The organism is Streptomyces sp. NPDC031365, from assembly GCF_055569765.1.
The window spans coordinates 71794-161323 of the sequence record NZ_JBVIIM010000020.1; the positions used below are offsets into that span (position 1 = coordinate 71794).

Annotated in this window: 65 protein-coding genes and 9 pseudogenes (1 of these 74 cut by a window edge); 36 read left to right on the forward strand and 38 right to left on the reverse strand. The window is 70.8% G+C overall.

Annotated elements, in window-relative coordinates:
• The 4 genes in view from ACZ5C2_RS26230 to ACZ5C2_RS26245 are tightly spaced (at most 51 nt apart) and all read right to left on the reverse strand, a layout consistent with a single transcriptional unit that may run on beyond the window.
• A protein-coding gene (locus ACZ5C2_RS26230) for an acyl-CoA thioesterase (protein WP_468795667.1) crosses the window boundary here: on the reverse strand, positions 1-264 show its 5' portion. 198 nt of this gene lie to the left of the window's left edge; 264 of the gene's 462 nt are visible here — the first part of the coding sequence; its start codon is at positions 262-264; its stop codon lies beyond the left edge, outside the window.
• Positions 261-1652 (reverse strand): aminotransferase class III-fold pyridoxal phosphate-dependent enzyme, encoded by a 1392-nt coding sequence (locus ACZ5C2_RS26235; RefSeq protein WP_468795670.1) that lies wholly within the window; start codon positions 1650-1652, stop codon positions 261-263. The genes ACZ5C2_RS26230 and ACZ5C2_RS26235 overlap by 4 nt, the downstream gene beginning before the upstream one ends.
• A 51-nt stretch (positions 1653-1703) precedes the next feature.
• Positions 1704-1973, reverse strand: coding sequence for an acyl carrier protein (locus ACZ5C2_RS26240; RefSeq protein ID WP_468795673.1), 270 nt, complete (start codon positions 1971-1973; stop codon positions 1704-1706).
• Positions 1970-4270 (reverse strand): type I polyketide synthase, encoded by a 2301-nt coding sequence (locus ACZ5C2_RS26245; protein ID WP_468795676.1) that lies wholly within the window; start codon positions 4268-4270, stop codon positions 1970-1972. Before ACZ5C2_RS26245 ends, ACZ5C2_RS26240 begins: the two co-directional genes overlap by 4 nt.
• 369 nt (positions 4271-4639) lie before the next feature.
• Between ACZ5C2_RS26245 and ACZ5C2_RS26250 the strand changes: the two genes are divergently transcribed.
• A complete protein-coding gene (locus ACZ5C2_RS26250) occupies positions 4640-5959 on the forward strand; it encodes an MFS transporter (protein ID WP_468795679.1) in 1320 nt (439 codons plus the stop codon).
• 399 nt (positions 5960-6358) lie between these two features.
• Here ACZ5C2_RS26250 and ACZ5C2_RS26255 read toward each other — a convergent pair whose 3' ends face one another.
• On the reverse strand, positions 6359-9634 hold the full coding sequence (locus tag ACZ5C2_RS26255) for a non-ribosomal peptide synthetase (protein ID WP_468795682.1): 3276 nt from the start codon (positions 9632-9634) through the stop codon (positions 6359-6361).
• Positions 9635-10084: 450 nt separating this feature from the next.
• On the opposite strand from ACZ5C2_RS26255, the gene ACZ5C2_RS26260 reads away from it, so the two are divergent.
• Positions 10085-10297: an MbtH family protein gene (locus ACZ5C2_RS26260; protein ID WP_468795685.1), complete on the forward strand. Its 213-nt coding sequence runs from the start codon at positions 10085-10087 to the stop codon at positions 10295-10297.
• Here ACZ5C2_RS26260 and ACZ5C2_RS26265 read toward each other — a convergent pair.
• From ACZ5C2_RS26265 to ACZ5C2_RS26290, 6 genes are all read right to left on the reverse strand, one after another.
• Positions 10275-15614: a non-ribosomal peptide synthetase/MFS transporter gene (locus ACZ5C2_RS26265; RefSeq protein ID WP_468795688.1), complete on the reverse strand. Its 5340-nt coding sequence runs from the start codon at positions 15612-15614 to the stop codon at positions 10275-10277. The genes ACZ5C2_RS26260 and ACZ5C2_RS26265 overlap by 23 nt on opposite strands.
• Before the next feature lie 75 nt (positions 15615-15689).
• The gene (locus ACZ5C2_RS26270; protein WP_468795691.1) at positions 15690-18626 is read right to left on the reverse strand and encodes a type I polyketide synthase; all 2937 of its coding nucleotides are present in this window, start codon (positions 18624-18626) and stop codon (positions 15690-15692) included.
• A gap of 1083 nt (positions 18627-19709) precedes the next feature.
• A complete protein-coding gene (locus ACZ5C2_RS26275; protein WP_468795694.1) occupies positions 19710-20456 on the reverse strand; it encodes a type 1 glutamine amidotransferase in 747 nt (248 codons plus the stop codon).
• On the reverse strand, positions 20453-21196 hold the full coding sequence (locus tag ACZ5C2_RS26280; protein WP_451778388.1) for an amino acid ABC transporter ATP-binding protein: 744 nt from the start codon (positions 21194-21196) through the stop codon (positions 20453-20455). The genes ACZ5C2_RS26275 and ACZ5C2_RS26280 overlap by 4 nt, the downstream gene beginning before the upstream one ends.
• Position 21197: 1 nt before the next feature.
• Positions 21198-22295: an amino acid ABC transporter permease gene (locus ACZ5C2_RS26285; RefSeq protein ID WP_468795698.1), complete on the reverse strand. Its 1098-nt coding sequence runs from the start codon at positions 22293-22295 to the stop codon at positions 21198-21200.
• Positions 22292-23194 (reverse strand): ABC transporter substrate-binding protein, encoded by a 903-nt coding sequence (locus tag ACZ5C2_RS26290; protein WP_468795701.1) that lies wholly within the window; start codon positions 23192-23194, stop codon positions 22292-22294. Before ACZ5C2_RS26290 ends, ACZ5C2_RS26285 begins: the two co-directional genes overlap by 4 nt.
• A gap of 207 nt (positions 23195-23401) precedes the next feature.
• Here ACZ5C2_RS26290 and ACZ5C2_RS26295 point away from each other — a divergent pair, with 207 nt between their 5' ends.
• From ACZ5C2_RS26295 to tpg, 6 genes and pseudogenes are all read left to right on the forward strand, one after another.
• Positions 23402-24469, forward strand: coding sequence for a LacI family DNA-binding transcriptional regulator (locus ACZ5C2_RS26295; RefSeq protein WP_468795704.1), 1068 nt, complete (start codon positions 23402-23404; stop codon positions 24467-24469).
• 946 nt (positions 24470-25415) lie between these two features.
• The gene (locus ACZ5C2_RS26300) at positions 25416-26990 is read left to right on the forward strand and encodes a M20/M25/M40 family metallo-hydrolase (RefSeq protein WP_468795707.1); all 1575 of its coding nucleotides are present in this window, start codon (positions 25416-25418) and stop codon (positions 26988-26990) included.
• 220 nt (positions 26991-27210) lie between these two features.
• Positions 27211-28515 (forward strand): annotated as a pseudogene (locus ACZ5C2_RS26305) (M14 family metallopeptidase); the annotation flags it as partial.
• 951 nt (positions 28516-29466) lie between these two features.
• Positions 29467-30501 (forward strand): hypothetical protein, encoded by a 1035-nt coding sequence (locus tag ACZ5C2_RS26310; RefSeq protein WP_468795710.1) that lies wholly within the window; start codon positions 29467-29469, stop codon positions 30499-30501.
• 271 nt (positions 30502-30772) lie between these two features.
• Entirely contained in the window at positions 30773-33010 is a 2238-nt protein-coding gene (tap, locus tag ACZ5C2_RS26315) for a telomere-associated protein Tap (RefSeq protein ID WP_468795713.1), read from the forward strand.
• 12 nt (positions 33011-33022) lie between these two features.
• The gene (gene tpg, locus ACZ5C2_RS26320) at positions 33023-33580 is read left to right on the forward strand and encodes a telomere-protecting terminal protein Tpg (protein ID WP_468795716.1); all 558 of its coding nucleotides are present in this window, start codon (positions 33023-33025) and stop codon (positions 33578-33580) included.
• Between the two features lie 267 nt (positions 33581-33847).
• Here the strand turns inward: tpg and ACZ5C2_RS26325 are convergent, their stop codons facing one another.
• Genes ACZ5C2_RS26325 through ACZ5C2_RS26335 form a run of 3 tightly spaced genes read right to left on the reverse strand, consistent with a single transcriptional unit; the run spans position 33848 to position 37403 of the window.
• A complete protein-coding gene (locus ACZ5C2_RS26325; RefSeq protein ID WP_468795719.1) occupies positions 33848-36193 on the reverse strand; it encodes an ABC transporter permease in 2346 nt (781 codons plus the stop codon).
• The gene (locus ACZ5C2_RS26330) at positions 36190-36882 is read right to left on the reverse strand and encodes an ABC transporter ATP-binding protein (RefSeq protein ID WP_468795722.1); all 693 of its coding nucleotides are present in this window, start codon (positions 36880-36882) and stop codon (positions 36190-36192) included. Before ACZ5C2_RS26330 ends, ACZ5C2_RS26325 begins: the two co-directional genes overlap by 4 nt.
• Complete coding sequence (locus ACZ5C2_RS26335; protein WP_468795725.1) at positions 36879-37403, reverse strand: helix-turn-helix transcriptional regulator; 525 nt, start codon at positions 37401-37403, stop codon at positions 36879-36881. The genes ACZ5C2_RS26330 and ACZ5C2_RS26335 overlap by 4 nt, the downstream gene beginning before the upstream one ends.
• Before the next feature lie 615 nt (positions 37404-38018).
• Here ACZ5C2_RS26335 and ACZ5C2_RS26340 point away from each other — a divergent pair.
• Complete coding sequence (locus ACZ5C2_RS26340; protein WP_468795728.1) at positions 38019-39125, forward strand: YncE family protein; 1107 nt, start codon at positions 38019-38021, stop codon at positions 39123-39125.
• A 211-nt stretch (positions 39126-39336) separates the two neighbouring features.
• Here the strand turns inward: ACZ5C2_RS26340 and ACZ5C2_RS26345 are convergent, their stop codons facing one another.
• On the reverse strand, positions 39337-39909 hold the full coding sequence (locus tag ACZ5C2_RS26345; protein ID WP_468795731.1) for a TetR/AcrR family transcriptional regulator: 573 nt from the start codon (positions 39907-39909) through the stop codon (positions 39337-39339).
• Positions 39910-39991: 82 nt separating this feature from the next.
• On the opposite strand from ACZ5C2_RS26345, the gene ACZ5C2_RS26350 reads away from it, so the two are divergent.
• The 5 genes and pseudogenes from ACZ5C2_RS26350 to ACZ5C2_RS26370 all read left to right on the forward strand — a co-directional run bounded on the left by ACZ5C2_RS26350 (position 39992) and on the right by ACZ5C2_RS26370 (position 42344).
• Entirely contained in the window at positions 39992-40483 is a 492-nt protein-coding gene (locus tag ACZ5C2_RS26350) for an FBP domain-containing protein (protein WP_451772447.1), read from the forward strand.
• 190 nt (positions 40484-40673) lie between these two features.
• Positions 40674-41159 (forward strand): hypothetical protein, encoded by a 486-nt coding sequence (locus ACZ5C2_RS26355; protein WP_468795735.1) that lies wholly within the window; start codon positions 40674-40676, stop codon positions 41157-41159.
• Positions 41160-41219: 60 nt separating this feature from the next.
• Positions 41220-41915: a TetR/AcrR family transcriptional regulator gene (locus ACZ5C2_RS26360; RefSeq protein WP_468795738.1), complete on the forward strand. Its 696-nt coding sequence runs from the start codon at positions 41220-41222 to the stop codon at positions 41913-41915.
• Between the two features lie 92 nt (positions 41916-42007).
• A pseudogene (locus tag ACZ5C2_RS26365) lies at positions 42008-42163 on the forward strand (transposase); the annotation flags it as partial.
• Positions 42162-42344, forward strand: a complete 183-nt coding sequence (locus ACZ5C2_RS26370) for a helix-turn-helix domain-containing protein (RefSeq protein WP_468795741.1) — start codon at positions 42162-42164, stop codon at positions 42342-42344. The pseudogene ACZ5C2_RS26365 and the gene ACZ5C2_RS26370, both read left to right, overlap by 2 nt.
• Positions 42345-42436: 92 nt before the next feature.
• Here the strand turns inward: ACZ5C2_RS26370 and ACZ5C2_RS26375 are convergent, their stop codons facing one another.
• The 3 genes from ACZ5C2_RS26375 to ACZ5C2_RS26385 form a co-directional block, all read right to left on the reverse strand.
• The gene (locus ACZ5C2_RS26375; protein WP_468795744.1) at positions 42437-43192 is read right to left on the reverse strand and encodes a hypothetical protein; all 756 of its coding nucleotides are present in this window, start codon (positions 43190-43192) and stop codon (positions 42437-42439) included.
• Positions 43179-43697, reverse strand: coding sequence for a SigE family RNA polymerase sigma factor (locus tag ACZ5C2_RS26380; protein ID WP_468795747.1), 519 nt, complete (start codon positions 43695-43697; stop codon positions 43179-43181). Before ACZ5C2_RS26380 ends, ACZ5C2_RS26375 begins: the two co-directional genes overlap by 14 nt.
• Positions 43698-43865: 168 nt before the next feature.
• Complete coding sequence (locus ACZ5C2_RS26385) at positions 43866-44381, reverse strand: SigE family RNA polymerase sigma factor (protein ID WP_468795750.1); 516 nt, start codon at positions 44379-44381, stop codon at positions 43866-43868.
• Positions 44382-44620: 239 nt separating this feature from the next.
• Here ACZ5C2_RS26385 and ACZ5C2_RS26390 point away from each other — a divergent pair, with 239 nt between their 5' ends.
• From ACZ5C2_RS26390 to ACZ5C2_RS26415, 6 genes are all read left to right on the forward strand, one after another.
• Positions 44621-45553 (forward strand): hypothetical protein, encoded by a 933-nt coding sequence (locus ACZ5C2_RS26390; RefSeq protein ID WP_468795753.1) that lies wholly within the window; start codon positions 44621-44623, stop codon positions 45551-45553.
• A complete protein-coding gene (locus ACZ5C2_RS26395; RefSeq protein ID WP_468795756.1) occupies positions 45550-46992 on the forward strand; it encodes a peptidoglycan-binding protein in 1443 nt (480 codons plus the stop codon). The genes ACZ5C2_RS26390 and ACZ5C2_RS26395 overlap by 4 nt, the downstream gene beginning before the upstream one ends.
• Positions 46989-47714, forward strand: a complete 726-nt coding sequence (locus tag ACZ5C2_RS26400) for an ABC transporter ATP-binding protein (protein ID WP_468795759.1) — start codon at positions 46989-46991, stop codon at positions 47712-47714. Before ACZ5C2_RS26395 ends, ACZ5C2_RS26400 begins: the two co-directional genes overlap by 4 nt.
• Entirely contained in the window at positions 47711-48973 is a 1263-nt protein-coding gene (locus ACZ5C2_RS26405; protein ID WP_468795762.1) for an ABC transporter permease, read from the forward strand. Before ACZ5C2_RS26400 ends, ACZ5C2_RS26405 begins: the two co-directional genes overlap by 4 nt.
• Positions 48974-49148: 175 nt before the next feature.
• A complete protein-coding gene (locus ACZ5C2_RS26410; protein WP_468795857.1) occupies positions 49149-49754 on the forward strand; it encodes an RNA polymerase sigma factor in 606 nt (201 codons plus the stop codon).
• Positions 49751-50803, forward strand: coding sequence for a CU044_5270 family protein (locus ACZ5C2_RS26415; RefSeq protein WP_468795765.1), 1053 nt, complete (start codon positions 49751-49753; stop codon positions 50801-50803). The genes ACZ5C2_RS26410 and ACZ5C2_RS26415 overlap by 4 nt, the downstream gene beginning before the upstream one ends.
• Before the next feature lie 387 nt (positions 50804-51190).
• Here ACZ5C2_RS26415 and ACZ5C2_RS26420 read toward each other — a convergent pair whose 3' ends face one another.
• Positions 51191-51589 (reverse strand): PIN domain-containing protein, encoded by a 399-nt coding sequence (locus tag ACZ5C2_RS26420; RefSeq protein ID WP_468795768.1) that lies wholly within the window; start codon positions 51587-51589, stop codon positions 51191-51193.
• Positions 51590-51761: 172 nt separating this feature from the next.
• On the opposite strand from ACZ5C2_RS26420, the gene ACZ5C2_RS26425 reads away from it, so the two are divergent.
• Positions 51762-51902, forward strand: a complete 141-nt coding sequence (locus tag ACZ5C2_RS26425; protein ID WP_468795771.1) for a hypothetical protein — start codon at positions 51762-51764, stop codon at positions 51900-51902.
• 378 nt (positions 51903-52280) lie between these two features.
• Positions 52281-55559 (forward strand): S8 family peptidase, encoded by a 3279-nt coding sequence (locus ACZ5C2_RS26430; protein ID WP_468795860.1) that lies wholly within the window; start codon positions 52281-52283, stop codon positions 55557-55559.
• On the opposite strand, the gene ACZ5C2_RS26435 is transcribed toward ACZ5C2_RS26430, so the two are convergent.
• On the reverse strand, positions 55528-55941 hold the full coding sequence (locus tag ACZ5C2_RS26435) for a hypothetical protein (RefSeq protein ID WP_468795774.1): 414 nt from the start codon (positions 55939-55941) through the stop codon (positions 55528-55530). The genes ACZ5C2_RS26430 and ACZ5C2_RS26435 overlap by 32 nt on opposite strands.
• A 247-nt stretch (positions 55942-56188) precedes the next feature.
• Between ACZ5C2_RS26435 and ACZ5C2_RS26440 the strand changes: the two genes are divergently transcribed.
• A complete protein-coding gene (locus ACZ5C2_RS26440) occupies positions 56189-56935 on the forward strand; it encodes a TetR/AcrR family transcriptional regulator (RefSeq protein ID WP_468795777.1) in 747 nt (248 codons plus the stop codon).
• Positions 56936-57126: 191 nt separating this feature from the next.
• Here the strand turns inward: ACZ5C2_RS26440 and ACZ5C2_RS26445 are convergent.
• Positions 57127-57234, reverse strand: a pseudogene (locus ACZ5C2_RS26445) (IS30 family transposase); the annotation flags it as partial.
• A 73-nt stretch (positions 57235-57307) separates the two neighbouring features.
• On the opposite strand from ACZ5C2_RS26445, the gene ACZ5C2_RS26450 reads away from it, so the two are divergent.
• On the forward strand, positions 57308-57601 hold the full coding sequence (locus ACZ5C2_RS26450) for a type II toxin -antitoxin system TacA 1-like antitoxin (protein WP_451769867.1): 294 nt from the start codon (positions 57308-57310) through the stop codon (positions 57599-57601).
• A complete protein-coding gene (locus ACZ5C2_RS26455) occupies positions 57598-57984 on the forward strand; it encodes a fic family toxin-antitoxin system, toxin component (RefSeq protein ID WP_468795780.1) in 387 nt (128 codons plus the stop codon). The genes ACZ5C2_RS26450 and ACZ5C2_RS26455 overlap by 4 nt, the downstream gene beginning before the upstream one ends.
• Before the next feature lie 470 nt (positions 57985-58454).
• Here ACZ5C2_RS26455 and ACZ5C2_RS26460 read toward each other — a convergent pair whose 3' ends face one another.
• Positions 58455-61271 (reverse strand): SpoIIE family protein phosphatase, encoded by a 2817-nt coding sequence (locus ACZ5C2_RS26460; protein ID WP_468795783.1) that lies wholly within the window; start codon positions 61269-61271, stop codon positions 58455-58457.
• Positions 61272-61690: 419 nt separating this feature from the next.
• Here ACZ5C2_RS26460 and ACZ5C2_RS26465 point away from each other — a divergent pair, with 419 nt between their 5' ends.
• Both ACZ5C2_RS26465 and ACZ5C2_RS26470 read left to right on the forward strand, forming a co-directional pair.
• Positions 61691-62698, forward strand: a complete 1008-nt coding sequence (locus ACZ5C2_RS26465; RefSeq protein WP_468795786.1) for a serine hydrolase domain-containing protein — start codon at positions 61691-61693, stop codon at positions 62696-62698.
• Positions 62611-62910: pseudogene (locus ACZ5C2_RS26470) on the forward strand (transposase family protein); the annotation flags it as partial. The gene ACZ5C2_RS26465 and the pseudogene ACZ5C2_RS26470, both read left to right, overlap by 88 nt.
• A gap of 100 nt (positions 62911-63010) precedes the next feature.
• Here ACZ5C2_RS26470 and ACZ5C2_RS26475 read toward each other — a convergent pair.
• From ACZ5C2_RS26475 to ACZ5C2_RS26485, 3 genes are all read right to left on the reverse strand, one after another.
• On the reverse strand, positions 63011-63307 hold the full coding sequence (locus ACZ5C2_RS26475; protein WP_468795789.1) for a hypothetical protein: 297 nt from the start codon (positions 63305-63307) through the stop codon (positions 63011-63013).
• Positions 63308-63452: 145 nt separating this feature from the next.
• A complete protein-coding gene (locus ACZ5C2_RS26480) occupies positions 63453-63578 on the reverse strand; it encodes a DEAD/DEAH box helicase family protein (protein WP_468795792.1) in 126 nt (41 codons plus the stop codon).
• Positions 63579-63636: 58 nt separating this feature from the next.
• The gene (locus ACZ5C2_RS26485) at positions 63637-64227 is read right to left on the reverse strand and encodes an ankyrin repeat domain-containing protein (protein ID WP_468795795.1); all 591 of its coding nucleotides are present in this window, start codon (positions 64225-64227) and stop codon (positions 63637-63639) included.
• 87 nt (positions 64228-64314) lie between these two features.
• Between ACZ5C2_RS26485 and ACZ5C2_RS26490 the strand changes: the two are divergent.
• Positions 64315-65491 (forward strand): annotated as a pseudogene (locus tag ACZ5C2_RS26490) (hypothetical protein); the annotation flags it as partial.
• A gap of 83 nt (positions 65492-65574) precedes the next feature.
• Here ACZ5C2_RS26490 and ACZ5C2_RS26495 read toward each other — a convergent pair.
• Positions 65575-65909 (reverse strand): annotated as a pseudogene (locus tag ACZ5C2_RS26495) (SDR family NAD(P)-dependent oxidoreductase); the annotation flags it as partial.
• A gap of 76 nt (positions 65910-65985) precedes the next feature.
• Positions 65986-66267, reverse strand: a pseudogene (locus ACZ5C2_RS26500) (SDR family oxidoreductase); the annotation flags it as partial.
• Between the two features lie 520 nt (positions 66268-66787).
• Here ACZ5C2_RS26500 and ACZ5C2_RS26505 point away from each other — a divergent pair.
• Positions 66788-66957 (forward strand): annotated as a pseudogene (locus tag ACZ5C2_RS26505) (darcynin family protein); the annotation flags it as partial.
• Here the strand turns inward: ACZ5C2_RS26505 and ACZ5C2_RS26510 are convergent.
• Together ACZ5C2_RS26510 and ACZ5C2_RS26515 are read right to left on the reverse strand one after the other, a co-directional pair.
• Entirely contained in the window at positions 66932-68500 is a 1569-nt protein-coding gene (locus tag ACZ5C2_RS26510; protein ID WP_468795798.1) for an FG-GAP-like repeat-containing protein, read from the reverse strand. The pseudogene ACZ5C2_RS26505 and the gene ACZ5C2_RS26510 overlap by 26 nt on opposite strands.
• Positions 68501-69090: 590 nt before the next feature.
• Complete coding sequence (locus ACZ5C2_RS26515; RefSeq protein ID WP_468795801.1) at positions 69091-69912, reverse strand: hypothetical protein; 822 nt, start codon at positions 69910-69912, stop codon at positions 69091-69093.
• A gap of 1453 nt (positions 69913-71365) precedes the next feature.
• Here ACZ5C2_RS26515 and ACZ5C2_RS26520 point away from each other — a divergent pair.
• Both ACZ5C2_RS26520 and ACZ5C2_RS26525 read left to right on the forward strand, forming a co-directional pair.
• Positions 71366-71779: pseudogene (locus ACZ5C2_RS26520) on the forward strand (PucR family transcriptional regulator); the annotation flags it as partial.
• A gap of 136 nt (positions 71780-71915) precedes the next feature.
• The gene (locus tag ACZ5C2_RS26525; RefSeq protein ID WP_468795803.1) at positions 71916-72203 is read left to right on the forward strand and encodes a PucR family transcriptional regulator; all 288 of its coding nucleotides are present in this window, start codon (positions 71916-71918) and stop codon (positions 72201-72203) included.
• Positions 72204-72214: 11 nt separating this feature from the next.
• On the opposite strand, the gene ACZ5C2_RS26530 is transcribed toward ACZ5C2_RS26525, so the two are convergent.
• Positions 72215-73165, reverse strand: coding sequence for a CPBP family intramembrane glutamic endopeptidase (locus ACZ5C2_RS26530; RefSeq protein WP_468795806.1), 951 nt, complete (start codon positions 73163-73165; stop codon positions 72215-72217).
• A gap of 280 nt (positions 73166-73445) precedes the next feature.
• On the opposite strand from ACZ5C2_RS26530, the gene ACZ5C2_RS26535 reads away from it, so the two are divergent.
• The gene (locus tag ACZ5C2_RS26535; RefSeq protein WP_468795809.1) at positions 73446-74231 is read left to right on the forward strand and encodes a hypothetical protein; all 786 of its coding nucleotides are present in this window, start codon (positions 73446-73448) and stop codon (positions 74229-74231) included.
• A gap of 153 nt (positions 74232-74384) precedes the next feature.
• Positions 74385-75677, forward strand: a complete 1293-nt coding sequence (gene efeB / locus ACZ5C2_RS26540; protein WP_468795812.1) for an iron uptake transporter deferrochelatase/peroxidase subunit — start codon at positions 74385-74387, stop codon at positions 75675-75677.
• A gap of 210 nt (positions 75678-75887) precedes the next feature.
• On the opposite strand, the gene ACZ5C2_RS26545 is transcribed toward efeB, so the two are convergent.
• From ACZ5C2_RS26545 to ACZ5C2_RS26560, 4 genes are read right to left on the reverse strand one after another with little or no spacing between them, the layout of a single operon-like run.
• The gene (locus tag ACZ5C2_RS26545; RefSeq protein ID WP_468795815.1) at positions 75888-77144 is read right to left on the reverse strand and encodes an ABC transporter permease; all 1257 of its coding nucleotides are present in this window, start codon (positions 77142-77144) and stop codon (positions 75888-75890) included.
• Entirely contained in the window at positions 77141-77866 is a 726-nt protein-coding gene (locus ACZ5C2_RS26550) for an ABC transporter ATP-binding protein (protein WP_468795818.1), read from the reverse strand. Before ACZ5C2_RS26550 ends, ACZ5C2_RS26545 begins: the two co-directional genes overlap by 4 nt.
• On the reverse strand, positions 77863-79269 hold the full coding sequence (locus ACZ5C2_RS26555) for a peptidoglycan-binding protein (protein WP_468795821.1): 1407 nt from the start codon (positions 79267-79269) through the stop codon (positions 77863-77865). The genes ACZ5C2_RS26550 and ACZ5C2_RS26555 overlap by 4 nt, the downstream gene beginning before the upstream one ends.
• The gene (locus tag ACZ5C2_RS26560; protein ID WP_468795824.1) at positions 79266-79802 is read right to left on the reverse strand and encodes a hypothetical protein; all 537 of its coding nucleotides are present in this window, start codon (positions 79800-79802) and stop codon (positions 79266-79268) included. Before ACZ5C2_RS26560 ends, ACZ5C2_RS26555 begins: the two co-directional genes overlap by 4 nt.
• Before the next feature lie 343 nt (positions 79803-80145).
• Between ACZ5C2_RS26560 and ACZ5C2_RS26565 the strand changes: the two genes are divergently transcribed.
• The 3 genes from ACZ5C2_RS26565 to ACZ5C2_RS26575 all read left to right on the forward strand — a co-directional run bounded on the left by ACZ5C2_RS26565 (position 80146) and on the right by ACZ5C2_RS26575 (position 82080).
• On the forward strand, positions 80146-80661 hold the full coding sequence (locus ACZ5C2_RS26565) for a SigE family RNA polymerase sigma factor (protein WP_468795827.1): 516 nt from the start codon (positions 80146-80148) through the stop codon (positions 80659-80661).
• Positions 80662-80804: 143 nt separating this feature from the next.
• Positions 80805-81323 carry a SigE family RNA polymerase sigma factor gene (locus tag ACZ5C2_RS26570; RefSeq protein WP_468795830.1) on the forward strand — a complete coding sequence of 173 codons (519 nt, stop codon included), beginning with the start codon at positions 80805-80807 and terminating at the stop codon, positions 81321-81323.
• A complete protein-coding gene (locus tag ACZ5C2_RS26575) occupies positions 81310-82080 on the forward strand; it encodes a hypothetical protein (protein ID WP_468795833.1) in 771 nt (256 codons plus the stop codon). The genes ACZ5C2_RS26570 and ACZ5C2_RS26575 overlap by 14 nt, the downstream gene beginning before the upstream one ends.
• 230 nt (positions 82081-82310) lie before the next feature.
• On the opposite strand, the gene ACZ5C2_RS26580 is transcribed toward ACZ5C2_RS26575, so the two are convergent.
• From ACZ5C2_RS26580 to ACZ5C2_RS26595, 4 genes are all read right to left on the reverse strand, one after another.
• Positions 82311-83354, reverse strand: coding sequence for a CU044_5270 family protein (locus ACZ5C2_RS26580; RefSeq protein ID WP_468795836.1), 1044 nt, complete (start codon positions 83352-83354; stop codon positions 82311-82313).
• Positions 83351-83977, reverse strand: a complete 627-nt coding sequence (locus ACZ5C2_RS26585) for an RNA polymerase sigma factor (RefSeq protein WP_468795839.1) — start codon at positions 83975-83977, stop codon at positions 83351-83353. Before ACZ5C2_RS26585 ends, ACZ5C2_RS26580 begins: the two co-directional genes overlap by 4 nt.
• Positions 83978-84123: 146 nt before the next feature.
• On the reverse strand, positions 84124-87648 hold the full coding sequence (locus tag ACZ5C2_RS26590) for a M28 family peptidase (protein WP_468795842.1): 3525 nt from the start codon (positions 87646-87648) through the stop codon (positions 84124-84126).
• A 239-nt stretch (positions 87649-87887) separates the two neighbouring features.
• Positions 87888-89348 carry a helix-turn-helix domain-containing protein gene (locus tag ACZ5C2_RS26595; RefSeq protein WP_468795845.1) on the reverse strand — a complete coding sequence of 487 codons (1461 nt, stop codon included), beginning with the start codon at positions 89346-89348 and terminating at the stop codon, positions 87888-87890.
• Positions 89349-89530 lie beyond the last annotated feature (182 nt).

Genomic DNA, 89530 nt, shown 5'->3' on the forward strand with positions numbered 1-89530 from the left:
GCTCAGCTCGTCGGGATAGCGCGCGGGGGCGCGGTAGCGCGTCGTCGCCTCCACGACGACGAGGTCGAAGCCGCCGCTCGCGAGCTCCCCGAGGCCGACGCCGAGCCGCTCGAGGTTCTCCAGCAGGGCGGTTTCCTGCAGGGCGGGATACCGGGCGAAGTGCACGACGCCGGACGCGTCCGTGTCGGCGTGCTCGACACGACGGCGGACCGTCAGCATCCGCGCACCCGTCCGCGCGGTCGGTGCGGTCGGTGCGGCCGTCATGCCGCGAGCTTCCGCAGGGCGTGCGACCCGGCTGCCAGCCGCGCGGCGATCGTCTCGACGTCGTCGGCGGTCGCCACGAGCGGCGGGGCCACCCGCATGGTCGTGTTCACGTACCGCAGGCCGCGCGAACGGCGGCCTGCCCCGGACATGAACTCCACGTACACTCCGTTGCGGATCATGCAGGTGCGCAGCTCGCCGGTGCGGGCGGCGGCGGGTTCGGTCAGCTCGATGCCGTGCATCAGCCCCACGCCGCGGGCCTCCCGGTACAGGTCGGGGAACTCCGCGACCACCCGGTCGCGCAGCAGCCGGCCCAGCTGGGCTCCCACCTGTCCGGAGCGCTCCACGAGCCCCTCGGCGACGATGTGCTCGAGTCCGGCCCGGATCACCGCGCACGTGAGGGGGCGCAGGTCGGACGTGGAGACGGTGCCGGTGGGGCGCACGCCCAGCTCGCGGCGCGCGATCACCATCGAGGTGGACAGCGCCCCCATGCCGAGGCTCTTGCCGATCACGGTGATGTCGGTGGGGATCGGGCCCGCCGCGTCGGTCATCGCGAAGAATCGGCCGGTCTTGGCGAAGGTCAGGACCTCGTCCGCCACCAGCAACGCGCCGCTGCGCCTGGCGAGCGCGGCCAGTTCCCGCAGGTAGTCATGTTCGGGCAGCAGGATGCCCGCGTCGCCCTGGACCGGTTCGACCACGACCGCCAGCACCCGCTCCCCGTTGCGCTCGAACCACTCCCGGGCCGCCTCGAGGTCACCGAACGGGATGTGGTCGGTACGGAAGCCGAACTGTTCCGGGGCGATCGCCGGCAGTCCGACCCGGTAGTGACGGCGGTTGATCAGCGGGAGCAGTCCCCCCGACCAGCCGTGCCAGGCACCCTCGAAAGCGAGCACGGTGTCGCGCTGCCCGGCCCCAGGTACGGCACGCAGCCTGCGGTGGTCGAAGCGCGACTCCAGGACGAGCCGGAGCGCGAGTTCCATGCCCTCCGAGCCGGAGTTGCGCCCGCTGACCCGGTAGTCCGCCGCCGGGAACCGGTCGGCGAACAGCCCACCGGTGCCGAACAGCCGCTCCAGGAGCAGCGAGCGCTCCGACGAGGCGATCTCGTCGGTCACGTACCCGGCCTCCCGGACCGCGGTCGACAAGGCCTCGGCGATCGCCTCCGAACCCGCCCCCAGGCAGGCGGAGCCGTACCCGCCGCTGGCGTCCAGCACATCGAAGGCGCGTCCCGCGTCGGCGCCCGTGAGCTCGACGAAGTGCTGGACGATTCCGCTCGCACCGGTGCACCCGAACGGCACCCGCTGTGTTCCGTAGTGGTCGAACTGGACCTCGCGGTCGAACCAGGGCCGGGTCGATTCGCGCCCGGGGAGCCCGATCACGTCGGCGGCTGACATGGGTGTGTCCTCTCGGCGGAGCTGTACGGGGGGCCGTGGGTGTCCGGACGTTCAGTCGCCGGCGTTCGGGGAACTGCTCCGCAGGGTGCGGACGAGGTCGGCGACGGTGCGAATGCTGGTGAAGTTCTCCGGGGTGAAGTCGTCGTCGGAGATGGTGATGCCGAAGGTGTTCTCGCACACGACCCGCAACTCGACGAAGCCGAGGGAGTCCAGCCCGAAGTCGCCACGCAGCAGGTCGTCAGGGGTCATCCGGTCCTCCGGCACCTCGACGAAGAGGTCGACGGCCAGCATGGATCCGATGGCTCGCTCGATGTCGTTCACGAGAGTCGCTCTCCGTAGCTCAGGAATATCGGGTGGTGGGGTGTCGGGTGCGGCACCAGGTAGGTGCGTCGCTCGAACGGATAGGTGGGCAGGTGGAGGCGGCGCCGTCGTTGGCCCGCGTGCAGGGCCCCGAAGTCGGCCGTCGCCCCCGCCGCCCAGAGCCGGCCGACCGCGGCGAGCACCGTTCGCGGGCCGGCCGGTGACCGGCCGGGCTCATCGAGGACGTCGACGGGAACGAGTTCGACGCCGTTGACGGGCGCTGCCGTTCGCCCGGCCCCGATGCGCACGACGATCTGCCCCGGTGCGCCCTCCAGCGCCGCCGGGACGTCGCAGAGCAGCGGCCGGCCGGGCCGCGCCGGCGCCCCGGCGAGCGTGTCCGCGCCGGCTTCGGTGAGCCCGGCGAGCAGGCGGGCGGTCTCGGCGGGGCTCAGCTCCGCGGCGACGGCTGCCGCGCAGCGGGATCCAAGCCCCTGCCCGCAGACGGCGTCGGGGCGCACACCCCAGGAGATCAGCAGTTTCGCCGTCGCGTACTGCACGGCGAGGTGCCCCGCGGGACCGGCCGGCGTGTGCTCCGGGGCCGGGGCACAGAGCAGCGCCCGGCGCAGGTCGTGGCCGAGATGCGGACGCGCCGCTTCGGCGATGTCGTCCAGGTGGGCACGGAAGACCCCCTCCGTGCCGTGGATCGCGGCGACGGAGCCCGTACGGTCCTCTTCGCCGGGCCCGGTGAAGAGGAACACGACGCGCGGAAGGTGTGTGCGGTCCGGGCCTGCCCCGGCCGGCGGGCTCCCGCGGAGCGCCGCGACGGCCTCGGACGCGTTCGCGGCGACCACGAAGTGGCGTTCGGCGTGCGCCGCCCTACCCGTCTGCAGGGTCCATGCGACGTCGGCGAGGTCGGTGTCCGGGTACCGTTCGAGGTGGTCGGCCAGTCTGCCGGCGACGTGTTGGAGCGCGGGCCGGGTCCGCGCCGAGAGGACCAGCAGGTGGTCCCCTCGCCCCGGGGTCGTCGGGAGCGCGGCCGGCGGCTCGGCCACCACGGCGTGGGCGTTGGTGCCGCCGAACGCGATCACGTTCGTGGCGCCGATCCGGGCACGGCCTCCGGACTCCCACGGGACGGTGCGGTCGTTGACGACGAAGGGGGAGGACGCGAAGTCGATCGCCGGGTTCGGCTCGGTGAAGTTCAGGCTGGCGGGGAGCACCCCGCGCTCCACGCAGAGCACGGTCTTGATCAGTCCCACGATGCCCGCTGCCGCGTCCGTGTGGCCGATGTTGGCCTTGACCGATCCGATCCGGCAGTATCCCGTCCGGTCGGTGCTCCGGCGGAACGCCTTGGTCAGTCCGGCGACCTCTACCGGGTCACCGAGTGCGGTGCCGGTGCCGTGCGCCTCGACGTAGCCGATCTCGTCGGCCTCGACACCGGCCACCAGCTGAGCGGCGCGGACGGCACCGGCCGGCCCGGCCACGCTGGGTACGTGGAAACCCATCTTGCGCCGGCCGTCGTTGTTCACCGCGGTACCGCGGATGACCGCGTGCACATGGTCGCCGTCAGCCAGCGCCTCGTCGAGCGGACGGAGTACCACCAGCCCCACCGCGCTCGCCCGTACGGTGCCGCGGCCGTGTGCGTCGAACGGACGGCAGCGCCCGTCGTCGGCGAAGATGTCGTCCGGGTCGTGCCGCAGTGTCGGGATCGCGGCCAGCACCGAGGCGCCACCGGCGACCGCCATCACGCAGTCACCCGCGAGCAGCGAACCGATGGCGATGTGCACCGCCACCAGAGACGAGGAGCACGCGGACTGCACGGCCATGGCGGGCCCGGTCAGGCCCAGCTTGTAGGCGATCCGGGTGGCGAGGAAGTCGACATCGTTTCCCTGCTGGACACGGGAGTCCGGGACGGGGGCGCCCCGGGCGTGTCCCCAAGCCTTGACGAGGGCTCCGTGGTCGGTGACGGACCCGCCGACGAACACGCCGGTCGACAGGCGTTCCGGGCCGCCGTGACCAGCACGCTCGAGGGCCTCGTGGGCGCACTCCAGGAGCAGCCGATGCTGCGGATCCATGATCAGGGCGTCCTCGGACGAGTAGTCGAAGTACTCGGCGTCGAAGCGATCCGCACCGCTCAGCAGCCCGTAGGACGGCACGTATCCGTCTGCCGCCGCCGGAAGCTGGTCGGTCAGCACCGACACCGATTCCCGGCCGTCGCAGAGGTTCTCCCAGAAGGTCTCGACGTCCGGGGCTCCCGGGAAGCGTCCGGCCATGGCCGTGACGGCGACGAAGCCACTGTCGTCGATGTCTTCCGTACTCATATCTCGGCCTCCGGGCGTAATCGGTCGGGAAACCGGACGACGGTGGTGACGTCGGACAGGTAATTGCCCATGATCTGTGCGGGACGGCACCCATTGAAGGTCAATCACTCGTCCGCGCAATCACAAGTCGGGTGAATATCAGGCCAATTCAACATGACGGTTGATCACCGGGCCTAACACAGGGGCGGTTGGCTGTCGTCGAGGCCGATATTCTGCGCCGTGACGACGAACCGTACGGCGGGATCGGGCAGCCGTGCTTTCGATGTGCGCGGAACGGCGAGTCGGCACATGCCCTACATTTCCTGCGAAGGCAATAGCCAGGTGCGAGGTATTCGGTATGCCCAAGAAGATCGTTGAGCGGTGTCCTGGATGACGAGCAAGTGGCGACCGGACCTGCGCCGGAGCCTGTGGGGTTTCGCCGACTACCGCAACCTCTGGATGTCCCAGACCACAAGCCTGTTCGGTACGGGCATCACCCTGTTGGCCCTGCCACTGGTGGCGCTGCTCCTTCTCGACGCGTCGCCGTTCGAGATCGGAGTGCTCTGGGCCGTCGAGTACCTGCCCATCCTGCTGGTCGGTCTGCCGGCCGGCGTCTGGGTGGAACGGTTGCCGTTGCGCGCGGTGATGGTGGGAGCCGACGCGATACGGGCCGTGGCACTGCTCGCCGTACCGATCGCGCTCGCCCTGGACGTTCTCAGTATGCCGCTGCTGTACGTCGTGACGTTCCTCATCGGCCTGGGCACGCTCTTCTACGATGTCGCGCAGCTGTCGATCCTGCCCGCGCTGGTCGCCGAGGACCGGCTCGTCGACGCCAACGGGAAGCTGGAACTGTCCCGCTCGGTCGCGCAGATCGGCAGTCCCGCCGTCGGTGGTCTGCTGGTGCAGATGCTCACCGCACCGTTCTCGGTACTGGCCGACGCGGTCACGTACCTGTGGTCGGCGTACTTCGTCCTGCGTGTCCGCAAGCCGGAACCGGTGGACCGGCCGGCCGGGAAGAACAGCCTCCGCGAGGACGTCCGCGAGGGCGTGCGTTTCGTGTTCGGCCATCCGCTGATGCGCCCGCTGTTGTTGTGCGCCATGCTCGCCGAGATCGCCTCCGCGATCATCCTCGCCCTGCAGGTGGTCTTCGCCGCCGAGGTGCTGTCCATGAGCCCCGTGGTGATCGGTGTCGCGCTGGCCGTCGGCAACGGCGGGGGTGTGGTCGGGGCACTGGTGGCTGAGCCCTTCGCACGCCGTTTCGGCACCGGGACCGCCTTCATGGTCTCGATCGTGCTGTTCACCGCGGGCTCGGCGATCCTGCCGATGTCCGTCGGGCCGGTGACGTTCGCGCTGGGCATGTCCGTCGCGTACCTCGGTGCGCTGATCTTCAACGTGCTGCAGGTCAGCCTGTGCCAGGCCGTAACGCCACCCCACCTGCTGGGGCGGATGAACGCGGTCTTCCGGTTCGCCACCTGGGGTGTCGTCCCGCTGGGTGCGGCCGGCGGCGGACTGCTGGTCGATTCGATCGGGCTACGGGCGGTCTTCTGGATCGCTGCCGGACTGAACGCCGTGGCCTTCCTGCCGCCGTTGTGGTCCGCGATTCCCAGGCTCCGCGAGGTCGTCCACCACAGTGCGGAGGAACCGGCCGTGGAGGCCACGGCCGGTGTGGCGGGCGATCGCCCGGAAGACCCCTTGGCGGGCCGGCGGTAACGAATCCCGGTGGGACGCTGTCGGCGCCGGGGCAGCCGACAGTATCGGCACCCCTTCTCGCGCGGATGTGAGAACCCTCCACGCGGCCCTCGACCGGTCGGGCCCGCCCGCCGCGTTCAGTCGTGCCGACAGCATGCAACCGGTCGAAGACGCCGGCCTGCTGTCACCGTTCCGGGCGGTGTCAGCAGGTCCGGCCAAAGCCGAAGCCCCGCTCCGGCGGCAGGAGTTACCGCAACCGCATGTGCGGGGCGGTCCCGCGGGATCCTGCGGCCGCGGCTTCGGCGGAGGGATCAGCGGCTTCGTGGTCTCCCGCCGACCGCCCGGAAACGATGCACTGCCGAGCCGCGGGGGCGACCGCCTGGACCCCGACACCGTCCACGCCCCCCGCCGGACGGTGTGTCAGGTGACCTCCCGCGGGAGGTCACCGGCATCCGCCGGCCCAGCCGGGCGCAAGGCGGCCCGGCGCCGGTCCAGACGGGTGCGGCCGGCACCCCGTCGTGCCACTCGGTCCGGCTCCTCGGCATCCTTGTCGGCGGCCCTGCCGCGATCGTCCAGATACCGCGCCAGGTGGTGGATCGTGGTGTGCTCGAAGAACGTCACGATCGACAGGTTGTGTCCCCGTCCTGCGATCTCCCGCTGCACCGCGGCCAGGAGCAGCGAATGCCCGCCGATGTCGAAGAAGTTGTCGTCCAGGCCGACCCGTTCCAGTCGCAGTACGGTGCGCCAGGTGTCGGCGAGCCACCGTTCCGTGTCGGTGCGGGGAGCCCGGAAGCCGGGATCGGGCTCGGCCGGCCCGGGGGCCGGCAGGGCACGCTCGTCCACCTTCCCGTTCCGGTTGAGCGGCAACGCGTCCAGCACCACGAAATCGCTGGGGATCATGTAGCGCGGCAGGCGGTCGGCGAGGTGCTCGCGCACCTGCTGCCGCAGCGCCGGGCGGTCCTCCGCCTCGAGGTAGGCGACGAGGCGCTTGTCCGTCTGCCCTTCCTCGCCGGTCGTGGCCAGCACCACCGCGTCGGTGACTGTGGGGTGCGCGCGCAGTACCGTGACGATCTCGGCCGGTTCGATCCGGTAGCCACGCAGTTTGATCTGGCGGTCCCGGCGTCCGAGGAAGGCGATCTGCCCACTGGGGAGGTGCCTGGCGAGGTCGCCGGTACGGTACATGCGCCTCCCAGGGATGTCGGAGAACGGGTCGGGCACGAAGCGGTCCGCGGTGGTCCCCGCCGCACCGTGGTAGCCACGTGCGACACCCGCGCCGCCGATCCAGAGCTCACCGGTCACCCCGGGCGGCACCGGTTGCCGCCACGCGTCCAGGATGTAGGCGCTGACACCGGAGATCGGGTGTCCTATGTCGGGTGGCCCGTCCACGGTTCCGGCGGGTGCGATGTGCCCGGCCGTCGCGGTCACCGTGGTCTCCGTCGGGCCGTACTCGTTGAGGACCCGGAACGGCAGGCCGGCGGCCGGCCGGACCCGGAGCCGGTCGCCGCCGGAGATCAGCTCCCGCAGGGCCGTCCCGGCCGGCCAGGTCAGCGCCAGCACCCGCTCGGCCAGCGGCGTCGGCAGCTCGGTGACCGTGATCCCCTCGTCGACCAGCCAGGAGCGCAGGCGTTCCGGGTCGAGCCGGGTGTCCTGGTCGGGCACGTACAGGGTCGCGCCGGAGGTCAGAGTGGGCCAGATGTCCAGGACGGAGGTGTCGAACCCGGGTGAGGCGACCTGGGCGATGCGGTCCGCCTGCCCGAGCTCGCAGCGCCGACAGCGCCAGGTGACCGCGTTGGACAGCGACCGGTGGTCGACCATCACGATCTTCGGCCGGCCGGTCGAGCCGGAGGTCGCGATGAGGTAGGCGAGATCGTCGTGCGTCGTCGGGTTCGGCCGGCGGGCATCCGTGGCCTCGGCGGTGTCGGCCGGCCGGTCCATCGGCAGCTGTGCGAGATCGTCAGGGAGGCGGTCCGCGATCCCACTGTGGGTGATGATGAGAACGGCACCGGCCGCGGAGTACTGGTCGGCCAGGCGGGTGGGCGGATTTTCCGGGTCCAGGGGCAGATAGGCGGCTCCGGCGAAGAGGACGGCAAGTTCGGCGATCACCAGGTCCGCGCCACGTGGCAGGCACACACCCACCACCGTCCGGGGCAGAACGCCTCGGGTGCGAAGGATGTCCGCCAGCGAGTCCGCCTGTTGAATCAGCTCGGCGTAGCCGATCTCACGGGCGCCGTCGCGCAGGGCCACGGCGCCCGGTGTCTTCCGGGCCTGCGCGCGGACCGCCTCGTGGACGAGCGGGCCGTCGGTGGCGGGGCTGTGACGTTCGGGATTCCAGCTGGCCAGCACCATGTCGCGTTCCTGCCGGCTGAGCACGGCCAGCGTGAACAGTGGTGCCGTCGGTCTGGCGACGGCATCGGCGAGCAGCCTCAGGAAGCCGTCGGCCATCCGCCGCATGGTCCCGGCGTCGAACAGGTCGACGGCGTACTCCCAGAGCAGGGTGATCCGGCCGTCGGTCGCTTCGGCATCGGCGCCCTGCTTCTCCGCGCGCGAGATCGCCACGACGTTCAGGTCCGTCCTCGCCGATCCGTTCCCGTGCTCGAAGACCGTCCCGGTCGCCCCGGCGAGGTCGAGGTCGGGAGTCGGGGAGTCGTCGAGACTGAAGTGGACGTCGGTCAGCGGATTACGGCCGGACTCCCGATGGGGGTTGAGCGCCCTGACCAGTTCCGGGAACGGCAGCAGATCGTTCGCCGCCGCCTCCAGTACGACGCCGTGCACCCGCGTCACCAGGTCCTCGAAGCCCAGCGTGGCGTCGACGTCGCACCGCAGCAGCACGGTGTTGGCGAACATGCCGAGGAGATCCTCGGTCCCGGGTGTCCGCCGGCCGGCGAACGAGGACCCCACGCAGATGTCCCGCTGTCCGGTGTACCGGTACAGAAGCGCCTGGAACGCCGCGAGCATGGTGCTGAACAGCGTCACCCGGTGAGTACGGCAGAACGCGCGCAGCGCGGCCGGCAGCCCGGGGGGCAGATCCACTCGGAGGGTCTCCCCGCGGAAGCTCTGGAGCGCGGGCCTCGGACGGTCCACGGGCAGCTCCAGCAGGGGCGGGAGGTCCCTGAGCCGGTGCTGCCAGTAGGCGAGTTGCGCCCGCAGGGGCGGGGTGTCCAGCGCCGCGCGTTGCCGGCGCGCGAAATCCCGGTACTGGACGGCGGGTTCCGCCAGGGGCGGCTCGACGCCTTCACTGAACGCGTTGTACAAAATCTTGAACTCGCGCATCAGCAACGAGAAGGAAAACGCGTCGTGCAGCAGGTGGCTTTCCACCAGGATGAGTTCGTGCTCCTCGTCCGACAGCCGCACCACGGTCCAGCGCATCAGCGGCAGGTGTGTTGCGTCGGTCGGCTCGCGCAGTTCCCCGGCCACGATCTCGTCCAGCAGTTCGCACTGTCCTGCGCGGATGTCACTGAGGTCCAGCCGCCTCGCCCGGACAGGTTGCGGCGGATGCACCAGCTGCCGCGGCTGCCCGTCGGCCTCCGAGTAGGTGGTGCGCAGTATCTCGTGCCGCCGGTGGATCTCCGTGATGACTCGATCGAGCCGGTCGAGATCGAAGGCACCGACGATACGGATCGTCGACTGCGTGTGGTGCGCCGTGCCGTCCGGAGCGAACCGGTGCCGGAACCAGACCTGCTCCTGCTGGAGTGACAAGGGGGCCCCGGCTTCGGCGGGTTCTACCTGACCGACCGGGTGTGCGGATCCCAAGGGTTGATCACGGGACGTCAAGGGCGGCCGCGCTCGATGTGCGTCGACGAAAGGATCTCGCTCCTGCAACGTACAGTTCCTTTCTCGACCTTCGGTATTCGCGGCAGCCCGCGGGAGATTCAGCCGTCCGGATGCGCATCTCCACTTCAAAGGTCGGAGGGCAATCCGATGTGAACGACAGAGGTCCACAACGTGAACGGCCGCCATAAATGCGCTGTCGGCCGTTTGTTGCTTGACAGACCTCGGACCGAGTGCTCGACTCTCCGTCGACGATTCAGTCGAACGTCGGTACAACTAGCCTTTTCGGAGCACCGAGATGCACAGCGGGCACTTTCACATTGCGCACGTCGAACGCGTCACGCTTTCGACGGCTCCGACGATGAAGCGAGTCGCACGGTGAGCGGAGGCCCGCTCGGGGACGAACCGCTGACTTATGTCGTGGTGGTGAACCGCGAAAACCAGCACGCGTTGTGGCCGGAACTTGTTGATATTCCGTGTGACTGGTCGCCTGTGTTCGGCCCCGCCGGCCGCGAGGAGTGTCTCGCCTACGTCGACCGGTCGTGGACCGACATGCGTCCGAAGAGTCTCATCGACAGGACGGGTTCGTAGATACGGTCTCCGGAGCGCGGCCCAGCGCCCGGAGCCCGATCAGGTCGTCGGGGACCGCTTCGGGGCCGTCGTCGACGAGCCGGGGCAGTCCGGAGCACAGCGCCACCCCCGCCAGCAGCGCGATGCCCACTGCGGCCAGCACGTAGAGCAAGGCGATCCCCCGTCCCGGTCCGGTTCCGATCACCGTGCCGAGGGTGGGCGCGAGGCTCCCTCCGGAAGTCAGCAGTGGCTCGAACAGCGCCGACGCGTACGCCGCGGCCAACCCGAAGCAGATCGGCAGCGTCGACCACCCGGTCACCGTGTCGAGCGCGATCAGTCGGCCGTGGAACCGCTGTGGCACCTTGACCTCCACGATCGCGGCCCAGATCCCGTTGAGCACCGTCAGCACGAGCGACATGCCGAACACGCCGAAGCCGATCGTCACCAGGTCGGCTCGCAGCCCGGTCACCAGGCTGAACGCGGCCAGGCAGAGCGTGCACAGCAGCACGCCGTGCATCCGGCGCCGGGGCGGGCCGCCCCACACCGTCATGACGAGGCCGCCCAGCACGCACCCCAGTCCCGAGCCCAGAAGTATCCAGCCGATGTCGGTGAGTGTGCCGACCGCGAGCACCAGCGGTGAGATCAGCAGGAAGAGCGGGGACAACAGGAGGTTGAGGACGGTGAGGACGATCAGCGTTCGGCGGAGCCAGGTGTGTTCCCGGGAGTACCGGAATCCCGCCTTGATCCCGGCCGTCGCCGACTCCGCCGGCCCCGCCGCGGTCCGTGGGAACCGGACCGGGAGCGTGACGGCGATCGCGACCGGGTAGCCGAGCACGGCCAGGACGAGGAGGCCCTCCAGCCCCATACCGGCCAGCAGCCAGACGGCCGCGACCGGCACGATCAGCCGGCCCGCTCCCGCGGCCGTCCGGACGGCACCGCTGATGTGGCCGAGGTACTGCTTGGGGACGAGCTGCGGAACGGCTGATGTGTAGGCGAGCCGCCGGAACGTGAGCGTGACCGACAGGGACGCGAGCAGCGGGTGGACGTGCCAGGTCTCCACGTTCCCGGTCCACAGCAGCACACCGAGCAGCAGTTGGGCCGCGCCCGCGCCGACATCGCTTGCGAGCATGACCGTTCGACGGTTGCAGCGGTCCACCATCGTGCCGGCCGACCGGGCCATGAGCAGCCCGGGTACCAGGCCGGCCACGGCCGACAGGGCGAACTGGACCAGCGAGCCGGTGGCGAGGTAGATCCAGACCGGGATCGCGAACGCGGTCAGCGCCGAGGCGCCCACCGAAGCGAGATGCCCCGCCGTCACCGTGAGGAACCGGCGTACCGCCGGCTGGGGCTCGTCGGGCGCGTCCGGCGAACCGGCGCGCGAGACGTTGAGCAGCCGCCACCCGTCCCCGCCGGCCGGCTCACCGGCCATGACGGCCGGATGGGTGGCCGTCACGATCTCGGCGAGCTCCGCGGCGCGATGCTTCTGGAAGAAGTGACCGGCCTCGTCGAGCAGCACCACGGCGGTGGTGTCACTGAGAAAGTGCCACTCGCGGAAGCGCTCCGGATAGTACTCGGACGCCGGGTCGTGCTCCCCGGCCACGCTGATGACCGGCGCTCGCAGCCGCACCACCGGGCTCTTGAGAAGCCGTGTGAAGTACCCCTCCGCCGCGTCGGTGTCGCGGCGGGTGTTCCGGACGATATGGCGTGCCTGCGCGGGGTCGAGGTCGCTCATGTCGAGCCCGAGCGAGGTCAGCCCGTTCGCGTAGGAGCGGTCGCTGCGCAGCGTGTCCGCATGGGTGAGCCGGCTCAGCATGCCGAGGAGGCCGCGGCCCGGTCGGGCGAACGGGAAGATCGCGCCGATGTAGACCGCCTCCGGGACGCGGCCGGCCGCTTCCAGCCTTCTGGCGATCTCCACGACGAGCGCCGAGCCGACGCCGCAGTGCCCGTACAGTGCGATGGGCCCGGCGACCTTCTCCTGGATCTCCGCCACGCACCGCGCGGCGACGTCCTCGAGCGGCGCGTGTTCTTCGTCGATCCCGATGTCGTGGCCGGGGATGGCGACCGACCACAGTGCGTGCGCGGGCGGCAGCGCGTCCGCCAGCGGCTTGTAGACCATCGCGCCGCCCCCACCGTACGGAACGGTGACGTAGCTGAGTTCGGGCTCGGCCGCCGGCCCGGACGTCAGCCGGTGCAGGAGTCCGCGTTCCCTCGTCGTACTCCCGTCGAGGAGGGTGGCGAGCTGCCGGATCGTCGGGTGGGTGAACAGGTCCATCACGGCGAGCGTGGTGCCGTCCGCCGCTCGTCTCAGCCGCTCGACGAGCTTGATCGCGAGCAGGGAGTGGCCGCCCAGGTCGAAGAAGTCGTCGTCGATCCCGATGTCGGCGCGGTCGAGTACGCCCGCCCACACCGCGTGGATCGCCCGCTCCGGGTCGGTGCGCGGCGGCGTCCGCCCGGCCGACCGGGCGGCGGGCGCCTGGGGTGCGGGCAGCCGCCCGCGGTCCACCTTGCCGTTCGCGGTCAGCGGCAGCCTGGGCAGCGTGACGAACGAGCCGGGAACCATGTAGGCCGGCAGCGCCGCCGCGAGGTGCGACCTCAGCCGCGCGGGGTCGGGTCCGGGTCCGGCTTCGGCAATGACGTACGCCACGAGCCGTGCGGCGCTTCCGGTCCCGTGCGTGGTCACCGCGCATTCGGCGACCTCGGGATGGCGGGTCAGGTGTGCCTCGATCTCACCGAGTTCGATGCGGTAGCCGCGTATTTTGACCTGGGCGTCGGCCCGGCCGAGGAACTCGATCACACCGTCGGGCCGGTACCGGCCGAGGTCGCCGGTCCGGTAGAGACGGGCGCCGGTGCGCGGGTGCGTGACGAACGCCGCCGCGGTCCGCTCCGGGTCCTTCCAGTAACCGGTCGCCACTCCGGCGCCCCCGATGTACAGCTCGCCGGGCACACCGGCCGGGACGTCGCACAGCCCGCGGTCGAGGATGTGGAACCGCTGGTTGGCCAGCGGCCTGCCGTACGGGATCGAGGACCACGAGGGGTCGACGCGCTCGATCGGGTGGAAGATCGACCAGATCGACCCCTCGGTCGCCCCTCCCAGGCTGATGATTTCGGCGTTCGGGGCGAGTGCGCGGATGCGGTCGGGCAGCGTCGGCGGGATCCAGTCGCCGGACATCATCACCAGCCGCAGCGCGCTGAGGTCGGTCCCCTCCTGCTCGGCGTGCTCGACCAGGATTTCCATGAGCGCGGGTACAGAGTTCCACACGGTGATCCGCTGGTCGGTGACGATCCGTGCCCACGCGGCCGGATCCTTGTCCTCCGCGGGCCGCCCCATGACCAGCGTGGCACCGGCGGCCAGCGTGCCGTAGACGTCGTAGACCGACAGGTCGAAGCTCAGCGCGGACAGCGCGAGCACCCGGTCGTCGGGCCCCACCCGGAACCGCTCGTTGATGTCGCGGACCGTGTTGAGTGCCGCCCTGTGCTCGATCATCACGCCTTTCGGCATGCCGGTCGAACCCGACGTGAACATCACGTAGGCGAGGTCGTCGGGCTCGGCGGAGCAGACCGGCGCCAGGTCACCCGACGCCTCGGTGACGGGCAGCACCGTCACCCCGTCCGGCCAGGTCAGCCGCGAACGCAGCGTCGCCTGGGTGAGGGCCACGGCGCAGCCGCCGCGCGCGATGAGCTCGTTGCGTCGGCTCTCCGGCAGACCGGCGTCGACGGGCAGGTAGACGGCCCCGGCCTTGTTGACCGCCAGCACCGCGACGACCTGCTCCCACCCGCGTTCCATCACGACGGCCACCAGGTCGCCCCTGGTCACCCCGGAGGCGGTCAGCCGGGCCGCGAGATGATCGGCCCTCCGGTCGACCTCGGCGTGCGAGAGCCGGCCGCCGGGGTGGATCACGGCCGGGTGGTCGGGCGTCCTGCGCGCCTGCTCCTCGACCGGTTCGTGGAGACACCGGTCGGCGCCGAGATCGGCACCGGTGTCGTTCCAGCGGGCGCGATCCGCGCGCTCCTGGGGCGTGAGCAGTTCATGGCTCGAGACCGGGGCGTGCGGATCGGCGGCGATGCCTTCCAGGAGGACGCGGAAGTGGTCGCCCATGCGCACGATGGAGTCCGCGGTGAACAGGGCGGTGCTGTAGACCATCAGGAAGCCGCCGTCGCCCGCGGTGTGGAGCTCGAGGTCGAACCGGGTCGTGCGGTACGACATGGGGACGTCGTCGGTGACGGTGAGCGACGGGTTGCCCTGCAAGGCCGATTCGTAGCTCTGCATGGAGAAGACCACCTGGAACAGCGGCGAACGCGACACCTCACGGGGCACGTTCAGCTCGGTGACCAGGCGCTCGAACGGCAGCTCCTGGTGAGCGAACGCGTGCCCGGCCGTGCCGCGGACTCGTTGCAGCAGCTCGACGAAGGTCGGGTCGCCCGATGTGTCGACCCGCATCGGCACCATGTTGATGAAGCAGCCGACGAGGTCGTCGAGCTCGGGAACGGGCCGGCCGGCGGTCGGCGATCCGATCGTGACGTCGTCCTGCCCCGCCCGGCGACCCAGCAGGACCGCGAACACCGCGAGCAGCACCATGTACGGCGTGGCCCGGTGCCTGCGCCCGAGCCGGAGCACCTCGTCGAGGACGCTCGGCGCCACCGAGAACTCGTGCGCGGCTCCGGTGTAGGCCGGCACCGGTGGCCGCTGCCGGTCGGTCGGCAGCTCGAGCGGCACGACGCCGGCGAGCTGTTCGCGCCAGTACGCCACATCCTCCCCGGTCTCGGTCCGGGCGCGTTGCCATGCGGCGAAGTCGCGGTAGCGCACCGGCAGTTCGGGCAGAGGGTCGCCGGCCAGGCAGGCAAGCACCTCGCCGAAAAGGAGTTCGGTTGACCAGCCGTCGGCCGCGATGTGGTGTACGGCGAGCGCGAACACGTGCTCGCCGGGCTCGATCGTGATCAGCATCCCGCGCGCCACGGGGCCGGCCGCGAGGTCGAACGGTTCGGACATGAAGGCGTCGACGAGCGTCTCCACCGCGTCCTCGGACGCGGCCTGCGCGGTGGTGAGCGGGATCGCGCCGGCCTCGTCGACGACGACGGCGGCCCGGCCGTCCGCGGTCCCGGGAAAGCGGGTCCGCAACGGCTCGTGCCGGGCCGCGACCCGGTTCAGCGCCGCGGCAAGCGCGGCCGGATCAACCGCACCGTGCAGCCGCCAGGCCTCCGGGATCGTGTACGCCGTCGTGCCGGGCGCGTACGCGTCCATGAACCACAGGCGTTCCTGGGCGAACGACATCACGGGTTCCGCGTCGGGCACGACGGGGATCGTCGTCGGTGCCGGGGGCCGCTCGGTCAGGTCACTCACGGTCGTCCTCCGGAGGTCGTCTGGGGCTGTGCACCGGACGTGGCCGGCAACTCGCGGTCCACAACCGGGGGGTCCTCACGGGCCGGCCTCTTCCTGCGGACCGGACGCACTCACCAGCGCGGCGAGTTCACGGATCGTGGAGTGGTCGAAAACGTCCATGATCGTGAGCCGGGGTGCTTGGCTGCCGAGCGCCGGACCGAGCCGGGCCAGCATGCGCGTCGCGTGCAAGGAGTGGCCGCCTAGCTCGAAGAAGTCGTCGTCGATGCCCACGTGTGGTACGTGAAGCACCTCGCGCCACACTTCCGCGATCGCCTTCTCGACCGGTGTACGCGGATGGGCTGCCGTCCCGTCCGCGTCATGTCCGGGCGCAGGTTCCGCCGCGCCCGGTGCCACGTGTGCCACGACGGGCGTGGGGGCGTCGACCGTGAACCGCTCGCGCTGGAACGGATAGGTCGGCAACGGGACGCGCCGGGGCTGCCGGCCGTGGTGCAGTGCGGACCAGCGCACCGGCAGCCCTGCCTGCCACAGCACACCGGTGGCCCGAAGTGATGCGGCGGCGCCCCCGGCTCGTTCGGCCGTCTCCGGCAGGCTCTGCACGATCGTGCGGCCGGGGCCGCAGTCGTGGTGATGCCGAGCCAGGCTCCCGAGCGTGCGACCGGGGCCCACCTCCAGCAGGATCCCGGCGGGGCCGGCGAGCAGGGTCCGCAGGGCGTCCGAGATGCGGACGGTGTGACGCAGGTGCCCGGTCCAGTAGGCCGGATCACAAGCGTCGTGGGCGGTGACCGGCGCGCCGGTCCGGTCGGAGATCCACGGCAGCCGCGGTGGGTGCAAGCGCACCGACGCCACCGCGTCGGCGTACTCGTCGAGGATGTCGTCGACGAGGACCGAGTGGGCGGCGGAGGCGATCTGTACCCGGTCGGTGTCCGCCGTCAGGCCGGCGAGGCGCTGGAGGAGCTGTCCGACAGCGGCCGCGGGACCGCTGACGACGCACCGCCGCGGGCCGTCGACGGCGGCGATCGCCACGCCGTCGGCGAGCATCGGCAGCACGTCTGCCTCGGGCAGCGGTACCGCGGCCACGGTGCTTGCGGGCAGGCGGTCCAGGAGCCGCCCCCGCGTGAGCACCAGGGACAGGGCGTCGGCCCTGGTGAGCACTCCGGCGGAGACGGCGGCGGCGTACGCCCCCAGGCCGTACCCGAGGACCGAGTGCGGGCCGACGCCCCGGGATCCCCACAGTTCGGCCAGGGCGTGCTGGACGGCGAAGAGCGCGGGCTGGCGCACGGCCGTCATGGTCAGCCGCGCTTCCGCCTCGGCCTCGGCGCCGGGCTCCGGGTACAGCACCTGCCGCAGGTCCAGGCCGAGGTCCGCGCCGGCCCGGGCGGCGCAGTCGTCGAGGGCCGCGCGGAAGACCGGTTCGCGCGCGTACAGTTCGCGCGCCATGCCCACGTGCTGGCCGTACTCCCCGGGGAAGAGGAACGCGGCATTCGGCGTCTGTGCCGGAGGGGTCACGGGGCCCTGCGGATGCTCGGCCAGGTGGGTCAGGCCCCGGATCGCTTCGTCGCGGCCGCGGCATACGACGAAGGCGCGGTGGGCGAACGCCGCGCGGCCGGTCTGCAGGGTCCATGCCGCGTCACCGAGGGCGACCGGGTCCCGTTCGAGCCGGGCGCGCAGCCGCGCGGCCGACTCGGCGAGTGCCGGAGCGGTGCGCGCCGACAGCGGGAGCAGGTGGTGGCGGTCGTCGTCGGGGGGCAGGTGTACGGCGGGTGCCTCCTGGACGAGGAGGTGAGCGTTGGTCCCGCCGACCCCGGTGGAATTGATCCCGGCTCGGCGGGGACCGTCACCCCGCGGCCACGGCGTCGCCTCATTCGTCACCACGAACGGTCCGGCCGCGAGATCGAGGTGCGGGTGGGGACGGCGGAAGTGTGCCGTGCCCGGGATGAGGCCGTGGCGCAACGCCAGCACCACCTTGATGAGGCCGATGACGCCTGCTGCCGTGTCGGAGTGGCCGATGTTCGACTTGACGGAGCCGAGCAGGCACCGCTGGGACGGGCCCGGCTGCCCGAACGCCTCCGACAGGGCGCGGACCTCCATCGCATCGCCGATCGCGGTGCCGGTGCCGTGCGCCTCGACGTATCCGATCGTGTCCGGGGACACTCCGGCGACGAGGTACGCCGAGCGGATCGCGGCCACTTGTCCCGCCACGCTCGGCGCGGTGAAGCTCACCTTGCCGGAGCCGTCGTTGCTGAGCGCCGAACCCCGGAGCACGGCGTCGACGTGGTCCCCGTCCGCGAGTGCGTCGGACAGCCGCTTGAGCACGACGATTCCGGCCCCGTCGGCGCCGACCATTCCGTCGGCGTCCGCGTCGAACGGCCGGCAGCGGCCGTCGGGCGACAGCAGGTCGTCGCCCTCCCCGCTGTCCGTGGCGCCGCGCAGGGTGACCCCGCCCGCCAGGGCCATGTCGCAGTCGCCGGTGAACAGGGCCTGGCACGCCAGATGAACGGCGACGAGCGAGGTGGAGCAGCCGGTGTGCACGGTGACGGCCGGGCCCCGCAGGTCGAGCGTGTGCGCCACCCGTCCGGTGAGGAAGTCCCGGCTGGCGGCGAGCCGGAGCTGCTCGTCCGTCGTCCCCGGGAACCTGTGCCGCTGCGAGCGCAGAGCGGCGAGATGGTCCGTTTCGCCGCTCCCGGCGTACACGCCGATGGCGCCCGGGTACGTGTGGGGGTCGTAGCCGGCCTGCTCCAGCGCCTCCCAGGCGCATTCGAGGAGCACCCGGTTCTGGGGGTCGAGCATCAGCGCATCCTGCGGCGCGACCCCGAAGAACGCGGGGTCGAACCAGTCGGCGTCCGCAACCACTCCGTACGCGCCTCCGGAGGCGGGACGAGTGGTCAGATCCCGGCCGGCGACGAGCGCCGCCCAGAATTCGTCGATGTCCGCGGCACCGGGTATCCGGGCGGCCATCCCGATGACGGCCACCGAAGTCTGCATGTCCTCGTCAATCCAGGCGGTCGCGGTCATGTGTCCTCCATCCCTGAGAAAGGGGAAGAAACAGGAAGAACGGCGAGACCCGTGTTACGGCGTGGGTGATCTCGCCGACCCGGACATACGGAGCCTTCGTGCATCTTCCGCCCATCACTCGGTTTGCCCGGCAGCATTCATTGCGTACGGATGAGGCACCGATGGGGCACTGCCGCTGCGCCGCTCGCCAGTGATCGTCATTGCGGTACGTGAACAAGGGGTTACGTCACTGCGGACGCGGCAGATACATATGCCTTCGGCCTGACCGAATCAGAATTCGGTGAATACCGGCCTTTCCGAATTGACTTCAGGCGGTACGGCGTGGGATTCGGTTCGTCCCGGTGACGCGACCTCGGTGAGTTCGGCACAGCGAGGGGGACGGGCGGATCCTCGGCGGAAAGCGCGGGAGGCGGTCGCGCTTCCGTACCTCGCGCATCAGCCGCTCCATACGCTTGCGGTCGGCCCGGCGGCACAGTTCGGCGTGCACCCGCGGCCCGCCGGAACCATGCCCTCGCGGGGCGCGGGCCGGCCCCGCGCCCGGCCCGGCGACGGTGAGGGCTCATCCGAGCGGCCGGCGACCGATGCGCCGCCGCAGCGTGGCGGTGCGGGCGACTGCAAGCGGTTCTCTCGGGCAGTCAGCCCCATCTCCCAGGCCCTGCGGCGGCTGGGCGCCCGAAGGAGTCCGGGCAAGGACGAGTTCGAAGCCGTGGGGTTGGGCCGCCATAGCAGCAACGAGGACTGGACCTCCAACACCTGCTAGGCCTGGGAGGACGCGGGCGCCACCGGAGTCTCGGGGAGCGTCGGCGCCGCGTCCGGCGTGGGCGGCGCAGGCAGCGCGGTCGGCACGGGCCTCGGCGGGGCACGGCAGACGCGGGCAGGGGCAGAACACGGCCGATGCCGGCGGAGCACGCGGCGCGGAAGGCCCAGGCGATGCGGCCGGCGTCGATCCGCGCCGGCACGAGCGCGTGCGCGAGCCGTACAGCCCGGGTGGGCCGTACGGCTCGCAGGATGAGCCGACCGGATCCGGTCGGGCCGGGGCGGCCGTCCGTCAGGTGGTGGCCGCCTCCGCCCGACCCGGCCGGCTCACGGACGGGCCCGGGCCGGTCTGCGCGATGTCACGATGCCGCCCCACCGTTCGGCGAAGCCGCCCCACAGCTCACGCAGCCGTTCCTCCTCACGTGCCACGTGGGCGACCACCGAGGACGGGTCGATGCCCAGCGCCCGCAGTGGGCCGACGTCGGAGGTGCCCCACTCGGCGATGTCGGCGGCCAGCACCTCGGGATGGAACTGGACACCCCACACGGACGTCCCGATGCGGTAGGCCTGGTGGGCGCAGCGGGTACTCGTGAGGAGCGGGACGGCGCCCTCGGGCAGGACGGAGGTCTCCTCCCAGTGCCACTGCACGGCGCAGGGAGGCGTGCCCAACTCCGTGAGAGGGACGAACAGTTCGTCCCTCGACGCGGGCAGCAGAGGCGTCAGCGCGCACAGGCCCACCTCCGGCCGCTCGGAGTGCCGGACCTTGCCCCCACAGGCGACCGTGAGCAGCTCCATGCCGAGGCAGATGCCCAGCGTCGGCAGGTCCCGCGCCACGGCCTGGCGCAGCAGATCGCCGGCGGCGGACAGCCAGGGGGCCTGTTCCTCGTCGTGGGGTCCCATGGATCCGCCGAGGACGAGCAGTCCGTCGTAGCCGTCCGGCGTCGGGGGGAGCCTGTCGCCCGCCCAGGGGCGGCACAGGTCGAGATCCAGCCCCTGCGCCGTGAGGCGTTCGCCCACCTGGGCCGGTCCTGTGCCGTTCTCGTGCTCCACGACGAGCACGCGGGGCGCGCTCACAGGCGCCCGGCCTCGACGATGCGGCGCAGGAATGCGCGGGTGCGTTCCTCCTGCGGGTCGCCGAAGATCTGCTCGGGCGGGCCCTCCTCCAGCAGGACGCCTTGATGCAGGAAGCACACTTTGTGGGACACCTCCCGGGCGAAGCCCATTTCGTGTGTGGCCAGCAGCATGGTCATGCCGCTGTCGGCGAGTTCGCGGACGATGGCGAGGACCTCGGCGACCAGTTCGGGGTCGAGGGCCGAGGTGATCTCGTCGAGGAGCAGGGCACGCGGCTGGGTGGCCAGCGCACGGACGATGGCCACCCGTTGCTGCTGTCCGCCGGAGAGCTGGTCGGGCATGCGCTCGGCCTTGTCGGCGAGGCCGACGCGGGCAAGGAGTGTGCGGGCCCGTTCCTCCGCCTCGGCACGGGGCACTCCGGCCACCCGCATCGGCGCGAGCGCGACGTTGCGTACGACGTTCATGTGCGGGAAGAGGTTGAAGTGCTGGAACACCATGCCGACGTCGCGGCGCAACCGGTTCACGTCGGTGCCGCGGCCCGACGCGGTCTCGCCGCCGACCCGTATCTCGCCGGCGCTGATGTCCTCCAGGCCGTTGACGCACCGCAGCAGCGTCGACTTGCCGCTGCCGGAGGCACCGATCAGGGTCACCACCTGGTGCTGTTCGACGTTCAGGTCGATGCCGCGCAGGACCGGCGTGGTGCCGTAACTCTTGTGTACGGCGTCGATCTCGATGAAGGGCATGTCAGGCTCCCTTGCCGCGGCGCTGTTCCTGGGCGATCAGCCGGTCCACGAGCCGGGCCTGGGGGATCGTGATGAGGATGAAGAGGGCCGCGACCACGGTGACCGAGGAGAGGTTGAAGTGGTTCGACGCGAAGATCTTCGACTGGTTGAAGGCGTCGATGGTGCCGATGATGTTCACCAGGGCGGTGTCCTTCTGCAGACTGATGAAGTCGTTGAGCAGGGGCGGTACGACGCGGCGGGTGGCCTGGGGCAGCACGACGTGGCGCATGGTGGCGCTCTGCGAGAGCCCGAGGGAGCGGGCCGCCGCGGTCTGGCCCGGGGCGATGGACTCGATGCCCGCCCGGAACACCTCGGCGACGTACGCGCCGTAGGTGAGGGTGAGGGCGAGGATCGCAAACCAGACCGGGCTGAGCGAACTGAGGAACGGCACTTCGGCGAGCGGCAGCCCGAAGCCGATCAGATAGATGATGATGATCGCGGGGATGGCGCGGAAGCCGTCGATGTAGGCGGTCGCGAGCAGCCGCAGCGGGCGGCCGGCCCGGCCCGGCGCCATCCGGGCCAGCGCGAGCGCCAGTCCCCAGGCGAGGATCAGGACTTGGGCGACAACGGCGATGAAGAGGTTGGTGCCGAACGCGGACACGATCTCACGGAAGCTCAGTCCGATGACCGAGCCGTCGAAGAAGGTGCGCTGGACCGCGCGGTCGTTGGTGGTCAGGAACCAAACAGCGCCGAGCAGCACCAGTACGGCCAGGCACCAGCCGAGGGTGGTCCAGGCGTCCTCGCGGGCCTCGGAGGCGGCCCGGCGGGCGTCGGCGGGCCGCTGCTCCTTCCAGGCCGCGGCCGCGGAACGGGCCGAGCGCACCGCTCGCACCGCGGGCCGGAGCAGGACGAGCACGGCGGCGGCCACCACGACGGCGCCGGTGACCACCGCCACGGCGGGCAGGACCCGGCCGGCAGCCGCGGCGGTGGCGGCGGTCAGCGCCACGGTGGTCAGGACGGCGGCCACCGTGACGGTGGCGAGCGGCAGGGCCGGCGGAGGCGGTGTGCTCTTCGCCGGTTCCTGCTGCCCGGTCGTCAACGGGCTCGCGGTCAGGGTCACTTGGCGCTCCAGAGCGGGATGGACTCGGGGTCGCCGCCGAATGCCTTGGTCAGGTAGGTGGAGGCAAGGCCGGCGAGGGTGCCGTCCTTCTTCATCTCCTCGATGGCCGTGTCCAGGGCGGAGGCGTTCTCGCTGTCCTTGGGGTAGAGGGCTCCGTAGGACTCCCCGGTGTCGTACTGGGCGATCACCTCGAGCTTGCCCTTGGACTCGTTGGCCTTGCCGAGCACGATCGCGACGTCGGTGAGGGCGGCGTCGATCTGGCCGGCCTGGACGGCGGCCTGCAGTTCGACGTCTCCCGCGAAGACCTTCGGCGACTTGTTCGGCCGCAGCTCGTCCCGGACGAAGTCGGCGCCGGTGGTGCCCTGCTTCACGCCGAGCTGGAGGCCGGTGACGGTCTTCTCGGTGACCTCGGAGCCGGACTTCACCAGGACGCCGATGTTGGAGGCGAAGTAGGGGGCGGAGAAGTCGACGACCTTGCGGCGCTCTTCGGTGATGGAGATCTCGGCGAGCGCCAGGTCGAAGTCGTTGCTCTTGCCGGCGACCAGCGCGTCGAAGGACACGTTGCGCACGGTGAGTTTGGGCAGGCCGGCCCGGTAGGCGAGGGTCGCGGCCATGCAGTACTCGTAGCCGTTGTCGATCTGGCGGACCGTGTCGCCGTTCCACCACCCCGGGCTGGGCAGGTCACCGACGACGGTGAGGGTGCCCTTCTCGACGGTCTTCAGGTCGATCGAGCCGCGCTCTCCGGTCACCTCGCACTCGCCGTAGGTGCGGCTCCCCTTGGAGTCGGTGGTGTGGGACGTGGCGTCGCCCCCGGCGGACGCGGAGCCGCCGCAGGCGGTGAGGGCCGTCAGCAGCGCGGCACTGAGTGCGGGCACGGCGAAGGTACGGAGGGTGCGCATGGCGCTCCTAGGGGACGTGGCCGGAAACCGTTGGTGCGCTACAGTGCCCAAAACGTTTTGGGCACGTCAATAGTCCGCACACAGCGAAACCAAAACGTTTTGGGAGCCGGAGGGTCGGGCACGATGCCGGACGGACCGTGTGGGAGCGCGGCCACCAGGAGGCCGTCCGGCCGCCGACACGACAAGACAAGGGAGGGCGACACAGGCATGACCAACCGTGAGGACGGGACAGGTGCGACCGGCCGCGTACCGGCATCCCCCAAGGGGGCGGGCCGGCGCGTCGGTATCCGCGACGTGGCGGGGGCGACCGGACTGTCCATCACGACCGTGTCGCACGCCCTGCGCGGCAAGGGCCAGATCGCGCCGGCCACCCGCGAACGGGTGCGCCGTGCCGCGGCCGAACTCGGATACCGCCCCGACCCCGTGGCCCGGGGCCTGGTATCCGGACGGACCGGCATCCTGGGGCTCGTCGTCGGCCACATGTCGGACCTCCCCTGGGCCAGCACGTACCGCCCCTACTACGCCGCCTTCTCGGCGGGCGCCACCATGGCGGCCGTGGAACGCGACTACGCCCTCGTCGCCGTCCCCGGCGACCCGGTCTCCGGGCTGTGGGCACGCGTCCCCATGGACGGGATGATCATCGTCGACCCGGTGCGCGAGGACCCACTGCTCGCCGACTGCACCCGCCGTGGCATGCCCGTCGTCACGGATGGCCGCCCCATCGACCCGGGATACGACGGCGTCCCCACCGTGGAGAGCGACCTGGACCACGGCATGCCGGCGATTCTCGGCCATCTGCGGGAGGCCGGCGCCGCCCGGGTCGGCCTGCTCTCCGGCCCCGAGCCCGACGCCTACACCCAGGACTGCGAACGCCTCTACCGCCAGTGGTGTGTTGCGGCCGGACAGGACCCTCTCGTCGAGACCCCCGCCGCCACGGAGGACCCCGTCGACGCGGCTCTGCGCATGCTGTCCGCCCCGGGCCGGCCCGACGCCGTGCACGGCCTCAACGAGACCTACGGACAGGCCCTCGTCGTCGCCGCCCGGCGACTGGGCCTCACCGTCCCCGACGACCTCATGATCAGCGTGATGCGGGAGAGCGATCAGGCCGCCGGGGCCACCGACTGGGAGGTCCCCCTGACCGCGCTCAGCCTGGACGCCCGCCGCCTGGGCGCCGAGTGCGTGGCGGCACTCATCGACGTACTCGACGGCAAGGACCCGGGCAACGTGGTCGTTCCGTGCACCGTGGTCGTACGGGGTTCCACGCACCGGGGCTGAGCCCGGCACCCGGCGAGCGCGTCCCGGGGGTGAGCCTCACTTCGCGCGCCGCCACCGAGACGGGTCCCTCGCAATGGCCCGGTGTCCACCTCTGCGTACGTCACGGCCGACGACCGCTCGCGCACCGCTGTCCGTCCACTGGTGTATCCACGTCATGCCCAGCCGGCCAGGCGAGGCGACCGCCAGTGGGGGCCCACGCCTCACCGTGGCGTCCTGGCCCCTCTTTGCCATTGTTTGCCTCCTCCCACGAGGACCGTTGCCGCCGCCCCCGGGAGCTGGCACGTTGCCGCCCAGCTTCGGTTCGGCCCCGCGGCCGGCCGTCGGTCTGCGGACAAGGACGGACTCATGCGAAGACCGGGACCGCTCGATGCAATTGTCATGCCCACTGCATCAGTGTCGGGGCCTGCACCCCACACGGCACTCGCAGCGCCCGCCGGCCGGGGCGGCATGGCGCTCGCGCACCCGACAGCCGGACGGGGCGGTGAAGGGCTGATCCTCGTCGGCACCACCACGGGTCCGCGGGGTCTGACCTACCACGCCTGCCGGCGGACCTCCCGGCAATTGCCCGTCGTGGGCGGCGACTTCGTGGGCCGCCCACGACGCCTCCGGCGACCTGATCGGCGCCCCGCTGCACGGCAGGCCGCGCATCGGCGTCGGCGAGCCCCGCCTGGTGGTGTCCGCCCCGGGGACACATCAGCGTCTGGCCGACGAGGCGGTGCTGACCGGCACTTCCCGAAAGGGCAGACCGAGCCGGCTGCACGTGATCGTGGACGCCCGCTCCGGTGCCGTACCTGTGACATGGGACGAGGTGCTCGAGGCGGCAACAGCTACGACCGCTACCGGTGCCGGACACGGCCGGGTGGCGGCGACTACACCCTCGGCCCATGACAGGGCGCCCGGCGACATCGGGCCGCCTCCCCCGCCCTCCCCTTCGAAAGGTCACCCCATGAGACAACGACTCGTCGCACTGGCGAGCACCCTGGCCCTGGCGCTGGGCGCCCTGACCGCCTCGTCCGGTACCGCCCTGGCGGGCACCGTCGCGCCCTCGGACGCCCCGCACACCCTCACCCCGCCACCGAGCACGACGGCCGCGGGGGCAAGCGGCCAAGCCCCGGACATCCCGTCCGAGAACATCATGGAGCACCTGCGCGCCTTCCAGCGGTTCGCCGACACCAACGGCGGGAACCGCGCCCACGGCCGGCCCGGCTTCAAGGCGTCCGTCGACTACGTCAAGGAGCGACTCGACGCGGCCGGGTTCACCACCTCGCTCCAGGCGTTCACCCATCGCGGGGCCACCGGCTGGAACGTCGTCGCGGAATGGCCGCACGGCGACCCGGACGACGTGGTGTTCGCCGGGGCCCACCTGGACGGCGTACCGGCCGGCCCCGGGATCAACGACAACGCTTCGGGTTCGGCCGCCGTGCTGGAGACCGCGCTCGCGGTGTCCCGGTCCGGTCTGCGGCCGGACAAGAGGCTGCGGTTCGCCTGGTGGGGTGCGGAGGAGCTGGGCCTGATCGGCTCCCGGCACTACGCCGACGGACTGAGCGCGGCCGAACGCGACAAGATCGACGTCTACCTCAACTTCGACATGGTGGGTCAGAAGGACACCACGACGTGGGGCGTCTACAGCCACACGCCGGCCGTGAGCACGGTCTTCAAGGAGTACTTCGCCGGGCGGAACATCGGGACGTACAACATCAGATGGGACGGAAGTTCCGACCACTCCTCCTTCACCCGCCACGGCGTTCCGGTCGGCGGCATCGGATCCTCCGACGACCCGTGCTACCACTCCGCGTGCGACACCATCGACAACGTCGGCCCACGGGCCATGGGCATCGCCACCAACGCCATCGCGCACACGGTCTGGGAGCTGGCCGGTGAGGGCGACGCCCCGGCGCGGGACTTCTCCGTCGAGGCGGACCCGCGGACCGGGTCGATCGACCCGGGCGGCCGGACCACCGCCACGGTCAGGACCACGACCACCGCGGGTGATCCCCAGCAGGCCAGGCTGACCGCCACCGGCATGCCCACCGGCACCACAGCGGTATTCAGCCCGGACACCGTCACCACCGGCCAGAACAGCACCCTCACCGTCGCCACCACGGCCGCCACCCCGCCCGGTACCTACCCGGTCACCCTCACCGCCACCGGATCGCACACCACCCGCAGCACCACCTACACCCTCACCGTCAACGGCGATGCACCAGGCGCCTGTTCGGACTCGGAGACCGTCAAGGGCGGCACCCTGTCCAGCGGTACGAGCGCCTACCAGCCGGACGGGTCCTACTTCCGTACCACGGTCACCGGTGCCCACGAAGCGTGCCTGGACGGGCCCGACAACGCCGACTACGACCTCTACCTGCAGAAGTGGAACGGCTCGGACTGGACCACCGTGGCACGCGGGACCACACCCGAGGCCGACGAAACCCTCACCTACACCGGAAGCCCGGGCTACTACCGCTACCGCGTCCACGCCTACAGCGGCAGCGGCACCTACACCCTCGGCTACAACGCCCCCTGAGTACCCCCACTCCCGGCCTGTCCCGTGCCGTGGGCGGTGTGCCGCACCTGCCTCCCGGTCACGGCACAGCCCCGGTACGGCCGGCCTGTCCGGGTGAGCCGGCCGGCCGGGTGAGCGCCCCTGACGGGCGCTCACCACGAGCGGGCGGGGCCGTCACGGTTCTCGTGGGGGCACGGTCCCGCCCGCTCTCCTCACCCATCCCACTTCGCAGGAGGAACCGATGCGATGGCGCATCGCACTACTGTCCACACTCGTCCTGGGGGCGACCGCCCTCGTCGGCCCCGTCGGCCCCGCGGCCGCCGGCCCCGCACCGGATCCCGCGGCAGCGGCCCAGGAACAGTCGGTCCAGTACCGCGTCTCGGGAGCCAAGACGCGTGCGGACCGGACCAGGATCGCCGCCACCGGCGCGGCGGTCGACTTGGTCGAGCACGGAACGATCTACGTCACCGCGACCGGCGCCGAGGTCCGGAGCATCCGCCGCCTGGGATTCACCGTTGAGCGCGTCCCAGCGGCTCCGTCGGACAGATCGACCGACGGGGCGGCGGGATTCCCGCCGGCCGACGCCGGCTACCACGATTATGCGGAGACGGTGGCCGAACTCGACCGTATCGCCGACGCGTACCCGGGCCTCGCCCGGAAGTCGGTGGTCGGCACATCCCACGAGGGCCGCGACATCGTCGCGCTGAAGATCTCCGACAACGTCGGCACCGACGAGGACGAACCCGAGGTGCTGTTCAACGCCAACATCCACGCCAGGGAGCACCTCACCACCGAACAGGCCCTCTATCTGGCCGACCTGTTCACCTCGCGGCACGGCAGCGACACACGGGTCACGAACGTGGTCGACTCGCGGGAGATCTGGATCATCCCGATGCTGAACCCGGACGGCAGCGAGTACGACCACGCCACGGGCTCCTACCGGTCGTGGCGCAAGAACCGGCAGCCCAACGCCGGCACGTCGAGCGTGGGCACGGACCTGAACCGCAACTTCGGCTACAAGTGGGGGTGCTGCAACGGCTCCAGCGGTTCCCCCTCCAGTGACACCTACCGGGGCTCCGCCCCCTTCTCGGGCACCGAGACCCGGGTACTGCGCGACTTCGTCCTGTCCCGGCGGGTCGGCGGCGAACAGCAGATCAAGGCCCACATAGACATCCACTCGTACTCGGAGCTCATCCTCTGGCCGTTCGGCTACACCTACTCCGACACCGACACCGGACTGACCGCCGACCAGGAGGCGACGTTCCGCACCATCGGGCAGCAGATGGCCGCCACCAACGGGTACACGCCGCAGCAGAGCAGCGACCTGTACATCACCGACGGCGACTCCATCGACTGGATGTGGGGCGACCAGGGCATCTGGTCCTACGTCTTCGAGATGTACCCCGCCTCCGCCTACCCCGGGTTCTACCCCCCGGACGAGGTCATCCCCGAACAGACCGCACGCAACAAGGAGTCGGTGCTCACCCTCGCCGAATACGCGGACTGCCCCTACCGGGCCATCGGCAAACAGGAGAAGTACTGCGCCGATGCTCCGGCGCACGACTTCTCCGTGGTGGCGGAGCCTTCGTCCGGTTCCACCGATCCCGGTGGCCGGACCACCACCACGATCAAGACCGCGACCACCGCAGGTGAGTCGCAGCAGGCGACTCTGACCGCGGCCGGTCTGCCCGCCGGGGCCACAGCGGCCTTCGAGCCCAAGACCCTGACCACGGGTGAGAGCAGCACCCTGACCGTCGCCACCACCGCCGGCACTCCGCCCGGCACCTACCCGGTCACCGTGACCGCCACCGGCGAGCACGCCACCCGTACCGCCACCTACATGCTCACCGTCAACGGCACCGCTCCGGGCGGGTGTGAGGACGCCGAGACCGTCAGGACCGGTTCGCTGACGGCCGGTTCCAGCGCCTACCAGCCGGACGGGTCCTACTTCCGTACCACGGTCACCGGTGCCCACGAGGCGTGCCTGGACGGGCCCGACAACGCCGACTACGACCTCTACCTGCAGAAGTGGAACGGTTCGGACTGGACCACCGTGGCACGCGGGACCACACCCGAGGCCGACGAAACCCTCACCTACACCGGAAGCCCGGGCTACTACCGCTACCGCGTCCACGCCTACAGCGGCAACGGCACCTACACCCTCGGCTACAACGCCCCCTGACCGACTGACCCCCGCGGGTCGCCCGAGGGGGCGGAAGCGCCCGGCCGGCTCTCCAGCCGGCCGGGCGCGTTCTCCGTGCGTCCCGCCGTACCGGAGTACTGCCGCCGGATCCCGGCCGAACGCACGCCCGTCCCACTCGGCCCCGTTCGACCACCGGAGAATGTGGTCGGAAGCGCCATGACCGGCCCCACCCCGACGACCGACCTGGCCGGCAACCACGGCAAGCACCGTTGCCGCCTAGAGTGGTCAACCACGCCACCCGGTGGCACCGTTCGCAGGCCGCCGTCACAGGCTCATCATCAAAAAGGGAGCGGTATGACGGGCAGCGGTTCTGTGATCAGCCCGGACACTCGCCGGGCCGACACCCCGGTCGTGGTCGAGGCACTGCGGATCACCGGCCGCGATCGGCGCCCCGTGTTCGGCTCGGCCGTCCTGGCCGGCGGGGCGGCGCTGCTTGCCGGTGGGGGGATCGTGGCAGGTGCGTTCGCCGCGTCGTGGGGCCTCTTCCTGGAAGCCAGGAGCGATGCCGAGCACGCCATCGAGAACGAGGACTCCTACGGCGCGTACGCCGACCAGTGGGACAGCCTCGTCAAGGTGGCGTTCTGCGTGTACCCGCTGCTGCTCCTCGTCGCCATGGTCTCGATCGCCTGGCTGCTCACCGCCCAGGCCGTCACCGTTGCGTACGCGCGGGAACGCGCGGCGGCGGGTACGGTCCTCGGCGTTCTCACCCTCCATGCGTTGTGGCGCCGTTCCCGTCCGCACCTCGGGGCCGCCCTCCGCGTCCAGTTGCTGACCCTGGTGTGCGCCCATGTCCCGGGACTGGCGGGCCTCGCCCTGGTTGCCGTCGAGTCGGGGAGGGTGCCCGGGGTCGCGACCGTGCAGTTCATCCTGGTGGGCCGGATCCTGCCCGTCGTGATCTGGGCGCTCGGGTTCGTTCTCCTGGCCCGCTTCTCACTGGCCACCACCATACGGGTGGCGGACAACTCCTCGGCAACGGCAGCGATGCGTCGTTCCTGGACGCTGACCCGTACGGCACGTCTGCACACCACCGGGATCTGCCTGCTGAGTACGGTCGCAGTCGCCGTCGCCTTCCTGGTGTTCACGTGGCCCGGGACGTACGTGGCGCACTGGGCGGGGCTGCTGATGCTGGCCACCACCGGGGACAACGTGTGGGTTACCGGCGTCCTCGTCATCATCACCCCGGTCGCGGTGGCGCTCGTACTCCTGCCCTTGGCGCTGGCGCCGATGGGCGTCCTGCTCGCGTGCCTGCGCGAGCGGCTCGACGGCGGCACGGCAGAGGCGTACGCAGCCCTCAGTCGGAGTCCTGGGCGGCCAAGCAGAGGTGAATGATCCGCAGGGTCTCGGGGTCCGTTCTCAGATCGTCAGGATCCAGTGGCTCGTGTGGCGAAGATCAGGGGTCGAGGCCCGGCCGCTCTTCTCCCCTTCGCCATGGTCACGACGGTAGTGACGGCGCTTTGGACCGGTGCGCGTTCGTGGGAACCAGCCACCGACCCGGCCCGAACACCCGACCTCCCTCGAACGCGTCCCGTACGCCATCCGTACGGTAAGCGTACGCGCACCTTACGGTTCGTGAGGTAGGGTGTGCGTCAGGAGGTGTTCCATGTCCGAGTTGTTCGAGGCGGTCGACGCGCTGGTCGCGTCCCGCTCTCCGCTGCCGTCGGCGGAGGAGCGCAAGCGGCTGCGCACCGCGCACGGCCTGACGCTGGACGAAGTCGCCGCCGCCCTGAAGGTGCGGCGGGCCACGGTGTCCGGCTGGGAGTCGGTGAAGAAGACGACCGAGCCGCGCGGCCCGGAGCGTGAGGCGTACGCCCGGCTGCTGAGGCAACTCGCGGAGCTCTACCCCGCCCCGGAGGAGCCGGCCTCCCCGGTGCCGGCCACGTTCACCGGCGCGCCCGCCCCGGCGGAGACGCGGGCCCCGTCCACGGGGGAGGCACCCGGGGCTGCGGCCATGACCGCAGCCGAGAACACCCAGCCCTCTGCCCCCGTCGCCGCGCCGGCCGCCGCACCGCGTCCGGCACGCACCGCCAGGACGTCGTCGGCGTCCCGCCGCCCCAGCGCGAAGCAGGCGGCCCCGGCCGGCATCCCGGCCGGCATCCCGGCGGGCGGCACCGACCCGCAGTTCGAGAACGGGCCGCTGGCCGTCGTCGGCGTCGAGGACGGGCAGGTGCTGGCGTACTGCACCGGCGGCCTGGTCCTGGACGTGCCCGCCAAGAGCATCCCGGCCCTGGTCGACTGGACGCTCAAGGAGGCGAAGCTCGGGCAGCCGAAGCTCGCCGGACCGGGCAAGGACGCCGACCCGCTGCTCGTGCTCACCGAGGCCGCGCTGGAGCGCTACGGTCTGCCGACAGTTCTCACGGAGGAGGAGCGGCTCGCCGGGCGCCTGCCGGAGGGCCACAAGGTCATCAAGCAGCTCTCGCGCGCGGAGTGGAAGCTGACCAAGCGCGGCTTCGGACCGTGGGCGCGGATCTACCGCCCCGCGACTGGTTCGGAGCGGGCCTGCGTGCAGCTGTGCATCCCGTCGTGGCACGCGCTGGACACCCGGCACTGGGGCGACGCCGGGCAGCTCCCGCCGGCCGAACTCGCCCGCGTCCTGGGCGTGTACGCGTCCCGGGTGATGACCCCACGCGGCTCCACGGCCGTGACCGGCCTGGAGCTGATGACCGCCCTGCACCCGCCGACCCGCGCCTCCGAACCCGACGCCCGCGGCAAACGGCACTCCGAGCACAACCCCGGCAGCCTGGGCAAGGACCCGGTCGATCCGGCGCCGTGCGAGGCCCCCGACGGCCACCCGGTCCTCAAGGATCTGCCCCGCTTCCACGTGCGCGGCCCGTCGGAGAAGCTGTTCGAGGAGGCGTACGACTGGGCACGGCCGATGACCGATGCCGAGTGCGCCCATCGCCACCTGGTCGGCATCGACGTCAACATGGCCTTCGCCGCCGGAGCCAACGGCCTGAGCGTCGGCCTCGGAGCCCCGACGCACGTCACGAACCCCGCGTTCGACCCGAAGCTGCCCGGCTCCTGGCTGGTGGACCTCTCCCCTGTCGACCTGTCGAGGGTGAAGGTGGGCAAGCAGTGGGTGGAGCTGGACGGCAGCCTGCTGCCCTCCCCGTTCACGCCGAAGGGCGAGCGCCCCGAGGGCCCGGCCTGGTACGCGACGCCCACCGTCGCCTACGCCCAGGAGCTCGGCCACGAGGTGCGCCCGACCGAGGCGTACGTCCGGTACGAGAACGGCCGGTACCTGGACGGCTGGTACAACCGGCTGCGCGACGCCTACCTCGCCACGATGGCCGACCTCGGCGTCGACGCCGACCTGTCGCCGGCCGACTTCCTAGCGGCGATGGACGGCTACAAGGCCCGCGACCCGGAGCTGGCGATCGTCACCACGGCGATCAAGGCGACGGTAAAGGGCGGCCTGGGCAAGCTCCGCGAGCGGCCCCGCGGCGAGGGCTGGCGGCCGGGCGAGCCGTGGCGTGCGCTGTCCCGCCCGACGTGGCGGCCGGACATCCGCGCGGCGGTCATCTCCCGCACGCGGATCAACCTGCACCGCAAGATCGTCAAGCACGCGGCGTTCACCGGGCAGTACCCCATCGCGATCCTGTCCGACTGCGTCGTCTACGCGTCGGGCGGACCCTCGCCGCTGGACTTCCTGCCCTATCGCGAGGGCAAGCCGCTGCCCGGCGGCTTCAAGCTCGGCGTCAATCCCGGCCTGGTCAAGCACGAGGGCACCCAGAGCGTCCTGTGGGGCGAGGAGGTCCGCGAGCGGTTCGACGCGCCGGAGCTCAACCTGGCGCGGTACATCAAGGACGGCACCGTCACCGACGCCGACAGCGGAGAGTAGGAGAAGGCGACGATGAGCCTGTTCGGGGACGGCCTGGACGCCGCGGTGCAGAAGGCGTTCACCCGCCCGGCGCCCAAGAGCGCGCCCGCGCAGATGCGCTACCTGGTCAGGCAGATGAAGGGCACCAAGGCGGTCGCCCACCTGCTGCGGATCTCCCAGCGCACTGTGGAGCGGTACGTGAAGGACCAGATCAAGAAGCCCCGCCCGGACCTCGCCGCGCGCCTGGAACGCGAGGTGAAGAAGCGGTGGCAGCCGCAGATCCGGGCGAAGGCCAAGGCGAAGGCGACATCCACGGGCGGCATCGTCATCGACGCCCGCGCCCGCATGGGCTACACCGCGCCGATCGGGTCGACGGATCAGGACCGCATCCGGCACCTGACCGTCGCCCTGCCGCCCGTCTACGCCGCTCGTCTCTTCGAGGCCCAGGAGACCGGTGCCGGCGACGCCCGGCTCCAGGAGATCGCCGCCGAAGCGCTCAGGGAGGTGTACTTCCAGGACGGCGGCCGCCGCGCCGGAAGCCTGGAGGAGGTCCGGTTCACGGACATCGAACACCTGGAGTTCGACCTGTAGGTCTCCCGGCAGCAAGGGCCCGAACCGTCTTGGGGGGCGGCTTCGGGCCCTTGCTGCTGCTCCTTTGCCGAGCATTCTCCGACATGGGATTGCCGGGCTCCGCTCCTCTTCGACGCGGCCGCCCGGTGACCGGTACTCGGGCCGGGCATCGTCCCCGGCCCGGGTACCGGTCACCATCCGTTGTGCCTGCCCCGGCTGCGGATCCCGCTGTGCCGCCGAGGGTGCCCCTGATGGTGACCGGTGCTGATGCCGGCCGGGCTCGCGAGGCTATTCCGTACGCAGACCTTCCGGGCGCATCATGCGCATGAGCGGCGGCAGGCTGAGCAGCGTGACCACACCGACCACGGCCGCGCCCACGCCGGTCATGGTGAGCACGCCGGCCCAGTCCATGGTCACCGGTGTTCGGGTCATCTTCAGCAGTACTACGCCGAGGGTGACACCCACCGTCGTGGCCAGTACGAGACCGAGGCCGACCGGCAGGGCTGTCTGCCACAGGACGGACAGACCGAGTGTGCGGCGCCGGGTACCGAAGGCGACCAGCGCGGAGAGCAGCTTCTTGCGTTCGCGCAGCTGTTCCAGCTGGGAGACCAGCAGGCTCGCGGCGATCAGTGCCAGCACGAAGACGGAGCCGACGAGCAGGCCGGTACGGATGGAGGTGTACCTGGCATCCTCCTCGGTCGCCGACCAGCCGACGGTTTGTGCCAGGGGGTCGAGGCGGGCGGCCACGTTGCGTACGTACTCCCGTGCGTCCGGCACCGAGGGGTCCAGACGCAGGTAGACCCCCTCCGAGATCAATGCGGGCGCTGCCTTGGCGGGCAGGGCGGCGGGGGTGACCAGCAGACTGTCGAGCTCGGCCAGTGAGTCCTTGCGCGCGTCCACCACCCGCACGTTCGCCGGCACGGTCCAGCGCGCCTCGAGGTTGCGTTCGGCGCCGTCGTGGGACGGAGCGATGTAGAGCCGCCGACCGGGCTTCACGAGGGCGATCTCGGCTGCGTTGCTGGGGTCCGGGTACCCGCTCCGCGTTCGCGTGATGAACACGTCACCGTCCTTGCAGGAGGGCAATGTGGCGAGTTCGCGCAGGGCGGTGCAGTTGCCCACGGTCAGATTGCTGTCGTTCTCCGGGTTGCGACGTGATTCCCCGTACCCGGTGCGGGCCACGGCCACCGCGGCCCGCACCCCCTTGGCGCCCGAGAATTCCCGCTCGATGCCGGACAGCGGCCTGGGGTCGCTGAAGTCGACCTGCATCTGCACCCGGCTGGTGTCCTGGCCGGTGTTCTCGGTGTACTGGCTCTGCGTTCCCGTGAAGAGCATCTGCAGCGCGATGGCCCCCGCCACGGCCACGGCGATGCCGTTGACCGTGCGGGCGGCAGTGCCGCTGTTCAGCTGCAGCCGTCGCACCGCCAGCTGCCAGGACAGCCAGCCCTTGCCGAGCCGGACGACGACCGCCTCCACGGCCCAGGGCAGCAGGGCGGTGATACCGATCAGCAGCATCAGGACGCCGCCGATGACGAGGTACTGGTTGAAGCCGCCGTTCTTGCGGCCTTGGCCGATCATCGGGTACAGCATCGCGAGGCCGGCCAGCGACGGCAGCAGCCGCCACCACACCCGGCGGCGGCGCTGCGTGGCAGTGCGCACGACACCGAGAGGTTCGACGGCCACGCCGCGCATCGCGAGCAGCGTGACCAGCACCGCGGCGACCGGCACCGCCACCGCCACCAGCGCGGCGAGCACGGGAGCGGGGTTGAGGTAGCTGGGCCAGACGCTCACGCCCAGCAACTCGCCGGTGCCCAGCGTCCGGCGGCCGAGCAGGAAGAAGCCGGTGCCCACGGCCAGGCCGAGCAGGGCGCCGGCCAGCGCCTCGCCCGCCGCGATCCGCCCGGTCATCCCCCGGTCGGCGCCGACCAGGCGCAGCGAGGCGAGGCGGCGGTCGCGGCGGTCGCCGCCGAAGCGGACGGCGGTGGCGATGAACACGGCGACCGGCGTCAGCAGCACCACGAGCACGACCAGGACCATGAGCAGCAGCACGGGGTCGGTCTTCTCGGGCGTCGCGTCCGGTTTGCCGAACTCGGTCAGCCGCGTCACCGGGGAGACGCCCGTGGGGTTCAGCCCCGATGCGCCCGCGTAGTAGGCCAGTTCGTGCGAACCGATCAGCCCGCTCTCGCCGATCGTGCCGGTGATCCTGTACGGCAGGCGCTCCCGCAGCAGTTTCGCGTCGTTCGAGTCCAGCAGGTCCTTGAGCGCGGGGGAGACGACCATCTCGCCCTCACCCGGGAAGCGGTCGACCCCCGGAGGCAGCGGTGCCCGCCTGCCCTCGGGCTCGACGAGCCGGCCCCAGATGTCGTCGTCGTGCCAGGTGGTTCCGGCCTGGGCGATCAGGAGAGTGTTGTCGGCCCTGGGCGGGACCTCCATGGCCCACACGTCGGCGTAGCGGGCGTCCTCCACCTTGAGGCGGGAGGCGAACACGTTGGGTATCGCGGTGCACAGCAGGAGCAGGGCCACGCCGAGGCCGACGCCGACCGCTGTCAGCGTCATCCGGACCCAGCCCTCGCGGCCGCCGGTGACGGCGAACCGGGCTCCCATGGCCAGGTCCCTGGACCACTGACGCGGACTCATACGGCGCGCTCCATGTCGCGGGCCCTGCCGTCACGTACGACGATCTCGCGATCGGAGTAGGCGGCCACCCGTGTCTCGTGGGTGACGAGGACGACGGCGGCGTTGGTCGAGCGGGCCGCTTCGGTCAGCAGTTCCATCACACGCTCGCCGTTGAAGGAGTCGAGCGCGCCGGTCGGTTCGTCGGCGAACAGCACCCGGGGGCCGGTGACCAGCGCTCGGGCCACAGCGACGCGCTGGCCCTGGCCGCCGGAGACCTCGCCGGGACGCTTGCCCTTCAGGTCGTCGACCTCCAGGCGTTCCATCCAGCCGAGCGCCGTCCGCTCGGCTTCCTTGCGGGAGGTGCCGCCCAGCCTCAGCGGCAGGGCGACGTTCTCCACACAGGTCAGTTCCGGCACCAGCTGCCCGAACTGGAACACGAAGCCGAACTCGGAGCGGCGCAGCGCGCTGCGCCGGGCATCGCTCATCGTCGTCACGTCACGCCCCTTGTAGGTGATCGCCCCGGAGTCGGGCGGCAGGATGCCCGCGAGGCAGTGCAGCAGTGTCGACTTGCCGGAGCCGGAGGGGCCCATGATGGCGACGACCTCACCGGGGTGGATGGAAAATTCGGCGCCGTCGAGGGCGTGGGTGTGCCCGTAGGTCTTGCGCAGGTCCTGCCCGGCGAGCAGGGGAGCGGAGGGGGAAGTCGTCATCGGGCCACAGCCTCACGGAGTCTGTCGAGTCGGGCGGCGGTCAGCTCCAGCCAGCGCAGGTCCGCCTCCAGGTGGAAGAGAGCGTGGTCGCAGATCAACTGGTCCGCCAGATCGCCCGAGCGCTTGCGGTCGGTCAGGACCCGCATGCTGCGCAGGTGCTCGGAGCGTTGGCTGTCCAGGATCTCGACGGCATCCCGGCGGGTGAGCAGCGCCAGGACGACTTTGGTGTAGAGGGCCGACTGGAGGTACTCCTCCACCTTTTGCGGGGTCGCAAGCCACTGCTCCACGTCGGTGACGCCGGCGTCGGTGATCGCGTAGCGCTTGCGCTCCGGGCCGCCGCCGGTCTCGATGCCGTCGACCTCGACAAGGCCGTTCTTCAGCAGCCGGGACATCGTCGAGTAGACCTGGCCGTAGTGCAGCGGCCGGTCGTGACCGAACGTCTCGTCGAAGGCCCGCTTCAGGTCGTAACCATGACGCGGGCCGGACTCCAGGAGCCCTAAAAGGGTGTGACTGATGGACATACGCAGCACTATACACATCGAGTATACTTTGTGTGTCTACATCGTGCGTATAGTTGTGAGCGGGGCGCATGACAGTGCGGGCGAGGGAGTCGGGAGTGCCGGTCGTCACGGCCCGGAACGGGTGCTGACCGCCTATGCCGTCGGCATCCCGCCGCACCCGGACCGGCGCCGGCTGATCCGGGCGGGCTTGTGGGCCGCCGCACTCATGTACGGCGGCCGGCCTGGGGCCGATCACGGTCTCGACCCTAACGGAGCGCCGAGGCATTCGCGGACGGCGGCTGATTCGGCATCACCTGCGCGGCCGTCGTATGAGCAGGCGAACGAATCGCGGTCCGGGGCCGGAAAACCGGTCGCACGGTCGGAAAAAGGTTTGATCAACATCCTTTCAACGCACGTCGATTCAGGCCCGTACCCCTTGGTGAAAGCAGTCACCGAGCCGACTGGAACGCGAGGCGGCGCGGGGGACGGCGTGCCTCTGGTGAGTGCCGCTGTATCCGAGGCTTCGGCTATTCCGCACCGATGTACCACGAGGTATTCAGCGCAAAGCCGGTGACTCGCACACGCTCGTCGTGGTGCCGGCGTGGCCGACACCACAGAACAAGGGAGACGGTCCAGGTGAAACCCACCAGGATGACCCGCCGCGTACTTCTCGGCACCACCGCACTCGCCGCGCTGGCCCTGCCGGTCACCATGGCCTCGGCGCATGCGGACACGCCGAAGGAGAACACGTCGAAGACAGCGCTGATCCACCGCACCGTGGTGTCGTTCGGCGCTTACACGAGCGCCGTCGGAGAAACGCGTGATCCGCTCGTCGACGCGACGAACAATTCCCTGGCGGTCAGCCCCGACGAGCGCTTCGCCGTGGCGACGAACTCCGATTCCGACCACCTCTCCGTGATTCACCTACGCAGTGGCCGGCAGATCGCCGAGATCAAGGGGTATGTCAGCCCGCGCAACATCCTGTTCGCCCCGGACAGCAAGACCTTCACCGTGTCCGACAGCGCCCGTGGTGTCGTGGACCGGATCTCCATCCGCACGTTCGGCGTCGTGAAGCGTCTGCCGCTCGGCGCCGGTGTGTTCGGCACCGCGCAGAGCAAGGACGGCAAGCTGCTGTACGCCAACAACGCGGCCTCGAACACCGTCACCGTCGTCGACCAGAGCACCAACCGGCCCAAGACCGTCCTCACCGGGTTCTCCGAACCGCGTCAGGGGGTCAAGCTCGCACCCAAGGGTGACAAGCTCTACGTCACCAACTTCGACGGGGGCAAGGGAGGCCGGATCACGGTTCTCGACGTCACCGGCGACAAGCCGCGGGAACTGAAGCAGATCGAGGGATTCGAGGGCGTACGCGGGCTGTCCGCCAACCGTGCCGGCGACAGGCTGTACGCCGCCAGCAGCGGTAACGACAAGATCTACGTCGTCAACCCCAAGGACGGCAGCCTCGTGGAAAAGGTCGGCGTGGGCGACCAGCCCTACGGCGCCGCTCTCTCTCCCGACGAGTCCGTGCTGCTCTCCGGCAACAAGGGAAGCAATTCGCTGACCGTCATCGACCCCAACGACGGCAACAAGGTGCTGGGCACCGTGACAGGACTGAAGGCTCCCCGTCAGGCCATCAGTTTCAGCGCCGACTCGAAGACCGCGTGGGTACTCAACGAAGACCTGAGCGTCGCCGAGGTGAACGTGGCCAAGCGCAGCGTGACGCGCGTCCTCGGCGAGCGCTGACGACAGGCGGCCCGGTTGCCGCCGGCACCTGACGCCGGCGACAACCGGGCACCCGCCGCCGCCTCCTGATATCACCCGCCTGCTACGAGACCCGGAGCCTTCTGGCAGAGCCGGTTGCGCACGCTGGTGACCCGGGTCCTCATGCCGTGAGCCCGGTGCCGTGACCACATGCGGTCCGCCCAGCCGCGGACCGCTCCCTCCCGGCAGGGCGTCAGGACGCGGTGGGCCAGGTGCGCAGGAGGGCGTCCAGGGCGTTGAGGATCTCGGTCCAGCTCTCCTGCGCGTCGGGGGCGCTGTGGCTGAAGCCACCCGCGCCCTCCAGGCCGACGAATCCGCTGAACACGCTGCCCAGCAGGCGCACGGCGTGTGTCTGGTGCGGTTCGGCCAGGTCGTATCCGCGCAGGATCGCCCGCGACATCTGGGCGTGCCGCACACCGGCGCTGGAGGCGGCCGCCTCCGGGCTGAGCCGGAACCGGGTGGCGGCGAAACGGCCCGGGTGCCCGAGGGCATAGTCGCGGTAGGCGTCCGCGAACGCGGTCAGCGCGTCCTTGCCGGCTCTGCCGGCCACCGCGGCGGACACCAGGTCGGCCAGCTCCTCCAGGGCGAGCAGCGCGATCCTGGTCTTCAGGTCCTGGGCGTTCTTCACATGCGAGTACAGGCTCGCGGTCTTGACGCCGAAGCGCCGGGCCAGCTCCGACGGGGTGGTCCGCTCGAACCCGATCTCGTCGGCCATCTCGGCCCCTGCCTTGACCAGGCGTTCCGTAGTCAGTCCTGCGCGCGCCACACTCGTCCTCCATCGCTCTCCGAGCCAGCCTTGGAACATTATGGGCTTGCCTAAATCATTTAGGCAAATTACCGTCATTCTTATGAAACCTTTGACGGAACCAGAGATCCGCAACGCCTTCGTGAACTGCACCAAGGGAGAGGCCAAGCGTCTGTACGTGCCCCGCGAGCTGAGCGGGGAGCCATGGAGCGACCTGGACTTCCTGGGCTGGCGCGACCCCCGGGCCTTCGACCGGGCCTACGTCGTGGCGGAGCTGAACGACCGCCCGGTGGGCATCCAGCTGCGCTCCTCCGGCGCCGGTTCGTGGCAGACCCGGCGCAGCATGTGCTCGGTGTGCGTGACCACGCACACCGGAGGTGTCTCCCTGATGGTGGCACCGAAGGCCGGGAAGGCCGGACAGCAGGGCAACTCGGTCGGCACCTACATCTGCAGCGACCTGGCCTGTTCCCTGTACGTGCGAGGGAAGAAGGACGCGGGCATGGGCGGACGCCTCCACGAGTCCCTCACCCTGCAGGAGAAGATCCAGCGGACCGTGGCCAACCTCGCCGCGTTCATCGCCGAGGTGGTCGCGTGAGCCGGACTCCGAGCGACCGCCCTCAGGACGCGCCTCACACCGACACCCCGACAAGGAGCACCGACATGACGAACAGCACGGAGCCGGCGAGCCACCGGGTCAAAATGACCCCGGCCGGAAGCTCACGCTGGACAGCGAGCGGAAGCCGCTGGAGTTCTACGGGCCGCCAGACGAGCCCAACGCCTTCTCCATGGACAGCCTGGAGTTCTTCCTCGTCATCGCGCAGTTCTTCCGCGAGGCGCTGCCGCTCCGGCTGATCCTGCTGATGATCGCGTGCCAGAAGGCCGGCGGGCGGATCCCTCTGACCCAGGACGAGATGGCGCACGTCCTGGACGTCGCGCGCACCAAGGTGAACGAGGCGCTGCAGGAAGTCATGGGCCACGGGATCGTGTTCCGTGTGAAGCGCGGGGTCTACCAGTTCAACCCGCCGTACTCCTACCGGGTTGCCGAGTTCATCCCGGGCACGGAGACCATGGACGCGCAGTACATCCGGGTCGACCAGCACGAGACCATTGCCAGGATCCGGTCGGACGAGAGCCTGCCCGACCTGGTGCGCTTCCCTTCGCTGGAGCGGATGCGCCAGGAGATCGAGCGGCTGCGTGAGGAGCGGGCGAAGATGCGTGCTGAGCGCCGCCGGGAGCGGGTACAGCAGAAGGAGAAGGGGGCCGAACAGTGAGCGGTCTGCATTTCGCCCGCTATCACAGATCATAACGAACGTGTTTGTTACGATCGGGAAATGCCCAGGAGAAGAGAACCGATCAGCCGCCGAGAGCGTCCGGCCAAGCCTGCCCTTTCCCGCCTGTGGATAGTGGACACTGCTGTAAAGATCCTGCGCGCCGAAGGGCTGGAAAAGGTCACCATGCGCCGACTGGCGCAGGAGCTGGACACCGGCCCGGCATCGCTGTACGTCTACGTGTCCAACACCGCCGAACTGCATGCAGCTGTGCTGGACGCTCTCCTCGGTGAAGTCGATCTGGCCGACGAGATGGCGGCGGACGACTGGCGCGAGCGGCTCAGGGTGGTGCTGACGTCCTACACCCTCGTGTTGTTGGAGCACCCGCGGCTCGCCCGCTCGGCCCTCGTTGCGCGTCCTGCCGGCGACAACTATCTGCGGCTCGTGGAGCGGATGCTGGATCTCCTCTCCCAGAGTGGAGCCACGCGTGAGCAGGTCGCCTGGGGTGTCGACAAACTCCTCCAGGACGCCACGGCCACTGCCGCAGAGCAGTCGACGAGGAAACACGATCCAGCGGCCGGGGAGGACTGGAACGCTTTGGCACAGGCCCTGCACGACGTGAACGAGGCGACCCACCCGGCGATCAAGGCCCACATGCCCGCGCTACTCAGCGGTACCGGTGAGGATCGTATGCGCTGGAGCTTCGATCTTCTGGTCAATGGCATCACGCATACGCCGGTGCCCGGGACGCCCAGCTGAGGCTTACCCACTGGTCAAGCGGTGGGACCTGTCCCCGAGTGGTGGACACCTCTGAGCCCGGCCCCGCCAGGGGCCGGGGAGGAGGATCTTTCATGGTGATGAAGGTCTACTCGCCCGAGTTCACGGCGGACGCTGTCGCGCTGTACCTGTCCGATCCGAGCCACACCTTCGAGGGCATCGGCAAGGACCTGGGGGTCAGCCGGGAGACGCTGCGCAACTGGGTGCGGGCCGAGCGGGCCCGCCGCGGTGGCCCGCGAGAAAATCATCGCCTTCCTGCACTCCGAACCCGACCGAACCTGGAGTGCCAAGGAACTCTCGCGCCTCCTCGGTGACATCACCGTCCAGTCCGTCTACCGCCAGCTCAGCCGCCTGGCCGACCGCGGTCTCATCATCAAGGTCGGGCGGCCTACGCCCTCCCAACCCCTGTGACAACGGCGGAAATCCCTTACCTAGCTGGCCTTGGGGGAAGTGCCGAACGCCCGGCACCACACTGCGTGTCATGACCCCGGGCGAGTGTCGATCTACCGCCTCACATCACGGCCGTCGGCCGCGCCCCGCGGTTCTGTCGACGTGGTGTCGTCGTAGGCCGCACTGTCGATGATGGCCTTGACCTCGGCGAGAGTCGTGTCCGACACGTCCCTGAGACAGACACGAACCAAGGGGAATTTTCCTACCCGGTTGGAGTCCAGTAGGAACACACTCGGCGCGCCGCCCCACTCCTGGTCCCCTCCGAGCGTACGGCAGCCCTTGCCCGGCCGTGGGTACGGACTGGGCTCGAGCGCCGTGTCCGAGTCGAAGGCTCCCGTGCCTTCTGCGTGACGGAAGGAGATCAGAGCCTCTCCCTCGGCAAGTCCGGTCAAGGGCGGGCAGCGGTAGTCGTCCGTGTCGATGACGATGCGACACGATGTCGCAGGCAAGGTCCTGTTGGCGACATAGACGCCGACGGTGGCGGACCGGTCCGCAGGTTCACGCGCGTACCAGCCGTTGGGCAGATCGAGACTGAGCGCTCCGTCCGCGAGGTGGGTCCGATGACTGTGCGGGGACTGTGCGGCGACCTGACTTCGCAGCGGCTGGACGACGAGGGAGCCGTAGAGCAGGGCGATTGCCGTCCCGCACGCCACGCCCGCCGCCCAGGCCGCGCGCCGTCGTCTGCGGGCCCTCACCCGCCGGTGAACCCGGCGCATGCGGTCCGCCGGAGCCGGCAGGCTCGGCACCGCTCGCTCCAGCAGCTCTCGCAACTGCCGTTCGTGCACTTCCTGTTCGTCAGCGTCGTACACCGTGCTCTCCTTCCTGCGCGTGCGTGTGCAGGGCCGGCAGGCCGCGCAGCGTGCGCAGTGCCTTGGCGGCCTGGCTCTTGACCGTGCTCGGTCGGCAGCCGAGTATCCCGGCGGTCTCCTCGACGCTCAGGTCCTCGAAGTAGCGCAGCACGATCACCGCCCGCTGCCGGGGCGGCAGGGCACGCACCGCGGCGGCGAGCGAGTGGTGCAGGTCGACCCCCGCGAACGCGTCCGCCGCGGCCGACGCGGGCACTTCGTGGTGCGGAACCTCCGCCCTCCACCGTCGCTGCCACCACGACGAGAAGGTGTTGACCAGGGCCTTGCGGGCGTAGGCCTCGGGGTTGCCGTCGGCGATCCGGTGCCATTTGGGCCACAGCTTGGCCAGTACCGTCTGCAACAGGTCCTCGGCCAGGTGGGCGTCGCCCGTCAGCAGCCAGGCCGCGCGCAGCAGCCGTGGACCGCGTGCCGCGACGAAGGCCTCGAAGTCCGACGACGAGCCTTTCACCGGTGTCCCTTCACCCTCGCTACCGAGCCCGGGACAGACGTCCCAGGCGCTCAGGACGCCCGGCATGCTCCGGGTGTCCGGCGACCGCGTCGTGACGGTCCCCGGCCCGCCCCCTGCCGCGGGTGTTTCCGCGCCGTCGGCGACGGAGGTGAGCGCCTGGCCCACCGCTCACGCCGCCAAGCCCGCATCGGCGCCGCCGATCAGTGACCGCAGCGTCGCCACGCCCCGTGAGGCGAGCGAAGAGACCGTCCCCGGGGCGCAGTTCAAGTCGTCGGCGACCTGCCTCTCCGGGAGGTCACAGTAGTGGCGCAGCACCACGGCCGTCCGCTGCCGTCGCGGCAGACGGGTCAGTGCGGCCGTCAGCCCGAGGCGGGCCTCCACCAGGTCTGCCGAGTCGGCTGCGGAGGCAGGCTCCGGCACTCTCTCCGTGGGCTGCTCGCCCCGCCAGCACCGTCCGGCCGCGCGTGCGGCCGCGCGCACCAGTATCCGCCGGGTGTAGGCCTCCGGTGCGCCGTGCGCGATCCGGGGCCAGACCAGCCACAGCCTGACGAGTGCCTCCTGCACCAGGTCCTCGGCCGTGTGACGGTCCCCGCCCGCCAGGGTGCGGGCGTAGGCCAGGAGAGCCGGCCGGCGGGTCGCTACGAACTCACCGAACTCACGTTCCGCCGCGCTACTGATCCGCATGCGCTGTGCTCCTCGTCTGTCATGTTCTCCGGGCCGGGCGGGCGGTCCTCGCCGCCTGCCTCCGCCCCTGTAACCGGGTGGAGGCCGGGGTGCGGCGGCCCTGACTCCGTGAAATGTGGTGGACGTCACAAGCCGAGTGTGCAGGAAAGCGGCTGGGCCAGCGCCTTTCCCCTGTGCGGCGATGTCACGGGGCCGGACCGCCGCACGACGTCCCCCCATCGAACGGACAAGTGATCCCCTTGCGACTACGCAGTACATTGACGGCGCTCGCGGCCATGGGCCTGGTCGCCCTGTCGGCCTGCGGCCAAAGCGGCTCCGTCGCGTCCTCCCCCGGAGAGACCCAGGGCGGCGCCGCCCGGGGCGGAGACAGTGCGTCGGCCGCGCCGGGCGGCGAGTTGACCGTCCCGGAGGACGCCGACCCGGATACGAAGAACTACTACCTGACCGAGAACGCGATAGCGGCCTGTATGAAGCAGCGCGGGTTCAGCTACACACCGGTTCCCGGCATCACACCGAACGAGGACATGAACGCGGGCGAGGGAAGGGACTACGGCCTGGCGAAGAAGTACCGGGAGAAGTACGGCTTCGGTACCTACTCGCGCATCGTGTATCCCAACGACCCGGCCGTGGCCCTGCCGGAAGAGGAGAGCGACCCCAACGAGCACTACCGCAGTTCCCTTCCCGCCGCGCAGCAGAAGAAGTACGACAAGGCGTTGGGACGGCTGCGCTTCATCCGCAAGACCAACGGCGTGATCCAGCGTCCCCCCAAGGACGGATGCCTCGCGCAGGCGGAACGGAAGGTGCTCGGGCCGCCCAAGTCGAAAGCCGAGCAGGACCGGGAGAACGCGGAACAGCAGGAACGCGACAAACAAGCCGGGCAGGCGCTCAACGGAGACCCCCAACTTGTGTCCCTCGCCCAGGCGTACGCCGGCTGCCTGCGCAAGGAGGGCATCACCGTCACCACCACTCAGCCCACCAGCATCGCCGACATGGTGAAATTCCAGGTGAGCGGCAAGATTCCGCCGGACGGGATGCCGGGAAAGGAAGAAGCACTGGCCAAGCTCCCCGGTGAGATCGACCTCGCGCTCAAGGACCTCGAGTGCGGCAAACAGTTCAGGGCCGCGTACTGGCCCAAGTACGACAAGAACCCCTACGTGGGGAACAACGGGTGAAGCGCCGCAAGAGGCAGCAGCGCAGCCGCACCAGACGACTGGGTGCGACGGTCGCCGCGGTCGCCGTGATCGGAGCGGGCGGCTGGTTCGCCGGCACCCGTATGCAGTCGCCCGCCGACGCCGCCGCTGCGCAGCAGGCGCCGAAGGCGGGTCCGGTGACCGTGCCGGTGGAGCAGCGCACACTGACCGCCACCGTGGTGGCCCAGGGCAGCCTGGAGTACGGATCCCCGCGGAGTCTCACCCTGGCCGGTTCCGTCGGTTCCTCCCAGGAGAGCGACGAAGAGGGGGATGCGGCACAACGGGTCACCAGGGCACCCTCCTCCGGGAGCCGGCTGAAGGAAGGCGACGTCCTGATGCAGGTGAACGGAAGGCCGGTCCTGGTGCTGCGCGGGTCGATACCGATGTACCGCAACATCGTCCCCGGTTCGCGCGGGGACGATGTCAGACAACTGCAGAAGGCCCTGAACAGGCTCGGTTTCTCAACGGGCGGCGTCACCGGGACCTACGGCCAGGGCACGGCCTCCGCGGTCGGCCGGTGGTACCGGAGCAAGGGGTACACGGCACAGGAGCCCACCAGCGCCGACCGGCAGAAACTGGGCGAACTCGAAACCGCGGTGTCCGACGCACAGGTCGCGCTGCTCACCGCGCGTGGCGACGGCGAGCAGGATCCTGGCGGCGGTACGCCCGGAAAGGAGTCGGAGAAGATCCGGAACCTGCGTATCAAGTCCGCGGAGAAGCAGCTGCAGCTGGCGAACGCGGCGCTGAGCGCCTTCAAGGCCGGCTACGGAACCAAGGTACCCGCGGGAGAAATCGTCTTCCTGCCGCGGCTTCCGGTCCGCGTCGACAAGGCCAAGGTACGTGCCGGTGACACCCCGGACGGAGAGGTCGCCACCGTGACGAGCTCCGACGTCGTGGTCGAAGCGGTCGTGCCGGGTTCGGACGCCGCTTCCCTGCGGGAAGGCATGACCGTCCAGGTCACCACAGCGGACGGCAAGGAGGCCGAGGGTGTGCTCAGCGAGATCGGAGGGTCGGGCACGACATCCGAGGACGCCGGCTCGGGCGCCGGGACGGGCCCGGACGCCGAACCCGGCGGGACATCCGGAAGCGGGGAGCCCGAGAGCACCGGAACGTCCGGCGGCGGCACATCGGAACCCGTGCCCCTGAAGGTGACCATCGCGAAGCCCGGCCCGCTCGCCGAGAACACGGGCGGCGCGGTGACGGTGACCATCGAGGTGGGCGAGTCGGACGGCAAGGTTCTGGCCGTACCCGTCGCCGCGGTGCAGACATCTGCGGGCGGTCAGGCCCGCGTGCAGGTCGAGCGGGACGGACGGGTGAGGCGCATCGATGTCGTCCTCGGAATCTCCGCCGACGGGCTGGTCGAGGTGAAGCCGGACGGCGGCGTGCTCAAGAAGGGCGACCTCGTGGTGGTCGGCCGGTGACCGGAGCGCCGACCTCCACCGAGGCGCCCGGCGTGGACGACGTCATCAAACTGGACGGCGTCCACCGCGTCTTCGACTCCCAACCACCCGTACACGCCTTGCGCGACGTGCACCTGACGGTGAGGCGAGGAGAGCACCTGTCGATCGTCGGACCGTCCGGATCGGGGAAGTCGACCCTGCTGAACACCCTCGGCCTGCTGGACACCCCGACCTCGGGCGACTACTGGCTCGACGGAGTGAGGACCGGGGCCCTCAGCGACCGGCAGCGCACCGCGCTGCGCGGAAGCAGCATCGGCTTCGTCTTCCAGTCCTTCCACCTGCTTCCCTACCGGACCGTGGAAGAGAACGTCATGCTGGCGGAGATCTACCGCAGGCAGCGCACGGGCAGAGCGCGCCGCCACCGTGCGGAACGAGCCGGAGCGGCCCTGGACCGGGTGGGCCTCTCCCACCGCAACGGTTTCCGGCCCGACCGTCTCTCCGGCGGCGAGCGCCAGCGCGTCGCCATCGCACGGGCCCTGATGAGCGAACCGGCCCTGCTGCTGTGCGACGAACCGACCGGCAATCTCGACAGCGAGAACACGCTCTCGGTTCTGGAACTCTTCGACCAGCTCGGCGCGCAGGGCATGACCCTCGTCGTGATCACCCACGACGATGCCGTCAGCCGACGCGCCGGCCGACGGGTCCGCATCCGCGACGGACGGCTCATGGAGGAACCCGCATGAAACGCCGTCACCGCGCCACCGCTGCCGGTCCCGGCAAGCGGGTGGACCGTCCCCGGATCCATCCGAAGGACCTGTGGACGGAGGCACTGTCGGGAGTACTGGCCCGCCCCGTCCGCTCCGCGCTGACCACCTTGGGCACGGTGCTGGGCATCGGCACGCTGGTCATCACGATCGGGGTGGCGTCGACGGCCGCCCACCAGATCGTCGGCCGGTTCAACGCGCTCACCGCGACCTCGGTCACCGTCGTGGTCCCGCCTCCGCCCCCGGCGTCCGACCCCGTCCCGCTGGTGGACTGGGAAGACGTCGACGCCGTCGACCGGCTGGCCGGGGTGGAGTCGTCCGCCGCGCTCGCGCAGACGGACGAACTGGCCGCCGTACAGGTGCGGGCCAACGACGTGGTCACCCCTGGCGGCCTGTCCGGCCAGACGCTGGCCGTCACCGCCGCCTCGCCCTCCCTGCCGGCGGCGGTGCGCGGCGACATCACGGCCGGCCGGTTCTACGACAAGGGCGACATCGCCCGCAGCGCCAGAGTGGCGGTCCTGGGCGACCAGGCCGCTCGCCTTCTCGGCGTCACACGGGTGGAGGACTCGCCCGCGGTCTTCTTCAACGGCCATTCCTTCACCGTGATCGGGATCCTCGGCGGAATCGAGCGCGAGCAGCGCCTGTCCACCTCGGTGATCCTTCCGCCGACGACGGCGAAGGACCGCCTCGGCCTGGACACGGTGAACCGCGTCCTGATCAACACCTCCCTCGGTGCCGCGCAGCAGGTCGCCAGGCAGTCACCCGTCGCCCTGGCACCCAACAGCGCGGAGGCGCTCACCGTCCTCGCTCCGCCCGATCTGTCGAAGGCGCGCAAAGGGGTCCAGGGCGATGTCAACGGCCTGTTCCTGGTGCTCGGGCTGGTCTCGCTGATCGTGGGTGCCATCGGTATCGCCAACGTCACGCTGGTCACCGTGATGGAACGGGTCGGAGAGATCGGACTGCGGCGTGCCCTGGGCGCCTCGCGCCGGCAGATCGCCGCTCAGTTCCTCCTGGAGTCGACGACGATCGGACTGCTGGGGGGCGTCATCGGTGCCGCCCTGGGCGTTGTCGTCGTGGTGGCCGTGTCCGCGGTCAAGGACTGGACTCCCGTACTCGACGGGCGACTTGCCGTCGGCGCCCCGGTCGTCGGCGCGGTGGTCGGGCTGCTGGCGGGCGTGTACCCGTCACTGCGGGCTTCCCGGATGGAACCGGTCGAGGCATTGCGCGCCCCGTCGTGAAGACTGACCCCGGCCGACGCGGGGGGCGTACTGGACGGCCCGCCTGCCGCCCGCAACCTTGGCTCGCGTGCAACGAGTTCTGCTGATCGACGGTGCACACGTAGGAGTGAGGTGGATCACTGGAATGCGTCCGGGGGCGTGGAGAGAACACGATGTGAGGAAGTCAGACAACGACCTGCGGCGTCGTGTGCGCGAGGGTGACCGTGAGGCGTTCGCCCAGCTGTACGAGGCGTTCGCCGGCGCGGTGTACAACCACGGTCTGCGGCTGACCGGTGACTGGTCGACGGCAGAGGACATCATGTCCGAGACCTTCCTGGCCGCGTGGGCCAACCGTGCCACGGTTCACGAGGAGGGGGGCACCCTGCTGCCGTGGCTGCTGGGCATCGCCACCCACAAGGCGGACAACGCACGGCGCAGCGTGCGCCGACGGCAGCTGTTCCTGACGCGCCAGCCGCAGCCTACGGCGGTGGACGACTTCGCACCGGAGGCGGTCGGGCGTCTCGACGACGTGCGTCGGCTGCGTGCCGTTCAGGCCTCCCTGGGCCGGCTGCGGCGCCACGAGCGGGAGGTGCTCGCCCTGTGCGTGTGGTCCGGTCTGGACTACCAGCAGACAGCTCAGGCGCTGGGCATCTCCGTCGGCACCGTACGATCCCGTCTGTCCCGCGCACGCAAGAAGCTCGCCCGGCTCGCCGAGGAGAACATGGAACCGCCCACCGTCCGCGGAGAGATGACAAGTGCGGCTGCACTCGCGGCCGTGTCCGTGCGGAAGGAACTCACATGAACGGCAGGCCGAACCCGGCTTCTCCCGAGCCCTCGGACGAGCGCGACGAGATCGCCCGTCTGCTGCCGGCCCCGGCCGACTGGGACCTTCCACGCGGGCGGCACCTCCATCACAAGGACCTCTTGATGCGACACATCGACCGCGACCAGGCCACCACCACCGCCGCCGCCCGGCCGGGGCGCCGACGGCTGCGCCCCGTGCTCCTGGCGCCCGTGACCGCGCTGGCCCTGGCCGGCATCGTGACCGCGGGAATCGCCCTGAACGACGGGGACCGCAAGCCCGCCGCCGGAGCGTCGGCCGGTACGGCCGCGGACATGCAGCCCGTCTCCGCTCTCCTCGGGCAGATCTCCGACGCCGCGGGCAAGCGTGACACTCCCACGGTGCGGGACGACCAGTTCTCCTACGTCATGAAAAGGGTCCGCGAAGCCGATCTGTCCGGTGGGAAGGCCGTCGTCGGCCCGCTGCACGACTACGAGCTGTGGCTTTCCCAGAACCCCGAGCCCGTGCAGAAGCAGGGCCTGATCCGCAGCGACGGCGAGACCATGCCCCTCAACGCCGAGTTCGGCGACACGAACGGCACACCGGTCGGCTTCAGCCGGCCCACCTACCAATGGCTGGCCTCGCTGCCGACGGACCCCGACCAGCTGCTGGACCACCTGTACGCCAAGGCTCCGCAGGCCGAGAACAGGGAACGCGACCAAGCCGTCTTCGAGCAGATCGGCGACCTCCTCGACCAGGTGATGCCGGCACACACGGCCGCCGCGCTCTACCGGGCCGCGGCGAAGATCCCCGGCGTCACCGAGGCTCCTCAGGCCGAGGACGCCCTCGGCCGCCAGGGCCTGGGCATCGCCCGCAACGACACGAAGAACGGCGTCGTCACCGAATGGGTCTTCAACAAACAGGACTTCGCCTACCTCGGCCACTCCACCCGCCTCACCAAGGACACCCCCTACGCCAAGGCGGGAACGCTCCTGGACAGCTCGGCCCTCCTCAAGAGCACCATCGTCGACAAGCCCGGCCAACTTCCCGACACCGAGAAGGACCAGTAACTGTCAGGCCGATCGTGCGACTGTCACCTGATCCGCTCATTCTTCACATGCGTGGGGCTGGGCGACCGCGGTGATCTATCGGACGCGGAGCGGGAACGGCCTCGGCCGTTCCCGCCGAAGCGGTTTGGGCCGTGAAAAGACGGCGGATATCCACGAGTGCCGTCGGCCTACCAGAGCCGACGGCGAGATCGACTGGGGCATCTCGGTGAACCCCACCAGTACGCGGCACTACCTGCGCATTGGTGAGGAGCAGCGGTAAGGCGTGAGGGACAGCTGCCCGTCCAGGACAGACGTCCAGCGACCGGGGCCTTCGCGGCTGTCAGACAGCGGCTGGTCAGGCCCGGGCAGACGCGAGGATCGTGTCGGTCTGCCGCCGGGGGGCGGCGGCTACTGGTCGGGGTGGACGGCTTGGACGCCGGTGCCCGCGTACGCCTTGGGCGTCAAGGTGAGCAGGTACCGTCCGGCGGGGTGGGCGGCGGAGGGGCGGGCGGTGTGGATGGCGTGGACGGCGGCCCAGGAGTGGCCGAAGCGCAGCAGTTCGGTGGCGGTGACCGCGGCGTCGGTGCCGAAGGCCTCGATGCGGATGAACCGCAGTCCCTTGACGTAGCCGAGCAGCCCGGGACGTTCGGCGTCGCCGGCGGTAAGGGACAGCACCGGCGCATACAGGTCCCCGAGTCCGCCGGAGGCCTGGACGTAGAACGCGGCGACCGCCTCGTTGAACGGGTCCTTCGGGTCGTACAAAGCTCCCGCGGTCGTGTGGTCCAGGACGACCGCGATCCCCGCCACTACGCGGCCGCCCGCGGACCGTGCGCGCTGCCGCCGAGGCGCTCCAGCAGCGCCCGGGCCTTCGCCTCGGCCTCCGGGCTCGGCGCGCTGCCGAGGGCGGAGGCGAGTTCGGAGCGGGCGAGTTCGGCCCGCTCCGCGTACTCCGCCTGCGTCGGCCCTGCACGTCTACACGGTGAATCAGGACTGCGCCGTCGTCGAGGACCGCGGCACGGTCGACGTCCCCGCCATCCGCGAGCCGCTGCCCCCGATGGGGCACCTGTACCCGCCCTGTGCCTGCCCGCGCTGCCGGGCCGGCGAGGCGGCCGCCTCCTGACGTCCCAGGGTCCGACACCGTGGACCGGCCGGGCTGCCCCCACAGGACCCGACCGACCGGCACCCCGGCCTCATACACATGCCCTCCCTCCAGGGTCCCTGAGCCGGTTCATCCCCAACCACGCGTTCCTGTAACGGAGTTCCGGCGGCGGTATTGCGGTCACCCGTCGGCTTCCGCACCCTTTCCGATTCCCCTTGAGGTCGCTCGGTCAGCCCCGGAAGACTGCATGTTCCGGAGGCGCGCAGGCGCGCACGAGATCGATTCCGCCGGGTGATGTGACCTTCCGTCCGGCGACTCCACGAGGGGGAGAACTTGCGCAGAAGAGTGAGACGACCATGCGCGGTCGCGGGAGCGGTCGCCGTGGCGCTCGCGGCGGGCATGACCGGCCCGGCGTCGGCGAACGGGGAGCGGACGACCGCCACTTCACAGGCGTCCTCGAAGACGAAGGCGGCCCCGAAGGCATCGGCGCTCCAGGACAGGCACCGGATCACGCTGATCACGGGTGATCGGGTCGTGGTGGACGCCAAGGGCGGCGTGGTCGGGCTGGAGCGGGCGAAGGGGCGGGAGCACATACCCGTCCATGTCCGCAGGACCGGCGGCCACACGCTGGTGATACCGGCGGACGCCGCCCGGCTGATCACGAGCGGCAAGGTCGACCAGCGGCTGTTCGACATCACCGAGTTGAACAAGTCCGCGACCCGCGGCTCCCAGAGGCGGGGCCCGAAGGTCATCGTCGGCTACAAGGGCGGCGCGAAGGCCGCCAAGGCCGAGGTGCGTGACGCGGGCACGGTCCGCCGGAGCCTGACGTCCCTGAACGTGGACGCGGTGCAGACCTCGCACGAGGACGCGACCGAGCTGTGGCAGGCGGTCACCAACGGTGACAAGGCCGCTTCCGGTGTCGCCCATGTGTGGCTGGACGGGGTCCGCAAGGCATCCCTCGACACGTCGGTGGGACAGATCGGCACGCCGAAGGCCTGGGCGGCCGGTTACGACGGCAAGGGCGTCAGGATCGCCGTGCTGGACACCGGCGTCGACGCCACCCACCCGGACCTGAAAGGCCAGGTGACCGCCTCCAAGAACTTCACCCCCGCGCCCACCGCCGGCGACAAGTACGGCCACGGCACACACGTCGCCTCCATCGCGGCCGGTACCGGCACCCGGTCCAAGGGCAGGTACAAGGGCGTCGCGCCCGGCGCGAAGATCCTCAACGGCAAGGTCCTGAACGACGACGGCTCCGGTGACGACTCCGGCATCCTCGCCGGGATGGAGTGGGCGGCCGCACAGGGCGCCGATGTGATCAACATGAGTCTGGGCGGCACCGACACGCCCGGCATCGACCCGCTGGAAGAGGCGGTCAACCGCCTCTCGGCCGAGAAGGGCGTCCTGTTCGCCATCGCGGCCGGCAACGAGGGCCCTCAGTCGATCGGCTCGCCCGGCAGCGCGGAAGCCGCTCTCACCGTCGGCGCCGTCGACGACAAGGACGCGCTCGCCGACTTCTCCTCCACCGGCCCCCGCGTCGGCGACGGCGGCCTGAAGCCGGACGTCACCGCACCCGGCGTGGACATCACGGCCGCCTCGGCGAAGGGCAACGCGATCGTCGGCGAGGTCGGCGAGAAGCCGGCGGGCTACATGACCATCTCGGGTACGTCGATGGCGACCCCGCATGTCGCGGGCGCGGCGGCGATCCTGAAGCAGCAGCACCCGCAGTGGAGGAACACCGAGCTGAAGAGCGCGCTCACCGGTTCCACCAAGGGTGGCGCGTACTCGCCGTTCGAGCAGGGTTCGGGCCGGGTCCAGGTCGACAAGGCCATCCGGCAGGCCGTGATCGCCGAACCCGCCTCGGTGGGCTTCGGTCTCCAGCAGTGGCCGCACACCGACGACAAGCCGGTCACCCGGCAACTCACCTACCGCAACTCCGGCACCGAGGACGTCACGCTCAAGCTGACGTCGACCGCCACCGGCCCCGAGGGCAAGGCGGCCCCAGCAGGCTTCTTCAAGCTGGGCGCCACCACGGTCACGGTCCCGGCCGGCGGCAAGGCCTCCGTGGACCTCACCGCCGACACCCGCCTCGGCGGCACGGTCGACGGCGCCTACTCGGCGTACGTGGTCGCCACGGGCGGCGGGCAGACCGTGCGCACGGCCGCCGCGGTGGAACGCGAGGTCCAGTCGTACGACGTGACGCTGAAGTTCCTCGACCGTGCCGGCCGGTCGACCGGCCAGTACTTCTCCGTGCTGACCGGCACCTCGGGCGCGGCCACGGGCAAGGTGTACGACTACCACGACCCCGACGGCACCCTCACCATGCGCGTGCCCAAGGGCGACTACGTGCTGGAGAGCAGCGTCTTCGTCATCTCGCCCGAGGGCGAAGCGGAGGGAATCGACTGGCTCGTCCAGCCGAAGCTGAGCGTCACCGGGAACACCACGGTCACGCTGGACGCCCGCAGGGCCAAGCCCGTGGACATCACCGTGCCGGACAAGAAGGCCACGCCGTTCGGTGCCTCGGTCGACTACAGCGTGAAGACGAAGGACTCGTCCTACGGCGGCGGCTGGCTGCTGGGGTCGTACGACCGCTTCCGCACCGCGCACCTGGGCCCGCGGCTCCCCGAGGGGGTACTCAGCCAGCAGTGGGACGCGCACTGGTACAAAGGCGACGAAGAGCAGTACGACACCGCCACCGTCTCCGGGGTGGACAGGCTCGCCACCGGCTACACCCGGCACTACAAGCCGAGTGACCTGGCCACGGTGAAGGTCGGCATGGGCGCGCCCGCCAAGGGCAAGACCGGTGTGATCGAGCCGCGGTTCGAGTTGCCCGGCGCCATCAGCAACTCGTTGATCGGTGTCCCGCAACGGCTGCCCGGGACCCACACCCTGCACCTGTCCACCTCGGGCGGGATCAAGTGGAACCTCGACTTCGCGCAGGAGGACCACCACCAGGAGGGCCCGCCGGACATCGACACCGTCTACCTCATCGGCGGGGGGAAGACCTTCAAGGGCGGCAAGACGTACAGGGAAACCGTGAACACGGCCGTCTTCGGCCCGAGTCTCACCAAGGACGACGGTGTCTTCCGCAACGGCAACAAGATCTACGGCTCCCTGTACCTCTTCTCGGACGGCAAGGGCCACGTCGGCGACTCGACAACCAGCTCGGCCGTCACCAGCCTCTACCGCAACGGCAAGAAGGCCGGTTCGTACGACGGCACGCCAAACGCCTTTGACGAGTTCCAGGTTCCTTCCGGTGACGCCTCGTACAAGCTGACCACGTCGGTCAAGCGGAGCGCCGAGGTCGCCGCCGCCTCCACGCGGATCGACGCGAGCTGGACCTTCCGTTCCAAGAAGACCGCCGGCCTCACGAAGCTGCCGGCCTCCATGGTCCGTTTCCTCGCGGCCACGGACCTGAACAGCACCGTACCGGCCGGCAAGAAGGCCACGATCCCCGTCAGTGTGGAGGGCGCCGCCCAGGGCAAGAACCTCAAGTCCCTGTCGGCGTACGTCTCCTACGACCACGGCAAGACCTGGAAGAAGACCGCGGTCAAGAAGGGGAAGATCACCGTCAAGAACCCGGCGAAGGGGAAGGCCGTCTCCTTCCGCGCCGAGGTCACGGACAAGAAGGGCAACAAGTCGACGGTCACGATCTACAACGCCTACTACGGCAAGTAGACGGTCCGCGAACCCAGGCACGGCCCGCCGGAAGCAGTGCTTCCGGCGGGCCTCTGACGGGGTGCCCGGCCGGGGCGGGGTTCGTCCGGGCCCGGAACACCTCGGCGCCGTAGGCGAGGGTGAGAAAGAAGACCGCGAACCGGACCGGGCTGAGCGAACTGAGGAACGGCGCTTCGGTGAGCGGCAGTCCGAAGCCGATCAGATAGATGATGATGATCGCGGGCATGGCGCGGAAGCCCCCGGTGTAGGCGGTCGCGAGCAGCCGCAGCAGGCGGCCGGCCAGCGGAACGTGGTGCCCGTGGAAGGCCGGTGCACCCCGCCGCTCCGGGCCCGTCTCCCCCGACGGATCTGAGGGGGTGGCACGTCGTTGGACGGACGGCACCGGGCCGTGTCCCGCGGAACCGCCACGGACCGCCCCGTATGCGGCGGCCGCCACTCCTGCCCGTCGCACCGCGACCGGCCGCGAACGGGCCCGCCCCGGAACTCGCCGCCCACCGGCGCCACCGCCAGGCCGCACCGCCACCGCGTACCGATGGCCGCAGCACTCGTTTCACCCCCACAGTGTCGAAATGATCTGGCGGCGCTCCTCTTCCTTGTCGGTGTGAAGAAACGGACATACGGTCGGGCTCATGACCGGAGATGCCCCTGCCACCGCCCCACTGTCCCTGCGTGAACGGCGTTGGGCCGTCGCCGTCAAGGAGATCCTGACCGCCGCCGAGAACCAGATCGCCCAGAACGGTCCGGCGGCGCTGTCCCTGAGGGCGGTCGCCCGGAGTCTCGGCATGACCGTGCAGGCCCTCTACCACTACTTCCCGAGCCGCGACGACCTCATCACCGCCCTCGTCACCAAGACGTACGAGGACCTGGTGGACGCCGTTCAGCACGCCGTCGACACAGCGCCGGAGGAACCCGGCACTCCCCGCCTGGTGGTCGCGGCCGAGGCCTACCGCCAGTGGGCGGTTGACCATCCGGAGCGGTTCCAACTCGCCTACGGGGCACCGTTGCGGCACTACGCGGCACCGGTGGAGGGCTCTTCCACCCTCGTTGTCCGCCGGATGAGCAGGATTTTCACCGAAGCACTGTTCAGCGGGTTCACCGCGGCGCGGCTCGCCGCCGCCGAGACTCCCGCCCTCTCGCCCGCGCTGAGGAATCACTTGGAGCAGTATCTGTCGCCGGACGCTCTCGGGGCTCTGCCGCCGCCCGCGGTGTGCCTCCTGCTGAGCGCTTGGGGCCACATGCACGGTCTTGTCGTCCTGGAGGTGTTCGGGCACACCACGTTCGTCGGCCCGCACCAGGCCGAGGTGTTCCGCATGTCGATGCAGTCCATGTTCGAGGACATCCGCCGCCGGGCAGCGGCCGGGGAACCGGCGCCGTAGCGCCACTCGCCACGGGCCACGGGCCGGTCACCACCGGAACCGACGTGCGCAGCCCCGGCCTCTCCCCCGAGCGGCTGCTGCCGTTACCCGTCCTCCCCTACCGGCAGGACGCACGGATCGCCAAACGGCTTCTGCCGTACGGGACTTCCCCCACTCCATTCGACTGAGCGGGCCCCGGGCTGCCCGGGGCGATCCAGGTCGGCCTGGCTGAACGTGCGGAGGCCGGCGGCCTTGGGGAGGTACTGCCGAAGCAGCCGGTTGGTGTTCTCGCCGGTGCCGCGTTGCCACCGGCTCCGCGGCTGCGGAGATAGATGACGACCGTGGACGGTCTCCCCCTGGCCCGCGCACGGTATCGCCGGTACCATCGGTACCATGTCGTATCACAAGGCCATGAACCTGCGGTTCCCCGATCCGGCCCAGCGCTCCGCAATCGAGGCGGCCGCCCGGCAGGAGGGCGTCAGCCTGCAGGAGTACATCCTGTCGGCCGCGTACGCCCGCGCCACCGCCGTCGAGGAGCGCTTCCTCGACGCCTTCCGGGAGTCGATGTCCCGCAGCGGCGTCGCGTTCGCGGAGGAGGCCGGTGCCACAGGTCCCGGTGAGCGGCAGCGGGGTGCGGAGATGGACGCGCGGCGAGACCTCGAAGAGGGGCGGGGTCACGCGGCGTGAGTGAGAACGAGCCGTTCCATCCGCTGGACGTGACCTTCCTGCTGCACGCGGCCGAGTTGCTGCCCGGCGATCCGCAGGTCGACGACTACGGCCCGCTGTACGCGGCGACCGCCCGGGTCAATGCACGCGCACTGGAACGGGACATCTACGGTTCCCTGTACCTGAAGGCCGGCGCGCTGCTCCAGACGCTGGCACGGCTGCCGTGTCTCGAGCACTCCCATGAGGCGTTCGCCTGGCACTCCACGGAGGCGTTCCTGGCCCTGAACGGGTGTCGGCTCGACTACCCGCCGAAGGAAGCCGTCGCCCTGGTGCGGGAGGCCGCCGCCGGCACCCTGGGCGTCGGACTTATCGGCCGCCGGCTGCGCGCATGGGGCGTTTCCTGACCGGTGGACGCGGCCGAGCCGTGCGCCCGTCGCGGTGCGGGGCGCGCGACCGGCCTCCTGTTCCCCCGCCCATCGGGCTCTGCTGCGACAGATCGCCACCGGCGAGCCGCCAAAGTGCCCCGTCTCCTGGCACCAAGTCCACCACGAAGGTCGTGGGGCAGTTCGGCCCGGGCGACTGGCGCCGCCGCGGGCACGACCAGGTCGTAAGGCACCCCCTGCGGGACGTGGGACGGATCTCCGCGTGCGGGTGCGCGGCACGAGCGCCGATGGAGGCCGAGCCGCTCGCCGACGGCCTGGAGAGCCCCTGGGATGGCCTGTGGTTCTGCTCCAGCCCTGTATTCGCCGAGGTCCGCCGACCCCACGGCCACCGGGACCTGCGCCGGCGCCGCGGATCGAGATGAGGGTGGGCGAACTCTCCTGACCCGGTGTGTGTTCGGCGGTGACGGCTGCCCTCGCCGTCCCCCGCACCGTCAAAACGAGTCGTCGAACTGTGCGAGGAGTGTGTCGGCGGTGATGTCGGCCGTGCCGTCGGCCGCCTCGGCATGCGGCGCCAGTTCGGCCCAGATGACTTTGCCGCCCGGCGTGTAGCGGGTGCCCCAGCGTTGTGCGTAGTGGGACACCAGGAACAGTCCCCGGCCACCCTCGTCGGTGGTCGCGGCTCTGCGTACCTGCGGGGATGTGCTTCCGGCGTCGGACACCTCGCAGGTCAGGGTCGCGTCGTACAGCAGACGCACTCCGATCGGCTCGGTCCCGTACCGGATCGCGTTCGTGAGCAGCTCGCTGAGGATCAGTTCCAGGGTGAAGGCCGCTTCCTGCAGGCCCCACTCCCCCAGTCGCCGGGCGCACTCCCGGCGCACACCCGCCACCGCCCGCGGGTCCGACGGCACGTCCCACTCCGCCACCTTCGACGGATCGAGCAACCGGGTGCCCGCCACCAGCAGCGCGATGTCGTCGGACGGGTGCTCCGGCAGCAACGCGTCGAGGACCATGTGGCACATCTCCTCGGGAGTACGGTCCGCCGCACCGCGCAACGCCCCGTACAGCAGCGCGAGTCCGCTGTCGATGTCCCGTTTCCTGTCCTCGATCAGCCCGTCGGTGTACAGCACCAGCTTCGAGCCCTCGGCCAGGCGCAGCTCCGCCGTCTCGAAGGGGATGCCGTTGAGCCCCAGTGGAGGGGAGACGGGCACCTGCGGACTGTCGACGGATCCGTCCGGACGCACCACCACCGGCGCCGGGTGCCCGGCCCGGGCCACCGTGCACGTCCCGGTCACCGCGTCGTAGACCGCGTAGAGGCATGTCGCCCCCGTCACCCCGTCGCCCTCGCCGTCGCGCGGCTCCTCGCCGGTCCTCTCGTCGGCGTCGATCCGGATCACCAGGTCGTCCAGGTAGGCCAGCAGTTCGTCCGGTGGCAGGTCGAGGGCGGAGAGGTTGTGCACGGCGGTCCGCAGCCGACCCATCGTCGCCGCCGCGTGCAGGCCGTGGCCAACGACATCGCCTACCACCAGTGCCACACGGCTGCCGGGCAGCGGGATGACGTCGAACCAGTCCCCTCCCACCCCCGCCTCCGCGGGCAGGTACCGCCATGCCGCCTCCAGGGCGTTCTGTTCCGGGACCCCCCTCGGCAGCAGGCTGCGCTGCAGTGCGACGGCCATCGCGTGCTCACGCGTGAATCGGCGGGCGTTGTCGAGGGCGACCGCCGCCCGTGCCGCCAGTTCCCCGGCGAATGACAGGTCGTCCTCCTCGAAGGCAGGTGCCTCCTCCGTGCGCCAGAAGTGCACCATGCCCAGCACCGCGCCACGCGCCCGCAGGGGCACCGTCACCAGCGACGGCAGACCGTACTCCGGCATCGCCCGCACCTGGTCCCGGTCCTGGCTCCGGTCCTGGTCCTGCCCCGGGCTGTGTTCCTGCTCCGTGAGCAGCGGACCGGCCACGTCGCGCAGGGCCGTCTCCACGACGGCCCGGCCCGACTCCAGCGCCCGGCCCGGTGCGGTCCCGGGTACGACCGTGATCAGCTTTCCCACCGGGGGAAGCCCCGTTACCCCCGGTGGGCCGCACACCGCCGTGCGACGCAGCGGTCCACCTGCCTCGGATGTCGGCTCCTGCCCCCGGGGCACCGCCTCCAGCAGGTCCACGGCCACGATGTCGGCGAACCGCGGCACCGCCACCTCGGACAGTTCCTCCGCTGTGCGGGTTACGTCCAGTGTCGTCCCGATCCGCATGCCGGCGTCGTACAGCAGCGTCAGCCGGGCCCGGGCGATCTGGGCCCGTCCCGAGACCGCGGCCAGTTCGGTGGTGTCCCGGAGGGTCGTCACGCTGCCGGGCTGCCCGCCACGGGGAGAGGTGATCCGTTTGTTCACCGCCAGCAGCCGGTCACCCGCCGGCCGCACCTCGTCCGTGACCGGCTCACCCGACACAAGCACTCCTTCCATGCCCTCGTCGAGTCCGAGCGAGCCGATCGGACGGCCCTCCACGCTCGCCGGCAGGTCCAGCAGCCGCCGGGCCTCGTCGTTGGCCAGCACCAGCCGTCCGTCGGCCCCTGTGATGAGCACGCCTTCCCGTACCGCGTGGAGCACCGCGTCGTGGTGGTCGTACATCCGCGCCAGCTCCACCGGGCCCAGACCGTGCGTCTGGCGGCGCAGCCTGCGCGCCACCAGTGCCGTCCCGGTCGTGGACACGGTGAACGCGACGGCGCCGGTGACGAGGATGATCGGCAGCTGGTTCGCGGCCATACTGGTCACGTTGCGGACCTTGAGCCCGGAGGACACCAGGCCGGTGACCGAGCCGTCGGGCCCGGTCACCGGCACCACCGCCTGGACGACGCGGCCCGAGGGAGTGTCGAGCGTCTCGACGAAGACCTCGCCGCGCAACGACGGCTCGATGTTTCCGACGAACTTCTTGCCGATCCGGTCCGGGATCGGGTTGGTGTATCGGATGCCGCGCGTGTCCATGACGGTGATGAAGTCGACCCCGCTCCTCTTCCTGACCGTCTCGGCCCGCGGTTGCAGGACCGCCGTCGGATCCGGGGAGTCCAGCGCCGCCTCCATGCCCGGAGCGTTGGCGAACGCCTCGGCCACGGCCACCGACTGCCGCCTGGCCTCCCTGGTGCTGTCCCGGTGAGCCTGCAGGATCAGCGCCGTCACCGCGGCCACGACCAGCAGCACCACGATCACGACCTGGAGGAGGAACACCTGCCCGGCGGCGCTGTGCGGACTCAGCAGGGCGCGCCGGCCCGTACCGGAAGCGGAGCCGGACGGCGCGTGCCGGATTCGGCGGAAGAGTGCCTTCATGATCATCCCTCGCCCGGCTCACGCGTCGAGGAGTGCCCCCCACGTGTGTACACCAGAGGCTTTTCAACCGCATTCTAATGGTTGGTGAAATATTTACCTTTGCGTCTGACCGGACGATGAGGTCGGGGCGTCCCTGGGCGCGAGCGGAGCGGGCGGGCGGTCCCGTCGCGGATAGACCGCCAGCGGTCGGCGACACCCCGGCCGGGCGACGTCGGGACGGCCGGGGTATCTGGACCGTACGCCGCCGCGACGGCTCAGTTGACGCGCTGCTCAGCGCTGCTCACTGAGAACCGGCCGCCTCCCCCTGTAGGACTGCACGGGCCCGCGGTCACCGACTTCGGGCGAAACTACGGAGTCGCGGCCCGGACTTTGTGTTCCGGCACGAATCCGTGCCGCCTGCGTACCCCTACGTTCACGGCATGTCGAAACTCAACGAGATTCACGGCTGGTGGGAGGAGCGGCTGCCCGCCCTTCTCGACCAGTACGGCGTGCCGGGCGCGGCGGTGGCCGTGGACCTGGGCGGGGAGGTCGTGGACCACGGCGCGGGGGTGCTGAATCTGTCGACCGGGGTGGAGGTCAATGCCGACGCCCTGTTCCAGATCGGCTCCATCACGAAGGTATGGACGGCGACCCTGGTGATGCAGCTCGCCGACGAGGGTCTGGTGGAGCTGGACGAGCCGGTGCGGGTGCGGCTGCCGGAGTTCCGGGTCGCCGACGAGTCCGCCTCCGCCGAGGTCACCGTGCGGCAGCTGCTCAACCACACCGCCGGGTTCGAGGGTGACATCTTCACCGACACCGGCAGGAACGACGACTGCGTGGAGAAATTCGTCGCCACCCTGGCCGACGTGCCCCAGCTCTTCTCCCCGGGCGAGCTGTTCTCCTACAACAACGCCGGCTACTGCGTGCTGGGCCGGCTGGTCGAGGTGGTGCGCGGCAAGCCGTTCGCCGTCTGTCTGCGCGACCACCTGTTCACCCCTCTGGGCCTCACCCACACCGCGCACGGGCCGGAGGAGGCGATCCTGCGCCGGACGGCGGTCGGACACATGCGGCCGTCACCCGAGGACGCCCTCGTGCCCGCCCCGGTGTGGGCGCTCGCCCCTTCGAACGCCCCTGCGGGCTCCATGCTCGCGATGCGCCCGCGGGACCTGCTGGTCTTCGCCCGGATGCACCTCGACGGCGGCACGGCGGCCGACGGCACGGTCGTCCTGCGGGACACCACGGCGAAGGCCATGCGGGAGCGGGAGGTGGAGCTTCCCCGGCTCGGGGTGATGGGCGACGCCTGGGGACTGGGCTGGGAGATCTTCGACGGCGCCGGCACCCCGTTGATCGGGCACGACGGCACCTGCGGGAAGCCGGCCTCGGAGCCATCGCCGACCTGGGCTTCATCGGCCTCGACGACAGCGGCCCCGACGCCGACCCAGCAGTAATCACCGGCTACAAGGCCGCACGCAACCGGCCCCTGACGCGAGGCCAGAAGCTGTCCAACACGGCACTGGCAGCCGTCCGGGCACCCGTCGAGCACGGCTTCGCCCACCTCAAGAACTGGCGCGTCCTTGGCAAGGTACGCACCGACCCCGCATGGGCGACCGCCCTGGTCCGGGCCTTGCTGGTCCTCACGAACCGCGAAGTCGCCCGATGACCGACGATCTTCACCAAAGTCACCCGCCAGCGACCAGCATGAGCATCCCGACGCCCACGCACACCAGACCCGCGACCAGCAACTTCAGCTAGCACACCTCTCACTGGTCGCGGTAGGACTGGGCGGCGGCCGGCCCGAGGCGGCGGGAGCGGGAGACCGGGTCGCGGGGGTTGAAGGAGGTCAGGTCCATCGCCTGGGCGATGCGTTCGGGGTGGACGGTGAAGTCGAAGTGCCGGCGGCGCTGGATGACGGTACTGGCCTCGCGGGGGAGGCGGTTGGTCTTGTCCGGGAGGCACTCGAGGATGCGGTGGTCGTGGCTGGCCAGGGCGCAGGCGATCGCCCAGACCGGTTCGTAAGGAGTGCCGAGGATGTTCTCGCTGTCGGTGCCGGGCGGCACGTAGACGGGGACGATCAGCGAGGCGGTCTTGCCGGAGACGTCCAGGCGCAGGGCGCGGCCGAGGGCCTGGACGCAGCGGATGACGCTGCGGGTGGGGTCGGCGTAGACGATCGCGTCGACGCTGGGATGTCGACGCCCTCGGCGATCAGGCGGGCGACACCAGCGTCTTGCCGGTGCCCGTCGCCGACACGAACAGCGCCCGCGTCCCCGCGCGCCGCAGATGCCGTGCCAGCCGCATGACGGCCTCGGCCTGGTCGGCAAAGAGCCGCACGGGCCGGGGCGGCCGGGGCGCGGCAGTTCCACCACAGTCATGGCAGCTCTTCTCTGAGTCAGTGGCTCCAGTACTCGCGGCGGGGCAGTTCGACCCACACATCGGGCGGTCCGGCCACGGCGCGCCTGTCGGCGGGGCGCAGGCCTGCGAAGGCGCAGGCGTAGGCGACGGCGTTGTGCTGGTAGAGGTAGGAGGCCAGCACCTCCGCGGAGGTGTCGTTCTCGTCCGGTCCTCCGCCGGGGTGCAGGTCGGAGCCCTCGATCGTTCCATGGCGGGCGATGCTGCCCTGGTTGCCGCTCTTGGGATTGGCGTAGAGGCCGTAGCAGAGGGTGTCGGCGGACAACCGGGCCAGCACGCCCGGCATCTGCGGTGCATACCCCCAGGGCTGGGTGACCACGCAGCCGCCCGGAACGGACGTCACGCCGACGATGTGCAGGCTCTCGTCCATGTCGTACGCGTAGGGGTCCTCCAGCAGCTCGTCGATGAGTTCGCCGTGTGCCGGTGTCGCCTGAGGACGGCGCACCGCCTCGGCCGCGTCGATGCCCGCCACACAGGCCAGGCCCGTGCCGTCGTAGTAGAACTCGCCCAATGCCGTGGTGAGGCGATGGGCCTCCTGCGCTGCCGTCCGCTCGGTGTCGCTCAGGGACACCCCTTCCGGTACCGGGAACAGCTCGGGCGTCGGTCCGGCCAGGCTCAGCCGCCCCGGCGACCAGCCGCCGAGCGACGGCCGCCGGGGATCGGCCCCGGCGGCGAGTGCCCGTGCGTTGGCCGGCTTGCGGGACAGGACGGCTTCCCACAGTGCCGTCACCCCGTTCTCCAGCGCGTCCACGTCAGCAACCCGGCGGGCAAGTTCCGTAACAGCCTCCGGGGAGCCGGACACCGCTGTCCGGTGCAGGTGCCTGCTCCCGTTCCCCAGAGCACCGGCGCCCCGCAGGAGGACACGGGCACCGCAGCGCCCGCAGTGCAGGCGCGGTTCACGGGCGGGGCAGCGGAAGCTACTGCCACGGCGGAGGCCGAGGAGCCCGCGGCCGCTCTCCCAGCGCCCGTTCCACGCGGCAGCGACACAGCGGCCGGTGCCGCGTGCCGAGCGGGCACCGCAGAGCTCACGGCGCCCCACTGCGAGGAAGGCCGCCCCGGCGAACACCCCCGCGCCCGGCGGTGCCTCGCGCCCGGTCCGCTGCTCGTCCTCGACGCCGACACCGAGCGGCAGGTGACCGGCTACGGCGTCGGCGGTCTGATCCTGGACGTGCCCGCCAAGTCGCTGCCTGCTCTGGTGGAGTGGACGCTCACCGAGGCGCGGCTGGGGTCGGAGAAGCTGCACGGCTCGGGAAAGGACGGCGACCCGCTGCTGGTGCTCACCGAGGCGGCGTGCGAGCGCTACGGCCTGCCCGCCGCCTTGTCCGAGGCCGAGCGCCCGCCGGGCGGCTGCCGGAAGGACACAAGGTCATCAAGCAGCTTGAGCGCGCCGACTGGCAGCTCACCAAGCTCGGGCTGGGGCCGTGGGCGGGGATCTACCGTCCCGCCCACGGCAGCCGCCGCCAGTGCGTACAGCTGTGCATCCTCTCCTGGCGCACCCTGGACGACCGCTCCTGGGGCCACGCCGCCCAGTTGCCGCCGCCTGAGCTCGCCCGGGTGCTGGGCGTGTATGGGCCCGGGTGATGACGCCGGTCGGCTCAACGGCCGTGACGGGGCTGCAGCTGATGACCGCGCTCAACCCGCCGACCCGCGCCAGCGAGCCCGACGCCGGCGGCAAGCGGCACCGTGAGCACCGGCCCGGGTCACTGGGCACAGAGCCGGTAGACCCGGCGCCGTGCGAGGCGATCGACGGACACCCCGTCCTGGCCCATCTGCCCCGCTTCCACGTGCGCGGCCCCGGCGAGCGGCTGTTCGAGGAGGCCTACGACTGGGCGCGGATGCGGGCGATCTCGTCGGAGACGAAGGAGGCATCGGCACCTTCGGGAGCCGGCGCGGCGTCGTACAGGGCGGCGAGTTGCTAGGTGGTGAAGGCCTCGGTGGAGGCCGGTGACCATGTGACCGGCATTGTGGATGAGGACGTCGATACGGCCGTGCTCGCCGAGGATCCGGCTGATCGCGGTGTCGACCGAGTCCTGCGAGGAGACGTCGAGTTCGATGGAGCGCAGGGTCGACGTCGTGCTCCTTGCTGTACGCGGAAGCGGCTTCGGCCTGCGGGGCGTTGCGGGTGGCGGTCTGGCGCATTCCGGCGTAGACGGTGTGGCCGGCGTAGACGGTGTGGCCGGCGTCGGCGAGGGCGCGGGCGGTGAGAGCGCCGAATCCGCTGGAGGCACCGGTGATGACGACGATGCTGCTCATGATCTCTGTCTCCCGGGTTTGTGAGGGGTCTGGCCCGAGTCGCCGCCGGCGACGACGGCCGTTGAGTGCGTCGGGTTCAGGCGATGCCGCCGTTGGCGTAGAGGACCTGGCCGTTGATCCAGCGGGCAGAGCCGGCGAGGAAGGCCACCGCCTCGGCGATGTCCTCCGGGGTGCCCAGACGCTCGAGCGGTGCTGCCTTGGACAGCTTGTCGATCGTGGCCTCGTCCTTGCCCTCGAGGAACAGCGGCGTGGCGGTCGGGCCCGGCGCCACGGCATTGACAGTGATGTCCTTGCCCCGCAACTCGCGGGCCAGGACGAGCGTCATGGCCGCGACCGCGCCCTTGCTCGCCACATAGGCGACAGTGAACCGGCCCTCAGCCGCGGCGCGGCCGGCGTACTCGGCCAGTTGTCGGCCGCTTTCGCACTGACCGGGCTCAGAAGGGCGCGGACGTAGGCACGCACGTGGCGTCGAAGGTCAGTGTGACCGTGGTCATGAGGGTGACCACTTGTGCCGGCTCGGTGGCCGCGACGCGGCTGAATGCCTCCTTGTTCGCCAGGCCGCCGATGAGCGCCGCCTCCGCCCCGCCGCGCCCGGTTCGGTGACCGGCGGACCGACGATCCCTTGAGGCGGATCTTCGAAGTGCTGCCGGCGCTGAGTTCGTATCGGCGGACGGGCCGCGTCCCGAAGCCGGAGGAGTTCCCGTCATTGACTTCCTGGTCAGCGCAGCCTGTACCCAGGAGTCCGCACCCGCCGGAACGCCACCGCACGCCCTCGCCGAGGAGGCGATCACCACCAGGACGATCGCCGAGGCCGTGGGCCGCTACCTCGGCATCCCGGTCGTCTCGATCGCCCCCGAGGACGCGGGCGCGCACTTCGGCTGCGCGAACCCCCTTCCCGGGACCGCTGCTTCGAAGTCGTCGACCTCCTCGTTGGCACGGAGAACGGATACGCCCGCACGTACGGCATCGACCCGCCGCGACCATCACGACCCGATCCGTGCGACGCGGTGGTCAGAAGGGGTCTAGCGGGCGATCCCCTCACCCATGAGGAGCTCGTCCGTTTCCCCGGGGCCGGCGAAGGTGTCGTCGTACAGGCGGGTGACGCCTTGTCGCGAGGGTCCGTCGGCGGTGCCCGGCAACAGCCACGCGGCCCCGGGGACCTCCGCGTCCCCGGGGGCGGTCACCACCAGGTCGGCCCGGTGGTCGCCGTCCATGTCAGTGAGGCGCACGGCCTGCCCGAAGTCGTGGTGTCCGTTCGGCACGCCATGCACGTCGCGTTCGTCGAAGGCTCGGGCTCCGCGGCCGGTCAGGCCCGTCTTCCCGCCCGGGAAGAACAACACCTCCTCCGGGCCCGGCTTCGCGTAGGCCCCTGCGCGAGGTGCTCCGGCTACGACGTCCGCGTAACCGTCGCCGTTGACATCCCCGGTGTCGATGGAGACGAAGACGCCGTCCTCGTCATGCGGTTGCTCGCCGGGCACGCCCGGGGTGTCACGGTCGAGGGTCGTGGTCCTGGTTCCCGGTCCGGACTCCGTGCCGTACACGACCGTCACCGCGCTGCGGCTCACCCCACCGCCGCGAGGGCTGATGACCAGGTCGCCAAAGCCGTCCCCGTCCACATCGCCGACCGCGCCCGCGGCGGCGTCGGGCAGGCTCACTCCGTCCGGCTGGGTGAAGCCGTCCCGGCCACCCTTCAGGTAGCTCGCCGGCCAGTGCAACTCGGACTCGGGGACGGTCTCCGGGCCCGTGTCGTCGTGGTGGAAGGCCACCAGGTCGTCGATGCCGTCGCCGTTGAGGTCCCCGGCGACGAGCGCCTGATAGGCCGCTTCGTCACCGGTCTCGTCGGGTATGCGGGGCGCGGGCACCCTGCCCGTGCCGGCGGGCGACCCGTCGCGCCGGAACGGGCCCTTCAGCAGGCCCCGTTCGGAACCGAGCCCGAAGACGAGGTCGGCCTGCCCGTCGCCGTCGAAGTCACCGGCGGCGAGGTGCTCCTCCAGGATCGGGTCGCGGGCCCCGGGCACATGACTGCCGTCCGTCCCCGGCACCCGGGCGGCATGCGACAGCCCTTGTGCGGAGCCCCACATGATGATCACATGAGGGCCGTCCATCTCGAACACGGCGGCGGCGAGGTCGGTGTAGCCGTCGTCGTCGAAGTCGCGGGCCACCGCGTCCGATCCGAACAGTGCCTCGTCTCGGGTCTTTCCAGGAATCGCGGGGTCATCCTGTGTGAGGTACTGGCACCGGCCCAGCCCCGTTCCGGCGCCGGTGCCGTACGCCACCGACACGCTCCCGGCGAGGGCGCCGTCCCCGGCGTCCCCGCCCGGGCCGGTCAGTGCCACGTCGGGGTGAGCGTCGCCGTCGAAGTCGGCAGCGGCCGCGACACCGGCCGGAGCCGGGCGGTCCGTCGCTGCCCCGGTCGTCGGCGCGGTGCCGTGTGCGGCGGTCCGGCACGCGTGGGGTGCGGTGATGTCGCCGGCCTCGCCACCGCCAAGGACGGCACCCACCACCACCGCCACCGCCACGACCGCGGCACCGCCGCCGATCATCCACTTCCGTTCACCGCCACGTCCCCGCACCAGCCGCTCCTCCGTCACCGACCCCTGGTACCACCAAGAACGTGTCGGACGGCCCGCGCGGTTCCGATCACCGGGCCAACGGCGGCGGCAGCCGGCTGGGGCGCCGCGACCTCGCACGTGACCTACGCCGGCAACAAGGTGGCAGCCAGCACCGTCGGAATGGACAAAGACGCGAAGTCGCCCGATGACCGACGATCTTCAGCAAAGTCACCCGCCAGCGACCAGCATGAGCATCCCGACGCCCACGCACACCAGGCCCGCGACCAGCAACTTCAGCTAGCACACCTCTCATTGAAGACGAGTGGCGGATCGGCGCGACGCCCTCCCGGACGGGAGATGCCCAGCGCCAAGTGTTGGGGGGGGGGGTTGGACGTGCCGCAGCAGGCCGCACAGCACCTCCTCACCGCAGAGCTTCCCGGAAGCCGCGGGGCCAGGGGCCCAGGAGGCACCGCCGCGCAAACCGCGCCGGACCATTCCTCGCCGCACGGCCACTGCCGCGGCGGTGACCGTGCGGCGAGGACATGCCGGAGACCGGCACACACGATACCGGGTATGCCCGCTGATGACCTCACACCGGGAAGATCCGGCACCCCACGGCGAGGTCACACTCATGGATTCCAGAACATCGTGACCTCCACCAGGTCGAAGCGCCTGGCGGCCAGCGCTCCCCTCCGGATCGCCCAGTGGAGGGACAGGCCCTCCCTGCCCTCGATGCCGGGATGCCACTCGGCCAGCAGCACCCAGTCCCTCAGGTCCCCGGTCTCATCCGCATGAATCGCAACCGACTCCACGGGATTCGTGTCCATGGATGCGTGCTTGGGGTGCCCACCCACCTGCACCCACCCGCCAGCAGGGAAGCCACTGGCACACACGTCCAACAGCGCGTCGTGAACGTTGTCGTAGGGAGCCCAAGGAAGCTCCTCACTGCGCCAGCCCTGTGCCGTGGCCACCGCCTTGCAGCTGTGGAACGGCAGGGACACATCTGCGGTCAGGCGCAGGTCACCCTGCCAGAACGCCTCGTGTATCTCCCGCCAGTCCTCCAGTCCGTTCTCTTCGGAGAAGTCGTGAATCCCCGCGCGTTCCTCGACGGTTGCGCCCTCGGGCACGTACATGACGTCGCCTCCGGCATCCGGGTCGGGGAACCCGAAGAGCAGGAGACGGCCGTCGGGCGGCAGCGGGAGTCCGGTCACCTCTTCGGCCAGGTCGGCACAATTGAGCGAGGCGACGAGGGGAAACTCGGGGTTCGGGGCACCAGGGGGGAGGAGGAGGGGACCACCATAGCGGCCCACGGTCGGTCCGGCGCCGCTCAGGGTCAGGGTCGCGCAGGGGAGGGCGGCGTCCGTCCACTGTTCCACGACGGCGGCGGGGACCTGCTCCGCCGTCAGCTCCGCACGATACCGACTCAGTCTGTTCAGCACCTCAGGCCTCATGCGGGAACCCTATCGAGCCCATCCCTTCTCTCCACTCGGTGCGCAGCAGAGTCCCGGGCAAGAACGGATGGTGCCTGCTTCTCTCAACTGACTCCGGACGCGGTCCGCGGCTCGGCCGACCGCGCTCTGTGCGCCGGTGCCGCCTGGCTGTTGTCGTCCTCCCGGGGGTGGCCCGTGGACACGCCTGGTAACGACGGCGTTCAACGGGGCTGCTCACGCCGTTCCCTCAACTCCGTCACGGCCCCCCTGAGCCGCAACAACATGGTCGCTTGACGGAGTTCCGGCGGCGCGGTGAAGGCCACCTATCGACCTCCGCATGTTTTCCGGCTGCCCTTGAAGGGCTGATCAGTGCCGGGAGACTTCCTCCCAGGGCGCGCAGGCGTGCCCCGCAACCACTTGGGCCGGGGACATGACATGGGCACCGCGGTTCGGTGGTACAGCTGCCGTGGGTGCACCCCTGAGCAGCCCTGTCTCCCTCACGTGCGGCGCTGCGTATCGGCCCGAATGGTGATCACCGCCCGTTGCAAGAGCGTGGCCGACACCTTCCACATGCCGTACTCATACCTGCAGTCTCCGTCCATCCGGTCGACAGATGTGGTGCCCTCGTCGCTGTGACTCGGGAGGCACCGGTTCCATGAACGCACGCGCCCACGGTGGCCTGGCCAGGGTTCTGCACCACCTCGGGGCCACCTTGCTCGACGTCGCACATGGCGGGGCACGCGACACCGCGGTCATCGCCGGCGGCGTCGTCATCCACGACCCCGTGGACGACTCGGCGCCGCCGCCGCACGCCCTGGTACTCGGCGTCGGCCTGCACGATCCGGACGACATCGCCAGGCTGCTCGAGGAGCTGGGGCGCCGGCAGGCCGTCGCCCTGGTGGTGCGGGCCCCCGTACCGGCAGACGCCAGGGTGGCGGCGGCGGCCGAGGCGTCCGGTGTCGGGCTCCTCGGTCTGACCCGCGGGGCGTCCTGGGTGCAGGTGGCCGCCATGCTGCGGGCGGTCCTCTCCGAGGGCGACATCGGCGGGGACGGTCCGGAGACCTTGGGCGGCACACTCTCCGGTGACCTGTTCGCGCTCGCCAACTCGATCGCCGCGCTGATCGACGCGCCCGTGACCATCGAGGACCGCCACTCACGGGTGCTGGCCTTCTCAGGACAGCAGGACAGAGCCGACGCCTCCCGGGCCGAGACAATCCTCGGCCGCCAGGTTCCCGAACGGTTCTGGCGTCAGCTCACCACCCGCGGCATCTTCCGCGAGCTCTACCGCAGCGACGGGCTGGTGCACATCCCGCCGATGCCGGACGGACTGGACGGCACCACTGTGCCGCGGGTCGCGGTCGCCGTCCGCGCCGGGGAGGAGTTCGTCGGTTCGATCTGGGCCGCCGTGCGCGAGCCCCTCAGTCCGGGACGGTCCCAGGCGCTGTGCGACTCGGCCAGGATCGTCGCCCTCCACATGCTCCGGCTGCGGGCCGGCGCCGACGTGGAGCGCAGACTGCGGGCGGATCTGGTGAGCACTGCCCTCGAGGGAGGGGCGGGTGCCCGGGAGGCACTGAGCAGGCTGGGCCTGTCCGGCCGGCCCGTCGTGGTGCTGGCCCTCGCGCTGCGCGACGACACCGGCGAGGGGCCGGTCACCGGGGCACAGGCAGGGCTCACGTCCGAGCGGGAGCGCCTGGCCGACGCCTTCGCGATGCACCTGGCGGCGGTGCATCCGCACTGCGCCGCCGCGCTGCTCGGCGACACCGCCTACGGCCTGGTCCCCGCACAGCAGGACGGCGGGGCCGGTGAGGAGCGTGCGATGCGGATCGCCGCGGACTTTCTCGACCGGGTGGTGACGCGCACCGCGGCGGTGATCGGCGTGGGCCCGACGGGTGCGGACGCCGTCGGACTCGCCCATGCGCGCTCGGACGCCGATCGCGCGCTACGAGTGCTCCGTGTCCGGGCGTCCGAACGCCGGGTCGCCCGGCTCGCCGACGTACGGGTCGAGGCCCTGCTCTGTGACCTGCGTGACCTCGTGGCGGCGCGGGGCGACGAACCCGACGGTCTGGATCACGAGGCTGGCCGCCTACGACCAGCGGCGCCGTGCGAACCTCGTCGAGACGCTGCGCGCGTGGCTCGACGCCTTCGGCGACATCACCGAGGCTGCGGCCGCGGTCCACGTCCACCCGAACACCTTCCGCTACCGCCTGCGCCGCCTCACCGAGGTTGGTGGCATCGACCTGGACGACCCCGAGGCGCGCTTCGCCGCGATGCTCCACCTCCGTCTGCTCCCCCTGCCACTCATCTCACCGTGAGCACAGGCGGGTCACCGCCGGGCCCACCGGGGCCCCGTCATGCCGCCGACGGCCTCCGGCGGGCAGCCGAGCCGGCCCCGGGTCGCCACCAGGAGAACGACGGCCACGACGACCGAGCTGACCAGGAAGGCGTGGTCGGTGTACCGGAACGACAGCGACGGGAACATGTCGGACCATGCGACCGAGAAGAAGTTGTTGACGCTGGTGTGCAGCACCATGGCCAGCAGCAGGCTCTGACCCGTGTGGTTGAAGACCCAGGTCATCACGAAGCTGAACGCGATGGTGATGGCCAGGAACTCCACCGGCTTGCTCCAGGAGACGTCCGGCCAGCCGCCCCACTCGCTCAGGAAGAGCGGCAGGTGCCACACGCCCCACAGCGGGCCGAGAACGAGGGTGCCGCCCACGGGGCCGTACTTGTGCTGGAGACGCGGCATGGCGAAGTCGCGCCAGCCGGGCTCCTCGGCGAGGCCGGTGGTCAGTATCTGCAGGATCAGACCGGGTACGTACGCGGCCAGCAGCACCGCACTCGGCATCCCGGGAAGCTGACCGGACAGCAGGACCGTGGTGAGGGTGAGCACCGCGGGAACCGCGATCGCGATGCCCACATACCAGCTCCAGCCGATCCGCCACTTGGTCATCCGCCCGAGCCAGGCCCGCAGGCCGGGGCGGCCGTCGGCGACAACGGTCACCACCAGGGCGGACAGCACCGGTCCGAGGTAGGCACCGGGGATGACCCCCAGGAGCTGGCTGGTGCCGAGCACGGAGGGAAAGGTGAAGTGGAGGACGCCCAGGCCGTTCTCGGACAGGATGTACGGCGTCCAGGCCACCCAGCTCAGCACGAACGCGAGGCAGAAGAACCAGGTCAGCGGGAAGCGCCGGACATGACCGCGCAGGCCGCCGCCGGGCGGCGGGCCGTGGTGCGCCGGTGGAGCGATGGTGCGGAGGGGCGCCTGATGGCTCATCCCCGTGTCCTCTCGGAGTGCCTGATGCGATGGGTCCAGCACATCAGCGGACGGCTCGCGAATCACTGCGCCGGGCACCCCGAACGCCGGTACAGCAGGCTGTACCGCTCACCGGCAGAGGGCCGGACCCGCGCATGTGGGCTCGTCACCAGATCGTCACAGGAGTGTTGTGGGGCGACGGCAGGACGTGACCTGAGGACCCCGGCAGGCCTCCTGTGGATCACAGGGCGGGCACCGCACACCGACGGGCCCGCCGCCCTCACTTCGAAAGGCCGTCCCCATGATGAGCCATCACCTGCGCAACGCCGTCGTCGCCGTCACCGCCCTCACCGCTGGACTGCTGATGACGGCATGTCAGGGCGATGCCGGCGCCACCTCGTCCGGCAAGGACACGGCGGTCGTGGGGAAGGCGGCGGACGCGAAGAACACCAAGGGCGTGAACGGCTCGTTCAAGGGCGGCACGGTCACCTTCCTCGCCCCGGGCAAGTACATGGTGTCCGTGCCGGGCCAGGGTGACCAGCAGTTCCTGGTCGCCGGCGACACCGAGGTGTACGGCGTCGGCACCATCTGCGGCGAGGCGGGCGTCAAGGCCGACGCGCCGTGCACACTGGACGACTTGGAGTCGGCCACCCGGAAGGGCGCAGTGAACGCCGACGTGGAGGTCGAGGACGGCATCGCCACGCAGGTGACCGAACGGCGCAGCGCCCAGCCGGACTCCGGCTCCGGCTCCGGCACGGAGAAGGGTTCGGACTCCCGTGAGACCGTCAACGAGGGCGTCGACAAGGGCAAGGGCGTCAGCGGCACCTGGTTCGGCGAGGTCCGCCACCTGGCTCCGGGCAAGTACACCATCTCCGACCTGAAGGGTGTGGAGCAGCAGTTCCTCGTCGCCGAGGACACGGAGATCTGGGGGTACGGCGACATCTGCGGAAGCACGGACACCGGAGAGGGCGGCGAGGGCGGCATCGAGTGCACCGAGGGCGAGTTGGAGAAGGCCGCGAAGCAGGGCCTCACCGCGGAGGTCGTCATCGACAACGGCATCGCGACCAAGATCACCGATGACCACTGAGCCGCACCGGACCGTGGTGTGACGCGGGCCTCTCCCCCACTGGTTCAACACGCCCGCACCGGTCGGCGTATCCCCCAATGAACGTCGTCTCATGCGCACACGGTCGTACTCGCCAGGCGGGCCGCCGGGAACGCAGATTGGTTGGCCCGCGTCATGTCCGAACAGACACCGTCCGTGGATCCGGAGAGCCGTTTCCGGCGTCCCGCCCTTCCGGTTCGTGTGAAGGGCGCGTCGGGTGTGTCGCGCCGGCGGCTGCTCGGCACGGCCGGTGCCACCGGAATCCTGCTCGGTGCGGCGGGCGGGGTGGCGGGGCATTCCGCCGCCGCACCCGGGCACGTCACTCCCCTGACCTCGCTCGGTTCGGACCGGTCGCCGTTCCACGGGACCTATCAGTCCGGCATCACCAGTGAACTCCAGTCCTGCGGCCACCTCCTCGCGTTCGACCTGGCGGCCGGAGCGGGCCGCAGGGAGGCCGCCGCGCTGATGCGCCGGTGGTCGGCGGCGGCCGCACGGCTCATGGCGGGCGAGCCGGCCGCGGACGGGAACACCGAGGTGGCCCGGGACGCGGGCCCCTCCTCCCTGACGGTCACCTTCGGTTTCGGCGGCTCCTTCTTCGACCGGACAGAGCTGCAACGTCGACGGCCCCGCGCGCTGGACCCGCTGCCCGACTTCTCCTCGGACCGGCTCGACAAGGCCCGCAGCGACGGCGACGTGTGGGTGCAGATCGGCGCGAACGACGCGCTGGTCGCCTTCAACGCCATGCGCGTCATCCAGCGGAAAGCGGGTTCCGCCGCCCGGGTGCGCTGGCAGATGAACGGCTTCAACCGCTCCCCCGGTGCCACCGCCCACCCCATGACGGCCCGCAACCTGATGGGCCAGATCGACGGCACCCGCAACCCCCGTCCCGGCGAAGAGAACTTCGAGGGGAGTGTCTTCGTTCCCGCCGACGGCGAGCCGGACTGGATGGCGAACGGCTCCTACGTCGTCGTACGCCGCATCCGCATGCTGCTCGACGACTGGGAGAAGCTGCCGCGCGGGGACCAGGAGAAGGTCATCGGGCGGCGCAGGTCCGATGGCGCGCCCTTGACCGGAGGCACCGAGACCAGTGCCATGGAACTGGAGAAGACCGACGCCCGGGGGAATCTCGTCGTCCCCATCGACGCCCACGCCCGGGTCAGCCGGCCCGACTACAACCAGGGAGCGACCATCCTGCGCCGTCTGTTCTCCTACCACGACGGCTACGACAAGGACGGTACGCCGGACGCGGGCATGCTGTTCGTCTGCTGGCAGGCGGACCCCTTGCGCGGCTTCATACCGGTGCAGCGCCATCTGGACCGCGGCGACGCGCTGTCGCAGTACATCCGGCACGAGGCGAGCGGCCTGTACGCGGTCCCGGGCGGGGCGGCGGACGGCGAGTACGTGGGCCAACGCCTGCTGGAGAGCTGAGCACGGCCCGCCGCACCACCCCGCGGCCGCGTGCGGCGGCATGGGCGCACGGTGACCGTCGGGACCGGGTCGCGGGTGCCGGGGACGGGCCGGCGCGGTCAACAGCTACGGCAGGCATCGACGCCGTCGGTGCCCACAGCAGGCTTGGAGGTTCCCGCGGTCAGGAACGGTCCCCATCGTCCCCGAAGCGGCTTGCCGGCAGACACGTTGTCAGGACGGGGCGCGCAACGCCTCGACCGGTTCCATCCGGGAAGCCCGCAGCGACGGGTACACGCCCGCCAGCAGCCCGACCACCGCGCCGACCACCGGTGCGCCCAGGGCAAGCCGGCCGTCCAGTACGGGCGTCCAGTCCTTGACCGCCGACACGGCCACCACGACGACCATGCCCAGGGCTGCACCGATGATGCCGCCCAGCAGACCGATCGTCGTCGACTCCAAGAGGAACTGTCCGGCGATCTGCCGGCGCGAAGCGCCGAGGGCACGCCGCAGTCCGATCTCTCCGACCCGTTCCATCACGGTGACCAGCGTGACGTTGGCGATCCCGATGGCACCCACGATCAGGGAGACCAGACCCAGGATCAGGAACAGGCCGTTGACATCGCCCTGGACACCTTTGCGTGCCTTCGACAGATCGGGCGGGGCGAGGACGGTGAGCGCCTTCGCGCTGTTGGGCGCCAGTGCGAAGGGTGACTGCCTGGCGACCTGCTGCGCGGCGCCGAGGGAGGTGTTGATCAGGACTCGGTTCACCGTACCCAGGCCGAGGCGGTCCTTCGCCGTCGTGGGCGGCAGGATCACCGAGGCGGACAGGCGCTGCTCGCGCTTGAATCCGCCGAGGATCCCGATCACGGTGAAGGAGTGCCCGTTGAAGAAGACCGCGGGCGAGTCCTCGACCTCCGTGATGCCGAGGAGACGAGCCGCCTGGTCGCCCAGCACCGCCACCCGGGCATGCCGGGCGATGTCGCCGCTGTCGTAGAACCGGCCGGCCGTGATGTTGCCACGCACCGCCGCCGGCAGGGAGGGCGAGGCGGCGGTGACGGCCAGCGTCTGGCCGGACAGGCCACCGGGCGTGACCACGTCGTTGGCCCGCACCTGTACGGCCGCCAGTTCGTCCGTCTGCGCGAGCGCGGCGGACGATTCCACCCCGGCCAGCCGGTCCACGGCAGCGATGCCCTCCCAGTCCGCCAGCGGGACGGTGTCGGACGCCGGGGGTGGCACCACGACGGTGACCGACGTCGCGGTGAGCGCGTTGAACCGGCCGACGATCTGGTGGGCGGCCGTCGACGCCACCCCGATCGTGATGACCAGCGTGCCGATACCCAGCACGGTGCCCAGTGTGGTCAGAGCGGACCGCAGGGGACGGGCCAGTACGCCCGCCAGCGCCTCCGTCCACAGGTCTCTCGGAGCGATCCAGGGACGCCCGGCCTTCTTCTCCAGGTCCGCGGCGACGGCACGGCGACGGTGCCTCATGCGTACTCCTGACTGAGCTGCCCGTCGTGGATCCGCACACGCTTGGTCGCGCGCCTGCTGACCGCCTCGTCATGAGTGATCACGACCAGGGTCATGCCCTGCGCGCCGAGTTGGTCGAAGAGGTCCAGAACCGAGAGCGTGTTCTCGCTGTCGAGATTGCCGGTCGGTTCGTCGCACAGCAGCAGGGCCGGTTCGCTCATCAGGGCCCGGGCGATGGCCACACGCTGGCGCTCACCGCCGGACAGACGATCGGGCCGGAATCCATGCCGGTGGGAGAGCCCCACCCGGTCCAGTGCCGCTCTGGCCCGTTCGGCCCGGCTGCGGCGCGCTCTGCCCGTGCGCTGCCTGCGGTAGATCTCCGCCAGCATGACGTTCTCTTCCACGGTCCGGTAGGGAAGCAGGTGGAAGGACTGGAAGACGAAGCCGATGCTGCCTCCACGTAGGGCGGTGCGCTGACGGTCGGTGAGGGCGCCGGTCCTGACCCCGTCCAGCCAGTAGTCCCCCGAGCTCGGGCTGTCCAGCAGTCCGAGCGTGTTCAGCAAGGTGGACTTGCCCGACCCCGACGGCCCGACGATCGACAGGTGCTCCCCTCGCCGGACCGTCAGGTTCACATCGCGCAGGGCGTGCACGGGTGGATCGGAGTCGAAGGTGCGGTGGACACCGGTCAGCCTGATGACGTCACCTTCGTCCGGCAGGTCACCGGGTGCCAGGGGTCCGGTCACTGGCCGACCACCACGAGGTCGCCCCTCTTGAGCGTGCCGCCGTCCGGCTTCACCTCGACCAGCCCGTCGGCGGAGATCCCGAGGTCGACCTCGACACGCCGCACAGTCCCGTCCCGCTCGACCCGCACGCGCGCCTGTCCGCCCGCCGAGGTCTGGACCGCGGCGACGGGCACGGCCAGGACCTTGCCGTCCGAGTCTCCCACCTCGATGGTCACCGTCACCGCGCCACCCGCGTCCTTGGCGAGCGGGCCGGGCTTCGCGATGGTGACCTTCAGAGGCACAGGGTCCGACGTGCCGCCGCCGGCCGCTCCGGCGGTCTCGGGCTCCCCACCGGTTTCACCTTGCCCCGCGGCGTCCTTCGGTGCCGACCCCGGTGCGCCGATTTCGCTGAGCACACCCTTGGCTTCCTTGCCGTCCGCTGTCGTGACCTGGACCGCCATCCCTTCGTGCAGGGATGCGGCGTCCGCGCCGGGCACCACGGCGTCCACCACGACGTCGGAACCTGTCACGGCGGCAACTTCCCCGTCCGGGGCATCACCGGCGCGCACCTTGGTCTTGTCGACCCGGACCGGAAACTCGGGCAGGAAGATCACCTCTCCCGCCGGCACCTTGGTCCCGTAGCCGGCCTTGAAGGAGCTCAGCGCGGAGTTGGCCAGCTGAAGCTGCTTCTCGGCCGACTTGATCTGCAGGTTCCGGACCTCCTTCGATTCCGGTCCTGACTCGCCGTCGCCCTCAGACTTCCCGCCGTCCCCCCGCGCGGTGAGCAGCGCGAGTTGCGCGTCGGACACCGCGGTCTCAAGTTCTCCCAGTCGCTGCCGGTCGGTGCTCGTGGGCTCCTGCGCCGTGTACCCCTTGCTCCGGTACCAACGGCCGACCGCGGAGGCGGTGCCCTGCCCGTAGGTCCCGGTGACGCCGCCCGTCGGGAAGCCCAACCTGTTCAGGGCCTTCTGCAGTTGTCCGACGTCGTCCCCCGAGGAACCGGGGCCGATGGTCCGGTACATCGGTACCGATCCGCGCAGCACCAGCACCGGCCTGCCGCTCACCTGCATGAGGACATCGCCTTCCTTCAGCCGGCTCCCGGCGGACGGCGCCTTGGTGACCCGCTGGGCCGCACCGGCTTCCTCGCTCTCCTGGGACGCGCCGACGGACCCTGCCAGGGTGAGACTTCGCGGAGAGCCGTACTCCAGGCTGCCCTGGGCCACCACGGTGGCGGTCAGTGCACGGTGCTCCACGGGCACGGTCACCGCCCCCGCCTTCGGCGGCTGCTGCGAGGCCGCGGCATCGGCGGGTGACTGCATACGGGTGCCGGCGAACCAGCCGCCCGCCCCGACGACGGCGACCACGGCGACGATCACGCCCAGGCGCCTCGTACGGCTGCTCTGCCGCTTTTTGCGGGGCCTCATCCGTTGTCCCCGACGTAGGGGTTCTTCTTGTACTTGGGCCAGTACGCGGCCCTGAATTGCTTGCCGCACTCGAGGTCCTTGAGCGCGAGGTCGATCTCACGGGCGAGCTTCGGCAGCGCTTCTTCCTTGCTCGGTTCCGACACAATCTGGGCGCTCACCTGGAACTTCACCATGTCGCCGATGCCGGTGGGCTGAGTGGTGCTGACCGTGATGCCCTTCTTGCGCAGGCAGGCGGCGTACCCCTGGGCGAGGGAGACGAGTTGCGGATCGCCGTTGAGAGCCTGCCCGGCCTGCTTGTCCCGCTCCTGCTGCTCGGCGTTCTCCCGCTCCTGCTCGGCTTTCGACTTGGCCGGCCCGTACACCTTCAGTTCGGCCTTCGCGACGCAGCCGTCCTTGGGAGGGCGCGGAGGTGTGGAAGTGTCCTCGACACCGTCCAACTGCCCCAACGCCTTGTCGTACGCCTTCTGCTGGGCGGCGGGAAGGGAGTCGCGGTAGGAGTCGTTGGGGTCGGGCTTCATTTCCACGGGGGCCACGGCCGGATCATGGGGATAGACGGCGTGAGCGTTGGTGTGCAAACGCAAGATGATCACTGGTCCGTCCGATGAGGGAGTCGTCGTGCGGCGGCTCGGCGCCGTACCGGGGATGGGCGGCCCGGCCGGTCCGCCACGGGGGTGTGCCGTGGGCGCCGTATCGCCACCGCACAAGGAAAAGGACCTGGCCGTGCTGGTTTCCTGCACGGCTCGCGTGTGACGTCCGTCACGTTTGCGACGGTCGGGGCTGTCGTAGTCCGCTCGTCACCTCGTGACAAGGCTTGAGGCACGCGGCGAGGGCCGCGCACCCGAACCGATGAGGCACGGCAGACGAGGGGTGCAGCGCATGCGGACGAGAAGCACGACGGAGAGCGGGTTCGACGAGTTCGTGACGGCCCGTCGGCCGGCGCTCCTGGGTTACGCGGACACGCTGGCGGGCGGCGACCGTCACGCAGCCGAGGATCTGGTGCAGGAGGCACTCGTCAAGCTGTGGCTGGTCTGGCCGCGGATCGCGGACGGAGCACCGGAGGCGTACGCCCGGCGGATACTGACGCGTGCGGCCGCACGAGCGGCCCGACGACGCTGGCAGGGCGAACGGCCCACGGAGAGGCTGCCGGAGCCCGCCGTCACGGCCGACCCGGCCGGTCTGGTGGAAGACCGTCTCCGGTTGGGCGCCGTCCTGGCCCGGCTGCCCCGGCAGCAGCGGACAGCGGTAGTGCTGCGCCACTATTGTGATCTACCGGAAAGACAGGTCGCCGAAGATCTGAACTGTGCCCAGGGCACCGCCTCGTCGCTCGCCTCACGAGGGGTGGCGGTGCTGCGGTCGCTGATCACCCGCACCGAGGCGGGCCTGCCGGCGTGAGCGGTGAGGTGACCGGCGCCCTCTCCGTCCGCAGAGCGCGGATGCCCGGGACGGGCGGACCGGGGCGCGGCACGGTACGGCCGCCACGAGGCGCTCGGAGAATCCGTCCCGAGGAGCCCGGACGCGAGGGTGAAGGGGTGTCGGTGAAAGGCTCGTCGTCGGACTTCGAGCAGTTCGTCACGGCACGCGGTCAACGGCTGCTGCGCGCGGCATGGCTGCTGACGGGCGATGCCCACCTGGCGGAGGACCTGGTGCAAACGGTACTGGCCAAGATGTGGCCCAGATGGCACCGGATCGCCGAGGGCAACCCGGAGGCCTATGCCCGCAAGGCACTGGTCAACACCTTCTCGTCCTGGTGGCGGCGGCGCTGGCGGGGCGAGGTTCCGCACGGGGAGGTACCCGAGTCCGTCACGGCGGACGTGTTCGCGGGGATCGATCTCCAGCATTCGCTCGCCGCCGCGGTGCGGGCCCTGCCGCCCCGGCAGCGCGCGGTGGTCGTCCTGCGCTACTTCGAGGACTTGAGCATCGAGGAGACCGCCGAGACGCTCGGTTGCCGGCCCGGCACGGTCAAGAGCCAGTCCCTCAAAGCGCTGCGCACGCTGCGCGGCATGCCTACCTTGCACACTCATCTCGAGGAGGGGGAGCACGGTGCGCGACGCTGACGAACAGGAGGTGCGGGAGCGGCAGTTGCGAGAACTGCTGGAACGAACCGTGCCGGTGCTGCCGGCGCCCGCGGACCGCATGCGCCAGGTTCACAAGCTGGTGAAGGCGCGCAGACGACGACGCGGAGCACTGGCCGCGACGGTGGTGGGCGGCGCGGTGATCGCCCTGTTCCACGGATTCGTCGTCCAGCCGTTGCGGAGTCAGGTCGCCGCGCCGCTCTCGGAGCACCGGATCGCTCTCGCCGGCGGGGCGCTCAGTCTCGATATGCCCGAGGGCTGGTACGCGGGTGAGCAAGCGGGCCTGCCGGACACCGCGGGCGTCCTGGTCGCCAACCGGCCCTTGACGGCGACGCCGCCGTGTACCGGCGCGCCGGCTACGGACGGCTACCCCTGCGCGTCCCTGCCTCGTCTCGCCGAGGGAGAGGCAGTGATCTCCTTCCGCCGTTCGGAGGACTGGGGGGCCGTCGACTCGGGCACGAAAGTCGAACCCAGCCCGTACGCCCGGCCCGGCGAGCGCTGCCGTGACCTCGGAGGGGACCAGGAGTGGGCACGCCCGAGCCTGACGTCCCCCCGGCCCGGCGGCGGTACGACAGAGTTCCCCTTCAGCGTCCGTGTCTGCCTCAACGGCGCCTCGGCCACCACGCTTACCGAGGTCAGGGCGATAGTCGACAGTGCGGCCTACGACGATGCCCCTTCGACACCCGGCCCGGAGGGCATCGAGGACGACCGGACGGGAGAAGTCGACGTCAGGAAGTAGGACGCGGCCCACTCGGCGACCACCTCGCGACGCGCACCGAACTCCGGTGGGCGCCGCGACGTCTTCCGGGAGTCGACGTACCGCGGCGCCCGCGCTCTCGTGGCGGAAGCCGCGGCGCCGCCGGTCACGGTGAGCGGCAGGTGGTGCCGGATGCCGACCCCCAACCGACCGAAGTCCGTTGTCGTCCTCGTGGCCATGCCGCCTCAGCCGCAGACTTCACGGCCTTGTCACTAACCCTTTTCGCCGTCCGGAAGGTCACCGGCCTTGTCGACGACGGCGGTCTTGAGGAGGGCGGAACTGTCCAGGAGCGTTCCGGACTTTCCGTACGGCGTGTCCTTCGTCAGTCGGCTGCGGTGGCCGAGGTAGGCGAAGTCCTCCTTGTTGAAGACCCATTCGGTGACGACGCCGTTCTTCCTGTCGCTCCGGGCGATACCCAGGCCCTGGCGGCCGAGGGCGTCCTCGGCCTGCGGGGCCTCGGTGACGCCGGGGATCTTCGCCGCCGCCCGGTAGAGCGCGGCGGCCGTACGCGGCGGCATCACCCGGTCGAGGAGGTCCCCGATCTGCTCGAAGACGGCCTGGTCACGTTCCCTGTCATCGGCCTGCGGGGTCTTGGCGTAGAGGTGGTCCAGCAGCTGGCCGGGGTCGGTCGGCAGGGAGCCGAGCCACTCGTAGGTGGGCCGGCCGAACCCGGCCGGTGTACCGGCCGTGTCACCGAACTCGGCGTTGAGGCGTGTGGTCTCGCCGCCGCTGCGGATCAGACCCTGCGTCTTGACGGGCTCGGGATTCTGGGAGAGCCACAGTTCGTAGTCGTGCAGCGGACCGACGACGGCCTTCCCGCCGGACAGATCGGCCTCGCGGACCTTCTCCATCACGTAGGAGAACTGGTCGTCCCGCACGGTGGGGGCGTCACGCCTTCCCGCGGCGTCGGAGATCTGGTGGAGGAGGGCGGACACGGGCTGCATGTCCGCGGCCGTACCGGCCGACGCTCCGGCGGCCGGCGCGCGGTCGCCGTCGTTCAGGGCGATTCCCGCGGTCACGATGCCGGCCAGGGCCAGCGCGGTCACCGGCGCGAGGAGCACGGGGCGGAGCAGCCGGCGGGCCGGCCGGGCGGAGGTGGCGGCCTGGTCGCGGTCGATGTGTCGCATCAAGAGGTCCTTGTGACGGAGGTACCGCTCGTGTGGAAGGTTCCAGTCGGCCGGGGCCGGCAGCAGACGGGCGATCTCGTCGCGCTCGTCGGACGGCTCGGGGGAAGCGGAGTTCGTCCTGCCGTTCATGTGAGTTCCTTCCGCGCGGGCACGGTCGCGATCGCGGCCGCACTTGTCATCTCTCCGCGGGCGGTGGGCGGTTCCATGTTCTCCTCGGCGAGCCGGGCGAGCTTCTTACGGGCGCGGGAGAGACGAGACCGTACGGTGCCGACGGAAACGCCCAGGGCCTGAGCGGTCTGCCGGTAGTCCAGGCCGGACCACACGCACAGGGCGAGCACCTCCCGCTCGTGGCGCCGCAGCTTGTCCAGGGACGCCTGGACGGCACGCAGCCGGCGCACGTCGTCGATGCGCCCGACCGCCTGCGGGGCGAAGTCCTCCACCGGGGCGGGCTGCGGCTGCCGTGCCAGGAACAGTTGCCGTCGCCGGACGCCGCGCCGGGCGTTGTCCGCCTTGTGGGTGGCGATGCCGAGCAGCCACGGCAGCAGGGTGCCGCCGTCCTCCTGCACCGTGGCACGGTTGCGCCACGCGGCCAGGAACGTCTCGGACATGATGTCCTCGGCCGTCGACCAGTCACCGGTCAGCCGCAGGCCGTGGTTGTACACGAGGCCGGCGAACTCCTCGTACAGCTGGGCGAACGCCTCGCGGTCGCCTTGGCGCACACGGCGCCGAACGTCGTTGCCTGAGTCCCTCACACCTTGTTCTCTCCACGACCCCAGGGGCGTTCCGGTGATCCGCGTCACTCGGTGTCGGGCTGCCTTGGCACACTCCCATGATGCATGTGGAAGCGGGGCCCGGACCGGTCATCCCCCTCGGTCCGGGCCCCGCGCTCATCGAGCCGTCAGCTGCCCTGCAGAGTCACGTCGTCGATGACGAAGCTGGTCTGCAGATACGCGTCCTCGGTGGAGGCGAAGGTCACCGTGACCCGCTGGCCGGCGTAGGCGCTCAGGTCGAGCGACTGCCGGACGTAGCCGCTGCTCGCGTCGGCGTTGGACTTGGTGCTGAGGGTCGTGCCGTTGACCTGCACCCGCAGGAAGTCGTACGGGGCGCTGGTCCGTTCGTCCGTGTCGATGTGCAGGAAGTACTCGAGCTTGACCGTGTCACAGCCGTCGGGCACGGCCACCGACTGGCTGATCGTCTCGTTGCTGGTCTTGCCCCAGCCGCCCAGCCAGGCGTAGTCACTGCCGGTGTGCGGGGACTGGCCGTCGAACGACCCGATGGTCCGGGTGTCGCCGGTCCACGGCGACGTGCCGTCCTCGAAGCCGCCGTTGACGATCTTCTGGCCGGTGTCGCAGTCACCGCCGCCGCCCTTCACGGTCAGGGTGTACGTCGTGGTGTGCGTGGCCGACGTACCGGTGCCCGTGACGGTGAGGGTGTAGGTGCCGGGGACCGTCGCCGCCGTGGTGGCGACCCGCATGGCGGCGCTCGCTCCCGAGGTGACGGACGACGGGTTGAATTCCACCGAGACACCGGTGGGCGCGTTCGGCACGGAGAGCCGCACGGTCTGCGCCGAGCCGTCGGTGGTGGCGGTGGACACGGTGGTCTTGATGTCCGAGCCCGGCTCGACGCTGCCGGAGGTCGGCGAGACGGCCATGGAGAAGTCGTCCACCGGGGACTCCTCGCCGACCGCCTGCTCCCACAGGGTGTAGGCGATGCCGTCGGAGGCACGGTTGAGTCCGGTCAGGTTGATGTTGTTGATGGTGTCGCAGGCGGCGTGGTAGCAGGGGTCGTACGCCCTGCCCGCCGTGCCGCCCCACTTGGCGGCCTGCGCCGAGGTCTTGCGGGCGCCCGCGCCCATGGCGTAGCCGGAGGTGGCGATGTCGTACCGCTCGAAGGAGTAGTCGTCGCTGCGCCCGGCGCCCTCGGTGTTCTCCTCGGGTGCGAGGTTGAGCGAGGTCCAGTACTCCTTCATCGGTGCGGCGGCGGCCGAGGTGATGTGGTTGATGAAGTAGCCGCCGTTGGTGGAGGCGACCATGTCGAAGTTGTAGTACGCCTTGATCTTGGCGCGCTCTCCGGACGACAGCGAACGGACGTAGAAGTCGGAGCCGTTGAGGCCCTGCTCCTCGTCGGTCCACCAGCCGAAGCGGACCCTGTTCAGCATGGTCGGGTTCTGCCGGGCGAGTTCGAGTGCCGTCTCCAGCAGCGCCGCCGAGCCGGAGCCGTTGTCGTTCATGCCGGGGCCGGCGGACACGCCGTCCAGGTGGGCGCCGAACATGTAGACGTTGTTCGCGTCGCCCTTGGGCCATTCGGCGATCACGTTGGGGCCGGAGCCGCTGGTGCAGCCGGACGTACAGGGCTGCTCGGTGACGGTGAAGCCGGCGGCCTGGAGCTTGCCCTTGACGTAGGCGACGGACTGGTCGTAACCGGAGCCGGTCGAGCGGCGGTTGCCGCCGTTGCGGTCGGCGATGGACTGGAATTCGGTCAGGTGCGCCTTCACCTTGTTCACGTCGATGTCGGGGGCCTCACCGCCGGGGTTGCCTCCGCCGCCGATGGTGAGGGTGTACTGGGCGCTGTGGTCGGCCGCGGTGCCGTCACCCTTGACGGTCAGGGTGTAGGTGCCCTGCGCCACGGAGTCGGCGACGGACACCTTCATGGTCGAGCTGTTGCCGGAGGTGACCGACGTCGGGGTGAGGGAGACGGAGACACCGGCCGGGGCACCGGTCGCCGAGAGTGCGACGGTCTGGGCGCTGCCGCTGGTGACGGTCGTGGAGACCGTCGCCGTGGCCGACTGGCCCGGTTCGACGCTGCCCGAGGACGGGCTGATCGCCATGGAGAAGTCCGAGGCCGGAGTGCCGGTGCAGGTGGGGTCCGCGGACTGGGCGGGGACGCTGATGGCGTTCCAGGCGGCCTTCGTCTTGTCGAAGAGGTTGCAGGTGGGGTCGAGGTTCTTGGCGGCGGTCAGGGTCGCGGTGCGGTAGCGCTTGTGTGTCATGCCGCTGGTCTTCAGCAGCATGCCGCCGTAGAAGACCTTGCCGGCGTTCTGGATGCCGACCCCGGTGAGGTTGGTGTTGTTGCAGGTGGGGCTGTCCGGTTTGCCGTTTCCGGGGTTGGTGCCCTCGGCGAGCAGGTAGAACCAGTGGTTCAGAGGGCCGGCGGCCGCGTGGACCTCGGTGTCCGGGATCGAGGACGAGTAGCAGTTGGGGTCCCGGAGTCTGGACGGGTCGTACATGATGCGGATCGGCCCGTTGCCCACCAGGTCGATGGTCTCGCCGACCTCGTAGTCGCCGGGTGTGTCATACGGCTCCGGCTGGTTGGCGTACGCCTCGGTCAGGGCGCCGAAGATGTCGCCGGTGGCCTCGCCCAGACCGCTCTCGTTGCGTGCGCCGCCCGGGGTGAACTGGTCGATGCCGTGCCCGTACTCGTGGCCGACGACATCCATCGAGCCGATCCACTCGTTCGCCTCGTTGTGGCCGATGGCGACACTGGAACCGTTCCAGTAGGCGTTGACCGCGTTCAGGCCGACCTTGGTCGGCCAGGTGCCGCCGTTGCCGTTGTGTCCGTCGCGGCCGAGCCAGTCGCGGAGCATGTCCGACTGCTTCTGCGCGGCGTACATCACGTCCACGCAGCCGGTCTCCCTGCTGCTCGCGTCGCCGTTGCCCCAGTTGTCGTCGGGGCCGGTGAAAACGGCTCCGCCGCTGTAGTTGGCGCAGCTCAGTCCGGGCCGTGTCGGGTCGCTGAGCCGGTACTGGCCACCGGACTGGCTGGTGTCGATGGACAGCGGGTTGGGGCCGTTCCACTCGCTATGGCCCCTGCCGGCGCGTACGTCGTCGTAGGAGTCGATGACCTTGCCGTTGCGGGCGTCGACGAAGACGTGCAGCCGGCTGGGGCGCTTGTCGGCGGTGGTGCCGGTGACAACCGTCTCCCAGGCGAGCTTCGCCTTGTCGCCCCGCACCGTCACGACGAGCCGCTGCGACTCGGTCCTGTCGGCCTGCTTCAGCTCGGCGCGGCTGGTGCGCGCCGCCGCGCCGGCCTTGACGCGGGCCTTGGTGCCGACGGATATCTTCACGTCGGACGCGGCGCGCACGGCCCGTACGTCACCGTCTCCGTCGGCCAGGACGACGGCGTCGCCGCCGTCCACGGGCAGGCCGCGGTAGGTCCGCTCGTACGCGACCGAGTACAGCCCCTTGACCCAGGGGGTGACCATGGTGCGGTCGTAGCGTTCGTCGGGTCCTATGGCGAGTGCGTCGAATCCGCTGGCGGTGACCTTGTCGGCGGCGGCGATGGCGCGGTCGACGGGCTTGGGTTTCGCGGCGGCGGCCGTGGCGGAGTCCCCGGCGGCCGCCTGGGCGGTGGTGACGGCGGGCAGGGCCACGGTTCCCAGGGCCACGGCGAGGGAGAGGCCTGCCACGGCGAGTCTTCGTTTCACGAGTGCTCCTCGGAAGGTGGGGGGTCCGCGTGCGTGTGACGAGCACCCGGGCAGGGGCAGCACGGGGGAAGCCGGCGGCAGGCAGGAAGGTCATGAACCTGCCACCGGGCACGTCATGCTCATGCCTGGGCGGCCTGAACACTCACACCGGCAAGTCCAGTGGTCAACGGAGCTCACGGCCCCGACGGGTGGTTGCCAAACAACGGCAAACCCGGACCGATATGCGGTCGCCTCGCGCTTCAGACCCCGGTCGTCTCCTGCGCCGCCCGCATCCGGTCACAGAACGTGCGCACCTCGCGGACATCACCCCAGCCCTCGGACAAGCGGCGTCGCACACCCTCCAGTTCGTGCGCGATGGTCCGCCGCCGGGCCGACACCGCCTGTTCCACCACCGGTCCCGCCAGCTCCAGCGCGGCGTCCAGTTGCCCCGCGCAGGCATGGCAGTCCGCCAGCCGCAGGGTCAGCAGCAGCCGTGTCGGCAGCATCCTGTCGGGCACCTGCTCCAGAGCCCGTACCGCGGCGTCGGCCGCGCTGCGCGCCGTGGCCCGGCCGCCCGTCACGACCGCGAGGTCCCGCAGTCCGCCCGAGACGGCCGACTCCACCCGCAACTGCCCCTGGCCACCCGCCAGCCAGGGCGCCTCCGCCAGATCACGCCCGTCCAGGCGGTCCAGTCCCCGGCGGCTGAGCGCGGCCTGCCGTCTGCTCTCCGTGCCGTCACCCGATGCGGCGTAGCCACGCGCCTGGTACATGTGCGACAGCGTCGCAATCCACCCCCGGCCGCCGTCGAGAGCGGCCACGGCCTGCGCGTAGCCGAGCGAAGAGGCACCGTCGCCCTCGAGCCGGGCCAGTGTGCACAGATCGGTCGTCAGGGTCGCCCGTACGATGAGGTCCCCGCCCGCCTCCGCCCAGCGCAGCCCGTAGGAGATCCACGCCATCGCCAGCGCTCCCTGCCCGCGCTGCATCCGCAGTCGTCCGGCGAGCTGGGCGTAGTGGGCGGCGATCCGCAGCAGGGCCAGGGGCGGGCGCCCCGCCGCGTCGACCGCCCGGGCCCAGGCGACCAGCGAGCGCAGGACCTGCTCGACGGTGCCGAGCACGGTGGTCGAGGTCGAGTGCAGCGCGGTGCGCTCGCACGTGTCCAGGAGCGCGAGGACCAGGTGGACCGTCTCCGGCTCGGCCGCGACCGGCACGGCTGCCTCGCGAGCCACCCGCACCCGCCGCGGTAATCGCCTCACCTCGTCCGGCGGTGGTACGGCACAGGCGGTTGCGTCGTGCAGCGGACACCTGCCGGGCGGGAGCCGGGCCGGCCAGTCACCGGCCGGGGGGTCCGGCGTGAACTGCCGCGCTCCGCCGTCCCCCGGGAGCGGCGCGAAGAAGCCGCCGCCCAGCGGGACGAACGGCGGACGCGGCGGGTGGGCGGCGGACGCGACGAGCGGGGAAAGCGCGCCGTGGGCGCCGAGCATCCGCTCCAGGCTCTCCACGACCCCGGCGGACGGCTCACGGGCGCCGCTTTCCCACTTGCTGATCACGCTGTGGTCGTAGCCGACCCGATGGCCGAGCTGCCGCTGCGTCAGTCCCGCACGGCGGCGGTAGTACTGCAGATGCTCTCCGAACTCCGCCCAGGGGGCCGCCTGCCCGCCCTTCCCGCCACGCGCCCTGCTCCGGCCACGAGGTCTTCCGGCACTTGCGTCATCGACGGACATGGCCACTCCTGTCACGCTGCTCCGGCCGTCGCGGACCGGGCAGCGATGTTAGAGGCTGAACGACGCCGTGGCACGGTCTTCGCAGACTTGACTTCTCCCCCTCGTGAACGAGGGGGATTCTCACGGCTCGCGTCGTGAGGGTTTCTGCTTCAGCGCCGACTGCCCGCCCGGAGTACTCCGTT

Bases quoted from the DNA above. Each gene is read 5' to 3' on its own strand.
- ACZ5C2_RS26440 (WP_468795777.1), top strand. From the start codon at position 56,189: ATGACCGGAGATGCCCCTGCCACCGCCCCACTGTCCCTGCGTGAACGG.
- efeB (WP_468795812.1), top strand. From the start codon at position 74,385: ATGTCCGAACAGACACCGTCCGTGGATCCGGAGAGCCGTTTCCGGCGT.
- ACZ5C2_RS26335 (WP_468795725.1), bottom strand. From the start codon at position 37,403: ATGTCCATCAGTCACACCCTTTTAGGGCTCCTGGAGTCCGGCCCGCGT.
- ACZ5C2_RS26450 (WP_451769867.1), top strand. From the start codon at position 57,308: ATGTCGTATCACAAGGCCATGAACCTGCGGTTCCCCGATCCGGCCCAG.
- ACZ5C2_RS26235 (WP_468795670.1), bottom strand. From the start codon at position 1,652: ATGTCAGCCGCCGACGTGATCGGGCTCCCCGGGCGCGAATCGACCCGG.
- ACZ5C2_RS26250 (WP_468795679.1), top strand. From the start codon at position 4,640: ATGACGAGCAAGTGGCGACCGGACCTGCGCCGGAGCCTGTGGGGTTTC.
- ACZ5C2_RS26330 (WP_468795722.1), bottom strand. From the start codon at position 36,882: ATGACGACTTCCCCCTCCGCTCCCCTGCTCGCCGGGCAGGACCTGCGC.
- ACZ5C2_RS26595 (WP_468795845.1), bottom strand. From the start codon at position 89,348: ATGTCCGTCGATGACGCAAGTGCCGGAAGACCTCGTGGCCGGAGCAGG.
- ACZ5C2_RS26270 (WP_468795691.1), bottom strand. From the start codon at position 18,626: ATGACCGCGACCGCCTGGATTGACGAGGACATGCAGACTTCGGTGGCC.
- ACZ5C2_RS26530 (WP_468795806.1), bottom strand. From the start codon at position 73,165: ATGAGCCATCAGGCGCCCCTCCGCACCATCGCTCCACCGGCGCACCAC.
- ACZ5C2_RS26310 (WP_468795710.1), top strand. From the start codon at position 29,467: ATGACGGGCAGCGGTTCTGTGATCAGCCCGGACACTCGCCGGGCCGAC.
- ACZ5C2_RS26465 (WP_468795786.1), top strand. From the start codon at position 61,691: ATGTCGAAACTCAACGAGATTCACGGCTGGTGGGAGGAGCGGCTGCCC.
- ACZ5C2_RS26245 (WP_468795676.1), bottom strand. From the start codon at position 4,270: ATGAGTACGGAAGACATCGACGACAGTGGCTTCGTCGCCGTCACGGCC.
- ACZ5C2_RS26545 (WP_468795815.1), bottom strand. From the start codon at position 77,144: ATGAGGCACCGTCGCCGTGCCGTCGCCGCGGACCTGGAGAAGAAGGCC.
- ACZ5C2_RS26360 (WP_468795738.1), top strand. From the start codon at position 41,220: ATGCCCAGGAGAAGAGAACCGATCAGCCGCCGAGAGCGTCCGGCCAAG.
- tpg (WP_468795716.1), top strand. From the start codon at position 33,023: ATGAGCCTGTTCGGGGACGGCCTGGACGCCGCGGTGCAGAAGGCGTTC.
- ACZ5C2_RS26280 (WP_451778388.1), bottom strand. From the start codon at position 21,196: ATGCCCTTCATCGAGATCGACGCCGTACACAAGAGTTACGGCACCACG.
- ACZ5C2_RS26385 (WP_468795750.1), bottom strand. From the start codon at position 44,381: ATGCGGATCAGTAGCGCGGCGGAACGTGAGTTCGGTGAGTTCGTAGCG.
- ACZ5C2_RS26515 (WP_468795801.1), bottom strand. From the start codon at position 69,912: ATGAGGCCTGAGGTGCTGAACAGACTGAGTCGGTATCGTGCGGAGCTG.
- ACZ5C2_RS26580 (WP_468795836.1), bottom strand. From the start codon at position 83,354: ATGAACGGCAGGACGAACTCCGCTTCCCCCGAGCCGTCCGACGAGCGC.
- ACZ5C2_RS26350 (WP_451772447.1), top strand. From the start codon at position 39,992: ATGAAACCTTTGACGGAACCAGAGATCCGCAACGCCTTCGTGAACTGC.
- ACZ5C2_RS26415 (WP_468795765.1), top strand. From the start codon at position 49,751: ATGAACGGCAGGCCGAACCCGGCTTCTCCCGAGCCCTCGGACGAGCGC.
- ACZ5C2_RS26405 (WP_468795762.1), top strand. From the start codon at position 47,711: ATGAAACGCCGTCACCGCGCCACCGCTGCCGGTCCCGGCAAGCGGGTG.
- ACZ5C2_RS26565 (WP_468795827.1), top strand. From the start codon at position 80,146: ATGCGGACGAGAAGCACGACGGAGAGCGGGTTCGACGAGTTCGTGACG.
- ACZ5C2_RS26325 (WP_468795719.1), bottom strand. From the start codon at position 36,193: ATGAGTCCGCGTCAGTGGTCCAGGGACCTGGCCATGGGAGCCCGGTTC.
- ACZ5C2_RS26355 (WP_468795735.1), top strand. From the start codon at position 40,674: ATGGACAGCCTGGAGTTCTTCCTCGTCATCGCGCAGTTCTTCCGCGAG.
- ACZ5C2_RS26295 (WP_468795704.1), top strand. From the start codon at position 23,402: ATGACCAACCGTGAGGACGGGACAGGTGCGACCGGCCGCGTACCGGCA.
- ACZ5C2_RS26555 (WP_468795821.1), bottom strand. From the start codon at position 79,269: ATGAGGCCCCGCAAAAAGCGGCAGAGCAGCCGTACGAGGCGCCTGGGC.
- tap (WP_468795713.1), top strand. From the start codon at position 30,773: ATGTCCGAGTTGTTCGAGGCGGTCGACGCGCTGGTCGCGTCCCGCTCT.
- ACZ5C2_RS26535 (WP_468795809.1), top strand. From the start codon at position 73,446: ATGATGAGCCATCACCTGCGCAACGCCGTCGTCGCCGTCACCGCCCTC.
- ACZ5C2_RS26300 (WP_468795707.1), top strand. From the start codon at position 25,416: ATGAGACAACGACTCGTCGCACTGGCGAGCACCCTGGCCCTGGCGCTG.
- ACZ5C2_RS26460 (WP_468795783.1), bottom strand. From the start codon at position 61,271: ATGAAGGCACTCTTCCGCCGAATCCGGCACGCGCCGTCCGGCTCCGCT.
- ACZ5C2_RS26430 (WP_468795860.1), top strand. From the start codon at position 52,281: ATGACCGGCCCGGCGTCGGCGAACGGGGAGCGGACGACCGCCACTTCA.
- ACZ5C2_RS26290 (WP_468795701.1), bottom strand. From the start codon at position 23,194: ATGCGCACCCTCCGTACCTTCGCCGTGCCCGCACTCAGTGCCGCGCTG.